This is a genomic window from Lutimaribacter degradans (genome assembly GCF_023703375.1).
GTDB lineage: Bacteria > Pseudomonadota > Alphaproteobacteria > Rhodobacterales > Rhodobacteraceae > Lutimaribacter > Lutimaribacter degradans.
The window spans coordinates 674107-788413 of sequence record NZ_JAMQGO010000001.1 but is presented as its reverse complement, the minus strand read 5'-3'; the positions used below and the strand labels follow the sequence as shown (position 1 = coordinate 788413).

Sequence of the window (114307 nt, the reverse complement as noted above, 5' to 3'; positions counted from 1 at the left end):
CGGCCGGGCTGCCCGCTGGGCTGGTGGCGGCACTCGACCTGGCCTTTCCGGTGGTCTTTGCACTGGCTATCGGGCGCGAGATCGTCGCGGGCAAGAACTGGCGCAACCTGATCGTGCTGGCGATGCTTTGCGTGTTCCTTGTTGGCAACGCGCTTTTTCACTGGGAGGTCGCGCGCGGCGATTACGCGGCGCAGGGCTATGGCATGCGGCTGGGGCTGGGCGCGGGCGTGATGATGATCGCCGTGATCGGGGGGCGTGTTGTTCCGTCCTTCACCCGTAACTGGCTGGTGAAACGGCGCAGCACATCCTTGCCAGTGCCGCCGATGCAACGGTTTGACAAAGCGGCGCTGGTGGCACTTCTGGTCGCGCTGTCGCTGTGGGTTTTCGTGCCCTTGGCAGCGCTGACCGGGGTGGCGCTTGCGCTGGCGGGCGTGTTGCACCTGCTCCGGCTGACCCGGTGGTCAGGCCACCGAACCCTTGCAGAGCCGCTGGTGACAGTGCTTCACGCGGGCTATGCTTTCGTGCCGCTTGGTGCCTTGGCGCTGGCTGCGGAAATCCTGCTGCCCGGAGCTATCGGCATGGCAGGCGCACAGCATTTCTGGATGGCCGGCGCGATCGGGCTGATGACGCTGGCGGTGATGACGCGCGCCACGCTGGGCCATACCGGGCGGGCGTTGACGGCGGGGGCGGGGACAGTCGCGATCTATCTGGCGCTGATCCTGTCGGTTCTGGCACGCGTCGCGGCCGGGGTCTGGCCCGAGCTTTCCGGTCCGCTGCACATGATGGCTGGCCTTTTCTGGACGCTCGCCTTTGGCGGGTTCGCTGTCATCTATGGTGCCTTGTTGCTGCGCCTGCCAGCGGCCAAGCGGGTCTGAGGGACGTCACGATGGGTTGGGTTGAATTTGCCACGGCTTATGCGGCGTTCTTCCTGTCGCATTCCATCCCGGTGCGGCCGCCCGTGCGGCCCTGGCTTCGGGCGCGGCTCGGGGCAGGCGGGTTTACGCTGGGCTATTCCGTCTTGTCGCTGGCCGTTCTGGCGTGGCTGATCGGGGCGGCGGGGCGCGCGCCCCATGTCGCCCTTTGGGATTGGGCACCTTGGCAAGCCCATGTGCCGCTGGTCCTCATGTTGCCGGTCTGCCTGATCCTTGCGCTAAGCATCGGTCGGCCAAATCCGCTCTCGTTCGGTGGCGCCCGCAATGACCTGTTTGACCCGGCGCAGCCCGGCATCTTTCGCTGGTCGCGTCACCCGTTGCTTTTGGCGCTGGCGCTTTGGGCCGGGGCCCATGTCGTGCCCAACGGAGATCTGGCGCATGTGTTCCTGTTCGGCACCTTCGCGGCTTTCGCGCTTCTGGGTGGACGCCTTATCGACCGGCGTAAGCGCCGCGAAATGGGCCGGGATTGGGATCGCCTGCAAATCGCTGTCGCAAATGCGCCGCGTATACCGCATCGCGTGGCGCTGGTGCGCCTTTTGGCCGGGGTCGCGCTCTATGCCGCGTTGCTTTGGCTGCATCCGATCCTGTTCGGCGTCAGCCCGTTGCCTTGATGCCGGTCACGCCGAGACATCATCAATCAGCTGGCTGGGCTTCGCGAAATACTCAAGATCTGCCTGATTGCCGATGGTGATGCGGGTGCCGGCCACGGTTACGCCATAAGGCTGCAACCCCTTGAACGCCCGTGAGAGGTTCTCGGGGGTCATGCCCAGCACCGAGGCAAGGCGGCGCTTTTCGAAATCGAGCGCGAAAACAGAAGGTCCGCCGGCACGGGCCTGTTGCCGCAAAAGATAGTTGGCCAGCCGTTCAAGCGATGTCCGAAGCTTGAGATCCTTCTGCGACTTGATGACCGAGCGGTAACATTGCGCGAGTTCGGCCACGATCGCACGGGCAAATTCGCCATCGGCGTCGAAAATCGCGCGCACGTCCTGGCTGGGAATAAGCGCGATCCGGCTTTTCTCAAGCGTGCGGGCCGACATCAGGTAGGGTGCATCCTTGATCGTCGCGGCCAGGATGAAGGTCGAGATGGGCCGCACCGTGGCCATGCTGCTTTCGCGACCGTTCCAGGTAGAGAAAAGATCGACCGAGCCGGAAACCAGGACATGCAGAAAATCACTGGGCTCTCCCTCGGCGATCAATTCGATCTGCGCGGGAAAGTTCTGCACATAGGCGCCCCGCATCAAGGATGCGAAATGCGCGTCCGCCATCCGCGAGAAAAGCTCCAGCTCTCGGATATCCCGGTATTCTGAATCAGGCATGATGCTTCATCCTCTCGGGGCGGAGTATGTCGATTTTCCGGGGCAGTTGGTTACTATCCTCGTTCACCCGGTTGATAAATGTCAATCAATTGGTTGATCCGCGCCTCTTCCGCCTTGATGCACCACCTCTCAGCGGATGATAAATGTCTTTAAGGCATTTATTTCGTTATACTTTTTGTTATTTCATGATCTAGATCAAATCATCTGCGCGGCTCGGGCGGCAGGTCTGGCGACAAGCCCTGCGAAGGGGTGACAGCACCATTCTTTCCGGAGACCTGCCATGCAGACCGTAGCCACAGCCTCGCGCGCCGATCAGACACGCGCCCTGAGCCTGAGCACGATCGCCTTCACCGCCTGTTTCGCGGTCTGGACGATCTTTTCCATCATCGGTGTCGCCATCAAGGCCGAACTGGGCCTGACCGAGTTTCAATTCGGCCTTCTGGTTGCGACGCCTATCCTGACCGGGTCGGTCACGCGCCTGTTCCTGGGCGTCTGGACCGAGAAATACGGTGGACGGCTGGTGTTCTCCAGCCAGATGATCCTGACCGCGCTGGCCACATGGGCGCTGACGCTGGCCGACACTTACATCATGTACCTGGTCGCCGCGCTTGGCATCGGGCTGGCAGGCGGGTCGTTCATCATCGGCGTGGCCTATGTCAGCCGCTGGTACGATGCGGGCCACCAGGGCACGGCTCTGGGCATTTTCGGCGCGGGCAACGTGGGCGCCGCGGTGACCAAGTTCGTGGCCCCCTTCGTCATGGTCGCCTACGGCTGGCACGGGGTGGCCTATGCCTGGGCGGGCGGGCTTGCCATTATCGGCGTGCTGTTCTTCCTGCTGGCCAAGGATGACCCCGAACTGGTCGAACGACGCAAGACCGGCACCAAGGCCCCCAGCCTCGCGCAGCAATTCGCACCGCTGAAGAACCTGCAGGTCTGGCGTTTCTCGCTTTACTACTTTTTCGTGTTCGGCGCCTTTGTCGCGCTTGCCTTGTGGCTGCCGCACTACCTGATCGATGTCTACGCCATCGACGTGCGCTTTGCCGGTATGGCGGCGGCCTCCTTCAGCCTTTCGGCCTCGCTGTTCCGGGCCTATGGCGGCATTTTGTCGGACAAGTTCGGCGCGCGCTCGGTCATGTACTGGACATTCGGCTTCTCACTGCTTTTCCTGTTCATGCTGTCCTACCCGCCGACCGATTACATCATCCAGGGCAAGGACGGCCCGATCGCCTTTTCCACGCAGATGGGCTTGTGGCCCTTCATTGTCACGCTCTTCGCGCTTGGTTTTTTCATGAGCCTTGGCAAGGCGGCCGTGTTCAAGCACATCCCGGTCTACTACCCCAATAATGTGGGCGCGGTGGGCGGCCTGGTCGGCATGATCGGGGGGCTTGGCGGCTTCACCCTGCCGATCGCCTTTGGTGCGCTGCTGGACCTTACGGGCATCTATACGTCGTGCTTTGCCCTGCTGTTCGTGCTGGTTGGCATCGCGCTGACCTGGATGCACCTGTCCATCCGCTCGATGGAACGGTCCGCGCATGGCGAGGCGCTCGACCGGCTACCGCAACTGCCCGAGATGCGGGACATTCACCACCCCGAAAGCACCGCCATGCCGCGCGTGCTGGACGACTGGCACCCCGAAGACCCCAAATTCTGGGAGGAAAAGGGCAGGGCCATTGCCCGCCGCAACCTGTGGATCTCGATCCCGGCACTGCTTCTGGCCTTTTCGGTCTGGATGGTGTGGTCGATGGTCGTGGCCCGCCTGCCTGCCATCGGGTTCGACTTTGAACCGGGGCAATTGTTCTGGCTGGCCGCCCTGCCGGGCTTGTCGGGTGCCACGCTGCGCATCTTCTACAGCTTCATGGTTCCGATCTTTGGCGGGCGGCTTTGGACAACCATTTCAACCGCCTCGCTGCTGCTGCCCGCGCTCGGCATCGGCTACGCGGTGCAGAACCCCGATACGCCCTACCTGATCTTTCTGACGCTGGCGCTGCTGTGCGGTTTCGGCGGCGGCAACTTTGCCTCGTCGATGGCCAATATCGGTTACTTCTTCCCGAAGGCCGAAAAGGGCAACGCGCTGGCGCTGAACGCGGGCCTTGGCAACCTGGGCGTGTCGGTGATGCAGTTCCTTGTGCCCATCGTCATCACGGCGGGTGTTTTCGGCGCCCTGGGCGGTCAGCCGCAGACCATGTCTGAAGGCGGGCAGCTCTGGATGCAGAACGCGGGCTTTGTCTGGGTGCCCTTCATCCTGATCGCAACCATCGCGGCCTGGCTGGGCATGAACGACATCGCCGATGCGCGCGCCAGCTTTGCCGATCAGGCGGTGATCTTCGGGCGCAAGCACAACTGGCTGATGTGTGTTCTATATACCGGCACGTTCGGCAGCTTCATCGGCTACTCGGCGGGCTTCCCGCTGCTGACGCGGCTTGCCTTCCCCGATATCAACGCGCTGAACTACGTGTTCCTCGGGCCGCTTGTGGGCGCGCTGAGCCGCGCCGGAACCGGCTGGATCAGCGACCGTTTCGGCGGTGGCCGGGTCACTTTCTGGACCTTCGTAGCGATGATCGTGGCCACGTTTGGCGTGATCTTCTTCCTCGGGGTCGGCTCTTTCATCGGCTTCTTTGCCTGCTTCATGGCGCTGTTCTTTCTCACCGGCGTCGGCAATGCCTCCACCTTCCAGATGATCCCGGTGATCATGGGCCGCGAAGTGCCGCGCCTGATGCCCGAACTCGGGCTGGAGGAGCGCAAGCGGCAGATCGCCATGGAATCGGGTGCCATCACCGCCTTCACCAGTGCCATCGCGGCCTATGGCGCCTTCTTCATCCCAAAGGCCTACGGCACATCCATCGCGATGACCGGAACGGCCGTGGGCGCGCTCTGGGGCTTCCTGATCTTCTACGCGATCTGCGTGGCGATCACATGGGCCGTCTATACCCGCCCCGGTGGCCTTCTTCATGACATCGAACACGGCAACGCACCCGATGCGGCCGCCCAACCCGCCCAATAACGAAAGGAAAGCCAGATGAGCCATCTGCTTGACAGACTGAACTTCTTCCAGAGCAACAAGCTGGAGAAATTCTCCGACGGTTGGGGCCAGACCACGTCCGAGAACCGCAATTGGGAGGACACCTACAGAAACCGCTGGCGGCACGACAAGATCGTGCGCTCGACCCACGGGGTGAACTGCACCGGGTCGTGCTCGTGGAAGATCTACGTCAAGTCCGGCATCGTGACCTGGGAGACGCAGCAGACCGACTATCCGCGCACCCGCGCGGGCATGCCCAACCACGAGCCGCGCGGCTGCGCGCGGGGGGCTTCTTACAGCTGGTATCTCTATTCCGCCAACCGGGTGAAGAACCCGCTGATCCGGGGCGCCCTGATGCGCGCCTGGCGGCAGATGCGCGCGAAGATGGCCCCGGTGGCCGCCTGGGCCGCGATCCAGAACGATCCGGCCTTGCGCGTCTCGATCACAAAAACGCGCGGCAAGGGCGGGTTCGTGCGCGCCACCTGGGACGAGGCGACCGAGATCGTCGCCGCCGCCAACGCCTATACCGCCAAGACCTACGGCCCCGACCGGGTGTTCGGCTTCTCGCCGATCCCCGCGATGTCGATGGTCAGCTACGCCGCCGGCACCCGCTACCTGAGCCTTCTGGGTGGCACCTGCATGTCGTTCTACGACTGGTATTGCGACCTGCCGCCCGCCAGCCCGCAAACATGGGGCGAACAGACGGACGTGCCCGAAAGCGCCGACTGGTACAACGCGGGCTTCCTGATGCTCTGGGGCTCGAACGTGCCGCAGACGCGGACACCGGATGCGCATTTCTACACCGAGGTCCGGTATCGTGGCACCAAGTCAGCCGTGGTCAGCCCCGACTATTCCGAAGCCGCCAAGTTCGGCGATATCTGGCTGAACCCGCAGGCGGGCACCGACGCGGCGCTGGCAATGGCGATGGGCCACGTGATCCTGCGCGAATACCACCTTGACCGGCAGGCCGAGTATTTCGAGGACTACGCCCGCAAATACACCGACATGCCGATGCTGGTGCGGCTGGACGAAAAGGACGGCCATCTCGTGCCCGGCCGGATGCTGCGCGCCGACGACTTCGACGACAAGCTGGGTGAAACCAATAACCCCGACTGGAAAACCGTTGCCTATGACGAGGCGTCGGCCCAGATCGTGGCGCCCAATGGCTCGATCGGGTTCCGCTGGGGCGAGGAAGGCAAGTGGAACCTTGAGCAACGCGCCAAGGGAACGGATGCCCAACTGCGCCTGAGCCAGATCATGGATGGCGACCATGACGAGGTTGTGGGAGTCGATTTCCCCTATTTCGGCGGTGCCGCCACGGGCGATTTCGTGAAATGCGACCACCCCGAGGTGCTGACCCGCAACATTCCCGCCCGCCGCGTGACGCTGGCGGATGGCTCCAGCGCGCTGGTCGCCACCGTGTTCGACCTGTTCTGCGCCAATTACGGGCTTGACCGTGGTCTGGGGGGTGAGTGGGTGTCGAAGGATTTCGAAGACGACAGCCCCTACACCCCCGCATGGGCCGAGAAGATCACCGGCGTTGAGCGCGAAAAGATCATCGCTGTGGCCCGCGAGTTCGCGGGCAATGCCGAAAAGACCCGTGGCAAGTCAATGGTCATCCTCGGGGCCGGTCTGAACCACTGGTACCACATGGACATGAACTATCGCGGCATTATCAACATGCTGGTGATATGCGGCTGCATCGGCCAGGAGGGCGGCGGCTGGTCGCATTACGTCGGACAGGAGAAGCTGCGCCCGCAGACGGGCTGGCAGCCCCTGGCCTTCGCGCTCGACTGGAACCGCCCGCCGCGGCACATGAACTCGACCAGCGCGTGGTATGCCCATACCGACCAGTGGCGCTATGAAACCTTGCGCGCGGGCGAAATCCTGTCGCCGACCGCGCCCGAGGGTGACTGGGACGTTTCCCTGATCGACTACAACATCCGCGCCGAACGCATGGGCTGGCTGCCCTCGGCGCCGCAGCTGAAAACCAACCCGCTGGAGGTGTCGAAAGCCGCGAAGAAGTCTGGCAAGGATATTCCTGCCTACGTGGCCGAACAGCTGAAATCCGGCGCGTTGCAGATGTCCTGCGAAGACCCGGACGCGCCCGAGAACTGGCCGCGCAACCTGTTTGTCTGGCGGTCGAACCTGCTGGGCTCGTCGGGCAAGGGGCATGAATATTTCCTCAAGCACCTTTTGGGCACCGATCACGGCGTGATGGGCAAGGACCTGGGCGAGGAAGGCGGCGTCATGCCGAAAGAGGCTGTCTGGCACGACGAGGCCCCCAAGGGCAAGCTCGACCTGCTGGTGACCATCGATTTCCGCATGTCCACCACCTGCGTCTATTCCGACATCGTCCTGCCCACGGCCTCTTGGTACGAAAAGGACGACATGAACACCTCGGACATGCACCCGTTCATCCACCCGCTTCAGGCAGCGGTGGACCCTGCCTACGAAAGCAAGTCGGACTGGGAAATCTTCAAGGCGATCGCTGCCAAGTTTTCCGAGGTTGCGCCCGAGGTGCTGGGGGTCGAGACCGATATCGTTCAGCTTCCGCTTTTGCACGACACGCCGGGCGAACTGGCGCAGGCCCATGTGAAGGATTGGAAAAAGGGCGAATGTGATCTGATACCGGGCAAAACCGCGCCCAACTATGTCGCGGTCGAACGGGATTACCCCAACCTCTACAACAAGTTCACATCGGTCGGGCCGCTTTTGGAAAAGCTGGGCAACGGTGGCAAGGGCATCAACTGGAACACCGATGAAGAGGTGCAGAACCTGCGCAACCTCAACGGTACGGTTCTCAACGAAGGTGTCTCGAAAGGGCAGCCAAAGCTGGATACGGCCATCGACGCCTGCGAGATGATCCTGATGCTGGCGCCCGAGACGAACGGCAATGTCGCCGTCAAGGCATGGGAAGAGCTGGAAAAACCCACCGGGCGGCACCATGCCCACCTGGCCGAGGGCGAGCATCACAACAAGATCCGGTTCCGCGATATTGCCGCGCAACCGCGCAAGATCATCTCGTCGCCCACGTGGTCGGGCATCGAAAGTGACAAGGTCAGCTACAACGCGGGCTATACCAACGTGCACGAGCTGATCCCGTGGCGCACCCTCACGGGCCGCCAGCAGCTTTACCAGGATCACCTGTGGATGCGCGCCTTCGGCGAAGGCTTTGTCAGTTACCGCCCGCCGGTGGACCTGAAAACCATCACCAAGGCCGTCAACAACGATGCGGCCGAGGGCAGCCCGCATGTCGTGCTGAACTTCATCACGCCGCACCAGAAATGGGGCATCCACTCCACCTACACCGACAACCTACTGATGCTGACGCTGAACAGGGGCGGGCCGGTGGTCTGGATGTCCGAGATCGACGCGCAGAAGGCGGGGCTGGTCGATAACGACTGGGTCGAGGCTTACAACATCAACGGCGCGCTGACCGCGCGGGTGGTGGTCAGCCAGCGGATCAAGCAAGGTACGCTGTTCATGTATCACGCGCAGGAAAAGATCGTGAACACGCCCGGTTCTGAAAAGACCGGCAACCGGGGTGGCATTCACAACTCGGTAACCCGCACCACGCTGAAACCGACGCACATGATCGGCGGTTACGCGCAGCTTTCCTACGGCTTCAACTACTACGGCACCGTGGGCAGCAACCGCGACGAGTTCGTGATCGTGCGCAAGATGAAAAAGATCGACTGGCTGGACCAGCCCGCAACCGGAAAAGTGGAGGCAGCGGAATGAGAGTTCGTGCGCAAATCGGCAAGGTTCTGAACCTTGATAAATGCATCGGGTGTCACACCTGCTCGGTCACCTGCAAGAATGTGTGGACCACGCGCGAAGGCGTTGAATACGCGTGGTTCAACAACGTGGAAACCAAGCCCGGGACCGGCTATCCCACCGACTGGGAAAACCAGAAACGCTGGAACGGGGGGTGGGTGCGCTCGGCGTCGGGCAAGCTGCAACCCAAGCAGGGGGCCAAGTGGCGGATACTGGCGAATATCTTCGCCAATCCCTCGATGCCCGAGATCGACGACTACTACGAGCCCTTCGATTTCGACTATGACCACCTGAAATCCGCGCCCGACATGGATCATTTTCCCACCGCGCGCCCCCGCTCGGCGATCACCGGCGAGCGGATGGAGAAAATCGAGAAAGGCCCGAACTGGGAAGAGATCCTGGGCGGTGAATTCTCGAAGCGGTCGCAAGACTACAACTTCGAGGACGTGCAGAAAGAGATTTATGGAGAGTATGAAAATACCTTCATGATGTACCTGCCGCGCCTGTGCGAGCATTGCCTCAACCCCACCTGTTCGGCCTCCTGCCCCTCGGGCGCGATCTACAAGCGGGAAGAGGACGGCATCGTCCTGATCGACCAGGAAAAATGCCGCGGCTGGCGGATGTGCATCTCGGGCTGCCCCTACAAGAAGATCTATTACAACTGGGAATCCGGCAAATCCGAGAAGTGCACCTTCTGCTATCCGCGCATTGAAAGCGGGCAGCCGACCGTGTGCTCGGAAACCTGCGTGGGGCGGATACGCTACCTGGGCGTGATCCTCTATGACGCCGACAAGATCGAAGAGGCCGCCAGCGCCGAACGCGAAACCGACCTTTACGGTGCGCAGCTCGACGTGTTCCTCGACCCCCACGACCCCGAGGTGATCGCCGCGGCCCGCCGTGACGGCATCCCCGAGGACTGGATCGAAGCGGCGAAGGTCAGCCCCGTCTGGAAGATGGCGATGGACTGGAAGGTCGCCTTCCCGCTGCACCCCGAATACCGCACCCTGCCGATGGTGTGGTACATCCCGCCACTTTCACCGATCCAGAACGCGGCGCAGGCGGGTCAGATCGCCATGAGCGACCAGATGCCCGACGTGCGCTCCTTGCGCATCCCGGTAAAATACTTGGCCAACATGCTGACGGCGGGCGACGAGGAGCCTATCGTGCATGCGCTGGAACGCATGTCGGCGATGCGGCTCTACATGCGCGCGCTCAGCGTCGATGGCGTGCGCGACGAGGCGATCGCCGCCCGCGTCGGCATGTCGGGCCGGGTGATCGAGGACATGTACAAGATCATGGCGATTGCCGACTACGAAGATCGTTTCGCTATTCCCACCGCGCACCGCGAACAGAACGAAGACGGGGCCGATATTCGCGGTGGCTGCGGCTTCACCGATGGCAACGGCTGCTCTACCGGCGAGACGGGCAAGACGACGCTCTTCGGCGGCAAGAAGAAAAACTTTGCCCTGCCGCAGGAGACATTCTGATGATGGACCGCACCTTGAAAGCCCTGTCACTGATGCTGAGTTACCCGTCGCAAGAGTTGCAGGAGGCGATGCCCGAGATCGGGGCCGTTCTGGCGCGTGACACGCGCATCGACCATGCCACGCGGGCAGCCTTGCAAACCCTTGCGGATGAGCTGGCACAGGGCGATATCTACGACCTGCAAGAGGGCTACGTGATGCTGTTTGACCGCTCGCGCACCCTGTCGCTCAACCTTTTCGAGCATGTCCACGGCGAAAGCCGGGACAGGGGCGGCGCAATGGTCAGCCTGATCGAAACCTACCGTGAGGGCGGGTTCGAACCCGCCACCACGGAACTGCCCGACCACCTGCCGGTGCTTTTGGAGTTCCTGTCGACGCGCCCTCACGACGAGGCACAGGAGATCCTGTCCGACGCGGCGCATATCATGGACGCGCTCGGCACGCGGCTGACGCGGCGCGAAAGCGGCTATGCCCGCGTGTTCAAGGCCCTGTCGCAGCTTGCCGGAATGCAGGCCGATGGCGAGGCCCTGGCCGAGATGCTGGCGCAGCCCGACGATGATCCGACCGACCTCGAAGCCCTCGACGCGGTCTGGGAGGAAACCGAAGTCACCTTCGGCCCCGACCCCAATGCCGGCTGCCCGCAGGTCCGCGACATGCTGGCCGGCATGGACATCCCCAAACACCTGAACAGGAGCGCATGACATGTTCGGCAATTTCGATATCAACTTCGTCATCTTCGGGATCATGCCCTACGTCGCGCTGACGGTGTTCCTCGTGGGCTCTGTCGCGCGCTATGAACGCGACCCCTTCACCTGGAAAAGCTCGTCCAGCCAGCTCTTGCGTCGCAAACAGCTTTTCTGGGGCTCGATCCTGTTTCACGTTGGCATCCTGACGGTGTTCTTTGGCCACCTTGTCGGCCTTTTCACCCCGATCTGGGTGCTTGATGCCCTGGGGGTGCCCTACGGGCTGAAACAGTGGATGGCCGTTCTGATCGGTGGCCCCGCCGGTATCGCGGCGCTGGTCGGTTCGACCATGCTCTTGCACCGGCGCCTGGCCGATCCACGCATTCGTGTCACCTCGACGGCGCCGGACATCCTGATCATGGCCCTGATCTGGCTTCAGCTTGCGATCGGTCTTTTGACCATCACGCAAACGCTGCAGCACATGGACGGGGCAGAAATGGTGCGCTTCATGACCTGGTCGCAAAGCGTGGTGACCTGGAACATCAACGCCTGGGTCACGGTGGTTGATGTGCACTGGCTCTACAAGCTGCATATCTTCCTTGGGCTGATCATCACGATGCTGTTTCCGTTCACGCGGCTGGTGCATATATGGTCGGGTTTCGCAGCCCCTTTCCGGTATCTTCTGGCGCGCTCGGGGTATCAACTCGTGCGTTCGCGCCGCCGCCGACCGCTTGAAGCGCGCAGGCAAGCCTTCGACAAGCGGCAGGGCAAAACCGGCCGCACGGCCACTACACCGGCGGAGTGAGCAACATGAACATGGCCCTTTTCCCCGATGTCGTCGTGAACGGCGAAACCATCCCCTCGGCGGCGGTTGCCGCCGAGGCCCAGAACCACACCGGCCCGCGCGACAAGCCCGGCATCGCATGGCGAAAGGCCGCGCAGGCCCTTGCGATCCGCGCGCTTCTTTTGCAAGAGGCCCAACGCCGCGCGCTGGTGGCCGACCCGATGGAGCTGGCCCCCGGCCGTTTCGAAACCGAAGAGGAGGCGCTGATCCGCGCGCTTCTGGACGAGGCGTTGACCATCGCGCCCATCACCGAGGAAGTGGTGCGCGCCGAATGGGCACGCGACCCCGACCGTTACCGCTCTGCGCCGCTTTGGGATGTCTCGCACATCCTGTGTGCCTGCGATCCGCGCGACGAAGAAGACCGCGCCGCAGCCGAGGCACGGTCCGTTGCCTTGCTGTCGCGGCTGGATGGCGATGCCAAGGGCTTTGCCGCCGTCGCGCGTGAAAGCGATTGCGGCTCGAAGGCGTCGGGCGGGCATCTGGGCCAGCTAGGCCCCAATGATACCGTGCCGGAGTTCGAGGCGGCCCTGCGCGGCTTGCCCGAAGGCGGCATGAGCCCGGCGCCGGTGCTGTCACGCCACGGGTGGCACATCATCCGCCTCAACGCCATCGCGCCGGGGCAGGTGCTGCCCTACGACACCGTGCGCCCCAAGATCGCGCAGGCGCTGGAAAAGGCGGCATGGGCAAGCGCCTCGCGGGAGTTCGTCGAGGGGCTTGCCGCGAACGCGACAATCACCGGCGCAAGCCTGGCACCGATCTGATCGGTACGAGAGGGCGTGTCATGCAAAAGCCAGGGCCAGCGCTGCGTGGGATCGGTGACAGACCGACCGACCCGCGCCTGCTTGCAAACCCGCTGGATTTCATTTGCGAGGATCACTTGCGCGAGCGTCTTGTCTGTGAAGTGATCGACGGATTGGGCGTTTCGGCCTCGCTAAACCGGCAGGCGGTCCTGACCGTGCTTCGCTTTCTGAACGAAGAGTTGAACGTGCATCTGCGCGACGAGGCCGAGGACCTGTTCCCGCTTCTTGCGCGGCGCTGCACGGCAGAGGATGCCATTGAAAACACGATCCGCCGGATCAGGGCCGACCAGGTGGAGGCCATCCGCCTGATGCCCGCAATACGCGCAACGCTGGCCAGGTGGCTCGACACAGGCGCCGACCTGACCGCCGCTGACCGCGCGACATTGACCCGTTTTTCCGGGCATGTGCGCCGCCATCTGGTGGCCGAAAACGCGATCCTGCTGCCGATTGCCCGCGCCCGGCTGACACGGGCCGATCTGCGGACATTGTCACGACACATGCGGTCGCGCCGTGGGCTGCCCGATTTCATGGAGACACCCGATGCTGAATGACCTCCTGGCGCGCAACCGGGCGTGGTCGGACCAACGCCAGGCGCAGGAACCGGATTACTTCACGCGTCTCGCCGCGCTTCAGGCGCCCGAGTTCTTCTGGATCGGCTGTTCCGACAGCCGGGTTCCGGCGAACGTGGTCGCGGGGCTCGATCCGGGCGAGGTCTTCGTGCACCGCAATGTCGCCAATCTCGTTCATTCCTCGGACATGAACCTTTTGTCGGCGCTGGAATTCGCGGTTGATGCGCTAAGCGTGCGCGAAATCATCGTTTGCGGCCACTATGGCTGTGGCGGGGTCAAGGCCGCGACCGAGGATCTGCCGCATGGCCTGGCCGATCACTGGCTGGAACCCATCCGGCGCCTTGCACGCGCCTATGCCGTAGATCTGGGGCGCGAACGCGACCTCGAGGCGCAGCGCGACCGGCTGGCCGAACTGAACGTGGCCGAAGGTGTCCGGCGCGTCTGTGAAACGCCGATCCTTCAAAAAGCATGGGCGCGGGGTGCCGATATCCGGGTGCATGGCCTGATCTACGGGCTGAAGGACGGGCGCCTGCGCGACCTTGATTGCAGCATTGGCCCCGGACATTTCCAAAACCGCCAGTTGCCGCAGGAGGCTCAAGAATGACGATACAGCAAGCCATCTCATCACCGGGCTGTGGCTGCTACGCGCGCGACACGCCGAAAACCCTGATCAGCATCGACCAGGCGCTTGCCCGGATCGCCACCCATGTTGCCCCGGTCGGCTGCACCGAGGCCGTGACGCTGGACCGTGCCCTCGGTCGCGTACTTGCCCACCCGGTGCTCTCCCTGTCCATGGCGCCGGCTTTCGATAACGCCGCGATGGATGGCTATGCTATCGCCACCGGGGCACTGGCCGGAAACGGGCCATGGAAATTGCAGGTGGTTGGACGCGTGGCTGCCGGTCGTGAAACCAAGGCATCGCTCGCGGGTAAGAGGGCCGCCCGCATCTTTACCGGCGCACCGATCCCCGATGGTGCCGATGCCGTCGTGAAGCAGGAAGAGGTCACGCGCGACGGCGATGTCATGCAGCTGACCCGCCGTCCCGCAGCCGGGCTGAACATCCGCCGGGCCGGCAGCGACATGGCCAAGGGCGCACCCGTTCTGGACAAGGGCCGCAGGCTAAGGCCACGCGACATCGCCGCCTGCGCGGCCGCAGGTGCGGGGACGGTGCAAACCCGGCGCAGGCTGCGCGTGGCGCTGCTGGTGACGGGCGACGAGCTGCGCAACCCCGGTGACCTGCGCGACCCGGCACAGATATGGGATGTGAACATGCCGCTGCTGACAGCAAGCCTGGCCGCGGCGGGGGCGGATATCGTCGCCTCAGCCCACGGGGCCGACAGCCTTGCGGGGCTGGTTCGTCAAATGGGTGACATGGCGGCGCAGGCCGATCTTGTGATCACCACGGGCGGCATCTCGGTGGGCGAGGAAGACCATGTAAAGCCCGCGTTCGCGAAACTCGGGGGCGAGACCCTGTTCAGCGGTGTGGCGATCAAGCCGGGCAAGCCCGTATCCGCCGGCCGCATCGGAAATACGCACTGGCTTGGCTTGCCCGGCAACCCGCTTGCGGCCTATGTCACCTGGCAGGTTTTCGGGATGGCGCTGTTGCGTGTTTTGGGCGGTGAGGCGGTGAAAGGCTCGGCCCGACGTCTTGTTGTTACCGATGCCCCCATAAGCCGCAAACCGGGGCGCTGCGAACTCAGGCCCGCAACCCTTGCCGGGGTTGACGCCCACGGGCGAGAGGTTGTCAGCTTCGACGATGCCACCCATTCGGCCCGTTTAGGTTGCCTGCCAATGGCGGACGGCCTGATGTTTCTGCCCGCCAATACCGAAAGCCTGCCATCCGGTGCGCTTGTCGAGTTCCAGCCTTTCTGCCAATCCTGAGGAGAACGGACATGAACCTTGCCTACACGATGGCGCCGGGGCGCGGCGACACGGACCTGGTGCTTCAATGGCTGGCAACCGCCCTTGCCGCGCGCGGTCTCAGATGCAGCGGGACCGTGCAGATCAACAGCGAACGCACCGATTCAGGCCCCTGCGACATGGATGTGCGGGTGCTACCCGACGGCCCCGTACTGCGCATCAGCCAGGATCTTGGCCCGCAAGCTCGCGGGTGTCGGCTTGACCCGGCCGCGCTGGAAACGGCGGTTGGGCTTGTCGCGGGAACACTGTCGTCGGATGCCGACCTGCTTATCATCAACAAATTCGGCAAGCACGAGGCCGAGGGCCGGGGTTTTCGCCACGTGATCGCCGAGGCAATGGCGCTGGATGTGCCCGTTCTGGTCGGCCTGAATTCGCTGAACCGAAACGCTTTCGAGAGCTTCGCGGAAGGCCTGGCCATTCAATTGCCGCCCGAACCTGCGGCGTTGATGGCATGGGCCGACCGCGTGACCGCCCATGCGGGCGCGCTGGCCTGAGTTCAGCCGATCCGTACGACCTGTCGGCCGTCCTCGCGCCATTCCGGCAGACCGCCTTCGAGCCGCCTGGCGTTGAGCCCGTGACGCCGCAATGTGGCGACGGCCTGATGGGCATAGATGCAATAGGGGCCACGGCAATAGGCAACGATTTCCGTCGCCGGGTCGAGCCGGGGTAAAAGGCTTTCCAGCTCTGCCAGCGTCACGTTGTGCGCACCCGGAATGTGGCCGCTGGCATATTCGTCCTTCGGGCGCACATCAAGCACTGTGACGGCACCGTCCCTGATGCGTGCGGCCAGTTCATCGCGGCTGACCGGCTCGGGCGCGTCCTGGCCATCCGTCAATCCCCGCAGGATGCGGTCAACCTGCGCACGGTTGCGTTCGGCGACGACGCGCAACAGGTCCATCAGAGTGAGCGTCTTGGCGTCCGTCAACCGATAGATCACGGCCTTGCCGTCGCGGCGACTGGTGGCAAGACCCGCGCGGCGCAAATGCTGCAGGTGCTGCGAGCAATTGGCCAGGGTGAGGCCGGTCTTTTCCGCAAGCGCCTCCACGCCGCGCTCGACCTGCGCCAGTTGTTCCAGCAACATCAGCCGTGCGGGGGCGGCCAGGGCACGGGCGACAAGCGCATATTCTTCAAGCAGGTCTGCCTTCGGGCGGATTGAGATGGGGAACTCCAGCACCCAGTCAATCAAGTAATTAATTGATTGTTAGCATCTGCAGCGCTTTCCGCAACCCCAAGGTCAATCGCATGTCTGAAACCATCCTGTCGGCCGAACCCGCGATTCGCCTGTCCATTTTCCTTGGCGTGCTGGCGGCTATGGCGTTGTGGGAGGTCGCGGCCCCACGTCGGCGGCGCGACATTCCGCGGGTGATCCGCTGGACGAACAACCTTGCGCTTGTCGTGGTCGACACGGTCATCCTGCGGTTGACATTTCCCATCATCGCGGTCGGCCTTGCCGTCATGGCCGAGGATCGCGGTTGGGGGCTGTTCAACAATATCGACGCGCCTTTCTGGGTCGCCATCCTTGTCTCGATGCTGCTGCTCGATCTGGCGATCTACCTTCAGCACGTGATGTTTCATGCCATTCCCGCCTTGTGGCGGCTGCACCGGATGCACCATGCCGATCTCGATTTCGACGCGACGACAGGACTGCGGTTGCACCCGGTGGAAATCCTTGTCTCGATGGGGGTCAAGCTGGCGGTGGTCGCGGCCCTCGGCCCGCCGGCCATTGCGGTGCTGATGTTCGAGGTGCTGCTGAACGCGACCGCGCTGTTCAACCACGCCAATATCGACCTGCCGCGCCCGGTGGACCGGGTCTTGCGCCTGTTCGTCGTCACGCCCGACATGCACCGCGTGCATCATTCCGTCGACCCGCGCGAGACCAACTCGAATTACGGCTTCAACCTGCCGTGGTGGGACCGGCTTCTGGGCACCTACATCGCCCAGCCCGCCAAGGGGCACGAAGGCATGGATATCGGGATCGAGCAATTTTCGCACGCGCCGCGACCTCTGGCTCGACCGGATGCTGGTTCAACCCGTCCGCGGCCCGGCCTCGGGTCATGCGCTTGATTCGCGCCTGACCGCGAAAGACCCGGAATGACCTACGCGCTTGGCATCCGCGAAAACCTGCGGCCGTTTTTCGAACAGCTTTTACAGGTGTTCTTCGTCGGCATGACCATCGGCTTGCAGCGCACGGTGATCCCGGCGCTGGCGGAAAGCGAATTCGGCGTCGTCCCGGGGTCGATGAAGGCGATCTTCGCCTTCATCGTTTCTTTCGGCGTCGTGAAGGGGGCGATGAACTTCGTCTCGGGCCGCCTGTCGGAACGGGTCGGGCGGCGGCGCGTCCTGATCTGGGGCTGGCTGGTGGCCCTGCCGATCCCGTTCCTGATCCTGTGGGCGCCGACCTGGGGCTGGATCGTTGCTGCCAACGTGCTTCTGGGCGTCAACCAGGGCTTTGCCTGGTCGATGACCGTCACGGCCAAGATGGACATCGTGAAGGGCTCCGAACGTGGGCTTGCCACCGGGTTCAACGAATTCGCGGGCTATGGCGGCGTGGCGCTGGCCGGTCTACTGACCGGCTATCTCGCCAGTTATTTCGACCCGCGGCTCAGCCTGTTCGTCTTCGGTCTCGTGGTAATCCTCTTGGCGCTGGCGGCAGGCCTGCTTTCTTTCACCGAAACGTTGCCTTACGCACGCGCCGAAGCCGCACGCCACAAGGCGGGCGCCAATGACGGCCCGCGCCCGCGCTACGTCACGGGGCCGGACAGCCCCACATCGGGCCAGATCTTCGCCCTCGTCACATGGCAAAACCGCACATTCATGGCGCTGGCACAGGCGGGCAGCGTGGAAAAATTCGTCGACGCGCTGATGTGGGCGCTGGTGCCGGTCTTCATGATGGCCAGGGGCGCGAGCCTGATCGAGATCGGCTGGGTCACCGGCATCTACGGTTTTGTCTGGGGCGGCAGCCAGCTCTGGACCGGGCCGTTGTCGGATGCCTTTGGTCGTAAATGGCCGACGGTGGCGGGGTTCTTCCTGTGCGCGGGAGGCGTCCTGACCTTCCCCTTTCTCGATAGCGTGACGGGCTGGGCATTTGTCGCCGCCGTCACCGGGGTCGGCATGGCGCTGCTCTATCCGACGCTCATCGCCGCGATGGGCGACATCGCGCACCCGTCCTGGCGCGGCTCGGCGCTTGGTGTCTACCGGTTCTGGCGCGATCTCGGCTATGCCATCGGGGCGCTGGCCATGGGCCTGATCGCCGACGCGTCGGGCATGTTGGAGGCGGGGTTCTGGCTGACCGGCGCCGCCATGGCGCTGTCTGGCCTCTGGCTTGTCGTCGCGATGGAGGAGACCCACCCGCGTCTTAACCCCGCCACGCCGGAAGGCACGGATGCCTGATACCCCCGGTCGCCGCATTGCACCGTGTCCCGCCGGCGGTGCCCAACCTGGCGCCTTGGCCGTGCAACGAGCCGCCCTGAATACGGGCACGTCGGCGGCGCTGTCGAACGATCAGCCAGGTAACGGCCGGCCGTCACGGGCCGCCTGTCAGAACTGGGAACGCCGACCTTCAACCGAGGACCGACCATGAAACACCTGATCCTTCTCAACGACCCGCCCTACGGCACCGAGCGCAGTTTCAACGGGCTGCGCATGGCCCACGCACTGGCAAAGAATGACCCCGAAGCGGACATCACGGTATTCCTGATGGCAGACGCGGTGCTTTGCGCGAAGTCGGGGCAAAAGACACCGGACGGGTTCTACAACATCGAACGGATGATCCGCCGCGTCCTTACCGCGAAAGGCCGCGTCCTGATGTGCGGCACCTGCATGGATGCGCGCGGGCTGGCCGCCGGTGACATGATGGAGGGGCCGACACGCTCGACCATGGACGCACTCGCCCAAGCAACACTGGCCGCCGACAAGGTGCTGGTGTTTTGAGGGCGCAAATGCCGGCACAAGACACCGCCGCGACCGGCAAGGCCAGGTCACCGTTCGCCTGATGGGGCCGTAGGCAATGCGCTGACGCAAGAGAGGCTTGACCCATTGATTGCCCTTCGGTGGCGTGATTCACGGTTCGAAAACCGCGCGGTGAACCATGTTTGAAATGTCCGGCTGACCGAGGCGCAGATGGCCCGTCTTGAGCCCGATTTCCCGCAACCACTAGGCAAGCCCCGCGTTGGTGATGGGCAGGGTTTGTAGGGACGATCCGATATGGACTTGTACCCGCGAGATACTATGCGCCATCGCCTTTCGGCTTGAGCCTGAGAGACGCCGCGGACTGGTTGAAGAGGACCGTGTTGTTGTCGGCCCGATGCTGCCCCCTGTTCTGTTGGCTCTTGTGCAGGTCGATGGCGCGCTGCACCGCCGGGCGCTCCTTTATCCGTGCACGCCAGTCGGCCACGCGGGGGAATTCCGCAAGCGTTGCTCCAAGCGACTTGGCGATGAATGCCCACGGAAAGGCCAGCATGTCGGCGATGGAATAGTCGCCCAGGATGTAGTCGCGATCCTCCAGGCGGTTTTCCAGCACGCCGAGGTTGCGGTCGTACTCGCCAAGATACCGCTTGAAGCCGTAGTCTCGGTCGCCCTCTGGCGCGTAGTTGCGGAAATGGCTGAGTTGCCCACCCATCGGCCCCTGGTTGCCCACCTGCCAAAAGAGCCACTCCATCAACTCCTTGTGGGCGCGCAGATCACTCGGTGGCGGAGCGAACTGCCCGGTCTTTTCGGCGAGGTAGAGCAGGATCGCGCCGGACTCGAAAACGGTAACGGGGTCGTCGCCCCAAGCGGCATCAGGTGCATGATCCATGATGGCGGGCATCTTGGCGTTGGGGCTGATTGCCAGGAAGTGTGGCGAGAACTGGTCTCCTTCACTGAGCCGCATCAGGATGGGCCGGTAATCGAGGCCGGTTTCCTCGAGCATGATGGCCGCCTTCCAGCCATTCGGCGTGGGGGCAAAATAGAGGTCGATCACGATTCGCCCTCCTGCGTGTCCGTCGCGATGCCTTGCGCGATCATATCGGCAATCGTGTCGGCGTCATAGCCGGCCTGCGCCAGCACGGCGCGCGTGTCCTCGCCCAGCCGACGGGCGGGTTTCGGGGCCTCGGGCGGCGTGGCCGAGAACCGTGCCGGTGTCCGGGCCTGGCGGATTCGGCCGGCCTGCGGGTGGTCTTGTTCGATCACGGCCCCGTTGGCCCGCGCCTGCGGGTGAGAGTAGACCTGATCGCGCGTCAGCACCGGCGCGCAGGGCACATCGTGTTCGCCAAGGCGGCGCATCCAGTTCTCGGTGGTGTCCTCCAGCAGCGCCTCCTGGGTCAGTGCCAGCCGGGCGGGCTTGTTCTCCTCCCGCGCGGCCACGGTGGCAAAGCGCGGGTCCTCCAGCCAGCCTGGACGGCCCACGGCGGCCGAGAGCCCCTTCCACGTGCTGTCGGTATGGGCAGAGACCGCCATCCAGCCATCGGCGGTCTGGTAGATCAACTCGACGAAACTCTGCGCATCATCGCCCGTCGCGGGCCGCAGCTCATCCCCCACGAAGGTGTAGCCCGCCATGTCCGAGCTCCACAGGAACGCCAGCACGGTGTCGAGCATGGAAATCTGCACATGGCTTCCTTCACCCGTCCGGGTGCGCGCCAGCAGGGAGGCGGTGATCGCCTGCGCGGTCTGGATCGCGGTCAGCTTGTCGGGCAGGATCGTTCGGACCAGCCGGGGCCGCGCGGCATCGGCGCCGCCCTGCACGCTGGCCAGCCCCGACAGCGCCTGGATCAGCGGGTCGTAGACCGGCTTGCGCGCCCAGTCGCCGTCGAACCCGAACCCGGCGATGGAAGCATAAACGATGTCGGGCCGGACCGCGCGCACCGCTTCCTCTCCCAGCCCGATCCGCTCCTCGGCCACGCCGGGGCGAAAGTTCTGCACGAAGACATCCGCGCTCTCGCACAACCTCAAGGCCGCCTCGACACCGCGCGGATCCTTGAGGTTCAGCGTGACGGATTTCTTGCCGCGATTGTTGTTGAGGAAGGACGCCGTGAAACCGCCACGACGGCCTGTGACCTGGCGACTATGATCGCCGCCTTCGGGATGTTCGATCTTGATGACCTCGGCGCCCTGGTCGGCCAGCGTCATGGTGGCCAGCGGACCCGAGATCATGGTGGTCAGGTCGATGACTCGAAATCCGTGCAATGGTCCTGACATGTCGTCGACCTCCGGTCGGAAAGAATTGGCGCGGGCGATGCCAACCCGAAAGAGTCGGCTCAGGCTCTCGGGTCGCCGTCCACGCGACAAGCGTGTGAATGGGTGGTCAGTTTCGCATGGGAATACCTTCTTCCCAACGGAAGCCGACACCGCCCCCTTGCCAGACGCCCTCACCAGCCGGATTGGGGCCGTCGATATTCACATGGAGTGGCAGTCCGAAGCCGGGGGCAAGGTTTTGCACGCCCTTCACGGTGCTGCGATGCATGATCCGCAGGCCCTGTTTTTCTACGGGCATGTGCGCTTCGGGTGCCGCACGATGCGCGACGGCCAGATTGTCGATAAAGACACAATCGTTTTCGCTGTACTCATAGGCCATGGCATATCCGTGCGTCAGCCCGGCATTCAGGATGTCGTTATATTCGTGGCAGAGCTGCTTCAATTCGTCGGCGTGAAGCAGGCGAAAGCCATCCTGACCCGGCAGTTTTTCGAGGACGGCGCCAGTCATGCCCAGATGCAGCCAGATACACTTCTGCCCGGACAGGGGATGTTCATGCACCAGCGGATGCACGACACCCGACGCGGAGTTCACCGAGGACAGGCGGCCCCAACGTTCCTGTCGATCCTCTGGCAGCGCCTCGTAGGCAAGGCCCTGGTGCGCGAAATGCGTGCCGCCGCCATTCTCGGCCGGCCGAATGATGTGATAGCCCGAATGGGAAAACGTGGCCGGCAGGAAACTGCCATCGTTGTGCCATTGCGGCCCGACATCGGGAATGCCGTGGCGCTCGTCGTTGGACAGGCGGAAGATATGGGGATTTCCACCAGGCGTTTCGGGGTGAACGCCATGCGTGCTGTGCAATTCCTTGCCGCCCCAAAGACAGCTGGCGCGCAGGAAGTCCTCGGCGTCCAGTTGTTTCTCGTTCTTGAAAACGAGAAAGCCGCGTTCCGCCATCTCGCGTTCCAGGACGTCGACAACCTCCGACGGTGGTGCGTCCTGCGAGGACAGATCTATCCCCGAAACCTGCACGCCGATGGGATCGAGAGCGGTAATTTCGCCACCGAATTCCTCGATGGTGGCAGCGCGTGTCGGGTCAATCGGTGGGAGCTTCGTTTCATGTGTCGTCAAAGCCAACCTCCTTGGTACTGTTTTGAAGGTAATTGGAATTTTTTGTGTTGAAAGTGGTCAAGGCAAATTTCGCGCGGCGCGTCCTGTCCCTCCCGTCAATCAGCTCATGCATCTTTGTTCTTCAAGGCACTGATTTGACGCGATAATATTCGAAGTTTAGCGCACTCGGTGGTTAAAGAACTGGGCTTGCGCAACCAATGCCCGGTTCGACGGGCCGTTCGATGATATGTCGTCTCGGGCGGTCCTTTCCGGTTTGTCTACCAGAGAGAAAGACCATGAAAACCTGCTGTTTGCAGTGCAACAATTCGAGAGCGTTACAACATTGTGTTGCACCACCCCCGGGAAAAGAGGCAAACAGCCCCCAAATCAAGGAAAACGGAAACGATGTCCGATCGAGGAACGCCAATAAAACAAGGGAAATCGGACGTCCAGCGGGCGGCCCGCTTATCCGTGGCACCCATGATGGATTGGACGGACCGGCATTGCCGGTATTTCCATCGTCTGATCAGCGAGCAGGCGTTGCTTTACACCGAGATGGTGACGGCGCCGGCGCTGGTGCGGGGAAACGCGTTGCATCTGCTTGATTTCAATGAAAAAGAACACCCGGTTGCGCTGCAATTGGGTGGCGCGGACCCGGCCGAGCTGGCACAGGCGGCGCGGATGGGGCAAGCGGCGGGCTATGACGAGATCAACCTGAATTGCGGCTGCCCCAGCGACCGGGTGCAATCGGGCACGTTCGGCGCGATTTTGATGAAAAATCCGTCACTTGTGGCCCGTTGCGTACGCGCTATGCGCGACGCCGTGGATATTGATGTGACGGTGAAATGCCGCATCGGCGTCGACGACCAGACCCCGCGCGAGGTTCTGCCCGAGTTCCTGGCCCAGATCGTGGCCGCCGGGTGCGAAAGGGTGACGATCCACGCCCGAAAAGCGTGGCTTCAGGGGCTTTCGCCCAAGGAAAACAGGGACATACCGCCTCTTGATTACACGTTGGTTCAAGAGATGAAACAGCTGTTTCCGAACCTCCATATCTCGATCAATGGCGGGGTCGACAGCCTTGAGCAGGCCGCCGCGTTGCTCGACTCGGGGCTGGATGGCGTGATGGTCGGGCGTGCGGCCTATCATCAGCCTTGGGATATCCTTCATGGCGCAGATGAAATTATATATGAAAAACAGTCACCTGCAGCCAATCGTTCCGAAGTTGCAAGCGCGATGATGCCCTATATCGAGGCGCATCTGCGAAGTGGCGGGCGCCTGCACCAAGTCACGCGGCACATGCTGGGCCTGTTCCACGGCCAGCCCGGCGCGCGGCAGTGGAAGCGAATTTTGTCTGAAAAATCAACGCGTAGCGGCGCGGACCTCGATGTTCTGGAAGAGGCGCTGGCGGCCGTCACCGGGGCTGCCACGCAGGCGGCCGAATAGGTCGACGCGGTCCGGGCTGCTCCGCACCGATTATATTTACAGACGCCGTAAATATGCAGAATCCGCGCGGTTGCGACCCCGGACCGCGCGGCAGGCTGGCGGCGCCTCTGGCCTTCCTTCAACGCCCGGTGTAACGGTTTCGCGCGCAACACAGGAGAGCCAGATGCCCGACACGATGCTTTTGATCCAGATGCTGATTTTGCTGATCGTGATCGGCGGCGCGGCCGGGGTGCTGGCCGGGCTTTTGGGCGTGGGAGGCGGGATCGTCCTGGTGCCGGCGTTCTTCTACGCCTTCCAGACCCTCGGTTACGACGGGCCGCAACTGATGCAGGTCTGCCTGGCGACCTCGCTGGCGACGATCATCGTGACATCCGTCCGCTCGGTTCTGAGCCACAACAAGAAGGGCGCGGTTGACTGGCACATCCTGCGCGGCTGGGGCATTGGCATTGCCATCGGCGCGGTGCTGGGGGTGCTGGTGGCATCCAGCCTGCGCTCGGTCGTGTTGCAGGGCATTTTCGGCGTTCTCGGCCTGGTGATCGGGGTCTACCTTGGCCTTGGCCGGGCGCATTGGCGCTTGGGCCAGGAAATGCCGCGCGGCGTGACACGCGCGGTGTTGTCGCCGATGATGGGGTTCTTGTCGGTGTTGATGGGGATCGGGGGCGGCAGCTTTGGCGTGCCCTTGATGAGCCTTTACAACACGCCCATTCACCGCGCGGTTGCCACGGCGGCAGGGTTCGGCGTGATCATCGCGGTGCCCTCGGTAGCGGGGTTCCTGTTTCTTGACGTGGTGGATGCGCCGCCCTTTACGCTGGGGGCGGTCAACGGCCCGGCCTTCGCGGTGGTGATCGCCATGACGCTGATGACCGCGCCGCTGGGGGTGAAACTGGCCCACGCGATGGACCCCAAGCCGCTGAAGCGGGTTTTCGCGGTATTCCTGACCCTGGTGGCGCTGAACATGCTGCGCAAATCGCTGGGGTGGTGACGGGCGCGCGCCATCGCCTTGGCGATACACGATCTGATCGGCAGTGATTTCCCTGGCGGTGCGCGCGTCAGCCGTGGCGCAGACGCGCGGCACGCCCGCCCCGGCGTTTTTGCAGGCGCGGGGCACGGTCGGGCAGGGCCTCCATCACCGCGCGGCGCTCGGCGGGGGTCATGCGTGACCATTGCGTGATCTCGTCGAGACTGCGGTAGCAGCCGGTGCAGATCCGCTCTTGCGGATGAATGACGCAGATCTTGACGCATGGGCTTTCGATCTCGTCGCGTTTCCAGACTCCGTCTGTCATGTTGCTGCCCTCAGATGCACCAGGCGGTCCAGCGCCCCTTGCAGGATATAGGAAGCGGCGACGTGGTCGATAACCTCGGCGCGACGTTTTCGTGTCGTATCCGCCTCGAGCAGGGCGCGTTCGGCCGCGACGGTGGAAAGCCGTTCGTCCCAGAACCCGATGGGCAGGTCGGTGAGGCGCGAAAGGTTGCGCGCAAAGGCGCGGGTCGATTGGCAGCGCGGGCCTTCGGAGCCGTCCATGTTGCGCGGCAGGCCCAGCACCAGACCGCCGATATTGCGGGCAGTGAGGATGGCCAGCAGTTTTTCCGCGTCGGCCCCGAATTTCTTGCGCCTAATGGTTTCCAGCGGCGTGGCGACCGACAACACCGTGTCGGACACGGCCACGCCTATGGTGCGCTCGCCCAGGTCGAGCCCGGCGATGGCGCGCCCCGCGGGCAACGCGGTTGCGAAATCTTCAACCGCGTCATGGATCATTCCGACAGCCCCGCGGCGCGGGCGGCATCGGCGATCACGGCCAGCGCGGCGGCGTCATCGGCAAAGGCCGCGCGGGCGGTTTCAACCGCCGCCTGTGCGCCCTCGGCATCGCCCAGCACCCCGTAAGAGCTGATCAGGCGCGCCCATTCCTGCGGGCTGCCGCCGTCTTCGTTCAGCCGCTCGGCCAGGCCCGAGACCATGGTTCTGATCATCTCCTGGCGGTCTTGTTCGGGCATTTGCGCCGCGTTTTCCATGTCCTCGGCGGTGGGGCCGCGCAGGTCATCGGGCGTGCCCTCGGCCACGCCGGCCTGCAGGGCGGCGGCGCGTACCGTGGCCAGCATCTGCGGGCGCCCGGCAAAGACCTGTTGTGCCTCGGCCCAGATGGCCGCGGCGCGGGCTGTATCGCCAAGCTCGCCCAGCGCGCCGATAAGCTGGGCCCATTCCTGCGCCGTGCCGCCCTGGTTGGCCATCCGGTTCATCAGGCGGTCCACCATGCCACGCACCATCTGCTGGCGCTCTTCGGGGGTCATCTGTTCGGCGTTCTCGATGTCTTCGGCGGTGGGGCCGGGCAGGGCGGGCTGCTCGGGCGGGAGCGTGAAATTCGCCCCGGCGCGGGCGGCGATTTCCTCGATCTGGGCGCGGATGGGCGCGATCCAGGCGGCATCGGCCGGGCCTTCTTGCAGCAATTGTTCCCAGACGCGGAAAGCCTGGTCGGGGCGGCCCGTCTGCGCTGCCATCAGCCCCATGTAATAGCGCGCCGTTCCATTGCCGGGGTCGCGGGCCAGGGCCGCGCGCAGGGCGGTTTCGGCCTCGGGGCTGACATAGCCGCCGGCGGCCAGCACCAGCATGTCGGCGTAATCGGCGTAATCCTTGGCGGTTGCCTCGGTGCCCTTGATGGAAAGGATGGCCTCTTGCGCCTTGGAGGCGGCGGTGAAGTTGCCAAGCGCGGCCTCGCTGCGGGCCAGCAGGGTCTGCCCCTGAAGATCGGCGGGGCGTTCGGCCACAGCCGCGCGCAGACGCTTGACCAGGTCGAGATACTCGGGCGGGGCGTCTTGCGGCATCTCGGTCAGAGGCACCTGCGCCTCGGCCTCGGATTGCGAGGGGCGGTTCTCGCGCATGTCGCGCGCGATTTCCATTCGCTGTTGTAGCCCCATGTCGCCGTAACCGGGCGCGCCCAGTTGCCAGTAGACGCCGATGGCGCCGGCAACCAGCACAGCGCCAGTGCCCACCGCCATGCCGCGCGACAGCCCCGAGGGCTGGTCGGCGCCGATATCGGCGGCCTGCAGTTGCGCGTCGGCGGTCAGGATGCGGCGCGACACCTCGGCGCGGATACGCTCGGCGTCGTCCTCGCCGATCACGCCGCGGGCCAGGTCGCGCTCGATTTCCTTCAACTGGTCGCGATAGACACGCAGGTCAAAGGCGGCGGGGTGCTCGGTCGCGCGTCGGCCGCGCACAAGGGCCAGCGCCAGAAGCGCCGCGACAGCCAGCGCCATCGCGCCCGAGATGATCCAGAAAAGCATATGTCCTCCATCGGCTGCTGCCTGATGTATACACGGGCGCCGCGTGGCAAAAGGGGTAAACTGACGCATGTCGCAAGCGCGCGCCATTGTGACGTTTCGAAACAGCGCCACGCCTGCGATACGGGGCAGATAGCACGACAGGACATCCGTGTTGGATTCGGCCGCCGCCAGCAGAATGGGACCCGCATGAAACGATACTCCGTCTTTGCCGTCGCGCGCGAGGCCGCGCGTTATCACACCGGGTGGGAACGCGCGTGGAAAAGCCCCGCGCCCAAGAAGAAATACGATGTCATCATCATAGGTGCGGGCGGGCACGGGCTGGCCACGGCCTACTACCTTGGCAAGAATCACGGCATCCGCAACGTGGCGATCGTGGAAAAGGGGTGGCTGGGCGGCGGCAACACTGGCCGCAACACGACCATCATCCGCTCGAACTACCTGCAAGATCCGTCGGCGGCGATCTATGAAAAGGCGCGCTCGCTTTACGAGACGATGAGCCAGGACCTGAATTACAACGTCATGTATTCGCCCCGTGGCGTGATGATGCTGGCCCAGACCGAGCACGAGGTGCGTGGCTACCTGCGCACGGCCCATGCCAATGCCCTGCAAGGGGTGGACACGCGGTTCATCCAGCCCGACGAGGTGAAGAAGCTGGTGCCGATCATCAACCTCGATGGCCCGCGCTACCCGGTGCTGGGCGCGTTGTGGCAGGCGCGCGCGGGCACCGCCCGGCACGACGCGGTCGCCTGGGGCTATGCGCGGGCCTGTTCCGACATGGGCATGGACGTGATCCAGCAATGCGAGGTCACGTCCATCCGGCAAACGGGCGGCAAGGTCACCGGCGTCGACACCACCAAGGGGTCGATCGATTGTGACAAGCTGGGCATCGTCGTCGCGGGCCATTCCGGCGTCGTGGCGGACATGGCCGGGTTCCGGCTGCCCATCGAATCGGTGGCGCTGCAGGCGCTGGTATCGGAACCGATCAAGCCTTGCATGGACGTGGTGGTGATGGCCAACACCGTGCATGGCTACATGAGCCAGTCGGACAAGGGCGAAATGGTGATCGGTGGCGGCGCGGACGGGTACAACAACTACACCCAGCGCGGCAGCTTTCACCATATCGAGGAAACGGTGCGCGCGCTGGTCGAAACCTTCCCGATGATTTCACGGCTGAAAATGCTGCGCCAATGGGGCGGCATCGTCGACATGACGGGTGACCGCTCCCCCATCTTGTCGAAAACCCCTCTTGAGGGCTGTTTCATAAACTGCGGCTGGGGCACCGGCGGCTTCAAGGCGATCCCCGGCTCGGGCTGGGGCATGGCCGAGCTGATGGCAAAGGGACAATCCCCGCTGACCGACGAGTTTTCGCTCTATCGCTTCCGCGAGGGAAAATTCATCGACGAGAGCGTGGCGGCGGGGGTGGCGCATTGATGGCCTGCCGTTTCGAGAGGCGCCGGGGCGCGATCTCGGGCCGTACCCGACCCGGCTCTGACCTGTGCTGCGCGAATCTGGCGACAAATATCCATGATCTAGGAGGCGTGACATGCTGACCCCTCGAAATGGCCGCATCACCGCCGGATCGGCAGGCTATTGCCGGGCGCGCGAGGGTGAATTTGCAGGAAACGGCGTAAAACGACCGGGGATTTCCGCTCATTCTTCCGTCATGGGGGCAGGGGCGCCATGTGTGGTTCATTCCGAAAGAGAGGAGGAACCATGTCACATCTCGATTACAACACCCGCACGCAGGACACGCACGAAATCTCCTCGGGATCGGGGGGCCTTGGCGGGCTTCTCGTTGTCGTGGTCATTCTGGGGTTCATCATGCTGCTGGCCTCGTTCGGCACGAACCCGGAAGAATCGGGCGGCGGCGAGGGTGCCACAGGGGCTGGGGCGGAAAGCTCTGCCTCGGGCACCTCAACGATGCCTTCTGCCGGCACCATGCCTGCCGGCGAATAACCCACAAGCCTGCCTTGAACCGAACCGATCGGGTCGGCGCTCTTTGGCGTCGGCCCGTTTTTCATGTCCGGCCCCCGCCGTTCGGGCGGGAGGTCCATACGCGGAAGGATGCGCGCCATGTTGATCCTTGAATGCCCCTGTTGCGGGGTCAGAGGCGAAGAAACGGAATTTCACGGCGGGGGCGAGGCGCATATAAAGCGGTCCGGGCCCGGCTCGTCGGACGAGGCGTTTCACGACTACCTCTTTGCCAAGGAAAACCCGCGCGGCGTGCATTTCGAGCGCTGGCGGCATGTATATGGCTGCGGCAAGTGGTTTCACGCGGCGCGCTGCACCCAGACGCTTGAAGTGTTCGGCACCTACAGTGCCCAGACCACCGAGCCACCGCAGGACATCAAGGACAAGATCTCGGCCCGGCGGCCGGGCTGGACGTGGAGAGAATTCGCATGAGCACGCGTCTTGCGACGGGCGGGCGGTTGGTGAACCGCGCGCAAAAGATGAATTTCACCTTCAACGGCGAGCGCCTTTCGGGTCACGCAGGCGATACGCTGGCCTCGGCGCTGCTGGCCAATGGCAAGATGATGGTGGGCCGGTCGTTCAAGTATCACCGCCCGCGCGGGGTGGTGGCAAGCGGCGCCGAAGAGCCCAACGCGCTGGTCAACCTTGGCACCGGCAACCGGCTGGAGCCCAACCAGCGCGCCACCACGACCGAGCTGTTCGAGGGGTTGGCCGCCACCAGCCAGAACCACTGGCCCAGCCTTGAATTCGATATCGGCGCGGTGAACACCTATTTCAGCCGCTTCCTGCCCGCGGGCTTTTACTACAAGATGTTCATGTATCCGCGCGCCTTCTGGAAACATGTCTACGAGCCCTTCATCCGGCAGTCGGCGGGGCTGGGCCGCGCCCCCGAGGCCCATAGCCGCGATGAAGACACCTATGAACATTTCTATGCCTATATCGACGTGCTGGTGATCGGCGGCGGCATTGCGGGCCTGCAGGCGGCGCTGGCGGCCGGGCGCGCGGGCGCGCAGGTGCTGCTGATCGAGCAGACCGCCCATTGGGGCGGGCGCACCCCGGTGGATGGCGGCGAGGTTGACGGCAAACCGGCGGCCGAGTTCGTCGAGGCCGCGCTGGCCGAGCTGCGCGGCATGAAGAACGTGGCGCTGCGCACCCGCATGATGGGGGCGGGCGTTTACGATCATGGCTACGTGCTGGCCTATGAGCGGATGAGCGACCACGCACCGGGCACCCCCGGACCGCGGCACCGCCTGTGGCGCTTGCGGTGCAAGCAGATCGTGACGGCAACCGGCGCCATCGAACGGCCGCTTTGCTTTGCGGGCAACGATGTTCCCGGCGTGCTTCTGGCAAGTGCCCTGCGCGATTACGCGGTGAATTACGGCGTGTCCATCGGCGACCGCACCGTGGTTGTCACCAACAATGACGATGCCTATCGCACGGCGATCTCCATGAAGGAGATGGGGCTGGAGGTTCCGGCCATCATCGACGCGCGGGCGGGCGGCGGCGGCGCGCTGGCCCAGCAGGCGCGCGATCTTGGCATCCGGGTTGAAACCGGAAAGGGCATCGCCAAGGTCAAGGGCACCCGCCGCGTCGAGGGCGTGGCGATCTGCGCGCAGGCGGGCGAGGGCGCGGTTCTGGACGAGATCAAGTGCGACGCGGTTGCCATGTCGGGCGGCTGGTCGCCGGTCGTGCACCTGTGGTCGCATTGCGGTGGCAAGCTGGATTGGGATGACGCGCAGTCCATGTTCCGCCCGCGTGCCAGCGCGCCGCCCACCGGCGCGACGGGTGAGGCATTCGTCATTCCGGCGGGCAGTGCCAATGGCCACCTGGGGCTGGGCGACGTGCTGGCCGATGCCGATGCAGCGGGCCGCGCCGCAGCGCAAGCCGTGGGCGCCACGCCGCCGAAGACCGCCGCGCCGCAAGGGGCAGGCCCCGACGAGGCGCCGATCGAGCCGGTCTGGCTGATGCCGCAGGGCGTGGATATCAAGCTGCGGATGAAGGCGTGGCTGGATTTCCAGAACGACGTCAAGGTGAGCGATGTGCAACTGGCCGCGCGCGAAGGGTTCGAATCCGTCGAACACGCAAAGCGCTATACCACGCTGGGCATGGCCACTGACCAGGGCAAGTTGAGCAATATCAACGGTCTGGCGATCCTGTCGGATGCGTTGGGGCAGCCCATCCCGCAAACCGGGACAACCACCTTTCGCCCGCCCTACACGCCGATTTCCATGGGCGCCATCGCGGGCGAGGCGCGCGGCAAGGTCTTTCAGCCGATCCGCCGCACGCCCATCCAGGACTGGCACGAGGCGCAGGGCGCCTATTTCGAACCCGTCGGCCACTGGCGCAGGCCCTATTGCTACCCGCAGGGCGGCGAGAGCCACGCCCAGGCGGTCGAGCGCGAGATCACCCAGACGCGCAACTCGCTGGGGCTGCTCGATGCCTCTACCCTGGGCAAACTGGTGGTCAAGGGGCCGGATGCGGCGCGTTTCCTGGATATGCTCTACACCAACATGATGTCCACGCTGAAACCGGGGCGCTGCCGTTATGGCCTGATGTGCAGCGAAAACGGCTTCTTGATGGATGATGGCGTGGTGGCGCGGATCGATGACGAGACCTTCTTGTGCCACACCACCACCGGCGGGGCCGAGCGTATCCATGCCCACATGGAGGAGTGGCTGCAGACCGAATGGTGGGACTGGCAGGTTTACGTCGCCAACGTGACCGAGCAATACGCCCAGATCGGCGTGGTCGGCCCCAATGCGCGCAAGGTTCTGGAAAAGCTGGGCGGCATGGACCTGTCGCGCGAGACGTTGCCTTTCATGGCCTGGGCCGATGGCACCCTGGCGGGGATCGGGGTGCGGGTCTTCCGCATCTCGTTCTCGGGCGAGCTGTCGTATGAAATCGCGGTTGATGCCTCCTATGGCCGGGCGTTGTGGGACAAGCTGCTGGCGGCGGGCGAAGAGTTCGGCGTCATGCCCTACGGCACCGAGGCGTTGCACGTGATGCGGGCCGAAAAGGGCTTTATCATGATCGGTGACGAAACCGATGGCACCGTCATCCCGCAAGACCTGGGGCTGCACTGGGCGATCTCGAAGAAAAAGGACGATTTCATCGGCAAGCGCGCGCAGGAACGCAGCCACATGACCGACCCGGACCGTTGGCAATTGGTCGGGCTGGAAACACTGGATGGCGGCGTGCTGCCCGATGGTGCCTACGCGGTGGCCGAGGGCACCAATGCCAACGGTCAGCGCAACATGCAGGGGCGCGTCACCTCGACCTATTATTCGCCAACGCTGAAACGCGGCATCGCGATGGGCCTGGTCAGGCACGGCCCCGACCGCATGGGCGAGGTGCTGGAATTTCCGGGCACCGATGGCACCACCCACAAGGCCCGGATCGTCGAGCCGGTTTTCTTCGACAAGGACGGGGAGAAACAGAATGTCTGAGGCACAAAGCGCGCTGCGCGGCACGTGGCACAAGGGTCTGGTAACGGTCGCCGAGGCGGGCCTGCAGGGCATGATAACCCTGCGCGGCCAGACCGGGGAGGCCGGGTTCGCCGACGCGGTGAAGCAGGCCACCGGGCTGGATCTGCCCGATACCCGCACCATCGTTGCGGCGGATAAACGGGCCATTGCCTGGATGTCGCCCGATGAATGGCTGCTCATGTGCCCTTACGAGGATGCGCATGACATGGTTGCCGGGCTGCGCGCGGCGCTGGCGGGCCGTCATCACCTTGTCGAAAACGTATCCGACGCACGGGCGATGTTCACGCTGGACGGCGACGATGCAACCCTGCGCGAAGTGTTGGCCAAGCTGGCGCCGGTTGATCTGCACCCCGAGCGATTCGGTCCCGGCGAGATGCGCCGCACGCGGTTTGCCCAGGTGCCGGGTGCCTTTTGGTTAACGGCGCCGGGCGCGGCGCGTGTCGTTTGCTTCCGATCGGTGGCACAATACATGTACGACCTGCTTTGCGTGGCGTCCTCCGAGGGGAGCGCAGTGGGGTATTTCAAACCCTGATCGACCAAGCCGGGGCAGCGACGCCGCCGCATGAGTGCACCTGTCGCGCCCCGTGGCCGCGTTTCGCGCGCGTCCCGCGCGGCGGCAAGGGGGTTGACGTTACCCACGGGTGACTACCATGTAACAGGCATCATCAACGCACGAACAACGAGGGGTGTCCCAATGGCTTTCGAACTTCCCGATCTTCCCTATGCACATGACGCGCTGGCCGATTCTGGCATGAGCCGCGAAACGCTGGAGTATCACCACGACATTCACCACAAGGCGTATGTCGATAACGGCAGCAAGGCCATTTCCGGCACCGAGTGGGAAGGCAAGAGCGTCGAAGAGATTATCAAGGGCACGTATGACCCGAAGGCCGTGGCGCAGAACGGCATCTTCAACAACGCCTCGCAGCACTGGAACCACACGCAGTTCTGGGAAATGATGGCGCCGGGCGGCACCGGCATGCCCGGTGAACTGGAAAAGGCCCTGACCGAGGCGTTCGGCTCGGTCGACGAGTTCAAGTCGCAGTTCGCCGCCGCGGGCGCGGGCCAGTTCGGTTCGGGCTGGGCATGGCTGGTGCAGGACACCGACGGCAGCCTGAAGGTCACAAAGACCGAAAACGGCGTGAACCCGCTGTGCTTTGGCCAGACCGCGCTTCTGGGCTGCGACGTGTGGGAACACTCCTACTACATTGATTTCCGCAACAAGCGCCCGGCTTACCTCGACAACTTCCTGAACAAGCTGGTCAACTGGGAAAACGTTGCCAGCCGTATGAAGTGACACGGCACCAAAAACCGCTTGAAAGCCCGCCCATCCCGGCGGGCTTTCTTCGTTTCGCCCGCCCGTCTTGGCGCGCGGCTGTGAAAACGCCCTACAAACCGGCGCGGCGCAGGGTATAAGGTCATGCGCGAACAGCACGAGGCCAGCATGAACTTGCTTGAACGAACCGAGTCCTTCCTGCGCGCCATCTGGGAAGAGGGCGATGCCGGCGCGCTTGGGCGCATCCTGACCGAAGACGCAAAGATGCACGGGCTGGAAGAGATGGACCTGATGGGCCCCGCGGCCTTTGCCGCGTTTCATTGCATGGTGCTGCGCCAGTTCGAGGACGTGAAGATAACCGAGGTCACGGGAATTTCGGATGGCCCGATGGTGGCCATGTCGTTTCGCATCAGCGCGGTCGAGCGCCGCAAACACCGCCATGTAAGCTGCATGGCCTACCTGATGGCGCGCTATCGCGGGGACAAGATTTGCGAAGGTCAGAACTTTCTCGATTTCGTTTCGCTTTTCGAACAGGCCGGTCGGCTGCCCGCACGCACGCGCGACATGTGCCTTCTGGGCAGCGAGCTGCACCTGGTGCCGCAGAACCACCGCCGCGCACATTGAGGCTGGCGCCCGTATCCCCGCGTTGCTAACGCTGGTGCGCTGGCAAACAAGGCAGACCGGATGGGAAGTGAGGCAGGGCGCGGAATCTTGGCAATGGTGGTGGCCTGCACCGTATGGGGGGTCGCGCCGCTCTACTACAAGCTGTTGGCGCATATCCCACCGATCGAGGTGCTGGCCCATCGCACGATCTGGTCGGTGCTGTTCTTCGCGCTTGTCCTGCTGGTGCAGGGGCGACTGGGCCAGCTACGCGCGGCCTTGGGGGATTGGCGCAAGATCGCTGTCGTCATGGCTGCGGCGTTGCTGATTTCGACGAACTGGTTCGTGTTCATCACCTCGGTTCAGATCGGCCGCGTGACCGAGGCCAGCCTTGGCTATTACCTGTTTCCGCTGGTGGCGGTGGCGCTGGGACGGTTGGTGTTCGGTGAAAGGTTGACCGTGGCACAGCAACTGCCCGTGGCACTTGCCATTTTCGCGGTGGCGCTGCTGACCTGGGGGCTGGGCGTGACGCCGTGGATCGCGCTGATCCTGTCGGGCACTTTCGGCCTGTATGGCGTGGTCAAGAAACGGCTGGATGTCGGCCCGGTTGTGTCGGTGACCGCCGAGGTGGCGTTGCTGGCGCCCATCGCGCTGGCGGTTCTGGGATGGTTTCACACCCAGGCGCCCGATCCGGCTTTCGGCGGCGACATGGTGGATGCCGCCTTGCTGATGTTTTCCGGTGTTCTGACCGGCGCACCTCTGATCCTGTTTTCCTACGCCGCGCGGCGGGTGCGGCTGGGCACCATCGGGCTGGTGCAATACCTTAACCCGACGCTGCAATTCCTTGTTGCCGTTCTGATCTTCAACGAGCCCTTCAACCGCTGGCATGGCATTGCCTTCGGCTTGATCTGGGCCGCGCTGGCGATTTACACGGTCGCCACCTGGCGTCAGGACAGGGCCGCGCGCAGGGCGGCTGTCAATGTCGGGACATCCTGAACCACGCGGATGAAATCGCGCAAGGACGCATCGGCAAAACCCTGGTCGATCACGTGTTCGACCAGCCCCACCAGCGGTTGCCAGAATCCGTCGGTATCCAGCAGCAGGATCGGCTTGTTATGCAGGCCAAGCTGTCGCCAGGTCAGCACCTCGAAGAACTCGTCAAGGCTGCCGGCGCCGCCCGGCAGCACCACCACGGCATCGGAATTCATGAACATGACCTTCTTGCGCTCGTGCATGTTCTCGGTGACGACGAACTGGCTGAGATCGCGCTTGCCGACCTCGGCCTGTAAAAGATGCACCGGGATCACCCCGAATGTTTGCCCGCCCGCGTATTGCGTCGCCCGCGCAACAAGGCCCATCAGCCCGACGTCGCCCGCGCCATAGACCAGCCGCCAGCCATTGTCGGCCAGCGCGTATCCCACCGCCTCGGCGGCTTCGGCGAAGGCGGGGTTCTCGCCGGGGCGCGAGCCGCAAAAAACGCAGACGGATGGTTGACTTGACATGGGGCTCTCCGGGCAATGTTGCTTTTGACCCGTGATAGCGGTGTTGATAAGGTCGCTCAACCGCGCTGGGGCGGTTTTGGGGATAGTCGAGAAAGACCGGCATGAGCAAATTTGCAATCTTCTCCGGCCCGGGCGCCGTGATGGCTGGCGGGGCTGTGGCCGTGGCCGTGGCGGCCGTGGTGGCCGGTGTGATCCTGTGGGATCGCGGGGGCGGGCCGGGGCCCGCGCCGCAGCCGCAACCAATGGCCGAGGCGCCCGCGGGACTGTCGGAGGAAGCCGAAGAGACCGATGCGGCAGCCAATCTCGCGCAGGACAGCCCGCAAGTGGCCGCGCCCGCGCCCGACACCCCACCGGCCGATGCCGCGCAAGAGGCACCGGCCGCGCCGCAACCGCCGCGTTTCGCGCTGGTCCGGGCCGAGCGCGACGGCCTTTTGCAGGTGGCCGGCACCGCCGAACCGGGCGGCACGGTGACCTTGTTGCTGGACGAGGCAAGAATTGGCGAGGCCATCGCGGGCAGCGACGGCAGCTTTGCGGCGATGCTGGATGTGCCCCCCTCGGACAAGCCACGGCTGATGCGGCTTGAATTGCTGATGGGCGAAAAGGTCATCCTGTCGGACCAGGAGGTGATCATCGCACCGAGCGCGCCCGCGCCGGTTACACAAGTGGCCGAGGCCGCGACGGATAGGCCGGCCACGCCCGGAGCCGAGAGCACCCCAGAAATCGTGCAAGGCCCCGAAGATGGGCAGGGCAACGAGGCATTGCCCAATGAGGAAACCACGAGCGATGCGCCATCCGGGACCACTACCGAGACAGGTTCAGAGAGAGACGCCGAGACGGCTACAGAGACAGAGACAGAAACCACCCCGCCCGCACAGGTCGTGGCCAATGCGCCCACGGCCCCCGCGCCAACGGCACCGCAGGCCGCGCCCGACGCCGCCGAAACCGTGGCCCGTTCGGCGCCCCCCGCCGATAGCCCGGCGGTGTTGCTGTCGGACGCCGAGGGCGTGCGTGTGATCCAGCCCGCCACCGCGGGTGATGCCCCGCCCGAGGTCATGACCAGCGTGGCGATCGACGCCATCACCTATTCCGACGCGGGCGAGGTGGAACTGGCCGGGCGCAGTCCCGGCGAAGGCTTTGTGCGGATCTACCTGGACAACAAGCCCATCACCACGTCACAGATCGACTCCGACGGCAGCTGGCGTACCGATCTGCCGCAGGTCGACAGCGGCATCTACACGCTGCGGGTCGATCAGATCGACGAGGACGGCGCGGTTGTCAGCCGCGTCGAGACTCCGTTCAAGCGCGAAGATACCAGTGACCTGGCCGAGGCCGCACAGGCCGATGGGCCGGCAAGAGCTATCACCGTTCAGCCGGGCAACACGCTTTGGGCCATCGCGCGTGATCGCTATGGAGAGGGCATAATGTATGTCGAGGTTTTCCGCGCCAACGCCGAACGTATTCGCGACCCCGACCTGATTTACCCGGGCCAGGTTTTCGATCTGCCCGCGCTTGACTGAACCGCCCGCCGGGTTTGAAAACCCGGTCAAGCGGGCGGCTATGCCATCCGTGACCGGGGGAATCTGTCGCGGCGTCCGGTGTCTGGTCTTTCGCCTGAAAGCGCCCTATCAGGGGCTTTGAGCACGAACCAGGACGGGGCAGCATGCGCAGCTTTCACACCGCCAGCGACGATGAACTGGACCGGGCCGAGCGCCGCTCGGGCCTGCGCACGATCAAGAAGGTCGCCCCCTACCTTTGGCCCGCCGACAAGCCCTGGGTAAAGCGCCGCGTGGTGTTGGCGATGCTGGCGCTTCTCGGGTCAAAGCTGATCGCGGTTTACACGCCGATGCTGTATCGCGACGCGGTCAACGCATTGTCGGGCGAAGGCGTGCCCATGCTGGCGCTTGGGGCGGTCGGCCTGACGGTGGCCTATGGCATGGCACGGCTTTTTACCAACGGGTTCCAGCAATTGCGCGACGCGATATTCGCCGCGGTGGGGCAGCGCGCGTTGCGCCAATTGGCGCTTGAGACCTTTACCCATATTCACCGCCTGTCGATGCGCTATCACATCACGCGCAAGACCGGCGGGTTGAGCCGCATCATCGAGCGCGGCGTCAAGGGCGTGGATTTCCTTTTGCGATTCATGCTGTTCAGCATCGGCCCGTTGGTGCTGGAACTGGTGATGGTGGCGGGGATCTTCTTTTTCCTGTTCGATTCCTGGTACCTCGCCACGGTGGTTGGCACCATCGCCATTTATGTATGGTTCACCTTCAAGGTCACCGAATGGCGGGTCAAGCTGCGCCGCGAGATGAACGACCAGGATACCGATGCCAACCAAAAGGCCATCGACAGCCTGCTGAATTTCGAAACCGTCAAGTATTTCGGGGCCGAAGCGCGCGAGGCGGCGCGCTATGACCGCGCGATGGAAGCTTATGAGCGGGCGGCGCTGCTGACCTCTTATTCGCTGTCCTTTCTGAATTTCGGGCAAAGTTTTCTTATCACCGGCGGGTTGGTGGTGGTGATGGTGATGGCCGCGCTCGGCGTGCAGAACGGCACGCTGACCGTGGGGGATTTCGTGATGGTCAACGCCTACATGATCCAGATCACCATGCCGCTGAATTTCCTGGGCACGGTCTATCGCGAGATCCGGCAAAGCCTCGTGGACATGGGCGAAATGTTCGACCTGCTGGAACAACCGTCCGAGATTTCCGACAAGCCCGGCGCACCGGCGCTGCGTGTCGATGGCGGGCGGGTCACGCTGGAAGATATCGAGTTTGGCTATGATGACGAGCGCCCGATCCTCAAGGGCGTGTCGCTGGACGTGGCACCGGGGCAGACAGTGGCCATCGTGGGGCCGTCGGGCTCGGGCAAGTCGACCATCGGGCGGCTCTTGTTCCGCTTCTACGACGTGCAGGGCGGCGCGTTGAAGATCGACGGGCAGGATGTGCGCGACGTCACGCAAGATAGCCTGCACGACGCCATCGGCGTGGTTCCGCAAGACACGGTGCTTTTCAACGATACCATCCGTTACAATATCGCTTATGGGCGCGATGGAGCCACCGAGGAGGAGGTGATCGCCGCCGCCCGCGCCGCGCAGATCCATGATTTCATCATGCGCCTGCCCAAGGGCTATGACACGGCGGTGGGCGAACGCGGCCTGAAACTTTCGGGCGGCGAGAAACAGCGGGTGGGCATCGCGCGCACCTTGTTGAAAAACCCGCCGATCCTGCTGCTGGACGAGGCGACAAGCGCACTGGATACCGAGACGGAACGCGAAATTCAGGGTGCGTTGCGCCGCGCAGGCGAGGGCCGCACGGTGTTGACCATCGCGCACCGCCTGTCGACCGTGGCCGACGCCGACCGGATCATCGTGCTGGAAGATGGCCGCATCACCGAATCCGGCACACATGCCAGGCTGCTTGAAACCAGGGGCCGGTATTGGAGCCTTTGGCAAAGACAGGCCGCCGAAAGCGACGCGGCTTAAGGCCGGGCACGGCGCAAGGCGCGCCGCGCCGAACCGTCACGCTTCGCATCAGGCACCGTCCCGCCCCATCGGCGCGCGCCGTATCACTCGGCGGCCTTGAGCGGCGGCACGGGGCGATGGATGACCGTTGGCACAGCGTCCTCTTCCCAGATGATCTCGGGGGCCTTCAGGCGGCGCGCGGCGCGGCGCAACGCCCAATCCTGTGCCGCCCGGCTGGAGCGACCCCGCGTGAGCAGGGCAAATACGCGGCCGACCGTCGTGACATAGGTCGAGGCCCAGACCCGAAGCGCCAGCAGCGATGGCGTGAACACCAGCGTCAGCAGCGTGGCGATGCCCAGCCCGAACACCACGGCCGTGGCAAGCTGTTTCCACCACAGCGCGGTGGGGCTGTCGAGCGAATAGCCCCCATTGATGAAATCCAGGCTGAGCCCCAGCATCATCGGCGCAAGGCCGGCCATCGTGGTCACCGTGGTCAGGATCACCGGGCGAAGGCGGTCTTCGGCGGTGCGAATGATCGCCTCGATCCGGGGCATGTAGCGGCTGTAATCCTGGTAGGTGTCGATCAGAACGATATTGTTGTTCACCACGATCCCCGCCAGCGCGACGATGCCGGTGCCGGTCATGATGATCGAGAAGGGCTGATCCATGACCAGCATCCCGATCAGCACGCCGGTGGTCGACAACACAACGGCGATCAGAACCAGCGCCGCGTTGTAGAAGCTGTTGAACTGCGCCAGCAGGATGATGAACATCAGCCCCAGCGCCGCGGCAAAGGCCGATTGCAGGAATTGCTGGCTTTCGGCCTGGTCTTCCTGGTCGCCGGTCCATTCATGATCGACCCCGGCGGGCAGGGCATCGCTTTCCAGCCATTCGTTCAGCACGGCGATGCGTTCGTTCGCCGTGATGGGCGTGCCGGTGATCTGCGCCTCGCCGCTTTCGACGGCGCGGGCGATCTCGTCCAGGGGCACGGCATCGGCCTGCGGTAGGTGGTAATAGGTGGCCGCGGGCGCGCCAAGCAACCCATCGAGCCAGGCCATCGCGCCGGAACGCGCGGTCGTGAGCGCCAATGTATAGGGCGCGCCCTCGGCCACGGCTTCGGGCGTTACCTCGTTGCCGAACCCCAGTGAAACCGCGTTTTCCGGCTGCGGCTCGCCGTTTGCGTCAAGCGGGACCAGCTTGTAATCCATCATGCCGTCACGCACGCCCGCCTTCACGTCGAAATAGCGGGTGCCGTCGACGCGCTTGATTTCGGCCAGCTTGGGCACGGGCTGGCGCGAAATGAAATTGGCCAGCGGCATCAAGCCGTCCTGGGTGCGCACCTTGAGCGTATCGAGCGTTGACAGCACGCGGTCATCCTGCGGCAGGCGCACGCGGATCTCGATTTCCTCGTCCGAGGTATCGACGCGCATCGTATCGAGCATCAAGCCGCGCGTGACCAGTTGCACCATCGCGCCCACGGTGGCCACGTCGGCGCCATAGCGACCGGCCTTTTCCACGTCGACATCTATCTGCCAGTCTATGCCGGGCAGGGGCAGGGTATCCTCGATCAGGGTCAGGCCCGGCGTGCCCTCATAACGGGCGCGGACAAGCTCGGTTGCCTCGATCAACGCGTTCCAATTGTCGCCCTTGAGGCGTAGATGCACCGGCTTGGCCGAAGCGGGACCGCCGGACTGGGCCAGTATCTCGATCTTGATACCGGGTATGGTTTCCAGCTTGGCGGTCAGTTCGTCGATGATCACGTCGCCATCGAGGCGCTCCAATGTCACCTCGTCGGGGTGTGCGGCGGCATAGGCGGCGCGATCTTCCCAGGGGATCGTTTCAAGCTGCACCTGCCCGATGGTATCGAGCGGCGGCTGCGCGCCGCCGGTGTTGTTGTTCAGCCCCCCGTCGCCGGCAAAGGCAAAGGCGTTGAGAATACCGGGGTGGTCCAGCACCACCTTTTCAACCTGCGCCACCAGCGCGTCTTTTTCCGCAAGGCTCAGGTTGCCGCGGGCACGCACGTAGACGATGGCCTGTTCGGGCTCGGAATCGGTGAAGAACTCGACCCCGTTGTTGTTCTGCCCGAAATACATGAACACCCCGCCCACGAAGCCGATGACGGCAGCGATCATGACGATGGGCATCACCGGGTTTCCGGCAATACCCGTGATCAGCCAGCCAAACAGCGTGCGGCGCCGACCCGAGCGCACGGTACGCCGCCGCCAGGTGATCTTGGCCGCGCTCAGGGTGATCGAGGCGCCAAAGGCCGCCAGTACGAACAGCGCGATACCGGGCAGGGCCGCCGCCGCACCGGGCAACAGGTTTTCCTGCCCCATCGGAGCGAACAGGTAGCCGGGGTTTATCGTCTGCATCGCGCCCACGAACATCGCGTAGATCGGCACCGGGACCAGCGCAGCACGCAACAGCCAGGGCGTGCGTGCGCGCAGGGCGTCGGATGCGCGTGAGAACCCGCGGCTGATGCGCCCGGTCACGCCGCCCACCACCGGCAGGTAGATCATCACCACGATCAGTGAGGCGCAAAGCACGAAAATGAGCGTCACCGGCAACATTCCCATGAACTCGCCCGGAACGCCGGGCCAGAACAGCATCGGCAAGAACGCGCACAGCGTCGTCGCGGTCGAACTGATGATGGGCCAGAACATGCGCTTGGCCGCCTCGACATAGGCGTGCATCGGCCCGACACCTTCGGATACGCGCTTGTCGGCATATTCCACCACCACGATCGCGCCATCCACAAGCATCCCCACCGCGAGGATCAGGCCAAACATGACGATGTTGGAAATGGTGATGCCCATCACCGCCAGCAGCACGAAACACAAAAGGAAAGAGGTGGGAATGGCAAAGCCGACCAATAGCGCCGCACGGCTGCCCAGCGACGCCAGCACAACGATCATGACCAGCGCGATCGCCGTCAGAACCGAGCCTTCGAGCTGGGCAACCATCGAGGCGACGATGCGGCTTTGGTCGTTCGAGGTGCCCAGGTTCACCGTGGCACGCAGATCTTCGGGAAACTCGGCATGGGCCGCTTCGACAACGCGCTGCACCTCGTCGGCTGTGTCGATCAGGTTGAAGCCCTTGCGCTTGACCACCTGCAGCGCCACCGTAGGGTCGCCGTTGAAACGCGCCGTGCCGGTGCGATCTTCGAAGGTCAGGCGAATATCGGCCAAATCGCCCAGCGTCACCACCCGGTCACCGTTGACCTTGACCGGCAGCGAATAGATGTCGCGCGGTTCGTCAAAGCTGCTGGGGATCTTCACGCTGAAGGCGCCGTCGGCCGTTTCGACCTCGCCGGCGGGGATCAGCATGTTGTTGTTCTGGACGACGTTGATCAATTCGCCCGCAGTGACGTTGTAGGATTCAAGTCGCAGCGGGTCGATCACGACCTCGACCATTTCGTCGCGGTTGCCCGCAATCCCCGCCTCGAGCACCGCGTCGAGCGCCTCGACCCTGTCTTGCAGATCCTTGGCGACACGGGTCATGGTGCGTTCGGGCACATCGCCGGTCAGGTTGACGATGATGATCGGAAATTCGCTGAAGTTTATCTCGTTGATCGAGTATTTCTCGAACCCGTCTGGAAACTTGCCCTCGGCGGTGTTCATGGCTTCGCGCACGTCTGCCATGATCCTCGACTTGTCCCAGCCGAACTCGAACTCCAGCGCCACCCCGGCATAGCCTTCGGCGGCGGTCGAGGTCATTTCCTTCAGACCGTCCAGGTCGGACAGCTCGGTTTCCATGACCTTGACCAGCAGGCTTTCGCTGTCCTCGGCGGAAATGCCGGGGAAGGGGACGGACACGAAAAGCGCGGGAATCTCGATATCGGGCTCGCCCTCTTTCGGAAGGCTGGTATAGGCAAACCCCCCGGCCAGCAGGCTGAGGGCGATAAAGGCCAGAACCATCCGCGCCCGCGAAGCGGCCCAGTCGACGATACCTGTCATTCCGTGGCCTCCGAGCTGGCGGGGTTGGCGGTATCTCGATAGGTGGGCGCCACCAGCACGCCCTCGCGCACGTATTCCTGCCCGACGATGATGATGGAGGCCTGCTCGGGCAGGCCGCTGACCCAGACACCGTCGGACGTGTCGCGCACAAGATTGAGCGGCACGAAATTCACCCGGTTGTCATCGCCGACGATGCGCACGCCGAGCGCGCCATTGTCGTTCAGCGTCAGCGCTGATTGCGGCAGCAGGTGCGCGGTCTTGCCATCGGCCTGGATCATGATTTCGGCGGTCTGGCCGCTGCGCACCGCCAAATCGGTGTTCTGCACCTCGATTTCCACCAGGAACGTGCGCGTTGTCTCGTCTGCGGCGCGCGACAGGAAGATCACGCGCCCGCGCAGTTCGCGCCCGCCGCTCAGCCGGATGCCCGCCTGCGCGCCCCGCTCGACGCGGTCGATCTGGGTTTCGGGGATGTAACCGGCAACGATGATCGGATCGAGTTGTATCACCGTTGCACAAAGCGATCCTGGCTGCATCAGGCTGCCCAGTTCCGCGGTGTCGACCTCAAGCAGCCCGGCGAAGGGGGCCGAGATGGTCAGCCGTTCTATTTCCCGTTTTGCCGCGGCCACGGCGGCCTCGGCCGATTGCACGCCGGATTTGGCGGTTTCCAGGCCGGCACGGGCAGATTCGACGGCGGCCTCGGCGGTACTGACCGCGGCCTCGGTGGCGGCGACGCGGGTTTCCGAGGCGAACCCATCTTGCGACAGCCGCGATGCGGCGTTCTGGTTCAGCCTTGCCTCGCGCAGTTGCGCCTCGGCCTGGGCAAACCTCGCGCGCGCTTCTGGGGTGCGGGCGCGCGCCTCGGCCAAGCGGGCCTCTGCCTCGGCCAGCGATGCCTCGCGCGTGCCGGGGTCGATCTGGCACAGGGTCTGGCCCGGCTCAACGAACGCGCCTTTGCGCAGCGGATCGGATACCACCTGCCCGGAGGTTTCGGCGCGCAGTTCGACCTGGCGGACGGCGCGCGTTTCGCCGCGCAGCACAACCGCGCTGTCGATCACCCGCGCGGTCGATTTCAGCGCCACCACCTTGACCGGCGTTTCATCTGACATGGCTGGGCCGTCTGCCGCGCCCTCGGCGGTTTCGGCCACCTCGACACGGGTGGATGGGCCGGGATCGGCCAGTTCCTCAAGGCTTGGCACCTCGCCGCTGGTCGCCAGCGCGAAAAGCGCGTCACGCTCCATCACCACCATGTAAAGCGTGGCCATCACCACGATAGCCGTAAGGATAGAGATTGGCCGCATCGGTGTTCCTGTCGCTAAAGGGCCCTTTGCCTGACAATTGCCTACTTATTGGCCTCGCCGGGCAATGCAATTTAATTACGCTGAACTGGTCGGTTCAGATTACTCTTTTCCCCATGAAACGGCAAGAAAGCCACGCTTGCGCCCACATTCGTCCGGCCACAGGGCCTTGGCAGGGCGCGGACGAGCGGATAAGAGGGGGGAAATCAGGGGCGAGGCACGAGCGTGAGCAATACCGACAGTTTCATCGAGGAAGTCACCGAAGAAGTGCGGCGCGACCGGCTTTTCGGGATGCTGCGGCGCTATGCGTGGGTCGGTATCCTGGCGGTTCTGCTGATCGTCGGTGGTGCAACCTATAACGAATGGCGCAAGGCGCAGGAACGCACGCGGGCGCAGACGCTTGGCGACGGCATGCTGGCGGCGCTGGATGTCGAGGCCCCCGACGCGCGCGCCGAGGCGCTGGCGCAGATTTCCGCACAGGGCACGGGGCAAGAGGCCATCCTGTCATTCGCGCGCGCGGGCGAGTTGGCGGCTGCCGGCGACACAGCGGCCGCCGCCGAACTGCTGGATCAACTGGCCACGAACGGCGAGATACCACAAATATACCGCCAGATCGCGGGCTTTCGCGCGCTTACCTTGCAACCCGATCTGGCCGCCGATCAGCGCCGCCTGCAATTCGAAGCCTTTACCGACCAGGGCGGTATCCTGCGGCTTCTGGCCGAAGAGCAGATCGCGCTGATCGACCTTGAAACGGGTGATCGCGACGCGGCATTGGCAACCGCGCAGGCCATCTTGCAGGATGCAGAGGCAACCTCGGGCTTGCGCCGCCGGGCCACACAGTTGATCTTGGCGCTGGGAGGCGAGTTGCCGTCCGATCTCGCGGGTGCCGCAGATGCGCCCGTACAAGAGTAACCGCAGCACCGGGACAGGGACATGGGCAAAGTGAAAACAGGCTTGATGATCGCGCTGGCGGGGGCCGCCTTGCTGTCGGCATGTGCGGAACCCGAACAGATCCTGCCCGGCCCGCGCGAAGACCTGCGCCCCGATACGCGCGATCAGCAACAGTTCGAATCGCGCGCGGAACCCGTTTCGCTGCCGGCACAGCGCAACAACGCCGATTGGCCCCAGCGCCACGGCACGCCGGCCTTCCGCACCGATCACCCCGCGCTAAGCGCCAGCCCGCAGCTGGTATGGTCCGCTGGCATCGGCGCGGGTGACAAGCGCCGCGCGCGCATCACGGCAACGCCGATCGTGGCGGGCGGGCGTGTCTTCACGCTTGATTCCGGCGCGCAGGTCGTGGCCACCAGCACCCAGGGCGAGCGTCTTTGGGCACAGGATCTGCGCCCCGAGCGCGAACGCGACGGCCAGGCCACAGGCGGCGGAATCGCCTATGATGACGGGCGCGTTTACGTGTCGTCCGGCTATGGCTTGATGACAGTGCTGGAGGCCGAAACCGGCGCCGTTGTCTGGCAGCAAAAGCTGGAGGCCACCGGCTCGGGCACCCCCACCGTGGCGGGCGATCTTGTCTATCTCGTGTCGGGCGACGACACGGCCTGGGCCATCGAAAAGGATAACGGGCGCATCCGCTGGCAGTTGAGTGCGGCCCCCGATGTCGACAACGTGTTGGGCGGCCCGGCACCGGCATTGACCGATCAATTCGTGATCTTTTCCTTTGGCGCCGGTGACTTGCAGGCAGCGTTCCGCAATGGCGGGCTGCGGATGTGGAACACCGCGATCTCGGGGCAGCGGCGGTTCCGCGCCTCGACCAAGGTTACCGATATCACCGGCGACCCGGTGATCGTGGGCGACACGGCCTATGTAGGCACCCATTCGGGCCGCACCGTGGCGCTGCGGGTGGATAACGGCGAACGCATCTGGACGGCCGATGACGGCGCGATGGGCCCGGTCTGGCCAACAGGCAACGCCATTTTCCTGGTGAATGACCGCAACGAGCTGGTGCGCCTTTCAACCGAGGATGGCAGCCGCGTCTGGGTGAAGGAACTGCCGCGCTTTACCAAGAGTCGCACCCGCCGGCAGGTGGAAGTTTACGCGCATTACGGCCCGGTTCTGGCCGGTGGGCGCCTGGTCGTCGCCTCAAGCGACGGGTTCCTGCGGTTTTTCGATCCGGCGTCGGGCGACATGGTTCAGCAGGTCGAACTGCCCGGCGGCGCCAGCACCGCGCCGGTGGTGGCGGGCGGCACGCTTTACGTGGTCGGCACGGGCGGGCAACTCCACGCTTTCCGTTGACCGCGAAATCCTGTATCGCGGCGGTCTGATACCGCTGGAGCGACAAGATCATGAGTTTTACACTCGCCATCGTGGGGCGCCCGAACGTGGGCAAATCCACGCTGTTCAACCGCCTTGTAGGCAAGCGCCTGGCGCTGGTCGATGACCAGCCGGGCGTCACGCGCGACCTGCGCGAAGGGGCGGCGCGGCTGGGCGATCTGCGCTTTACCGTGATCGACACCGCCGGCCTTGAAGAGGTGACGGACGACAGCCTGCAAGGGCGGATGCGCCGGTTGACGGAACGCGCCGTCGACATGGCCGACATCTGCCTGTTCATGGTGGATGCGCGCACGGGCATCACCCCGACCGACCAGGTATTCGCCGAAATCCTGCGCCGCCGCGCCAAGCACGTGATCCTTGTCGCCAACAAGGCCGAGGGCCGCGCGGGCGAAGAAGGCGCGCTGGAGGCCTACGCGCTGGGTCTGGGCGAGCCGCTGCGCCTGTCTGCCGAGCATGGCGAGGGGCTGGGCGATCTCGTCCAGGTTCTGATGCCACTGGCCGACGCGTTCGAGGAACAATCCGAGGAAACGACCCCAGAAACCGATGTCACCCTGACCGAGGAAGAAGCCGAGGAAGGCGCGACCGACCCGCGCTGGCCGACGCCTGAAAAACCCATGCAGATCGCTGTGGTGGGCCGGCCCAACGCGGGGAAATCGACCCTTATCAACAAGTTGCTGGGCGAAGATCGCCTGCTGACCGGCCCCGAGGCCGGGATCACCCGCGACGCCATCTCGCTGGCGATGGACTGGAACGGCCTTCCGGTGCGCGTCTGGGACACGGCGGGTATGCGCAAGAAGGCGCGGGTGCAGGAAAAGTTGGAAAAGCTGTCGGTGGGCGACGGGCTGCGCGCGGTCAAGTTCGCCGAGGTCGTGGTGGTGCTTCTGGATGCGGCGATTCCCTTTGAGCAGCAGGATCTGCGCATTGCCGACCTGGCCGAACGCGAAGGCCGGGCCGTGGTGGTCGCGGTCAACAAGTGGGATGTCGAGGACGACAAGCAGGGCAAGCTGCGCGACCTGCGTGAAGCGTTCGAACGCCTTCTGCCGCAATTGCGCGGCGCGCCACTGGTTACGGTCTCGGCCAAGACGGGCCGGGGGTTGGACCGGCTGCGCGACGCGATCGAACGCGCCTACACAATCTGGAATACCCGCGTGCCCACCGCCGCGTTGAACCGCTGGCTCGCCGGCATGATCGAGGCCCATCCGCCGCCCGCGCCGCAAGGCCGCCGGATCAAGCTGCGCTACATGACACAGGCCAAGACACGCCCGCCCGGTTTCGTGGTGATGTGCAGCCACCCCGACAAGATCCCGGCCAGCTATACCCGTTACCTTGTCAATGGGCTGCGTGAATCCTTTGACATGCCGGGCACGCCGATCCGGTTGTTCATGCGTGGGCAGGGCGATCGCAACCCCTACAAGGGCCGGCGCGAAAAGAACGCGGGCGCGTTGCGCAAGCACCTGGACAAGAAAAAGGGCTGACCGCGGCCACGGCCGGCCCCGGTGTCAGGCCTTGCCGCCACCGGCCACGACGCCCCGCGCCGCCAAGGCCGCAAGCAAGGCCGCGCCCAAGCCGGCCAGCATGGCGATCGGCAGCGCGCCACCCGCGATATTGGCCATGATGATGCCGATCAACGCCCAGATAACCGCCACGGCATAAAGCGGCTCGTCCGGCCGGGCGCGCTGTACCGCTCCGGCCAGGACCAGCGCAAGCACGATGCACAGCGCGGCCGCTATCGTTGGGCCCATAAGCCCGTAGCCGCCAAGCACAAGACCCAGCGCCACGCAGGACGCGGCCGTCAACCACCCGGCATAAAGCGCCACCGGCACGCGCTGCCACCACCTGTCGTGCCGACCGGCCCGCAACAACGCCCAGACCGCGAGCGCCCACATGAGCCAGATCATCACGGTCGCAACCGGAACCGAGGATTGCGCCGCTGGAATCCAGGCCGCCCCGATGACCAATGACCCGAACAATGGCCAACGCATCGCCGCCCAGTCGGCCGCGTCCGATCTGGCAAACAGGTCGAACCCCGCCCCGGCGATAAGCCAAAGATAGATCAGGCCCCAGATCGAAAAGGCATAGCCCGCCGGCTGAACCGGCACATCGACCTGCGGCACCGGGAACTGGTCGGGCGCAAAGCCGTTGAAGCCGCCCACGAAAAGCGGAGACGCGGCAAAGAATACCGCCGAAACAAGCAGGAGAATGGCGGCCATGCGCCGCCGATCGGTGGTGGGATTTCGCTTTGTCATGAAACAGGAGATGGGTTTGAACAGGCAAAGTAAAAGGTCTGCGCTGCCCGGGCTTGAAAAAAAATGCGCAGCGTCAATATCTTGTGATGTGGGCATGTCACCGATGGGGGCGTGCGCGGCCTGACGCCAAGCGGCTGGAACCAAGCAGGGGACAGAAGATGGATATCAAGCAGATTCGCGCCTTTACGCATGACTATACCGACAAGGACAACCGTCTTGCGGCGCTGAGTTATTTCGGAACATTCGCGGTGTATTTCGCGGCCCTGGCCGTTGGGGCCTGGGCCTGGGCGGGGGTGCACTGGCTGGCCGCCCTGCCTTTCATCGTGATCCTCGGCTTTGCCTCGGTCCGGCTTTACGTGCTCCAGCACGATTGCGGGCATGTCTCGCTGTTCTCGTCGCGGCGGCTCAACGACCTGGCGGGCTATGCGCTGTCGGTGTTCACGCTGACCCCTTACGCGGTGATGCGCTACAACCACAACCTGCACCACGCCCATGTCGGCAACCTCGATCATCGCGAGGATGGCGAAGTGTATACCATGACGCTGGCCGAATGGCACCGCGCGGGCTGGGCCGAGCGGCTGATCTATCGTGCATACCGCAACCCCGCCGTGATGCTGGGGCTGGGCGGGGCCTATACCTATTTCATCCGCTATCGCTGGCCGCGTAACACGCGTGCCGTCGGCGTGGCGGGGGTGCTGATCCACAATGCGCTGCTGGTGGCCTGGGCCGGGCTGGTCTGGATGGTTCTGGGCGTGCCGGGGCTTGTCGTGCTGGCGCTGTCCGCGCTTGTCGCCGGGGTGATCGGGGTGTTCCTTGTCTACCTGCAGCACAATTTCGAAGACACGCACTGGGATCGCCGACCCGATCTGAACCCGCAAGTGGCAGCGCTGATGGGGTCAAGCTGCCTGAACCTGGGCCATTGGTGGGATATCGGCACGGGCAACATCGCCTATCATGACATCCACCATTTCAACCCCCGCATCCCGAGCTACCGATTGCGCAGATGCCATTTTGCGCTTGATGGGATCGCGCCGATGCGGCGCATCGGCTGGGCCGAGGCGCTGGCCTCGTTCCGGCTGAAGCTGTGGGACGAAGAGGCCGGGCGGCTGGTGCCGTTCCCCGCGGCCACCGCGCGGAAAGCGGCGGCGGCCTGATCCGGTGGAGCGGCTGCGCCGCGCCTGGTATCTCGGCCCTTGCGGGCCTCGGGACCGAGGGGCGCTGCCCCTCGTGCTCCCCGGGGTATTTCCGGCAAGAGGAAGACAAGGAGAACCCCGCAGGCCAAGGGCTTGCGGGGTTATTCTGACGTAGCCAAGAGGCTGGATCAGCCGTCGAAATCGACCGTTTCGATCAGTTTCAGGGCGTCGGACCGCAGGGCGGCCAGATCCATCAGGTTGGTATCGTCGGCGGTGAACGTGCCCCAGCCCTTGACCAGTTCCTCGGCCTCGGTGCCCGGCGCGATGGGATATTCGTAGTTCGCCTCGGCGTAGATTTCCTGCGCCTTGGGCGAGGTCAGGAATTCCATCATCTTCAACGCGTTGTCGCGGTTGGGGGCGGCCTTGGTCATTGCCACGCCCGAGATGTTCACATGGGTGCCGGCGTTTTCAAACGTCGGGAAGGCGATGCGCACGGAATTGGCCCATTCCTGCTGTTCTTCGTCTTCGAGCATCTTGCCCATGTAATAGGTGTTGCCCAGGCTGATGTCGCATTCACCGGCCCAGATTGCCTTGACCTGCGCGCGGTCATTGCCTTGCGGCTTGCGCGCGAGGTTGGATTTCACGCCTTCTAGCCATTCCCTTGCGGCCTCCTCGCCGTGGTGATGGATGACGGCGGAGGCCAGGGCGACGTTATAGGGATGCGTGCCGGAACGGGTGCAAATGCGCCCTTCCCATTTCGGGTCGGCGAGGTCTTCGTAGGTGGTGATCTCGTCTTCGGCCACGCGATCCTTGCTGGCATAGATGACGCGGGCCCGGGTGGTCAGGCCCCACCAGTGACCGTCGGGGTCATGGTAGGCATCGGGGACATTGGCGCGCAGGGTTTCGCTTTCGACCGGTTGGGTCAGGCCGGCCTCGACCACGGCGGCGAGGCGCGAGATATCGACGGTAAAGACAAGATCGGCAGGCGACCTGTCGCCCTCGGCCTGCAGGCGCTCGACCATGCCCTTGTCGAGATGCGCGACATTGACCTTGATGCCAGTCTCGGCGGTGAAGGCATCGGTCAGCGGCTTGAGAAGCTCGGGCTGGCGATAGGAATAAAGATTGACCTCATCGGCGATGGCGGGGGCGGCGACGCTGCCCATCAGGGCCACGATCGCGGCTGTGCGGAAGGGTGTAAACATGGAAACTCCTGTCATTTCGTTCGCTTTGTCGCGGCCCGAAATAACTGACAAATTCTGTCGGATCAATACCTGATTTTTCTACTCGGCCTTTTTCTTGCCGGCCTTTTCCTCGGCCTTCGCCTGGTTCCAGAGCCTGTCCATCTCGGCCAGGTCCGAGGCTTGCGGGGTCTTGCCGCGGGCCATCAACAGCGCCTCGATTCGCGTGAAACGGCGGGTGAACTTGGCATTGGCGCGGCGTAGTGCGGCTTCGGGCTCGACGCCGAGGTGGCGGGCCAGGTTGGCCATGACGAAAAGCAGGTCGCCCATTTCCTCTTCGATCTCGTCGGGGCCAAGCTGATCGCGCGCCTCGGCCAGTTCGCCCGCCTCCTCCACGATCTTGTCGAGCACCTGGCCCGTTTCGGGCCAGTCGAATCCCACGCGGGCCGCGCGCTTTTGCAGCTTGTGCGCGCGCAGCAGGGCGGGAAGGCCCACGGCCACGTCGTCGAGCACGCCCTGCGCGCCGCGCGCCGCCCGCTCTTGCGCCTTGATCGTTTCCCAGTCGCGGGTTTGCTGCTCGGCCGACTTGTCGCGCGTTTCATCGCCGAAGACATGCGGGTGGCGCGCCACCATCTTGTCGGACATGGTGTCGGCAACCTCGTCGAAGGTGAAAAGCCCCACCTCGGCCGCCATCTGCGCGTGAAAGACCGATTGGAACAGCAGATCGCCCAGTTCGCCCTTCAGCTCGTCCCAGGCCTGCCGGTCGATCGCGTCGGCGACCTCGTAGGCCTCTTCGATGGTGTAGGGGGCGATGGTGGCGAATGTCTGCTCGATATCCCAGGGGCAGCCGGTTTCCGGGTCGCGCAGGCGGCGCATGATTTCCAGCAGGCGCGGCATGCCGCCCTTGGGGTCGTGGATCAGCGTGTCATCGGGCATTGCAGCGGTTCCGTTATTGCGGTTTGGTGCGACAGTGCGCAACCAGAAGGCCGGAGTCCACCCATGCCCGTGATCAACCGAATAGCCAGCTTTGCCGAGGATATGACCGGCTGGCGACAACACCTGCACGCCCACCCCGAACTGGGGTTCGACTGCCACGAAACAGCGGCCTATGTTGCCGAGCGGCTGCGGGATTTCGGCATAACCGAGATTCATTCAGGCATCGCGCAATCGGGGCTGGTGGCCATCGTCGAGGGGCAGGGCGAGGGGCCAACGATCGGGCTGCGCGCCGACATGGACGCGCTGCCCATCACCGAGGAAACCGGGCTGGCCTATGCCTCGAGCGTGCCGGGCCGCATGCATGCCTGCGGCCATGACGGGCACACCACTATGTTGCTGGGGGCGGCCAAGTACCTGGCCGAGACGCGCAATTTCAGCGGTCGGGTGGCGCTGATCTTTCAACCCGCCGAAGAGGATGGCGGCGGTGGCGGCGTCATGGTCGACGAAGGGATCATGGACCGTTTCGACATCGCGCAGGTCTATGGCATCCACAACGCGCCCGGCCTGCCGCTGGGCATGTTCTCGACCACGCCAGGGCCGCTGCTTGCGGCGGTCGACACGTTCGAGATTCATATCCGCGGATTGGGCGGGCACGGGGCGACGCCGCATGAAACCCGCGACCCGGTGGTGGCCGCGCTGGCCATCGCACAAGGCATCCAGACGATCAGCAGCCGCAACCATTATGCGCTTGATGACCTGGTGATCTCGGTCACGCAGGTGCACACGGGCAGCGCCGAGAACATCGTACCGGAAACCGCCTTCGTGGGGGGAACCGTACGCAGCTTTGACGAGAACGTGCAGAAGATGGTTCAACGGCGCATGGCGCAGATCGTCGAAGGTACGGCGGCCGCCTATGACGTGACGGCGGAACTGGATTACCAGGTCTGGTATCCGGCGACGGTGAACAACGCCGACCGCGCGGGTTTCGCCGCCGAGGTGGCGCGCGAGGTGGCCGGGGCGGACAATGTCGAGGACAACGCCAGCCGCGAAATGGGGGCCGAGGATTTTTCCTACATGTTGCAGGCCCGGCCCGGGGCGTTCCTGTTCCTGGGACAGGGCGAAAGCGCGGGGCTGCACCAGGCCAAGTACAATTTCAATGACGCGGTCGCGCCGGTGGGTGCGTCCTTTTTCGCGCGGCTGGTTGAGCGCGCGCAACCGTTGGCGGGGTAAATACATGAGCCTGGAAGACGCGAAAACACAAGTAGATCAGGCATTTACGCGGCGCGATCTGCGTGGCCCCAGTTTCGAGAACACCTTTGGCGGGGCGACCTCGTTCCTGCGCCGGCGCTATACCAAGGATCTGTCCGGCGTGGATATCGCCATAACCGGCGTGCCTTTCGACCAGTCGGTGACCAACCGCCCCGGCACGCGGCTTGGCCCCCGCGCGATACGCGAGGCCAGCGCGCTGCAAAGCCCGGATGCGCCCTATGGCTGGGGCTATGACCCGTTGAGCGAACTGGCCATCGCCGATTACGGTGACCTGGCCTTTGACTATGCCGATGTGCCGGCGTTCCCGGCCGCCCTGCAAGCGCATGTCGCGGGTATCCTCGATGCCGGCGCGGCGGCCATCACGCTGGGGGGCGATCATTCGATCACCCTGCCGATTCTGAAGGCTCATGCCGACAAGTTCGGGCCCCTGTCGGTTCTGCAGTTCGACGCCCATACCGACACTTGGGCCGATGACAACATGGACCGGATCGATCACGGCACATTCATGTACAAGGCCGTCAAGCTGGGCATTGTCGACCCGGCCCGCTCGGTTCAGGTGGGAATACGCACCGACAACCCAGACACGCTGGGCTTTCACATCATCGATGCACCGCGCCTGCACGAAATCGGACCCCGCGCGGTGGCCGATGAAATTCGTGCTGTGCTGGGCGATCACCCGACCTACCTGACATTCGACATCGACGGGTTGGACCCGGCCTTTGCGCCGGGCACGGGCACGCCGGTTTGGGGAGGGCTGAGCAGCGCGCAGGCCGCGGCCATATTGCGCGGTCTGGCGGGGATAAACCTGTTGGGCGGTGACGTGGTCGAGGTGTCGCCGCCATTCGACACGACGGGCGCGACGGCGATTGCCGGAGCGCATGTGGCGGTCGAGCTGATCTGCCTTTGGGGCTGGACCCGGCGGCAGGCCGGTTGATTTCATAGAACGGGGGATGCGCATGATAGCAATGACATGGATGGCACTTGCAATCTTTGCCCTGGTGGCAGGCTTTGCCGGCTGGGTCCGCGTGGCCCCCAGCGACCCGGCGCGCTGGCACGTGCCGGTGCCGAAAGCTGAAAACCGCGACATGGCAGGCGGCGTGATCCGTGTGCTTGACGGGAAAGGGGACAGGCTTTCCGATCTGGATGCCATCATACGTGACACGCCGCGCACTCGCGTTCTGGCCGGCAAGCCCGAAGACGGGCGCGTGACCTATGTGACCCGTTCGAAACTCTGGCGGTTTCCCGATTACACGACGATCGAGGCCCGCGAGGGAGATTTGCTTGTTCATGCGCGGCTGCGCTTTGGCCAGTCCGACATGGGGGTGAACCGCGCCCGCGTCGCGGCATGGCTGGAACGCCTGGACCGGGGCTGACACCCGATGCCGCGGCGCCCTTGGCCTTGACCGCGGCGCGCAGATCGACAAAGAGCTAGGCCCATGATTTCAAACGAACGCCTGCAGCAGATCACCCAGCGGTTCCAGTATCTCGAGGCGCGTATGGCCGAGGGGGGCGGCGATCTTGCCGCGTTGGGGCGCGAGTATGCCGAGCTGCGCCCGGTGGTCGAACAGATCACCGCCTACGAGCGGCTGCGTGACGGCATGACCGAGGCCGAGGCGATGCTGGACGACCCCGAGATGCGGGCGCTGGCCGAAGAAGAGCTGCACGACCTGCGCGCCCGCCTGTCGGATGCCGAGCATGCGCTGCAACTGGCGCTGTTGCCCAAGGATGCCGCCGACGCCCGCCCCGCGATGATCGAGATCCGGCCCGGCACCGGGGGCGACGAGGCGGCGCTGTTCGCCGCCGACCTTTTGCGCATGTATCAACGCTATGCCGAGGCGCGCGGCTGGACCTTTCAGATCGTCGAGATGCAGGAAACAGAGCTTGGCGGCATCAAGGAGGTCGTGGCACAGGTCAAGGGCGAGGGCGTGTTTGCCCGGCTGAAATTCGAATCCGGCGTGCATCGGGTCCAACGCGTGCCCAGCACCGAATCCGGCGGACGTATCCACACCAGCGCGGCCACCGTCGCCGTGCTGCCCGTGGCCGAGGATGTCGATATCCAGATCGACCCCAACGACCTGCGCATCGACACGATGCGCGCCAGCGGTGCGGGCGGTCAGCATGTGAACACCACCGACTCGGCGGTGCGGATCACCCATGTTCCCACTGGCATCGTGGTCACCAGTTCGGAAAAATCCCAGCACCAGAACCGGGCCATCGCGATGGAGGTGCTGAAGGCGCGGCTGTTCGACATCGAACGCCAGCGCGCGGCGCAGGAACGCGCCGCCAACCGCAAGGCCCAGGTCGGCTCGGGCGATCGTTCCGAGCGGATCCGCACCTACAACTTTCCCCAGGGCCGCCTGACCGATCACCGCATTGGCCTGACGCTCTACAAGCTTGACCAGGTGATGCAAGGCGACCTGGACGAGGTGATCGACGCGCTCATATCCGACCACCAAGCTGCCTTGCTGGCGGAGATGGAGGGATGAGCGGCTTTTTTGCAAGGGGCCGGCTCTTTGATCTTGAGGAAAGCGACCAAGAGCGGTTGAACGCCGCCGCGGTGCGGCTGCGCGACGCGGGGCTGGATAATGCACGGGGCGAGGCGCAGATGCTTTGGGCATCGGTCTTTGCGACCGATGGCCGGGATCGTGGCGCAGCCTTGCAGGAATTCGACCACCGCGTGGGCCAACGGGCCGCCCGCATGCCGATGAGCCATATCCTGGGCGGGCGCGATTTCTTTGCGCATCGCTTTGCCGTCACGGCCGATGTCCTCGATCCGCGCCCCGAAACGGAAACGCTGGTGTCGCTTGCCCTGGAACGGCCATGGACACGGGTTCTGGACCTTGGCACCGGCAGCGGCGCCATCGTGATCAGCCTTCTGGCCGCGCGGGCCGGGGCCTCGGGCATGGGAACCGACTTGAGCCAAGGCGCGCTGGAGATCGCCGCGCAGAACGCCCGGCAGATCGGCGTTGCCGATCGGTTGGCCCTGCGCCAGGGCGCGTGGTTCGACGCGGTGCCCGGCGATGCCGTTTTCGACCTGATCGTTTCGAACCCGCCCTATATCTCCAGCGATGAAATGAGCAGGCTGGCGCCCGAGCTTTCATTTGAGCCGCGCATGGCGCTGACGGACGAAGGCGACGGCCTGTCGGCCTATCGCGCGATTTGCGCGAGGGCGGCGGCGCACCTGAGTGCAGGCGCGCCGCTGATGGTGGAAATCGGCCACAGCCAGGGGGCGGCGGTGGCCGCGCTGTTCGATGCGGCGGGGTTTCGCGCGGTGCGGGTTCTGCCCGATCTGGACGGGCGCGACCGTGTCGTGACGGGCGATGCGCCTTGAAAGCCGGTGTTTTCGCGAAAAATCACGTGATTTTAAATATTTTTCCGCCTTTTCCCCTTGTCAGGAGGGGCCTGTCATGATTACTCCTTAAGCGTCGATGCGGTGGATGCCCTTGGGCGGTCCCGCGCGACGCCATGCCACAAATATTGGCCAACCGGATGGTGGGGGCAACTTGCCCGGGACCGGTGGCACATCTCAGCAGACTAAGGCTGGAAATCTAAAACATGAGATCATCGAAATCCCGCTCGCGGTCAAAGGGCAACCGTAACAACCGATCGGTTGGCAACATCGTAAACCGCGTCTTCGACAGTTCCGGGCCCGACGGCAAGGTGCGCGGGACGCCGCAGCAGATCATCGAGAAATACAACCAGCTTACGCGTGATGCACAGCTGGGCAATGACCGGGTCGCCGCCGAGAACTTTCAGCAGCACGCCGAGCATTACCTGCGTATGCTCAGCGCCGCGACCAAGGAACAAGAGGCGCGCCGCGAAGAGCAGGAGCGCCAGAACCGCGAGCGCCAGGCCGAGCGTGACCGCGAACGCACGCAACGCCAGGACCGCGAGCCCGGTGACGCCGGGCAGGCTGACCAGGGCAAGGGCAACGGCAACGTCGTTGAAATGGGCGATGGCGGTGAGGACAGCGGCCTGGTGGAAACACCCGAAAGCAAGTCTGACGGCAAGCCCGAGACCAATGCCCCCCAGGAAAAGCCGAAGCGCCCGCGCAAGCCACGCGCAAAGAAGGCTGACGCCCCCAAACAGGACGGCGCACCCGACCAAGGCCAAGGCAACAGCCCCGCCAAAACGGATAACGCGGCCGAATAATCGCCGCGCCTTCCTGCAAGACCTTACGCCGCGCCCGGTTCGGGACGCGGCGTTTCTTGTTACATCAGGCGGGCCAGTGCGCAGAACCGCTCCAGGTCGACGGTTTCGGCGCGGTCGGTGGGCGCGATTCCCGCAGCGATCAACCGATCCTCGATATCGGGGGCCATGCCTTTCAGGGCGGCCCGCAGCATCTTGCGGCGCTGGTTGAAGGCGCGGGCCACCACCTTTTCCAGCTTGGCCGGATCGGCAGGAAAACGTGGCTCGGGCAGGGCAGTCAGGTGCACCACGGCCGAACTGACCTTGGGCGGCGGGGTGAACGCACCGGGTGGCAGGGACATGGCGATATACGCGTCGGCGCGCCATTGCGCCAGGATGGCCAGCCGTCCGTAGGCCTTGCTGCCCGGCTGCGCCACGATGCGCTCGGCCACCTCGCGCTGGAACATCAATGTGAGGCTTTGCCAGAAAGGCGGCCACTCGGGCGGGGTCAGCCAGCGCACCAACAGCTCGGTGCCCACGTTATAGGGCAAATTGGCCGCGATACGGATCGGCGGTGTCAGGTGCGTCAGCGGATCGACGGCAAGCGCATCGGCATTGAGCACCTCCAACCGGCCAGGATAGGCGGCCGCGATTTCCTCCAACGCGGGCAGGCAACGGGCATCCTTTTCGATGGCCAGCACGTGCCGCGCGCCCTGCGCCAGCAATCCACGGGTCAACCCGCCGGGGCCGGGGCCGATTTCCAGAACATCGCATTGCGTCAGATCGCCGGCCTGCCGGGCGATCTTGGCGGTCAGGTTGAGATCCAGCAAAAAGTTCTGCCCAAGCGATTTGCGCGCCGAAAGCCCGTGTTCCGCGATCACCGCGCGCAGAGGGGGCAGGGTGTCGATCCCGCTCATGTGGCGCGGGCCCGCGCCATGTCGGCGGCCATGCGCAGCGCCGCGATCAGCGATGACGGGTCGGCCACACCTTGCCCCGCGATATCAAACGCGGTGCCGTGGTCGGGCGACGTGCGCACGAAAGGCAGGCCAAGCGTGACATTCACCCCGCCGGCGAAATCAAGCGTTTTGATCGGGATCAGCGCCTGATCGTGATACATGGCCACCGCCACGTCGTAGCGGGCTCGCGCGCTGGCGTGAAACATCGTGTCAGCGGGCAGGGGGCCGGTCACGTCAAACCCGTCGGCGCGCATCCGGCGCAGCAGCGGGCCGATCCAGGTGATCTCTTCATCGCCCATGGCGCCGCCTTCACCCGCGTGGGGGTTGAGCCCGGCAACTGCGATGCGCGGCTTGCCGATCCCGAAATCGCGGATCATGGCCGCATGGGTGATGCGGATCACCTTTTCCAACCCGTCGGCGGCAAGCGCCAGGGGCACATCGCGCAGCGGAATATGGATGGTCGCCGGGACCACGCGCAGCTGGGCGCAGGCCAGCATCATCACCACATCGACATCGCCCCCGAGCGCCGCGAGGTACTCGGTATGGCCGGGATAGGCAAAACCGGCCCCGTCCTTCAGCGCCTTCTTGTTGATCGGCGAGGTACAGACCGCGCTGGCCGCGCCGGATTGCACCAGCTCGACCGCCCGCGCGATCACGTCGATCACGCCCTGGGCATTCGCCGGATCGGGCTGCCCGGGCTGGGCGTCGGTGGCAAAGGGATGGGGCAGAACCGGCAGGCCCCGCGCCATCGCGCCAGCCGCATCGGCGGGCGTGTCGATTTCACAGGTCGGCGTGCCCGCGGGCAGGTGGCGACTGTCGCCGATCCAGAAAAAGGGCAGGCTGTCTTTCAACTCGGCCCAGGCCCGCGCGGCCGTTTCCGGGCCAATGCCTGCGGGTTCACCACAGGTCAGCGCGACAGGGGCGATCATCGTTCCGAGATGCGCGCATCGGCCCGAAGCTGCTCAAGATAGCCTTCGGCATAGGATTGCAGGCGTTGGGCGCGCAATTGGTTGCGCAGCGCGTCGCGGTCCTGGTCTTCGGCCATGACGGGCGTGCGGCCGCACATCATCAGGAAAACCAGCGTCTGTCCGCCCGCGCGGGTCAGCGTCGTTGACACTTCGCCGGGGTCAAGCTTGGCCAGTTCCACCGCGATGTCCTGCGGGATCTCTTCGGGTTTTTTCGAACCCCGTTCCAGCACCTCGGGCGGTTGGCCCTGAGCGATACCGTAAAGATCGTCACAGGTATCAACCTGTTGGCGGATGCGCTCGGCCCGGGCAAGGGTGGCTTCGCTCCGGCCGCCGTCGATGTAATAGGCGGCGTATTCGATGGCGGCATATTCCGGCGTCTGCACATCGGTTTCTTCAAGCGCGCGAAGCTGGAACAGCGCAACGGCGTTTTCAATCGGCAGGGGGTCGCTGACCTGGCCGGGCGCAAGGCCAAGAACGATCGGGCGCAGCTGTGCGGGCAACTCGGTCAGCGCCATCCACGGCATCCGCCCGCCACGGTCGCGTGTGGGCGACGCCGAACTGCGCCGTGCCTCGGCCGAGAAAGCATCGAAGGAAGTGATCTCGCTGATCCGTTCGGCGCGCTGCATCACCGCTTCCATTTCCTCGGGCGGGGCGGGAATGATGATCTCGGACAGAAGCACCCGCACCGAGCTGCCGCCGGTCAACGTGGCAAGCGCGCGGTCAACCTCGGTTTCCGAGATCTGGACCCGGCCGGCGAAACGCGCGCGCACCAATTCGCGCCACAGCACACCCATGCGCACGAATTCGCGATAAGTTTGCTCGGCCACGCCACCCGCTTCCAGTGCCCGCAAGAATTGGTCGGGCGTCATGTCGGCACGAGAGGAGAACTCCTCCATCCCTTCTTTCAGACCCTCGTCCGAAAGTTCGAGCCCCGCCTGCTCGATGGCTTCCAGCTTCAGCCGTTCTTCGATCAGCTGTTCGCGGGCAAGCGCCTGGGGGTCGCCCGGCGCCCGGAAAAGCCGCAGCATCAGGGCGCGTTGCTCGATCTCGTGTCCGGTGATGACCTTGTCATTGACGGTGATGACCGGCGCAAAAGGGTTCTGTGCCTGGCCGGGCACGGCACCCGCCAAAAGCGTGGCGGCGGCTATCAGGGCAATTGCGATCCGGCTGAACTGTCGTTTCATGTCGTATTAGTTCCTGCAAGTGCGGGTATAACTGTTATCGAACCCCTGGGCGGAAAAGCCCCGAAGCCCGACGGTGATCCCCAAATCGGTCGACGGGTCAACGATAGTGGAAGAGGTAAAGCGACGCGAGAGCGAAAGGTCCACCTCGACACATTCATTACGATACTGCAAGCCAAGCCCCGCTTCCGCCGTCCGGTTGTTACTCACGTCGTAACGCCAATTGGCGGTGCCCGTCCAGTGCCGTGAGATCCGGTAGCTGCCATCGAACGCCCATTCCGACACCGGGTCCGGGCGGGCCTCGGCCAGATCTTCGGTCAGCCAGAAATACGATGCCCCCAGCCCAAGGTCGGGGGTGATCCAGGCCGCGCGCGCCTCTGTCTTGGTCAGGTCGAACGACGTGTCGAAGAGCGTGCGCGCGGTCAGGGCAATACCCCCGGCCGTGCGGTATTGCCCGGCAAGCAGCAGGTTCGAGTTCAGCCCGTCCAGCCCCGAGGTGCGGGTGAAATCGGGCTGGGTCTCGTCGCGGACGATATGGCCCATCGTCAGGCTGGCCTGCCCGCCGCTCGGGTCGAACCGCGCCCAGTTGAAACCGTAGGCCGCGCTGAGGCCACGTTCGCGCCGGTCGGCCGCGGGAAATCGCGACAGTGACAGCAGGTTGCCCTCGTCGAATTCGACGCGGGTGCTTTCGTCGTTGGGCAGGTTCGAGTTGCTGCCACCGGCCCAGCCGATCATGACAAGGGGTTCAAGAACGACCGTGGCCCCGCTTGCCGCCTGCCGCAGCAAGGGCCAGCGCAGGGTCAGCCCCGCGCGGGGCGTGGCCTGGGTTTTCGACGAGTCCGCAGTGCTGTCTTGCCAGGTGCGGACGGTGTCAACCGCAACACCGCCTTCGAATTGCAGGCGCAGACCCTTCGGCAAGGTCCATCCGCGCCGCCAAGACAGGTCGGCCTCGGCCCGCGCCACATCGCGGCCAAGAATATCCAGGTCGGAATAGCGCCGATGCCCATACACCGCGTAGGCCATGCGCAGTTCGCCGCCGATACGGCCGGGAAAATAACGCCGTTCGTACATGGCATCCCCGATGATCGTGGGGATCTGGGCATTGACCTCGCCGTCGCGCAAGGTCTGGTAGGTGGTGATCCCGGCGCTGATATATTCGTCGCGCCGGCTGCGCGTCAGGGCCAGGGTGCTGTCCAGGCGATCCTTCTCGGAATAATCGTAATCGACAAGGTAAGCCTTGTCGGTCACCGCCTCGATATCGAATTGCAGCTTGAAACCGCGCGCCAGGTCGAATGCGCCCGAGGCGAACAGGTAGGCTCGGTTGTCGGCTACCAGCTCGTCATTCGAGAACGCGCCGTTGATCTCAAGATCGCCGTTGCGAAACGCTTGCCTGTAGCGCAGTTCAAGCGTGCGGCTGTTGGCGGCCAGGAACGGGGTGATCGTCAGGTCGCGGTGGTTGCCGATACGGATGAAATAGGGAACGCGCACACCCGCGCCCAGTTGCGAATTGCTGCTCAACGACGGCATGAGAAAGCCGGTGGCCCGCTCGACCGTGGCATCGGGCAGGCGCAGCCGCGGCAACCACAGGATCGGCACGTCGAGAACCCGCAACTGCGCATTGTCGAAATAGAACTGTTTTTCCTGCTGGTCATGCACCGCGCGCCGCGCGCGAATTTCCCAGATCGGCGGGGTCGCGGAATTGCACACCCGGCACGATGTCGCCGCGACCTTGTAAAGCTGGGTATAGCGCCCACCCACCCGGTCGATGCGGTTGGCGGCCAACTGCACCCGCTTGTCCATGATCATCCGCGCCCCGCGCAACAGGCCGTTGCGCATATCGGCGTCGAGCGCCCCGGAATCCGCCAGAATGATGGTTGTTTCGCCCTCGATCAGCATGATCGGCCCGTCGAGGATCAGCCGGTCCTCGCTGCGGTCATAGACGATACGCGCCGCCTTGAGCCGGGTTTCGCGGTAAATCGCCTCGACATTGCCTTCGGCGACAAGCCGCGTGTCACCTTCCAGCGCCACGCGATCAGCCACCAGCACCGCCGCATTGCGCCCGTCACGGGTTTGCGCCACGCCCGGCAGGGCTGTGGCCAAGAGAAGAGCCAGGGCAACCCAGAGCCCGCGCATCACCCGTCCTCCATGATCAGCAGAATACCAAGGCCAAGCATCACCGAGGCCACGGGCGGCGCCCATGCCGCAAGAACGATGGGAATCTGCCCGGTCTCACCCAGGATCTGCGCAAAATTGCGAATGTAATACAAGGTAAACCCCAAGATCACGGCCGACAGCACCGCGATCCCGGTGTTGCGAAACCGCACGTGGCGCATCGTGAAACCCGCGCCGACCAGCAGCATGGCCACCAGGAACAGCGGGCGCGCCAACTCCATCTGGAACCAGACGGCATGACGGCGGGCAGAAAACCCGGCCTCTTCAAGCTGCGTGATATAGGCCGGCATATCCCACACCGAGATCACCGAAGGATCGCCCAGGCTGCCCCGGATACGCTCCATCGTCAGGCTTGAGGACAGGCGCAATGTCTCGTGCCGCGTGGCCATGGCCTCGGGGTTGATGCCCGCGGCCAGCGGCCAGACCTTGGCCTGGCTCAGCTCCCAGGCGCCGGGCACCAGCTCGGCCGATTGCGCCTCGATCCGTTGAATGGGGCCGCCCTCGGGGGTGTGCACAAGAAAGGTGACATCGTACAAGACGGTCCCGTCGGGCGCGGCGCGCGTGGCCCGGATCACGGTCTGGCCGGCTTCGTCGCCCTGGCGCAGCCACAACCCCTCGGACGAGATCGAAAACACCTCTTGTCCGCCACTGCGATACCGCTCTTGCAGCAATTCGTACCGTTTCGAGGTGGCCGCGACGATGGGGTTGAACATCGCCACGGTCAGCGCCCCGATCACGATCACCACCGCAAACGGTGCCAACAGCGCGCGCAGCGACGACCGGCCCACCGCCCGCGTCACCACCAGTTCGGACGAGCGTGAAAGCCCAAGGAACATCGCCACCGTCGCCAGGATCATGATCAGCGGCATTATGCCGTAAAGCCCCATCGGCGTGTTGAGGGCGGTCAGCGTCAGAACCTCGGCAAAGCTGATCTCGCCGCCGAAGCGGCGCATCTGTTCGACCATGTCGATCAGCAGCAAAAGCAACAGGAAAACGCCGAAAACACCGCCGAAAAAGATCAGGAACTTGCGGGCGAAATAGGCGTGCAGGATCATGCCGGCACCTCGGCCGATTTACGCCACCGCGGTCGGCGCGGGCGCGCGACATGCCACAGGATACCCCCGGCGGCCAACAGGCCGAAGACAACCGGGAGGTAAAGCAGCGGCCAGGCCGCCGGGTTGCTTTGCACAGGCTCGGTGACAAGCCCCTCGATGAATTTGACCGCGACAAGCAGCAGCAAGGCGACAAGGATCTGCCGCCAGACCCCGAAACGCGAGAAATTGCCCACAAGCAGCGTGGCAAACCCGATCAGCGCGGCCACCACGCACAAAAGCGCCTGCGCCACGCGGCTGTGCAGTTCTTCGGTGACGGTGCCGCGATCAAAGCCGTTGCGCGCCAGCATCGCCTCGAAATTCCCAATAAAACGATGCGTGGGCAGGTCGCGCACGCGCGGTGGCGGGGCGGTTGTGCGGTCGATCAGCGCGCTGATATCGTAGGTGAAATCGTTGAAATGCGTGGTCGAAAGCCTTGAATCCGCCAGGCTGAACGTCTGCGCCAAACCGTCTACCATCACCAGCTTGGCCCCACCGCCCTCGTTGACCAGGTAGGCTTGCGCGGCGGTAAAGGTCAGCGCGCGGCCCGGCGTGCGCCTGTCGGACAGAAACACATCTTCCATCGAACCGTCATCGGCGATTTCACGTATGTAAAAGGTGACCCCGTCGGTGGGATGCAGGAACGTGCCATCGGTCAACAGGCGCGACGTTATGTTGCGCGCCACCTCGGCCTCCCGCAGTTGCAGTTGCGACAGGCTGGCCGGCACCAGAAGATGCGTCAAAACCGACATCATCAGCGCAGCGCCAAGCCCGAACATGAGCACGGGCCGCGCCAGGCGCCAGGGGCTGAAACCGGTGGATTGCATCACCACCAGCTCGCTTTCGCTGCTCAGGCGGTTGGTGACATAGACGGAGGCGGCAAAAACCGCCATAGGCAGCACCATGCGTATGACATTGGGCAGCGTCAACGCGGTGAACTCCATGAAAACAAAGGCTGACTGCCCGTCGCCGATCAGCCGGTCAAAAAGGCGCACCGCCTGGTTGATCCAGTAGATCGACACCAGAACGAGCGCGAAGAACCCGAACAGCACAATCAGCTGCGACAGCATGTATCTGTCGAATCTTTTCAACAGTCCCCCCCGGGAGCATATTTCATGGCCTGTTGTTACAGGAACGATCCGCCGGGGCAAACTGCTATCTGGTCAAGGTGGCGGCCGCGCGCTAGGACTCGGGCCAACCAGAAAACAAGGAGGCCCCATGACCACGCCGCAGACCATCCGTTTCTCCGAGATCGATCTTGACGCGATTGCCACGGCCAAAGGCCGCGTTGCCGTGATCGTCACGCCCGATGGCAAGCTGGACCAGGGCGCGCGGCGGGCCAACCGCCTGACCAAGGGCGCGGTGGCGCGACTGGCCGAAAGCGAAAAATGGGCCAAGGCAAAACCGGGCCAGGTCATCACCCTGGCCATGCCCGCAGGCATGGCGGCAGAGGCGCTGGATGTCGTGTGCCTGCCGCGCCGCCCCTCGGTTGACGAGGCGCGCCGCGCGGGCGTGGCCTTGGCCAAGGCGCAGGACGGGGCCGCGCTGACTGTACTGGCGGGAAGCAGCGGGCGGGTGGAACACTTGGCCCTTGGGCTTGCCTTGCGGGCCTATGATTTTGCCGATCACCGCACCGGCAAGGACGCGCCCGTGCCAAGTGACGCCACGATCATGACGGCCAAGCCCGACGAGGTCGAAACCGCTGCCGCACCGCTGCTTGCGGTGGCCGATGGCGTTTTCTTCACCCGCGACCTGGTGAACGAGCCCGCCAATATCCTGACCACCACGGAATTCGCCGACCGGCTGAGCGCGATGGAAAGCCTGGGGCTGAAGGTCGAAGTCCTGGAAGAGGCCGACCTGGAAAAACTGGGCATGGGCAGCTTTCTGTCGGTGGGGCAGGGCAGCGACAGCCCCACGAAACTGGTGGTGATGCGCTGGGAAGGTGGCGAGAAAGGCGACGCGCCGCTGGCACTGGTCGGCAAGGGCGTGGTGTTCGACACGGGCGGGATCAGCCTGAAACCCGCCGCCGGCATGGAAGACATGACCATGGACATGGGCGGGGCCGGCGTTGTCGCAGGTGTCATGCGCGCGCTGGCCAAGCGCAAGGCCGCGGCCAATGTGGTTGGCCTCGTGGGGCTGGTGGAAAACATGCCCTCGGGCACGGCCACGCGGCCCGGCGACGTGGTGAAGTCGATGAAGGGCGACACGATCGAGGTTATCAACACCGATGCCGAGGGGCGCTTGGTGCTGGCCGACGTGATGTGGTATGCGCAAGAAACCTTCAAACCGCGCGGCATGATTGACCTGGCCACCCTGACCGGCGCCTGCATCATCGCGCTGGGGCATGAAAACGCCGCCGTCTTCTCGAACGACGACAAGCTGGCAGGCCAGTTCCTCAAGGCGGCCGAGGCCGAGGGCGAGGGCGCCTGGCGAATGCCGCTGGGGCAAGCCTATGACGACATGCTGAAAAGCCCCATCGCCGACATGAAGAACGTCGGCGGCCGGCCTGCCGGCTCGATCACCGCGGCGCAGTTCCTGCAACGTTTCGTGCAAGAGGGCTGCCCCTGGATTCACCTCGACATCGCGGGGGTCGCGCGGGTGCAATCGGAAACCACTTACGCGCCCAAGGGCGCCACCGGCTGGGGTGTTCTGGCGCTCAACCGCCTGATCGCCGACACGCTGGAAGGGTAAGACACGCCGTGGGGGCCGCGTTCTTCTATCACCTGACGCGGGGCCCGTTGGAGCAGGCCCTGCCAATGCTGCTGGAGCGGTCGCTGGCCAATGGCTGGCGGGTGGTGGTGCGCGGCACCGACCCCGCCCGCCTTGACTGGCTGGACCAGAAACTGTGGCTGGGCCCGGAAGAGCGGTTCCTGCCGCATGGCGTGGCGGGCGGGCCGCATGACGCGTTGCAGCCCGTCTTGCTGACATGCGCCGCACAGGCCCCGAACGATCCCGCCTGTCTTATGGCGGTGGACGGGGCCGATGTGCGCCCTGACGAGGTGCAGAGGCTTGAACGGGTCTGCATCCTGTTCGACGGGCATGACCCCGAGGCCGTGCAAGCCGCGCGGGGCCAGTGGAAGACACTGACCGAGGCAGGCTGCGCGGCGCAATACTGGTCCGAGGAGTCGGGACGCTGGGAAAAGAAGGCGGAAACGGCCGGGTGATCAGCGCGTCAGCACAAGCGCACCATCGGTGATCTCGATCCGGTCGTAGCGCTGCAGGTAGGACATGCCCAGAAGCGAAATGTTCATCTCGCCCTCGTTCACCCATGCACGCAGGTTGCGATCCTCGATCGGCCCGACGGCCAGGCTTTCCAGCGTGACGGGGGCGGTAGCCACCGGCCCGTTGGCACTGTAGGCGCGGCCCGAGAAAATCAGGTCGTCATCGGCGATGCCTGCGGCGCGCGCGTCCTCGGCGCTCAACACGATTTCTGTGGCGCCCGTATCGACGACGAACCGTGTCGGGTGCCCGTTCACATCTGCGGTCAGGTAATAATGGCCATCCGGCGCGCGGGGCAGCTTGATCTGCCCTTGCTCGGCCAAAACGCTTTGTTGCGGCAATACCGTGCTGCGGATGTCACTCCAAAGGCCGACTGCCGCGACCACGCCCAGAAAAATCAGCCCCCAGACCATCGCATGCTGCAGGGTACGGCCCAGGCTGTTGCGGTTTTGGGCGATAAACCACATGGTCACCGCGGCCCCCAACAGGACCAGGTAAAACAGGTTGCCGATCTGGAATTCGCTCATGCTCGCCCCCTGCGCTTGCGCGCCCAACTGATATAGGCGCCAGGCGACGGAGCGACAAGCATTCAGCCGCCCAGGCCGAATCCGCGCAGGCCATCGAGCACGAATTGCACCGACAGCGCGGCCAGCAACATACCCAGCAATCGCGTGACCACGTTGATGCCGGTCTTGCCCAAGGCGCGCTCCAGCAGCCCCGCCATCGCGAACAGCACCAGAACGATCAACAGCACCGCCAGCATCACCGCGATGGTGGCGGCCAGCCCTTCGGGCCCGGGGTTCTGGCCCGCCAGCAGGATGACCGAGGCGATGGCCCCCGGCCCGGCGATCAGCGGGATGGCGAGCGGAAAGACGGACGGGTCCGGCCCGTCATCCTCGTCGGCCTGGTCCTCGCGCCGCTTGGTGCGGCGTTCGAACAGCATGTCGAGCGCGGTCAGGAACAGCAAGATACCGCCCGCGATGCGAAAGGCGGGCATGGAAATTCCGACAAACCCCAGCACCGCCTCGCCGAACGCGGCGAAAAGGCACAGCAGCAGGGCCGCGATCCCGCAGGACCGCAGCGCGATCACCCGTCGCGCCCGCGTGCTCATGCCTTGCGTCAACGCCACGAAAAGCGGCGTCAGGCCGATCGGATCAATGATCACGAACAGCGTGACGAAGGCGGTGATGAAAAAGGCCTGGTCCATTTCTGCGGTTTAAGCCGCCGCGCCGCATTTGGCCAGAGCGCGCCCTGGCCAGAAAGCGCCATTGGGCATCGGGTGCGGGTGGTTACCCTTCGGCGGCGTCCAGCTTTGCCTGCGCGGCTTCCCACAGGGCTTCGGCGCGTTTGAGCCCCTCCATGATCTCGGCGTATTTTCGGTTCCAGACCTCGAGTTCACCGGCTTGTGCGGCCTCGTAGAGGCCCGGGTCGGCCAGCTTGGCGGCCAGCTTCTCGCGCATGTCCTCGATCTTGGTCACCCGGTCCTCGCATTTGCGCAGCTCGGCCCGCAGGGCCAGGATCTCGTCGCGGTTGGGACGCTTGGGCTTGGACGCGGGCTTGGATTTTTGCGTTTTTTGCGGCGCGTCCCTCGACAACAACATCTTGCGATAGCTTTCAAGATCGTCCTCGTAAGGTGTCACCGCGCCCCCCTTGACCAGCCATAGCCGGTCGGCAACCAGTGACAGCAGGTGCATGTCGTGGCTGATCAGGATGACCGCGCCGGTATAGGCGTTGAGCGCCTCGACCAGCGCCTCGCGGCTTTCGATGTCGAGGTGGTTTGTGGGTTCGTCCAGGATCAGCATATGCGGCGCATCAAGCGTGGCCAGCAGCAGCGACAGCCGGGCCTTTTGCCCACCCGAAAGACGCCCGACCTCGGTTTCCGCCTGCTCGGCCATCAGCCCGAACCCCGCCAGCCGTGCGCGCAGTTGCGCGGGGGCCCGGTCGGGCAAAACGCGGCGCAGGTGCTGGATCGGTGTTTCATCCAAGTGCAGTTCGTCGACCTGGTGCTGGGCAAAGAATCCTATGCGCAGCTTGGAGGCGCGGGTGATCGTGCCCTCCATCGGCGCCAGCCGCTCGGACAACAGCTTGGCAAGGGTCGATTTGCCCTGGCCGTTCTTTCCCAGAAGGGCGATTCGATCGTCCTGGTCGATGCGCAGGTTCAGCCGCCCCAGAACCACGCGCTTGTCATACCCCACGCTGACGCCATCGGTGGCCAGGATCGGGGGGGACAATTCCTCGGGTTCGGGAAAGGTGAAAACGCGTTTCGCGGCCTCTTCCGGGGCGGCGATGAAATCCATCTTCTGAATCATCTTGATGCGTGATTGCGCCTGCCGCGCCTTGTCGGCCTTGTAGCGGAAGCGATCCACATAGCTTTGCAGGTGGGCGCGGCGGGCCTCTTGTTTCTTGGCCATCGCAGCCTGCACGGCACGCTGTTCGGCGCGCTGGCGGGCAAACTGGTCGTAAGGGCCGTTATAGAAGGTCAGTTGCCGGTCCTCGAGATGCAGGATGCCGCCGACAGCCCGGTTCAGCAGGCCGCGATCATGGCTGATGATGATCACCGTGTGAGGATAGCGTTGCAGGTAGCCCTCAAGCCACAGCGCACCTTCAAGATCGAGATAGTTGGTGGGTTCGTCCAGAAGCAGCAGGTCGGGTTGCGCGAAGAGCACGCCCGCCAACGCAACGCGCATCCGCCAGCCGCCCGAAAAGGCGCTGCACGGCATCTGTTGTTCATCGGTGTCGAATCCCAAGCCGCGCAGGATGGAACTGGCTCGCGCCTCGGCCGACCAGGCGTCGATATCGGCCAGCCGGGTCTGGACCTCGGCGATGCGCGTCGGGTCGGTCGCGGTGTCGGCCTCGGCCATCAGGGCGGCGCGTTCGGTATCGGCGGCCAGCACCGTGTTCAGCAGCGACACCTCGTTGCCGGGCACCTCTTGCGCGACGCCGCCCACGCGCGCGCCCGACGGCAGGCTGATGGTGCCGCCTTCCAGGGCCAGCTCGCCCCGGATAAGGCGGAACAGGGTCGTCTTGCCCGCGCCGTTGCGCCCCACAAGCCCAACCTTGTGACCATCGGGGATGACCGCGCTTGCGCCTTCGAACAGGGGGCGCCCTTCGATCGAGAAGGAGATATCGGAAATTTTCAACATGTCCGCGCTCTAGCAGAGGCCGCAGGCATCTGCCAGAGCATGCACTTGCACATCCCGACGCCAGATCGTAGCACTTCCGCGTCAGAATGGATGCATTTGCATGAGTCTTCCGAAAAAACCATCGCTTCTCACGCTGATTCTTCTGACCTCGATCAGTGTGCTGTCGCTCAACATGTTCCTGCCATCGCTCAGCCGGATCGCGACCGATTTCGAGGCCGATTACGCGCTCGTGTCGCTGTCGATCGGCGCCTACCTGGCGGTATCGGCGGGCTTGCAGATCGTCATGGGCCCGTTGTCGGATCTTTACGGCCGACGCCCGGTGCTGTTGGCGGGGCTGGGCATTTTCATCGTGGCCTCGATCGGGTGCATGTTGGCGCAGGACATCTGGGTCTTCCTGGGCTTTCGCCTGCTGCAAAGCGCGGTTGTCTGCGCCATGGTCATCAGCCGCGCGGTGGTGCGCGACATCGCCCCGGCCGACCAGGCGGCCCGACTGCTCGGGTTGATCGGCACGGCGATGGCATTGGCACCGCTATTGGGCCCGCTTCTGGGCGGGGTGCTGGACGAACTTTTCGGATGGCGTGCGAATTTCGCGGCCTTCGCGCTGATGGGTGTGGCGCTTTTCGCGCTGACATGGAGCGACTTGCCGGAAACCAACCCCCACCTGGGCGCCGGATTCCGGGCGCATTTCCGCAGTTACCCCGAATTGCTGGGCGTGCCGCTGTTCTGGGCGCATTGCGGTTGCCTGGTGTTCTCCGTCGGCGGCTTCTACGCCTTCCTGGGCGGTGCGCCGCAGGTGGCCGAGGTGCAGTTCGGCCTGTCACCGGCCTGGGTAGGCGTGGGGATGGGCAGCATTTCAGCCGGTTTCATGCTGGGCAACTACTTGACGGGGCGTTTGTCGGGGCGGGTAAGCCTGTCGCAGATCGTGCTCGCGGGGCGCTGGCTGGCGCTTGTTGGCCCGGCCTGTGGCGCGGTTGTTTTCGCGCTTGGATACGCGCACCCCTTGCTGATGTTCGGTTTCGTGCTGTTCATCGGGCTGGGCAACGGGCTGACCATTCCGGGCGTCAATGCCAGCGTGATGTCGGTGGCGCCGCACCTGGCGGGCAGCGCGTCGGGCCTGTCGGGGGCGTTGACCTTTGCCGGCGGCGCAGCGCTGACGGCCATCGCGGGCGTCGTTGTCAGCACATCGGCCGGGGCAGGGGCGCTGCTCTTGCTGCTGGCGGTGGTGTCGGCGCTGGCGCTTGTCTCGGCGCAATATGCCTACCGGATCGAGGCGCGTCTGGCCTGAACCGATAGCGCCTTTTCAAGGCATGGCAGCCATGTTAAGGCCCGGCTCGATCAAACAGGGGCGCGCGGCATGGGGCCGTCCGCCGAAATCACAGGACAACCGAAAATGGCCATTCAACGCACCTTTTCCATCATCAAGCCCGACGCCACCAAGCGCAGCCTGACCGGCGCAATCAACGCCAAGCTGGAAGCCGCGGGCCTGCGCATCATCGCGCAAAAGCGCATCCACCTGACCAAGGCGCAGGCCGGCGTTTTCTACGAAGTGCACAAGGAACGCCCGTTCTATGACGAGCTGTGCGAATTCATGGCCTCGGGCCCGATCGTGGTGCAGGTTCTGGAAGGCGAAGACGCGATTGCCAAGAACCGCGAAGTGATGGGCGCCACCAACCCCGAAGAAGCCGCCGAAGGCACCATCCGCAAGGAATTCGCCCTGTCGATCGGCGAAAATTCGGTTCATGGTTCGGACGGCGAAGACACCGCGAAGGTCGAGATCGCCTATTTCTTCTCGGGCCTCGAACTGGTGGGCTGAACCCACCGATCCCGACGCGAAAAGACAAGCCGCTGCCCGGTGACGGGCGGCGGCTTTTTTTCATGGTCTCATCACGAGATACCGCTATCCGGCCCCTGTTTGCGCATTCCGTGGGTTTCCAGGAAAACCGCCAGCTCATGCGGCAGGCTTCCATCTTCTGGCGCGGCGGACTGCGCTTTCAGCGCGTCGAACCGCGCCCGAAGCGCGGCCTTTTCAGCGCCCTTGCAATCGTTCCAGGGGCGGCCCTGCAATGCCATCACAAGAACGTAGTAACCGATGAAATGCGGCCGCGTCCCTGCGGCCAATAGCCGTGCATAGGCCGCATCGGCCCCCAATGCACGCAACCCATCCGCCGACAAAATGCCAGCGCGGGTGCATTCGGCCTCGAAGGCGGGGCCAAGGTTACGGATCGACGATACCGGCGCGGCCATCCGTCACCCTCCGACGATCCAGCCCACGGCAAAGGCGACCACCGCACAGATCGTGCCGACCAGCACGGTTTCGCCCACGCACCGCGTCACCCGTTCGCCCGTGGCGTTCCAGCGCAGCAGACCAAGCGCCACGAGCGCCATCCCTGTGGAAAGGACCGACAGCACAAAGGTCCGGTCGGTCGGATCGAACAGGAAATAGGGCACCAGTGGCACGGCGCCGAAGATGACGAAACTGCCGAAGGTGAACAGCCCGTTCAGCGCCGGGCTTTCCTCGTCGGGGTCGGACATACCGAATTCGTAGGTCATCATCAGGTCCGCCATGAAATCGGGATGCCGTGCAAGAACCTGCGCGGTAGAGTCGGCCTCGCCGGGGGACAGGCCGCGCTGGCGCAGGATTTCGAACAGCTCGGTGCGTTCCTGCTCGGGGTTGCGGGCAATCTCGCTCAGTTCGCTGTCACGGCGCGACCGGTAAAGATCGCCCTGGCTGCGTGCCGACAGAAATTCGCCCAGCCCCATGCTGACGGCATCGGCAAAGAGGTTGGCCAACCCGAAAACCAGCACCGCCAGCCCGCCGATCTGCGCGACTCCGTCGGCGGCGGCGCCGGCAAACCCGGCCACGATGGCAAAGGTGGTCACGATGCCGTCATTGCCACCGTAGACGATCTGCTTGAGAAATTCCTGCGTGCGCCCCAACTTGTGCGCATCGCGGCGATGACTTTGCCAATCCATGAGGGTCTCCGGCTGCGTGGCTTGGCCGGCACCATACGCAGACCGCGGGCCAGCGCAATGAAAACAGCCGGTGCCGCCATGGCGGGCGGGATACTTTTTAACAAACTTACCGCACCGTACCATCCCGCCACGATGTAATGGTAGCACGCCAAGATGAAATAAGTAGGGCGGGCTTGGGGCCGATCACATCATCCCCTGCGGACTGGCCATTCGCCTTGGGTAACCCTATAGTGTGCCCAGTATCACAGCCGACAGGACACACCGCCCGTGCGCGATCTGAAAATTCCCGAACAGCGCCACCCCGAAAAGGCGCATCGCCCCGACAATGCCCAACCGCGCAAGCCCGATTGGATTCGCGTCAAGGCCCCCACATCGGATGGCTATCGCAAGACCCACAAGATCATGCGCGAGCACAAGCTGGTCACCGTCTGCGAAGAGGCCGGGTGCCCCAACGCCGGCGAATGCTGGAGCCAAGGGCACGCCACCATGATGATCATGGGCGACATCTGCACGCGCGGTTGCACTTTCTGCAACATCGCGACCGGACGCCCCGAAGAGCTGGACGTGTTCGAACCCGGCCGCGTGGCCGACGCCGTGCAGAAACTCGGACTCAACCACGTTGTGATCACCTCGGTCGATCGTGACGATCTTGACGATGGCGGGGCCGAGCATTTCGCGATGACGATCCGCGCGATCCGCAAGCGCAGCCCCGACACCACGATCGAGATCCTGACGCCGGATTTCCTGAAGTCCTGGCCCGGATCGCTGGAAACCGTGGTGGCGGCGAAACCCGACGTGTTCAACCACAACCTTGAAACCGTGCCGGGGCTTTACCCCAGCGTGCGACCCGGCGCGCGCTATTTCCACAGCCTGCGCCTGCTGCAAAGGGTCAAGGAGCTTGACCCGGCGATGTTCACCAAATCGGGCATCATGGTGGGCCTGGGTGAAGACAAGCAATCTGTGCACCAGGTTATGGATGACATGCGCGCCGCGGATATCGATTTCCTGACCATTGGTCAGTATCTGCAACCCACGCCCAAGCACCACGCTGTCGACCGTTTCGTGACACCCGAGGAATTCGCCGCCTACGAAAAAGCGGCCTATGGCAAGGGCTTTCTGATGGTGTCCGCCACGCCGCTGACGCGCTCGTCCTACCACGCGGGCGACGATTTCGCGCGGCTGCGTGAAAACCGCCTGAAAAGGCTGGGCGAGGCATAGCTTGCACCGTAGGGTGGGCGCGACAGCCCACCCATACGACAGGCAAGACAATGCACAAAGACCCTTACGGCAACCCGCTCCACACCCAAAGCGCCCAGGCCGCCGACGCCTATAACGAGGCGCTTGTGCTGTATCTCGATGCCTTGCCGGGTGCCGAGGCGGCGCTCGATCGCGCGCTTGCGGCCGATCCCGGTTTCGCCCTGGCCTGGGTGCTCAAGGCGCGCAACGCGCAGGTATTCGCCCGGATGGACGAGGCCCTGGCCAGCATTGAACGGGCCCGCGCGACGGGGCAGGGGCTGCCGGCCCAGGCCGCCGCGCATCTGGCAATCTTCGACAACCTTCTGTCGGGCCGTGTGGCAAAAGGATACAAGGCCGCGCGGGCCTACCTGCTGGACTATCCCCGCGATCCGCTGGTCGCGCAAAGCTGCCTCGGCGTCTTTTCCCTGATCGGATTCTCCGGCGCGCCGGGGCGCGAGGCCGAACACCTGGCCATGGCCGAGCAACTGGCCCCCGCCTATGGCCAGGACGGGTGGTTCCTGGGGCAACTGGCCTTTGCCCGCATCGAGGTGGGCCAGCTGAACGAGGCAGAGCCGGTGATCGAGGCGGCGATGGCGCAACGCCCGCGCTCGGGCCATGGCGCGCATGTGCGCGCGCACCTGTTCTACGAGGCTGGGCAGACCCGGGCCGGGCGCGATTACCTGTCGGGCTGGATGGCCGATTATGACCGTTCCGGGCTGATGCACGGGCACAACGCCTGGCACATCGCGCTGTGGTCGCTGGCGGCGGGCGATGTCGAGGGCATGTGGGCCGTGGCCGACCGCGATCTTGCGCCCGCGCGCGACGAGGTGCCGCCGCTGAACCTGATGACCGACCTTGCCGCGCTGCTGTGGCGGGCCGAGATGGCGGGCGTGGCGGTTTGCCCGGAACGATGGGCGCAGGTGTCGGATTACGCCGCGCGTTGTTTTCCCGACCCGGCGCTGGGTTTTGCCGATATTCACGCCGCGCTGGCCCATGCGATGGCCGGGCGCGAGGCTCCTTTGCACCGCATCATCGAAGGCGCCAAGGGCCCGGCGGCCGACCTGGTGGCGCCCTGCGCGCGGGCCTTTCACGCGATGGCCGTGCAAGATTGGGCCGGGGCCGAGGCGGCGATCGTGCCGGTGCTTTACGACCACGCGCGGCTTGGCGGCAGCCGGGCACAGCGCGACATGCTGGATTATACTTTGCTGACGGCCCTGATCCGGCAGGGCAAGGGCGCCGAGGCACAGCGGTTGCTGGCCCTGCGCCGCCCGCTGACCGATACGGGCCGCGCGGTGGCCGGTCTATAGCGCCTTGAGATAAGCGGCAACGGCGGCGCGGTCTTCGCCTGTCAGCTTGGAAAAGCTGGTAACGACCTTGGCCATGGACCCACCCGCGCTGTCGTAATCGGGGGTAAACCCGCTTTCCAGGTAATAGGCGATGTCGGACGCGCTCCAATCCAGTTGGTCGGGCGTGATGCCGGGGATGCGGCCCTTGCCCGACGGGTTCGGCGCACCCCGCAACCATTGATCGCGGTCCAACCCGCCAAGGGCATCACGCGGCGTGTGACATTCGCCGCAATGGCCCAGCACCTCGACCAGGTAGCGCCCGCGCGCCAGTTCTCCGCCGGCGGGGTCGCTCATGACCCAATCGGGGGAGCCGTAAAGCACCTTCCAGGCGCCAACGGCGCGGCGAATGCTGAACGGAAACGCCACGTCATGCGGCCGGCTCGGCGTGGCATCGGCCGGAACGCTGCGCAGGAACGCCGCCAAATCGGCCATGTCTTGTGGTTCCAACCTTGCATATCCCACGTAGGGAAAGGCCGGATAGTAGTGCGCCCCATCAGGAGAGGTGCCGCGCATGACAGCGTTGGCAATCTCGATGTCCGACCAATTGCCGATACCGTGCTGCGGGTCGGACGAGATGTTGGGCGCGTAGAAAGTGCCGAAATCGCTTTCGAAGGCCTGCCCGCCGGCCAGAACCAGCGGGTCGTCGCCCTCGGGGGCGCTGTGGCACGAGGCACAGCCCGCCGCCCAGAACACGGCCTCGCCACGCGCGGCATCGCCCGTCAACTCGGCCATCGCGTCATCGCGCAGCGTGTCGGGCGCCGTGATAAGCCAGGCGGCGCCAAGCCCGCACAGGCCCAGCACCGCCAGAATCGTCACGATACGGCGCACGTATCAGCCCTCAGGGGCGCGGTGATTGTCATGACACGCCTTGCAGGTGCCGCCGATCTGGCCCATTGCCGGGCCCAACGCCTCTTGCCCGTCAGCGGCAGCGGCTTGCATCACCTTGGCCGCCTCGCCGAAATCGGCCCATTTACCCAGGAAATCGTCGTGATCTTCCCAGATGGAAGGCTGCGCGCGGGTGCCATCGATGCTGAAATTATCCGATCCCTCGGGCCAGTGCGGGCCCTGCTGGATCATCGACACAGCCACCAGCGTATCCGCTGCCGATTGCGCTGCCTCCGCGTTGTAGTCCGTCTTGCCCTGGGCCATGTCGCCCAGGATTCCAAGGTTCAACGCCATGATGCGAAACTGGCCCTGGCGCGCCTTGAGTTGCGCCGAGAAATCCTGTGCCAGAACCGGGCTGGCGGCGAGGCAGGCAACAACGCCCGCAAGTGCTATCTTTTTCATTAAAACGCTCCCTTGTTATCCAAACGCTTGGGTTGAGTTTAGCAGCGATGTTTCAATTTCATATGACGCGATGGCAACGTCACGAAATCGTGAGCGTTTACCGCACGAACCGTCCGCGACCGCCATCTTCGAGCGTCAGCGCCTCGGGCCAGCCGAAAATCCACTCGATCGCGGCAAGCAGCAGACACAGCGCCACGACGGCCAGCACCAGCTTGACCCGTCCGGGGCTGGGCGGATGGCGCACCCAATGTGCCATGCGCAGAAACGGGTTGACCATTTTGAACGGCTCCGTCTTGTCGGGGCTTTCGATTATTGTAGTGTTTCACATGTCTGCTTACGGGATCAACAAACCATGCGTGCCGCGTTTCTTGCCCTGCTACTATGCCTGTCGCCCGCTGCCTTCGCGCAAGCCACGCCCGAGGCGCTGTCACGGGCGCAGGCCGATTTCACCGCGGGCCGTTTTGACGACGCGCTCAGGGTGATCGAACCGACCGCCCGCGCCGGCGACCCGACGGCACAGATGCTGCTGGGAACGGCCTATGACAACGGGCAGGGCAAGGCCGAAAGCCCGCGCCTTGCGCAAGATTGGTACAGTCGCGCAGCCGAACAGGGAAACGGCCCGGCGCAGCTGGCCCTGGCGCTCTTGGCGCTGGACGGGCGCGATGGGGCGCCACGCGACCCCGACACCGCGCGCCGCTGGCTGACGCAAGCGATGGGCCAGGGCCTGCCGCGCGCGTTCGTGGCACGCGGGCAGATGATGCTGGATGGCCAGGATGAACCACCAAACCCCGCGGCCGCCGCCGCGCTTTTGCTGACCGGGCTTGAACTTGGCGCGCCCGAGGCGGGTCTGATGCTGGCCGGGCTTTATGCCGAGGGCAGGGGCGTGACCCGCGACCAGAGCCGCGCGCGCGGCATTCTGGCCCGTGCCGCAAAGATGGGCCACGCCCCGGCCATGGCGCAACTGGCCGTGATGCACGAACTGGGGCAGGGCGGGCCTGCAGACCCGATGGCTGCCTACGCGCTGTATCAAGAGGCGGTGAACCTGGGCGATGCCAGTGCCGCCGTGAACCTTGCGCTGTTCATGCAACAGACCGAGGGCTACTGGACCGACCCGCCGCTGGCCCATGCCTATTGCCTGTGGGGCATCAGCAACGCCCCGCAAGATGTGGCCCCGCAATATGCCGAGCAGTGCGAGACACTCGCCGATGAACTGACACAAGAGCAACGTGACGAGGGCGCGCGCCTCGCCGCGACCTTTTAGCCCCCGTCGGTAAAGCGCACCTTGCCGATATAGGGCAAGTTGCGGTTTCGCTGGGCATAGTCGATGCCATAGCCCACCACGAACTCATCCGGAATCTCGAACCCGGTCCAGTCGGCCTTGACGGGTGTTTCACGCCGCGTTGGCTTGTCGAGCAGGGCGATGCTGCGCAGCTTGCGCGGCTTGCGTGCCTTGAGCAGGCCGATGACATGATGCAGCGTGTGGCCGGTATCGACGATATCCTCGACCACCAGAACATCGCGGCCTTCAATCGCGCCGCGCAGATCCTTCAGGATCTTGACCTCGCGGCTTGATTCCATTGCGTTGCCATAGCTTGACGCTTCGAGGAAATCGACTTCGACCCCCATGTCCAGTTCGCGCACCAGGTCGGCGATGAAAACGAAAGAGCCGCGTAGCAGCCCCACGACCACCAGCTTTTCCGAATCCGCGAACTCGGCCTCGATTTGCCTTGCCAATTCCTCGATCCGCGCCGCGATTTGCTTGGCCGAGATCATCGTATCGATGACATATGGACGCTGCACCCTTGGTCCCCCTTGCTTTTTCTCGCGCACAATACGAAATGAGGCCCCACTGTCACGACAAAAAGAGGCACCATGCCGACGCACGCCGAGACACGCACGCTGCCCTACACCGCGCAGCAGATGTATGACCTGGTCGCCGATGTGGCGGCTTACCCAAAGTTCTTGCCTTGGTGCTCTGCCGCACGGGTGCGCAGCGTCACGCCGCAGGCCGATGGCAGCGAGGTGATGGAGGCCGACCTGGTGATCTCGTTCAAGGTGTTCCGCGAACGTTTCGGCAGTCGGGTGCTGTTATGGCCGCAGGACAGGAAGATCCATACCGAGTACCTGGAAGGCCCTTTCAAATACATGAAATCCGATTGGGAATTCAAAGATGTAGAGGGTGGTGTTGATGTGTCGTTTTTCGTCGATTTCGAATTCCGCAACCGTCTGCTACAAGGGGCGGCAACGATGTTTTTCTACGAGGCGATGCAACGGATCGTGCGCGCCTTCGAAACACGGGCAAAAGACCTCTACGGAACGGGACGAACATGAATATCACGCAACAACTGGCTGACTTTGCTTGCAATTCCAAGAGCGAGGAAGTCACGCCTGACGCCGTGCTGATGACTCGCCTTTCGCTGCTTGACTGGGTTGCCGTGGGGCTTGCCGGCCGCGATGAGCCCGTGGCGCGCATCACCCGCGACATGGTGCTGGAAGAGGCGGGCACAGCCCAGGCCAGCCTGTTCGGCTCGCAAACCCGCGTGCCGGCGCGCGCGGCCGCGTTGGCCAATGGCGCCACCAGCCACGCGCTTGATTACGATGACACGCATTTCGCCCATATCGGGCACCCCTCGGTCGCCGTCTTTCCGGCCGCCTTGGCCATGGCGCAGGCGCGCGGCGCATCTGGGGCCGAATTCCTTCACGCCGCGCTTGTGGGAATCGAGGCCTCGATCCGCGTCGGGATCTGGCTGGGCCGCGCCCACTACCAGACCGGGTTTCACCAGACGGCAACCGCCGGCGCCTTTGGTGCAGGTCTGGCCGCCGCGCGGTTGATGGGCCTGGGGGCAGGGGATATGGCCATGGTTCTGGGCCTGCTGGCCACTCGCGCAAGCGGCCTGAAATCGCAGTTCAGCACGATGGGCAAACCCTTCAACGCCGGGCTGGCCGCCGCCAACGGGGTTGAAGCCGCACAGCTTGTGGCAAAGGGTTTTGTCGCCAACCCCGACGCACTTGAGGCCGCACAGGGCTTTGGGCCGACACATGCCGGTGAAAACATCACCAACGCGATGGAAGGCATTGGCAAGACTTGGTTTTTTGAAACGATAAGCCATAAGTTCCACGCCTGTTGCCACGGATTGCACGCCGCGCTTGAGGCGCAATCAACGCTGCTGCCCATCGCGCATGACGCGGTGCGCGCCATCAAGGTCACCACGCATCCGCGCTGGATGACCGTGTGCAACCAAACAGCACCCGACACCGGGCTGGGCGCGAAGTTCAGCTATTCCACGGTGCTGGCAATGCAGATCCTGGGGCACGATACCGCGCGGCTTGATAGCTACAGCGATGCAATTTGCGCCGACGCAAAGGTGCAGGCGCTGCGCACCAAGGTGAGCGTGGCCGCAGATGACAGCCTGCGCGAGACCGAAGCCCACGTGAGCATAAAGACGGATACCGATGTTCAGACAGCCGCGTTTGATCTTGATGCGCCCATGCCCATAGCCACGCGACAGGAAAAGCTGCAGACCAAGGCTGCCAGCTTGTTGGGCACGGCGCAAGCGGCCACGATATGGAAAACCATCAAGGCCGACGCCGATCCACGGACCATGGGGGAGATCATCGCCGGGGGATGACAGTCAACGGTTAATTCGCATAATCAGTATTATGTAATTATTTCCCCTTGGTAACGCGCGATATAACCCGAACGGCTCGACACCATTAGATTGTATGCTTATCATTCCTACTGATCCCAGCACCAAGGGTTTACATGATAAGCAGCCAGTATCTTGATGCACTGACCACCGCCTGCACCATCGAAGAACTATGGGCCATGCACACCCGACGCATGGCAGATTACGGCTTTGACAGGTTGCTTTACGGGTTCACCAGGCACCGATCGGGAAGATCCCTGGGAGACCCGGATGATTTCGTCATCCTGACCAATCACCCCGACAGCTATACCGAGGGGTATATCAACAGCGGCCTTTTCAAGAACGCCCCCATGACGAAATGGGCCCTCGATAACGAAGGAGCCCGAAGCTGGCGCGTGATCGCCGACCGCATTGCCAATGACACCCTCAGCGACACCGAGAAAGAGGTGATCGCCTTCAACCTGACACACAAGGTGCATGCGGGGTATTCGATCAGCTTCCGCTCGGTTTCGCCCCGGTCCAAGGGGGCGATTGCGCTGACCGCGCGGGCCGACCTAATCCAGGATGATGTCGACGCGATCTGGGCCGAGCATGGCACCGATATCACCGTTCTGAACAACATCGTGCATCTCAAGATCATGACCCTGCCCCATTTCAGCCCGTCTCGCGTGCTGACAAAGCGGCAGCGCGAGGTGCTGGAATGGGTCGGTGACGGAAAGACAACACAGGACATCGCCACGCTGCTTGGGCTGACCTCGGCCACTGTTGAAAAACATTTGCGCCTGGCGCGTGACGCGCTGAATGTTGAAACCACGGCCCAGGCGGTGATGAAAGCAGCCTTTCAGAACCAGATGTTCGTTGTCGAGCCATGAAAACGCCGGAAAACCGGGGCAAGTAGGGTTTCCCTTACTTTCCTGACGCTGGGGCAATGTGCATGTTGGCCGTGTTCCGTGAGTGGTGGCTTTAGCCTTGGAACATCCGGGTCGGACCCTTGCGATTACAAGGCTCTCCGGCCCGCTTTTACGGTTTGACCTCGTTTTCCCGAGTGTCTTGCCGTCTGGCCGGGTTCCCGCATCCCCATAGTCCCGGGGCCCGGTCGAGTATCAGTTCGTGTCATCCCCTTCGGGGATGGCACCACTCACCTTCCTTCCCAAACACGGTCTTTCATTGGTTTTGCCGCGCAAGGCGCCACAGTTTCGTTTTGCAAACGAAAACGGCGCCACCCGAAAGGGTGACGCCGTTCGAAAAATCCGTGGCCTGGTTTAGCCTTGGGCGGCCTTGGCGACTTCGGCGGCAAAGTCTTCCTTTTCCACCTCGATCCCCTCGCCCACTTCGAGGCGGACAAACCCGGTGATTTCGGCACCGGCTTCTTTCGCGGCGGCTTCGACCGTCAGATCGGGATTGACCACGAAATTCTGGCCCAGCAGCGTCACTTCGCTGAGGAATTTCTTCATCCGGCCTTCGATCATCTTTTCGATGACCTGTTCGGGCTTGCCCGATTCACGCGCGATGTCCATCTGCACTTGGCGTTCCTTGTCGACAACGGCCTGGTCCAGGTCGTCAGCCGACAGCGAGGCCGGGTTCACGGCTGCGATATGCATGGCAACCTGCTTGCCGAATGCCTCGTCGCCACCCTTCATCGCTACCAGAACGCCGATCTTGCCCATGCCGTCACCGGCGGCGTTGTGGACGTAAGAAACGATGGTCTCGCCTTCGAGCTTGGTCATGCGGCGCAGCGACATGTTCTCTCCAATCTTGGCGATCTTGTCGGTGATGGTGTCAGCCACGTTCTTGCCACCGAGGTCAGCTGTTTTCAGCGCCTCGACATCGTCAACACCAATCGCGGCGTTCGCGATCTGGGTGACCATGTCCTGGAACTCGGCGTTCTTGGCCACGAAATCGGTTTCTGCGTTCACTTCGACCGCGACGCCGCGGCCACCATCGACCTTGACGGCCACCAGGCCCTCTGCCGCGGTGCGGCCCGATTTCTTGGCCGCCTTGGCCAGGCCCTTGGTGCGCAGCCAGTCAACCGCGGCGTCCATGTCGCCATCGGTTTCGGTCAGCGCCTTCTTGGCGTCCATCATGCCTGCGCCAGTCTTGTCGCGCAGTTCTTTTACCAGTGCTGCTGTGATCGCCATCTCGGGATCTCCCAATATGTCTGAATGTTTTACGGGGCGCGTGCGCGGTATGACACGCGCCCCATGTCGGTTTCGTAACGCGCGCACCTAAATGCGCACGCGTCCGAGAAATCAGGCGTTCGCCTGGGTGGCGGGTTCTTCGGCCACGGCCTCTTCGGTCGGTGCCGCTTCCAGTTCGCCCACGTCGATGCCTGCTGCCCCCATCTGCGCCTGCATGCCGTCCAGCGCGGCGCGGGCCACGAGGTCGCAGTAAAGCGAAATGGCGCGGCTGGCGTCGTCATTGCCGGGGATGATGTAGTCCACGCCGGCGGGCGAGCAGTTGGTGTCGACAATGGCCACGACGGGGATGCCCAGCTTGTTGGCCTCGGCCACGGCGAGCGCCTCTTTCTTGACGTCGATGACGAACAGCATGTCGGGCACGCCGCCCATGTCACGGATGCCGCCCAGCGATGCTTCGAGCTTGTGCTGGTCGCGCTCCATGTTCAGGCGCTCTTTCTTGGTCAGGCCCTCGGCGCCCTGTTCCATTTGCTCGTCGATCTGCTTGAGGCGGTTGATCGACTGGCTCACGGTTTGCCAGTTGGTCAGCGTGCCGCCCAGCCAACGGTGGTTCATGTAATACTGTGCGCATTTTTCAGCGGCTTCGGCGATGGGCTGGCTGGCCTGGCGCTTGGTGCCGACGAACAGCACGCGGCCGTTCTTGGCCACGCATTCACGGATCGCGTTCAGCGCCGCGTCCAGCATCGGCACGGTCTGTGTCAGGTCGACGATGTGGATGCCGTTGCGCGCGCCATAGATGAACTCGCCCATCTTGGGGTTCCAACGCTGCGTCTGGTGGCCAAAGTGAACGCCAGCTTCCAACAGCTGACGCATGGAGAACTCGGGAAGAGCCATGTCTTATCCTTTCCGGTTTACGCCTTGGCGGGGGTGACAGCGCGGATGCGCCAACCGGTGGACCTTTTGGGGATGTCTGTCCAAATGGCCCGACCCCGCCTGCGGGATTGAGTGGCGCGCGTATACCGCCACCGGCAAAGACGCGCAACCCACAAACGACGAATAGGCCCATTTGACCGGCCCGCGCCTGCGCCGCCGTTACAAGAACACCCGCTCGACGAACCAGAAGCCACCCACGGCGGCGATGGCAACAGAGGCCGGGATTGCCACGAAACGGCGATAGCTTTCAAGCTGGTCCACGAAGGTGACTGCCAGCACGCAGCCTAGGCAAAGCGCCGCCAGAGGCCAGAAAAACACCGGTGCCCCCGCCCCCATGTAAGCCGCAAAGCCCGGCCCATCGAGCGCAAAGCTCAGCGCGACAAAGCCCAGCATTGCCAGGCCATACCCAACCTGCGCCGGGCGCAGGTCAGCCTCGCCCCGATCCACCCGTTGCGCCAGTGCCACGATTGCAAAAGCGATGGCGATCACCGTCAATTGTCCGATCTCGACGCCGATGTTGAAGCCGATCAATGCCGGCACGAATTGCCCATCGGGCAGGCCGAACTCTCCTAGAACGCTGGCAAACCCAAGCCCGTGCAGCAGCCCGAACCCGAATATCACCGCAGGCCGCCACGGGTTCAGCCCCCGCGCCCAGATATTCTCGACCGCGACGTAAACGATAGACGCGGCGATCAGCGGCTCGACGATGGCGCCCGATATGTTGACCCAACCCAACGCCCCAAGCGCCAGCGTTACAGTATGCGCGGCGGTAAAGGCTGTGATCTGCCACACCAGCGGGCGCAGGTGGGTGGACAGGAAAAACAGCCCCAGGACGAACAGGATGTGATCCAACCCCTTGGGCAGGATGTGATCGAAGCCAACGGGGATGTATTCGGCGAAAACCGCTAGGCCCGATTTCGGCGCTCCCTGCCCCGTCAGTGGGATGGGCGGGCTGGTCTCGCCACCATTCAGGTAGCCGGTAAAGGGCTCGTCAACGCCTTGCTGCCGCAAGATCAACGCGCCATACCCCTGCCCCCATTCAAGTGCCAGCGCCGAGGCGCCGGCGGGCAGATCGCCGCGCAGCACCACCTGCGACGGACGCGGCAGCTCGATGTATCCGGGCGCCTCCACCTGCACATCTTCGAGGATCAGCGGCACGGGCGCCTGCCCCGCGCGCAGCGTGATCCCTTGCCCAATCTGCGGCCAAGCATCTTGCAGCCGCTGGGCCATGTCATCCGGCGACAGCGCGCGCAGGGCGTCGTAATCGTCTGCGTTCTCGGCGGCGTTCGTATCTTCAAGCCCGTCCAGGTCCAGCCCGGCGACGAAAGCTTCGGCATTCATCCGCAGGCTCAACGTGACCGTGCCCCCCGCCGTTTCAAGGTCGGCGATGGTGGGCTGCACCTCGTGGGCCCGTGCAGGCAGGGCCAGAAGTGACAAAAGCATTGACAGGCACAGCCATTGCATCAGCTTTACGGCGATGAAGTTTACACGTGTCATATTCACGGTCCCCGCTGTTGTGCTGGCCCTGTCCGTGCAGGCCCTTGGGCATGAGTTATGGATTGAACCGGAAAATTATCAAGTCGAACCGGGTGCACCGCTTTCGGCGCAGATCAAGAACGGCGAGGGCTTCCAAGGCATCAACCAGGCATGGTTCGACAGGCGCATCGACCGGGTCGAGCAGTTGCAAAACGGCAACCTGGCCCCCGTTACGGGCCGTGCGGGCGACATTCCCGCGCTGCACCTGCCGGATGCGGGCGACGGGCTGTTGGTGCTGGCCTATCAAAGCACGGCGCAGACGCTGACCTATCGCGACTGGGCGACGTTCACCGATTTCGTGGAGCACAAGGCGCTTGCCGGCACGCTTCAACGCCACGCCGCGCGCGACCTGCCTGAAACCGGCTTCAAGGAGGCCTACAGCCGCCATGCCAAGGCGCTTGTCGCGGTTGGCGACGGGCGGGGCAGCGACCGTGACCTGGGGCTGAAGACCGAGTTCGTGGCGCTGGAAAACCCCTATTCCGACGACATGGCCGACGGGTTGACGGTGCGCCTGCTGTACCAAGGCGCCCCGCGCGACAATGCACAGGTCGAGGTATTCGCCCGCGCCCCGGATGGCGCGGTGACGATCACCACCACCCGAACCGATGAGAACGGCCAGGCGGTAATCAGCGTCGCGCCCGGTCATGACTATCTGCTCGATGCGGTGGTGATGCGCGAACCGGCCCCGGCGCTTGCCGAAGAAACCGGCGTGGTATGGGAATCGCTTTGGGCGGCGCTGACCTTTCGGGTGCCCGGGTGACGCACGACACCCCTTGCCGCCGCGCCTTGTCGCGGGCATCAAGGCAGGATGAACGCACGCCCCGACATAGTTTGTATCGGCTCGGTCCTCTGGGACATCATCGGGCGATCGGCCAGCGCGATGCGCGTGGGCTCGGACGTGCCGGGCCGCATCTCCCGCTTGCCGGGGGGCGTGGCATTGAACATCGCGATGGCGCTGGCGCGGTTCGGGCTGCGACCGGCGCTGTTGTCGGCGGTGGGCCGCGATGCCGAAGGGGATGATCTTGTCTCGGCCTGTGCGGCGCTGAACCTCGACACCGGCTATATCTACCGGTCCGACGACCTGCCCACCGATCGGTACATGGCCATCGAGGGGGCAAATGGCCTGATCGCCGCCATTGCCGATGCCCATTCGCTGGAATCGGCGGGGGACAAGATCTTGCGCCCGTTGGGCGACGGGCGGCTGGGCACTGCCGACGATCCGTTCGCGGGGACCGTTGCGCTCGATGGCAACCTGACCCAGGCGCTGCTGGAACAGATCGCCACCGACCCCGCGCTTGCGCGGGCCGACTTGCGTGTCGCGCCGGCTTCACCGGGCAAGGCCGAACGGCTGTTGCCCTTTTTGACCCACCCGCGCGCGGTTCTGTACGTGAACCTCGAAGAGGCCGGGCTGCTGGTGCAAGACAGGTTCGACAGCGCCGCGCAGGCCGCCGAGGCGCTTGTGACGCGCGGCGCGGCGCGGGCGCTAGTGACAGATGGCGGCGAAACCGCGGCCGAGGCCGTGGCCGGCGCCCCCACGCTGGAACGCAAACCGCCCGAGGTGCTGGTGACCCGCGTCACCGGCGCGGGCGATACTTTCATGGCTGCCCATATCGCCGCTGAACTGGCCGGTGCCGATCGCGCCGGCGCCCTGGCCCGCGCGCTGACGGCCGCCGCCGATTACGTATCCGGAGACACGCCCCTATGATCACCCCCATCCTGTCGCCCGAAGTGACCGAGGCGCTGGCCGAAAGCCGCGCTGTCGTGGCCTTGGAAAGCACCATCATCACCCACGGCATGCCTTGGCCGCAGAACCTGGAAACCGCGCAGGATGTCGAGCAGACGGTGCGCGACGCGGGCGCCGTTCCAGCCACCATCGCGGTGATCGACGGGGTGCTTCATGCCGGGCTGACAGGGCCACAGCTCGAGGCGCTGGCCCAGGCGAAAGGCGTGGCGAAACTGTCGCGCGCCGACCTGGCCGTATGCATGGCGCAGGGCCGCACCGGCGCCACCACCGTTGCGGCCACGATGATCGGGGCGCAGCTTGCGGGCATCGAGGTGTTCGCCACCGGCGGCATCGGCGGCGTCCACCAGGGCGCCGACCAGAGTTTCGACATATCGGCCGACCTGCACGAGCTGGCCCGCACGCCCGTCACCGTGATCGCCGCGGGCGCCAAGGCCATTCTGGACCTGCCCAAGACACTGGAAGTGCTGGAAAGCCTCGGGGTGCCGGTGATGGCCTATGGTCAGAACGACTTTCCGGCCTTCTGGTCGCGCGCCTCGGGGCTGGATGCGCCGCTGCGCGTCGACAGCGCTGCCGAAGTGGCTCGCGCGCACCGGATGCGCGCGGGTCTTGGCCTGGTCGGCGGGCAGTTGGTGGCCAACCCGATCCCGTCCGAAGACGAGATTCCGCTCAGGGAGCTTGCCCCCGTCATCGCCGCCGCACAGGAAGATGCGCAGGCCCGTGGCGTCACCGGCAAGGCGGTCACGCCTTTCCTGTTGCAGCGCATCTACGACCTGACCGGGGGCCGCTCGCTTGAGGCCAATATCGCGCTTGTGCACAACAACGCCCGACTGGCCGCGGCCATTGCCCGCGAATTATGCGGCGACGCGCTGCGGACATCGTCGTGATGCGTGCTCTATTGTGGCGCTGTTCGTTAAACCTTAAATAGGGGCCGACCCCAGCGGGACCGACCAGAAAATGACAACCCCCTTCGAGTTCAACGACTCCCCTGAACCGCCACGCAAGCCCGGACTTTTCGCGCGTCTGCGCTCGTCCTTTCTGACCGGGCTCGTGGTGATCGCGCCCGTCGGGCTGACGATATGGCTGGTCTGGACGTTGGTTGGCTGGGTTGACAGCTTCGTTCTGCCCTTCGTGCCTCAGGCCTATCAACCCGGCGAGGTGCTGCGCGCGCTGATCGGCACCGAGAATTACAACGCCTGGATCGGCGAAAACACCGAGATCAACATTCGCGGCGTCGGTGTCGTGATCTTCTTGCTGTTCACGATCCTGGTGGGTTGGCTGGCAAAGGGGCTGATCGGTCGCTCGCTCATTCGCTGGGGTGAGCATCTGGTCGACCGGATGCCGGTTGTGCGTTCGGTCTATAGCGGCGTCAAGCAGATCGCCGAAACGGTATTCGCGCAATCCGAAAGCAGTTTCGAAAAGGCGTGCCTGGTTCAGTATCCGCGCAAGGATATCTGGGCGATCGGCTTTATCTCGACCACCGCCAAGGGTGAAGTGGCGGAACGTGCCGAAACATCGGGCGCGTTGCTGAGCGTTTTCGTCCCCACCACGCCCAACCCGACATCGGGATTCCTGCTGTTCTTTCCGAAAGAAGACGTGATCGAGCTGGATATGAGCGTGGAAGACGCGGCCAAGCTGGTGATATCGGCCGGGCTTGTCTATCCCAACCCCAAGGATCCGGCCAAACCGCCACGCGCGCGGGGATGAAGCCGCGCCCGTCCGGCCACCCGGCTACGAATACAGGGGCGCCGATCACTCGTACATCGCTTGCAAATCCACCGTGCTGCGTTGGCCAAGGTCGCTCTTGTGCGCGGCCAGGAAAGCATCGGCCGCCGCGCGCCCCGCGTCTTTCAACTGCGCCAGCAACACGGGCCCCGGCGCCAGCTTGGTTGCCACCGACAGCTCGGTCATCAATGCGTCATCCGCGATCATGTGGACCAGCACAGCCTTCATGTGACCCCGTTGCAGGCTGCCATCGTCCAGCAGCCGCTTGACGAACCCAATCGCGCGCAATTCGCGCAACAAAGAGCTGTTGAAACTGATCTCGTTGATCCGGTTATGAATCTGTTGCGGCGTTCTGGGCACTTCCGCGCGTTCCAACGGGTTTATGTTCACGATCAGCACGTCATCGGGCAGGTCGGGCGCGAACAGCGGAAACAGTGCCGGGTTCCCGGTATAGCCTCCATCCCAGAATGCCTCGGTCTCGCCGGTTGCGGGGTTCTCGATCTCGACCGCACGGAACAACGTCGGAAGGCAGGCAGAGGCCAGGATCGCATCCGGGCTGATATCGTCGCCGGTAAAGACGCGTATTTTGCCGGTTTGAACGTTGGTCGCGCAGATGAACAGGCGTGGCCCATCGGCTGCGCAAACCGTGTCATAATGGAACCGCTCGGCCACCTTGCGCAGCGGAATGTCCCAGAACGGGCCCCATGCATAGGGTGAGGAAAACCGCGCCGCCGCATCCGCCATCGCGTTGCCAAGCGAGAATTCGAACGCCCGCCCCAGCACCGCGGCCGGCGGCGCGAATGCCATCATCCATTGCGTCATCGGCGTGTCCTGGATCGCGCCCAGTTGCTGCCAAAGCCAATCCAGGTTGGCGCGCGCACCTTCGCGACCGCCCTCCAGCAAGCCCGATTTGAAGGCCGCGCCGTTCATCGCACCCGCCGAGGTGCCGGAAATGGCCGCCACCTCGATATCGTCTTCGTCCAGCAACCTGTCCAGCACGCCCCAGGTAAAGGCGCCATGCGCACCGCCGCCCTGAAGCGCCAGGTTTATCCGTATCGGCCCCTTGCCCATTTCGTTTACGTCCCTTTTCGCTGATCGACCTAAGAGAGAGTTTTTCGCCCTTTGGTGGCAAAAAACCTTTTCGCACGCACCGTTCCCCGCTTAACTTGGGGCTACAGATCCATATTCAACGTCAACTTGCCAGCTTGAGGAAATACAATGACATCCAAGCCAACTCCGATTGATTGCCTGATCATCGGTGCCGGCGCGGCCGGGCTGCAAGCCGCCTATTTCCTGGACAAGAAGGGCCTCGGCTTTCACGTGCTTGAACGTGGGCAGGTTGGCCAGTTCTTTCGAGATTTCCCGCGGCAGCGTAATCTGATTTCCATCAACAAGGTACATACAGGGCTGTCGAACCCCGACACAAGGTTGCGCTTCGACTGGAACAGCCTTCTGAACGACGAGGGTGACCTGGTCACGACGCGCAGCCGCCGTTACTTCCCCACGGCCGACGAGTTTGTCGATTACCTTGGCGATTTTTCGCAGCGCTTCGCCGACAGGATCAGCTGTGGCGTGACAGTCACCCGCATCGCCAAGCCTGACGAGACTTTCTTGGTGGAAACCGACGATGGGCAGGTCTGGCGCGCACGCACGGTGATCGTGGCCACGGGCATGACGAAGCCTTGGCAGGCCGAGATCGACGGGATCGAGCATGTGGAAAATTATTTCGACTACGATTCCACCAAGACGCGTTTTCGCGACAAGCGCGTGGCGATACTGGGCAAGGGCAATTCGGCTTTCGAGACCGCCGAATCCCTGATCGAGGAGGCGCAATCGATCCATGTCATCAGCCCCAACTCCATCAAGCTGGCGTGGAACTCGCATTTCGTGGGCCATCTGCGGGCGGTGAACACCAATTTCCTCGATACGTACCAGTTGAAGTCACAAAATGCCGTGGTAGATGGCACGATCACCCGCATCGTACCCGAGAACGGCGGCTACACGCTCCATATCGCCATGTCGGCGGCCGAGGGGCACGAGATCGTGCTGCATTACGATCATGTCATCGCCTGCACGGGCTTTCGGTTCGACGACCAGATCCTTGATCCTGCGATCCGCCCCGACTTGCGCCACATGGGCAAGTTTCCCGCCATGACCGCGCAATGGGAAACCGAAACAGCGGCGGGGCTGTATTTTGCCGGCACGTTGATGCAATCGCGCGATTTCAAAAAAACCATGTCGGGATTCGTGCACGGGTTTCGCTACAACATCCGCTGCCTGGTCGAGTTCGTGGCGGCGCGGCTGACCGGCGCGGCCTACCCACATGCAACCGCCCCCCTCGACGCGCAGGCGCTGGGCGCGCTGCTGATCGACCGTTTCAGCACCGCCTCGGGCATTTTCCTGCAACCAGGTTTTCTGGGCGACGTGGTCGTGCTGGACGGGCCCGACGCGGGCGCGATTTATACCGACGTGCCCGTGGATTGGACGGATGATGCGCCCGGCTTCGCAGGCCGCACCCTGCTGCGCGCGACGCTGGAGTTCGGAAATTTCGGGGCCAATTCGATGCATGTGAAGCGCGAACACACGCTCGACGGCAGCACACCCGACCCGTTCATTCACCCGGTGTTGCGGCTGGTGCGCGATGGCGAGGTGCTGGCGCAAACCCATCTGTCCGACCACCTCGACAGCGATTGGCGCGCGCCCGCGGCCAAGGACGCCGGCAACGGCACCGTGCAGCGCATGACCTATGTGGATGCCGGGCAAACCCTGCCAGGTCACGAGGTGGCCCAACGACAGATCGCGGCGTTTTTCGCGGCGCAAGGCCTGTTCTCCGATGCGCCCCAGGCAATTCCGGCGCAGTGATGCCAGCCTGAGCGGGCCGCGCGCCCCTGTCGCGCGCCTACAAGGCGGTCCAGCCGCCATCCACGCTGATCGTGGTGCCCGTGATCTGGTCCGCCGCGGCCGAGCACAGAAACACCGCCGTGCCGCCGATCTGCTCGACGGTTGCGAATTCCTTCGAGGGCTGGCGCTCCAGTATCACTTTCTGGACGGCCTCTTCCTCGGTCATGTCGTATTTCTTGGCCGTGTCGGGAACCTGCGCTTCGACCAGCGGGGTCTTCACGTAGCCGGGGCAGATCGCGTTGGCGGTGATCAGCTCTTGCGCGGTTTCCAGTGCGGTGACCTTGGTCAGCCCCACAACCCCGTGCTTGGCGGCCACGTAGGCCGATTTGAAGGGCGAGGCCGTCAACCCGTGCGCCGAGGCAATGTTGACCACGCGCCCCCAACCCGCCTTGCGCATCATCGGCAGCGCCGCAGCGGTGCAGTGAAAGGTCGAGGACATGTTGATGGCGATGATCGCATCCCATTTCTCGGTCGGGAAATCCTCGATCGGGCTTACATGCTGGATGCCGGCATTGTTGACCAGTATATCGCAGGCACCCGCCTGCTCGATCAAGGCACGACATGCCTCGGGGTTTGACATGTCGGCCTGAATATACCGCGCGGTCACGTTGAACTCGGCACCGATCTCCTGCGCCAGCCGGTGATCTTCGTCATTATCGGTAAACGAGTTCAGCACCACGTCAGCCCCCGCGCGGGCCAATTCGCGCGCGACGCCCAACCCTATACCCGAATTCGAGCCGGTGATGATCGCGGTCTTGCCCTTCAGCTCCATGACATGTCCTTTCGCTTTGCTGCTTTGCAGCAAAGGATAGACCCTTGGCGCACGATTGAAACCGCAAACAACGCCCCATTGCCCGCAGACAAAAAAAACCCCGGCCGAAGCCGGGGTAAGTCATTGAGGCAGGTTTCATACAGGCAAGAAACCTATCGAGCAGTGCCCCCTTTATAAGCAAATGGCGCCGCGACTCCAAGCTAAAAGTTTGAAAAGACGTGAATCCACCGCTACGCTGGCCGCCAATAAAACAAGGTCAGAGCAGGATTGTTGCGCATATGCGACCACTATTTTTCCGCCCATTTCGGCTGTCTATCCTGCTTGTCGCCTTTGTTTTCCTGGGTGTTCAGGGATTCGCACAGCCCAGCCACGGGATCGCCATGTATGGGGAACCGGCCCTGCCGCCAGATTTCACCGCCCTGCCCTATGCCAATCCCGATGCACCGACAGGTGGGCGGCTGATCGAGGGCAACACAGGCGGATTCGATTCGCTCAACCCGTTCCTGCGCAAGGGCACGGTGCCCTGGCAGCTGCGATTCTATGCCTATGAATCGCTTATGGCCCGGAATTGGGACGAACCGTTCACGCTCTACGGCCTGCTGGCCGAATCTGTCGAAACCGGCCCCGATCGAACCTGGGTCGAATTCACCCTGCGCGATGCGGCGCGGTTTTCCGATGGCAGCCCCGTCACCGCCGAAGACGTGATCTGGTCGTTCGAGACCCTGGGCACCAGCGGCCACCCCCGGTACCTCGGCTTCTGGACTCGCGTCGAAAAGATAGAACAGACCGGCCCGGGCAAGGTTCGCCTGACATTCAACGAGGCGAACCGCGAACTTGCCCTGATCGCGGGGCTGCGCCCGATCCTGAACAAGGCGCAATGGCAAGGGCGCGATTTCACCGCCGGCGGTATCGAGGACATTCCCCTGGGCACCGGGCCCTACGTGGTGGACCGCTATGAAACCGGCCGCCTGGTCGTGCTGCGTCGCAACCCCGACTACTGGGGTGCCGACCTGCCCATCCGGCGTGGCACGGCCAATCTCGATGAAATCAGGATCGAGTTCTTCGGCGACGAGAACGTGATGTTCGAGGCGTTCAAGGCCGGCGTTCTGAATTTCTACCGCGAACCCAATGCCGATAGATGGGCCACGCAATACGATTTCCGCGCCGTGCGCTCGGGCGAGATCGTGAAATCGGAAATCCGGCATCAGCGCCCATCGGGCATGACCGGCTTCGTGATGAACACCCGCCGCCCTCAATTGGCCGATTGGCGGGTCCGGCAGGCGCTGATACTGGCGTTCAATTTTCCCTATATCAACGAAACCATCACCGGCGGGCGCCAGCCGCGGATCACCTCGTATTTCTCGAACTCCGAACTGGGAATGCGCAACGGTCCGGCACAGGGCGCCGTGCGCGACCTGCTGGCGCCTTTCGCCGACGCGCTGCCGCCCGGCGCGCTTGAGGGGATAACCCTGCCGGAGGGCGACCCGTCGCCGCGCAATCGCGGCGATCTGCGCCGCGCCGTGCACCTGCTGGCCGAGGCCGGCTGGACCGTGCAAAACGGCGTATTGCGCAATGCCGATGGCACGGCATTGCGCATCGAGGCGGTGCTGCGCCAGGGCGACAAACGCATGGAAAGCGTGCTTCAGATCTATTCCCGCGCCCTGGAACGGCTGGGAATCGGCCTGACCATTCGCAGCATCGATAATGCCCAGTTCACCGAGCGCGAAGCCAATACCGATTTCGATCTCATGCCCTTTCGCCGCGATCTTTCGCTGTCGCCGGGCAACGAGCAGCGGCTTTACTGGGGGTCGGACAACGCGGATATCGCGGGCACGCGCAACCTGATGGGTGTCAAAATCCCGGCGGTCGACGCGATGATCGACGCGCTTTTGACCGCGAAAACTCCCGAACGGTTCAACGCCGCCGCCCGCGCGCTGGATCGGGCGCTGATGGCCGGTCGTTTCGTCATCCCGACCTGGACCACGCTGACCGACCGCGTGGCCCATGCGAAAAACTTGCGATTTCCCGAGAAAACGCCAATATACGGAGACAGGATCGGCTGGATGCCCGATGTCTGGTGGTCCGAACCGAACGAATAAAAACGACGAACGAAGGCAGAGCAGCAATGAAATTCGCAAGGCAAGCAGGTCTTGTGGCGCTGGTGGCCCTGTTGGCCGGATGCGGCACGATAGATGGCGTGGGTCAAGATATCTCGGGCGCGGCGCGCACCGTGCAAAGCTGGTTCTGAGCGGCCTCAGACCAGCGCGGTCACCCAAAGGATCGTGGCATCCTCGGCGCTGACAGACACGACGTTATGGCCCATCGCCGCGTCGTAATAGGCGCTGTCACCCCGGCGCATCTCGACGGGTTCGTAGAACTCGGTGTAAAGCCGAATCACCCCTGTCAGCACGTAAAGGAATTCCTCTCCGTCATGGCGCACCCAGCCATCGAACTCGTCCATTGATCGCGCGCGCACGCGGGCGCGGTAGGGCAGCATCTTTTTCTTGGTCAGGCTGTCGGCCAGCAACTCGTGCTCGTAGGTGGTAGTGGCATGTGCCGCGCCATCCTCTGAGCGGGTGATGGCCATGCGCCCGGTGATCTGGTCACGGCGCGGCGGTGTGAAAAGCTGCGGCACCGAGATGCCCAACCCCGTGGCCAGCTTTTTCAACGCCTCGTAGGTGGGCGACATCTGCCCGTTCTCGATCTTCGACAGGGTCGAGCGGGCCAACCCCGCTTGCCCGGCAGCCTGTTCAAGGGTCCAGTCGCGCGCCTTGCGCAGCTCGCGCACGCGGCTGCCCAGGTTCAGCGGTTCGGTCGTTTCATCCTCTCCGCTGGCGCGCGCGATGCGGATCAGGGCCCTTGGGTCGCGTTCTGTCATGCGGTTGCTATAGGCCGCGCGGCATGGCCTTGCAACTGCGCGCGCGCGGGCCTAACCCATGGCCATGACCGCGATATTCGACTCCGGCGCCTCCGCGCCCTGCCCCTCGCTCTTCAACATGGCCGCCTACGTGCTGGCCCATGCCGACGACCTGCCCGACAAGATCGCGCTGTCCGTCCTGTCAGTCGGGGGCGCCGACAGGTGGAGCTACGCGCGCCTTGCCGCCGCCGTGCGCGGAACCGGCACCGGCCTGCTGCGTGCCGGGTTCCAGCCGGGCGACATCCTGATGATGCGACTTGGCAACACGGTGGAATTTCCCATTGCCTACCTGGGCGCCATCGCCGTGGGCCTTGTGCCGGTGCCCACCTCCAGCCAGTTGACAGCGGCCGAGGTAGAAAAAATGGTTGCGGCGCTCGGCCCCGCGGGCGTTCTGCACGATGCCGAGGTGCCCTGCCCCACCGATCCGGGCGTGCCGGTGATCGACACGGACGCGTTGCAGGCCATGCGCGACCTGCCGCCCTGCGACTATGCCATGGGCGACCCCGAGAGGCTGGCCTATATCGTCTTTACCTCGGGCACCTCGGGCATGCCCCGCGCGGTTTGCCATGCACACCGCGCGATCTGGGCGCGGCGCATGATGCATGAAGGCTGGTATGACCTGAATCGTGACGACAGGCTGCTTCACGCTGGGGCGTTCAACTGGACATTCACGCTGGGCACCGGGCTGATGGACCCGTGGAGCGTGGGGGCCACCGCGCTGATCCCGGCACAGGGCGTTGGCCCCGAAACACTGCCGCTGCTGCTGAAACGGCACGATGCCACGATTTTTGCCGCCGCGCCCGGCGTCTACCGCAAGGTGCTCAACCACCATGAGCAGCTTGACCTGCCACGCCTGCGCCACGGTCTTGCGGCGGGCGAAAAGCTGTCTGACAGCATCCGCCAGCATTGGAACGACGCCACCGGCACCCGGATTTACGAGGCTTACGGGATGTCGGAATGTTCCACCTTCATCTCGGGCAGCCCGCTCCACCCCTCGCGGCCCGGTATGCTGGGCCAACCGCAAATGGGCCGCCGCGTGGCCATCGTGGATGACGCGGGCCAGCCGGTGCCGATGGGCGCGCCTGGCACCATCGCCGTCTCCACCCGCGATCCCGGGCTCATGCTGGGCTATCTGGGCGCCGAAGAGGAAACCGCCGCTCGTATCAAGGGTGAATGGTTCATTACCGGCGACCAGGGCCACATGGACGAAGACGGCCAGATCGCCTACCACGGGCGCGACGACGACATGATGAACGCGGGCGGTTACCGCGTCTCCCCGCTCGAGGTCGAGGCCGCGTTGCTGGCCCATCCCGGCATTATCGAGGCCGGCGCCACCGATATCGAGGTGAAAGAAAACGTGCGCCTGATCGCCGCCTTCTACACCGGCCCGGCCGATATCCCCGAGGCCGAGTTGCGGGCCTGGTGCGCCGAACGGCTGGCCCGGTACAAGCAGCCGCGCCTGTTTCGCCGTCTTGACGCGATGCCCACCAACCCCAACGGCAAGTTGCAGCGCAAGTCGCTCAAGGAACTGGTCTGACACCATGCCCCCGCTGGCCATGATGCCCCGGCCCTGATAGGTCCGGGGCGACCCATCGAAAGGCCCGCCATGATCAAGCTTGATATCTTCTCTGACCCGATCTGCCCCTGGTGCTACATCGGCAAAGCGCGACTGGACCGCGCATTGGAGCAACGCCCCGATCATCCCTTCACGATCGAATGGCACCCCTTTCAGCTGAACCCCGACATGCCGCGCCAGGGCATGGACCGGCGCAGCTACCTGGAGGCCAAGTTCGGCGGCAAGGAAGCCGCGGTAAAAGCCTACATGCCCGTGGTCGAACACGCCAAGGCCGCGGGCCTGACCATCGATTTCGAGGCGATCCGGCGCACCCCCAACACGCTGGACGCCCACCGCCTGATCCACTGGGCCGGTATCGAGGGCAAGCAGACATTCGTCGTCAGCACCCTGTTCCGCGCCTATTTCGTCGACGGGCGCGACATAGGCGAACCGGAAGTACTGGCCGACATCGCTGACAGCGCCGAGATGGATGCCGGCGTCGTGCAGCGGCTCCTGGCCTCTGATGCCGATATCCAGGAAATTCGCGACCGCGACGCCGCCGCGCGCGAGATGGGCATCACCTCGGTGCCCACCTTCATCGTCAACCGCCAACACGCGGTGCCGGGCGCACAGGACACTGCGCTTTGGTTGCAGGTCATGGACGAGATATCCGGGCAGATGCGCGACGACGCCTGACCCCTGTGCCAGCTTGCCGGTCAGGCGCCCCGCCGCTTGGGCCTGGGCCCTCCGGCGGCACGGGACACTGGACCTTTGCCGCCGAGTTTGCGATCTCGGTCCTGGCGCGGAGAGCCTGGAGGACAGCATGAACTCAGAAGCGGGCAAGGTCATCATCGCGGCGCTGGTGGGCGTGATCGCCACCGGCACCGTGTTCTTTCATTTCGTTGAAGGCTGGGGCTGGATCGACGCATATTTCTTTACCGTCGTGACGCTGTCGACCGTGGGCTATGGCAGCCTTGTGCCCGCCACCCCGCTTGGCAAGATCGCCGCCACGGTGCTGATCTTTGCCGGGCTCGGCATCTTTGCCGCCGCGATCCAGCATTTCTCGAATATCACCATTGCCAGCCGCCTGCGCCGGCGACGTGCAGAGCGCGAGAAAAAGCATCCAACCGACAACCCGGACTAGGGCGCGCTTACCTCGCGTCAATGAGTACCCGTATCACCTTGCGCTTGCTACTTATGCGCGATTGATGTTGTTCAACCATGTTTCCTGATCACGGATATGTAAGACCGCATGCGCAGCAAGCCATTGTCCCTTGTCGAGTTCATCGCCCTGATGGCGATGCTGTTTGCCACAATCGCGTTCTCCATCGATGCCATGCTGCCCGGCCTGCCGCAGATGGCGGCCGAGCTCACACCAGCCGCGCCCAATCGCATCCAGATGATCGTCACCAGCTTTGTCATCGGAATGGGGCTGGCCACGTTCTTCATCGGGCCGCTTTCCGATGCGCTGGGGCGACGCCCCGTGCTGCTGGCGGGGGCCGGTCTTTACGTACTTGCCTCGCTGCTGGCCTGGCAGGCACAAACGCTCGAGCTCCTGCTGGCCGCCCGCGTGTTGCAAGGCATCGGCGCGTCGGGGCCTCGCGTGGTCGCCATGGCGATCGTGCGCGACCTTTACTCAGGCAGGCAGATGGCGCGCATCCTGTCGTTGATCATGATGACCTTCACGCTGGTTCCTGCCATCGCCCCGCTGTTCGGCGCCTGGATCATCAGCCTCGCGGGTTGGCGCGCGATCTTTCTGGCCTTTGTCTGCTTCTCCGTACTGATCGCCACGTGGCTGGCGCTGCGGCAGCCTGAATCCCTGCCGGTCGAGAAACGCCGCCCGCTGCGCTTTTCGCTGATGGTCGCGGCGCTGATGGAAATGCTGCGCCACCCCACGGTCAGCCTTGCGCTTCTGGCTCAGGCGTTCTGCTACACCATGCTTTTTTCCATGATCAGCCTGGTGCAACCGATCTATGACAAGGTGTTCGACGCCGCCGAAAGCTTTCCCTACTGGTTCGCGCTGGTGTCTCTTATCGCCGCCTCGGCCTCGTTCCTCAACGCCAGGCTGGTGATTCGCCTTGGCATGCGGCGTCTGGCCAGCTTCGCCTTCGGCACGCAGGTGGTTCTGTCGCTCGTCGTGACGCTATTGTGGCTTGCCGCTGTCCCGACCGATATCATGTTCGGCATCTTCATCGGCTGGCAGGCAAGCGTTTTCTTCCAGACCGGCCTGACCATCGGCAATCTCAATGCCCTCGCGATGGAGCCCATGGGCCATGTCGCGGGCATGGCGGCCAGCGTGATAGGCTCGGTCTCGACCATCCTGGGCGCGCTGATGGCCGTGCCCATCGGGCTGGTCTTCGACGGCACGCTCCTGCCCTTGTCGCTGGGTATCGCGACGGCCTGCCTGGGCGCCTATCTTGCGCTCAAGGCCATGGTCCGGGTCGAACGGCGCTACCCCTCGACCTGACCGCGCGCGGGGGCGTTTCCCGCACGGGTACCCCCGGCCCCGACGCGGCACACCACGGCCCCGTGACGGCCCCGCAAAGACCAGCTATGACCGGGGCATACGCCCGCGCAACCGGAGGCCCCGATGCCCACGCAGATCTACCTCATCCTCGCCCTGGCGATCCTTGCCGAAACCGTTGGCACCTCGGCGCTGCAGGCCAGCCAGCAATTCACCCGGCTCTGGCCCTCGGTGCTGGTGGTCGTGGCCTATGCCATCAGCTTTTACCTGCTATCGATAACGCTCAATGTGCTGCCGGTCGGCATCGTCTACGCGATCTGGTCGGGCTTGGGGATCGTCTTCATCGCGCTCATCGGCTTTCTGGTATTCAAACAGGCGCTCGATTGGCCCGCGGTGATCGGCATGGTGCTGATCCTGGGCGGAATCACGGTCATCCACCTGTTTTCCAACGCCACGCCGCACGGGTAATCCCACCCGGCTTCCTCTTGCCCGAAATACCCCCGCCGGAGGCACCGCCCGGGTCTTTTCCAAGGGAAAAGCCCGGGCAATTCATGCGCGCGCCGCAAGGCGCGCCCATTCGGGTCACACCAGGCTCAGCCCAGCCGCTTGATCAGCGACGAGGTATCCCAGCGCCCGCCGCCCATCTGTTGGACATCCTTGTAGAACTGGTCGACCAGCGCGGTCACCGGCAGCGCCGCGCCGATCTCGTTGCCGGTGGCCAGGCAAATGCCCAGGTCCTTGCGCATCCAGTCGACGGCGAAACCATGGTCGAACATGTCGGCCAGCATGGTTTCATGGCGGTTTTCCATCTGCCAGCTTCCCGCGGCACCGCCCTTGATAACCTCGACCACGGCCTTGCCATCAAGCCCGGCCTTCTGCGCGAAAGCCAGGCCTTCGCTCAGGCCCTGCACGAGGCCCGCGATGCAGATCTGGTTGACCATCTTGGTCAACTGGCCCGCGCCGCTTTCGCCCAGCCGCTTGATCGCGCGGCCATAGCCCTCCATCACGGGCAGGGCCTTGTCGAAATGCGCCGCGTCGCCGCCGCACATGATCGACAGCACACCATTCTTGGCACCGGCCTGGCCGCCGGAAACGGGCGCATCCACGAAGCCCACGCCCTTGTCCTTGGCTTGTGCGTAAAGCTCGGCGGTCACCGCGGCCGAAACCGTCGTGTGATCGACGAAAATCGCGCCGGCCGCCATGCCCGCCAGCGCGCCCTCGTCGCCCAGAACCACCGCGCGCAGATCGTCGTCGTTGCCCACGCAGGCCATGACGAAATCCGCCCCGCGGGCCGCCGCACCGGGGGTGGGCGCGTGTGTGCCGCCATGCTCGGCCACCCATTTTTCCGTTTTAGCCGCGGTGCGGTTGTAGACACAGACCTCGTGCCCGGCGCGCGCCAGGTGCCCCGCCATCGGATACCCCATCACGCCCAGTCCAAGAAACGCCACTTTCGCCATTTCACCCCTCCTCGTTGTGTTTGTGTTCGCATGGGTTTGTGTCTAGGGAACGGGGCAAAGGCAAGGATGAACTGGGAATGAGGTGATGGCGCAGGTATTCCGTTGGCTGCTTCGGATCGCGGGTGGGATGGTCGTTCTGACGCTTCTGGCGTTGTTCGGCGTGTATTTCCTGGCTGCGCGTTCCTTGCCCGATTACGACGCAAGCCACCGCGTCGACGGTGTTTCGGCCCCCGTGGAAATCGTGCGCGACAACGCCAATGTCCCGCATGTTCTTGGCCAGTCCGACCCCGACGTTTTCTTTGGCCTGGGCTATGCCCATGCGCAGGATCGGCTGTGGCAGATGGTTGTGCTGCGCCGCACCGCGCAGGGGCGGTTGAGCGAGGTCTTCGGCCTGCGCACGGTCGAGATCGACAAGCTGATGCGCCGGCTCGACATCCAGGGCGCCGCCCGGGATTCGGTCGCGGCCCAGGACCCCGAGACATTGGCCGCGCTCGAGGCTTACGCCGCCGGCATCAATGCGCGGCTGGGCGAAATCAACGAACGCGCCCTTGGCCGTGGCGCGCCCGAGATGTTCCTGTTCAACCCCGCGATCGCACCCTGGCAGCCGGCCGATTCCATCGCCCTTCTAAAGCTGATGGCGCTGCGCATGTCGGGCCAGCTCGAGGCCGAGGTGCGCCGCGCGCGTGTCTCGCTCGTGCTGCCCGACCCGGCGCGGGTGTCCGACATCCTGCCCGATGCGCCGGGCAGCGGCGTGGCCGCCCTGCCCGATTACGCCAGCCTGTTCGACGGGCCGCTGCCGCCGCAACGGCTGGCCAGCGCCGCGGGGCGCCGGCCCGATCATCCGCTTTGGCCCGTGGCGCGCCCGGGAATGCAGGGCGCTTCGAATGTCTGGGCCGCCGCGCCGGAACGCTCGGCGGCGGGCGGCACGATCCTGGCCAACGACCCGCATTTGCCGCTTTCGGCACCGGCAATCTGGTACCTGGCACGGCTGGAGCTGTCATCGGGCGGTGTGATCGGCGCCACCATACCGGGGATTCCGGCCATCCTGTCGGGGCGCAGCGAAGACCTTGGCTGGGGGATCGCCGCATCTTACCTCGACGACCAGGACCTGTTCGTGGAACGGATGAACCCCGATGCCGCCGATCAATACGAGACGCCCGACGGGTTCAAACCCTTCGAAACACGCCGCGCGATCCTGCGCATCAAGGATGCCAGCCCCGTCACCATGACCCTGCGCTGGACCGACAACGGGCCGGTTCTGCCCCGCAGCGATTTCAACCTCGACAGCATCACGCCCCGGGGCCACGTGATGGCCCTGTCATGGACCGGGCTTGACCCCAACGACCAAAGCATCGGCGCCTGGCTGCGCCTGATGCGCGCCAGGACGGTGCAGGATGCCATTTCTGCCACCGACACTCACCTGGCGCCCTCGCTGAACCTGGTGGTGGTCGATGGCGTGCAGATCGCGATGAAGACCATAGGCGCCGCCCCCCGCCGCGACGCCGACCACCAGTCCCAGGGCCGCATGCCCGCACCCGGTTGGGAAGATCGCAACCGGTGGAAAGGGCTCAGCCCCTATTCATCGAACCCGGTCTTTCTGCAACCGCCTGGCGGCATCGTCGGAGCCACCAACAACAAGATCGTCGACCGGCCCTTTCCGTTGCATGTCTCGTATCATTGGGGTGACACGCAGCGCGTGCAGCGCTGGACCCGGTTGATGCAATCGCGCCAGGTTCACACCCGCGACAGTTTCATCGAGGCGCAGCTGGATACGGTATCGCCCACGGCGCGCACGCTGTTACCGCTGATCGGTGCCGATCTGTGGTTCACCGGCGAGACAGCACCCGATGGCACCCCCGAGCGCCAGCGGCAGCGGGCGCTGTCGCTTCTGGCGGACTGGAACGGCGAGATGAACGAACACCTGCCCGAACCGCTGATTTATGCCGCCTGGGTGCGGGCGCTCCAGGACCGCCTGATCCGTGACGAACTGGGCCCGCTGGCACGCGATTTCACCCATGTCGAACCGCTGTTCATCGAACGGGTCTTTCGCGATGTCGGCGGCGCGGGCGCCTGGTGCGACGTGATCCAGAGCGCCCCGGTCGAGACCTGCACCGACATGGCCCGCCTGGCGCTGGAAGACGCGATCATCTGGCTGGAGGAAAACCACGGAACGGCCCTGGAGTCGCTGCGATGGGGCGACGCGCACCAGGCCACGCATCAGCACGACACGCTGGGCGAGGTGCCGCTGCTGAGCTGGGTTGTGAACATCCGGCAATCCACCTCGGGCGGGGACAACACGCTGCGCCGGGGGCTGACCCGCGGCACCGGACCGGCGCCGTTCGAGAATGTCCACGCCGCGGGCTATCGCGGGGTCTACGATTTCACCGATCCCGACAGCTCGGTTTTCGTGATCGCCACCGGGCAATCGGGTCACCCGCTGTCGCGGTATTACGACGACATGGGCGAACTGTGGCGGCGCGGCGAGTATATTCCGATGTCGCTGGACCTCGACCTTGCCCGCGCCGCGGCCGTGGGCGTGACCCGGCTGCTGCCACGACAGCCACGCAGCGAGTGACCCGATAGCGCCGCGCGTGCCGCGCGGCAACAGCGCACGCCGCGCCTTGCGGGCGCGACCGGCCAGGGGGCTTTGCCCCCTCTCGGGCCTGCGGCCCGATTCACCCCCAGGGTATTTTCGGCAAGAGGAAAACCCGCGACCGGGCGATCAGTCGTCGGAGCGCGCCTCGGCACGGGATTTGCCCGAGACGTTCATCGCCAGCGTGGCAGCCATGAACCCGTCAAGATCACCGTCGAGCACGCCCTGGGTGTCGGCGGTTTCGTAATTCGTGCGCAGATCCTTGACCATCTGGTAGGGTTGCAGCACGTAGGAGCGGATCTGGTTGCCCCAGCCGGCATCGCCCTTGGATTCGTGCAGCGCGTTGACCTCGGCGTTGCGGCGATCGAGCTCCATCTGGTAAAGGCGCGATTTCAGCGCCTTCATCGCGATTTCGCGGTTCTGGTGTTGCGATTTTTCCGAACTGGTCACGACGATGCCGGTCGGGTGGTGGGTGATCCGCACCGCCGAGTCGGTGGTGTTGACGTGCTGGCCGCCCGCACCGGACGAGCGGTAGGTGTCAATGCGGATATCGGCGGGATTGACTTCGATCTCGATATTGTCGTCGATCACCGGGTAGGCCCCCACCGCCGCGAAGGAGGTTTCGCGCGTGCCCTTGCCGAAGGGCGAGATTCGCACCAGCCGGTGCGTGCCGGATTCGGATTTCAGCCAGCCATAGGCGTTCTGGCCCTTGATCTGGTAGGTGGCCGACTTGATCCCGGCCTCGGTGCCGGGGGTTTCTTCCTGCAACTCGACGTCGAAGCCGCGTTTCTCGGCCCAGCGGACATACATCCGCGCCAGCATCTGGGCCCAGTCGCAGGCCTCGGTGCCGCCGGCGCCCGCCTTGATTTCAAGAAACGCGTCATTGCCGTCGGTTTCACCGTTCAGCAGCGCCTCCAGCTCCCTTGCGGTGGCCTTCTTGGCCAACGCCTTGAGCGCTGCCTCGGCCTCGGCCACCACCTCTTCATCCTCTTCCATCTCGCCCATTTCGATCAGCTCGACATTGTCGGAAAGCTCTTGCCGGATGCTTTCGAAGGTTTCGATGGAATCCACCAGCGCCTGGCGATCACGCATCAGTTTCTGGGCTGCGGCGGGGTCATCCCAGAGGTTCGGGTCTTCGACCCGGGCGTTGAACTCTTCCAGGCGATGCTGGGCCGTGTCGTAATCCATGCGCTGGTGCAGCAGCTCCAGCGATTTTTCGATTTCGGCGACAGTGTTCTGGGCCTCGGCGCGCATGTAGGATGTCCTGGTTCCTGAGTGTCAGTGCGGGGTGATAGACCAGCGCCGGACGATGGGCAAGCGCCCGGCGCATGGCCAGATGGCAAAGCCGCGGCCCCGGGCCTAGTAGAGCCCGCCCGAGCTGAGCGTACCGAAATTGGCCTTGGGGCCAACGATCGCCTTGCGCCCGGTCGAGGTGGTGACCTCGCGGCCCTCGCCGCTGCCGATCTCTTCGACCAGGGGCAGGTTCGCACCCATGGCAAAGCCGCCGTCGAATGTCACGCCGAAGCTGGGCTCTTCGCCCTGGCGGAAACATTCGGACACCACGTGCTCGCCGCTGGCATCATCGCTGAGCCGCGCCCCGGTGAAACGGTCGATCTTGATGAACATGCACGCGTCGGGCACGCGGAAGGGCCCGCCTCCGAATTTCTCGACCGCCTCGGACATGAACCGCTGGAACACCGGGCCGCAATAGCCGCCGCCCGAGGCGCCGCGGCCCAGGCCACGGGGCTGATCGTAACCGATATAGCAGCCAGCAACGACGGAGTTGGTGAAACCCACGAACCACACATCCTTGGACTCGTTGGTTGTGCCTGTCTTGCCCGCCACGGGCACTGGCAGGTCGATATGGCGCGCCGCGGTGCCCCGGTCGACCACGCCGGTCATCATCGAGGTCAACTGGTAGGCGGTTACAGCGTTCATGATCCGCTCGCGGTTCGACACGATACGGGGGCTTTGATCGGCCGGCAGCGCCGGGTTGCCGCAATCGACGCAATCGCGCTTGTCGTGACGGTATACGGTGTTGCCGTAACGATCCTGGATACGGTCGACGAGCGTGGGCTCCACCCGTTCACCGCCATTGGCGAACATCGCGTAGGCGGCGACCATCTTGTAAAGCGTGGTTTCCTCGGAGCCGAGCGAGTTGGCCAGGAAGCGGCCCATGTTGTCATAGACGCCGAACCGTTCGGCATAATCGGCCACCACGTCCATGCCCACCTCTTGCGCCAGGCGGATGGTCATCAGGTTGCGCGACTGTTCGATGCCGGTGCGCAGGGGTGTCGGCCCGTAATACCGGTTCGAGGCATTGCGCGGCCGCCACAGCCCCTGGGGCGTGTCGATCTCGATCGGGGCGTCGATGATGATCGTCGCGGGGGTATAGCCGCTGTCCAGCGCCGAGGCATAGACGAAGGGTTTGAAGCTCGACCCCGGCTGGCGCTGCGCCTGGGTGGCCCGGTTGAAAACCGAGTGCTGGTAGGAAAAACCGCCCTGCATGGCGATCACGCGGCCGGTATTGACGTCCATCGCCATGAACCCGCCCTGCACCTCGGGCACCTGGCGCAAGGTCCAGCGCATGAAATCGCCGGCACCGTCATCGCCCGTGGTCATGCGGCGCACCAGCACGACATCGCCAACACTGAAATTGTCGAAGAAATCGCCGCGCAGCCAGGAAATATCCTCGCGGGGTACCACGAAGGGTTCGGCCTCGGTTTCCTGTACGTCCTCGATTCCAAGGCGCAGGCTCTGCGCCTCGACATTTAGAACGACCGCCGGCCGCCAAGGCCCGTCAAGGTCAATGTCGCGCGGCACATCCGCATCAGACAGGGCCGCGCGCCAGGCCTCTTGCGTGCGCAGCTGTTCCTCGGGAATGGTCACGCCGGTTCCGCGCCATTGCCCCTGGTTGCGGTCGTATTCCTCCAACTGGCGGCGCAGGGCGCGGGCGGCGACCTTCTGCATCTCGGGGTCGATCGTGGCGCGCACGGTCATGCCGCCGGAAAAGAACTCTTCTTCGCCGAACGTGCCGGACAGTTGTCGCCGGATCTCGTCGGTGAAATAATCCCGCGGCGGCAGGGCCAGCTTGAAATTGTCGAAATCGCCGTTCTGAACCGAGCGCAGGGGTTGCGCGCTTTCTTCCTCATGGACGGCCTTCGAGATATAGCCGTTTTCCATCATTTCCTTCAGCACGAAATTGCGCCGCGCCAAAAGCCGCTCTTTCTCGCGCACCGGGTGATAATCCGACGGGGCCTTGGGCATCGAGGCCAGCGTTGCCGCCTCGTGCGGGGTCAGTTCGTTGAGGGATTTGTTGAAATAGGTCTGTGCCGCGGCCGTCACGCCATAGGAGTTCTGGCCCAGGAAGATTTCATTCAGGTAGAGTTCAAGGATCTTTTCCTTGCTCAGCGTTTCCTCAAGCCGGGTGGCGAGGATGATTTCCTTGATCTTGCGTTCGGCGCGCCGTTCTCCGCCCAGCAGAAAGTTCTTCATCACCTGCTGGGTAATGGTCGAGGCGCCGCGGATATCCTGCCCGCGCGACCGAACGGCATCCAGCGCGGCACTGGCAATACCGCGCGTGTCATAGCCCTTGTGGGTGTAGAAATTCTTGTCCTCGGCGCTGATGAACGCCTGCTTGACAAGGTCGGGGATTTCCTCGGCCGGCGTGAACAATCTGCGTTCCTGCGCGAATTCATCGATCAGGCGCCCCTCGGCCGAATAGATGCGGCTGATCGTGGGCGGTGTGTATTGTGCCAGGCTTTCATGGCTGGGCAGGTCGCGGCCATACATCCAGAACACCGCGCCGATCGACAGCGCGACCATGAACAGGCCCATCGTGACCAGCGTGAAAATCGCGCCGAAAAAGGAAAGTACGAACCTTAGCAAAACATGCCCCTTTGCATCATGGCGCCTCTATACGCGCGTGCGCCCGCACGGTCAAAACAACTCGACGTGCATGATGGGCGGAACCTTGCCCGTGCGGCTATTGCCGGCGCAACCCGGCGCGCGCCAGGTCATCGGCCACCCATTGAACCAAGCCGTCACGAATGCCGCGCGCGATGCCCAGCCGCCAATCGGGGTCTTTCAGGTTCTCGGCGTCGCGCGGGCTGGAAAGAAACCCGACCTCGATCAGGACCGAGGGGATATCAGCCGCCTTGAGAACGGAAAACGCGCCGCGCCGCAGGGGGCGGCGATTGACGGGACCGCCCGCCGCCTGCAACCCGCCGACCAGCGACCGTGCCAGCCGCTCGGTGCGCGGCTCGGTTTCTTGCCGGGCCAGGTCCATCAGGATGCCGGCCACCACGTCATCCTGCCCGTTCAGATCAACGCCCGACAGCAGGTCATCGCGGTCATGACGTTCGGCCAGCAGGCGGGTTGCGGCGTCGCTGGCCTCGTCGTCCAGCACGTGTACCGTGGCGCCATGGGCCTGCCCCTGCGCCAACGCATCGGCATGAAGCGACAAGAACACATGGGCGCGCATCTCGTGCGCCAGCGCCACCCGCCGCTCCAGCGAAACGAAACGATCGTCGTCGCGGGTCAGCACCACGTCGAAGCCGCCCGCGCGGCGCAACACGTCGCGCAGTTCGCGCGCGAAGGTCAGCATCAGATCTTTCTCGGTGATCCCGTCATGCTCGGCACCGGGGTCGATACCGCCGTGGCCCGGATCGAGCACCACGATCACCGGCCCCTCACCCATCGGGCGTGGCGGCGCGGCATCGGACAGGCTGGGGGCGGGCAGATCCCAGCGCGGATCGCGCGGCGCGCCTGATCGTGCGGCAAATTCCTCGGGCGTGGCCTGCGCCATGTCGAGTTTCAGCATTGCCGCGCCGCTGTCGGGCAGAATGCGCATTTCCGCCTGCGCGACCGTCATCGGTTGTGACAGATCAATCACCATGCGCGACCAGCCGGGCCGAAAGCCGCCAAATCGCACCTGCGATGCCGCGTCGGCGCGGTCAAAGTCATCGGCGCGCAGCCCGTCCCACTGCACCTCGCGGAAATCCAGCACCAGTCGCGCGGGCGCGTCCAAAGTATAGGCGCGCCATGGCACGCCCTGGCTGAGAGACAGGGAAAGAACCGCCCCGGTACGGCTGTCCTCGATCCGGCTCTGGGTCGCGTCGACCCGCGCCAGGCCGCTGAAATCCTGCGCCAGCGCGGCGCTGCCCCATATCGTCAGGATGAGTGCTGCAAAAAGCCTGCTCATACGGAAATGCCCCCGGCCGGCCTGCCCGGCGCGTTTTGGGTGAACCTAGCAGGCTTGGCACCCCGTTGGAACGACAAGTTGCACGGGCCACCTTGCCCGACATCGCCGCAAGGCCGCGTTGCGGCCGGCCCGATCACATCCGGCCCGTCTCGGCCATGAAACGCGCCAGCCTTGCCAGCCCTTCCTCGATATCCTCGGTGCTGCGCGCATAGGAAAAGCGCAGCGTGCCTGCCCCGCGCGCGGTGTCGAAATCCAGCCCCGGCGTAACGGCAACGCCGGCCTTGTCCAGAATCTCGGCGGCAAAGGCGCGGCTGTCATCGGTCAGGTGGCTGACATCAGCATAAACGTAGAACGCGCCATCGGGCGGCGCGATCCGGTCAAACCCGGCCTTGGGCAAGCCATCCAGCATCAATTGACGGTTGCGGCGGTAGACCGCCATGTTCTGCTCCAACTCATCACCCGCATCCATAGCGGCCAACGCGGCAACCTGGCTGGCATGCGACGGACAGATGAAGAGGTTTTGCGCCAGCCGCTCGACCCGCCGCACATGATCTTCGGGCACCACCATCCAGCCGACGCGCCAGCCCGTCATGCTGAAATACTTGGAAAACGAGTTTATCACGTAAACCTCGTCGCTGATTTCCAACGCGCTTACGGCCTTTTGCTCGTATTCGATGCCATGATAGATTTCATCGCTGATAAAACCCGCGCCCTGCGCTTGGGCTGTTTCCATCAAGGCGGCCAGTGCCGGACGGTCCAGCATGGTGCCGCTGGGATTGGCCGGGCTGGCGACCATCAAACCTTGCAGATCCAGCCCCGCCAGATCGGATGGCACCGGCTGCAAGCGGTTTTCCGGCGCGGTGTCGATCATCACCGGCTCAAGATCCAGCGCGCGCAGGATCTGGCGATAGCTGGGATAGCCCGGCGCACCGATCCCGACCCGATCGCCCGCGTCGAACAACGTCGTGAAGGCCAGTATGAACCCGCCCGAACTGCCGGGCGTCACGACGACCCGCGCCGGATCGAGATCAACCCCATACCATTCGCCGTAAAGCTGCGCGATCCTGGCCCGCAGCGCGGGCAACCCCAGCGCCACAGTGTAGCCCAACGGCTGATCGGCCATGGCCCGCGCCAAAGCGTCGCGGGCGGCAGCGGGTGCGGGTGTGCCGGGCTGGCCCACCTCCATGTGTATAACGTGCCGACCGGCCTCTTCGGCGGCGCGCGCGGCTTCCATCACGTCCATCACAATAAAGGGATCGACCTCGCCACGGGTTGAGTTCCGCATGTCTGTCTTCCTATGGTTGGTGAAGCGCCAATTCACAAGGAAACGGGGGGCGGGTCAATGACGTATATGGCGCGATTGGCGCTGACGGCGATACTCTCGCTGATGATCGCCCTGCCCGCCCAGGCCCGCGGCCTGGTGCGCGACCCCGATATAGAACACGCATTGGGCCAGTTGGCCGCACCTGTTCTGACGGCGGCTGGCCTGTCGCCGTCGCAGGTGCGCATCCTGGTGATCGACGACCCCTCGTTGAATGCCTTCATCGTCGATAACCGCCATATCTTCGTCAACTCGGGCATGTTGCTCAAGCTGGACGGGCCCGCGCAGTTCCAGGCCATCGTCGCGCATGAGGCGGCGCATATCCAGAACGGCCATATCGCGCGGCGCCTGCAAAGCGCGCAACGCGCCAACTCGGTTACCGGGCTGGGCATGGCGCTGGCGCTTGCCGCGGCGGTGTCGGGGGCCGACATGCGCGGCGTCAGCGGTGCAGCGATTGGCGTGGCTGGCAGCGCGCAGCGCATCTTCATGTCGCATACCCGCGCCGAGGAAAGCAGCGCCGACGCCGCCGCCATCCGGTACATGCTGCGCGCCGGTGTCGATCCGCGCGCCTTTCTGGATGTGCTTAACATCTTTCGCGGGCAGGAACTGCTGTCGCGAGGCCGGCAAGACCCCTATGCCGTGACCCACCCGTTGTCGCGCGATCGGCTGCGCGCGATATCCGCCCTTGTCGAGACAGCCGACCCCATCGGCGGCGACCCCGCGCCCGAGGCCGAGTACTGGTTTGCCCGCGCGCTGGGCAAGCTGAGCGCCTTTTCACGCGCATCCACTTGGACGTTGCGCCGCGTGGACCGATCCGCGACCGAGGATATCCGCCTGATGCGCAGCGCCATCGCCCATCATCGCAAGCCCGACACGCGCCGCGCCATCGCCGATATCGACCGGCTGGTTGCCCTGCGCCCGCGCGACCCTTTCGTGCACGAGTTGCGCGGACAGATCCTGTTGGAAAGCCGACAGGCGGGCGCGGCGGTTGCAGCCTACAAACGCGCCGGCGAACTGGCGCCGGGCAACGCGTTGATCATGGGTGGGCATGGCCGCGCGCTGCTGGCCGCCGGAAACGCAAGCGCCGCGCGCGATGTGTTGGAACGTGCCCGCGCCCGTGACTTCCGCGACCCGCGCATCCTGCGCGACCTTTCCGTTGCCTATGCCAAGACCGGCGCACCGGGCCAGGCCTCTGTCACGACGGCAGAGCGGTATGCGCTGTTGGGCCGGTTCGAGGATGCCTTGCTTCATGCCAAACGGGCCGAGGGCCTTTTGCCGCGCGGGTCGCGTGCTTCCCTTCGGGCCCAGGATGTGATTTCTGCGGCCGAGGCCGCCCTGAACAAACGGAGATAACCCGATATGAAACGCACCCTTGCCGCCACCGCGCTGACCTTTGCGGCGCTTGCCGCCCCGGCGCAGGCCTTTGACCTGACCGAGATGACCGAGGACGAGCGCACCGCTTTCCGTGCCGAGATCCGCAGTTACCTGCTGGAAAACCCCGAGGTGATCATGGAGGCCGTGGCCGTTCTGGAGCAGCGCCAATCCGAACAGCAAGCCGCCGCCGATGTCGACCTGGTCAGGGTGAATGCCGATGCGCTGTTCAACGACGGCTATTCCTGGGTCGGTGGCAACCCCGATGGCGACGTGACCGTTGTGGAATTCATGGATTACCGCTGCGGATATTGCCGCCAGGCACATGACGAGGTGGAACAACTGCTCGAAACCGACGGCAATATCCGCTTCATCGTCAAGGAATTTCCGGTACTCGGCGAAGAATCGGTCGTGGCATCGCGCTTTGCCATCGCAACCCAAAGGGTGGCGGGCGACGAGGCTTACAAGCAGGTCCACGACACGTTGATAAACTTTCGCGGTGATATCGCGCCCGGCGCGCTGACCCGCCTGGCCGAGGGGCTCGGCATCGACCCTGCCCCGATCATGGACGAGATGGACAACCCCGAGATCGACGCCATCATCCAGGAGAATCGTCAACTGGCCAGCCGCTTGCAGATCAATGGCACGCCCAGTTTCGTGTTCGACGACCAGTTGGTGCGTGGCTACGTTCCCCTGGCGGGCATGATGCAAATCGTCGACCAGGTGCGCGTGGACTGATCCAATGCGCAAGACGATCGCCTTGGCCTGCGTCCTTTGGGGCGCGGGGGCTCCCTTGCTGGCCGAAACGGACCTGACGCTGCTTGACCCGGCCGAGCGCGCGGCCTTTGGCGCAGAAATCCGCGCCCTTTTGCTGCAAGACCCCGAGATCGTGGCCCGGGCACTGGCTGGCCCGTCGATTTATGCCGACGCCATCGAAAATGACCTGTCGCGCATTCGCGCCCATGCGGACACGCTTTTCGCGGATGGCGCGGCCCTGGCCATCGTCACCGGGCCGGATTGCCCATCCTGCGCGCAGGCACTGGATGAACTTCGCGTTCTAACCACCGAACTGAACGTGACTTTCACCGAATTAAACCTGACCGATAACCGCGCGCTTGCCGATGACCTGCAACTGGATAGCGTGCCGTCCTACGTGCTGCCTGACAAGATGGTGCGCGGTCATGTCCCGCCGGTCGTGCTGCGCCGCTACCTTGGGGCCGACTGACGGTTATTCCGCCGCCTCGGCCGCTTCTTGCTGCGCCTCGATCTCGGCGGCCTTCTTTTCGACCTCTTCCACGATGTGATCGACCATCTTGTCGTTCGACATCTTGTGGCTGGCCTTGCCCGCCAGGTAGACCATGCCGTTGCCCGCGCCACCGCCGGTAAATCCGACATCGGTCATCAATGCCTCGCCGGGGCCGTTCACGACGCAGCCGATGATGCTGAGGCTCATGGGTGTCTTGATATGTTCAAGACGCTTTTCCAAGGCTTCGACCGTCTTGATCACGTCGAACCCCTGGCGCGCGCAGCTTGGGCAACTGATGATGTTGACCCCACGATGGCGCAACCCAAGGCTCTTGAGGATCTCGTAACCCACCTTCACCTCTTCCACCGGATCGGCGGACAGGGACACGCGGATCGTGTCACCGATGCCCATCCACAAAAGCTGGCCCAGCCCGATGGCCGATTTTATCGTGCCGCTGGTCAAGCCCCCGGCCTCGGTGATCCCCAGGTGAATCGGCGCATCCGTTGCCTCGGCCAATTGCTGATAGGCGGCAGCGGCCATGAACACGTCGGATGCCTTGCAGCTTATCTTGAACTCGTGAAAATCGTTGTCTTGCAGGATCTTGATATGCTCCAACCCTGACTCGACCATGGCATCGGGCGTGGGTTCGCCGTATTTTTCCAACAGGTGCTTTTCAAGCGAGCCTGCATTCACCCCGATCCGGATCGAGCAATTGTGGTCGCGCGCAGCCTTGATAACCTCGCGCACGCGGGCCTCGTCGCCGATATTGCCGGGGTTGATGCGCAGGCAGGCCGCGCCCGCCTCGGCGGCCTCGATCCCGCGTTTATAGTGGAAATGAATGTCGGCCACGATGGGCACGGGGCTTTCGCGCACGATCTCTTTCAAGGCGCGGCTGCTGTCCTGGTCGGGCACGGAGATGCGGACGATATCGGCGCCGGCCTCGGCGGCGGCCTGCACCTGCGCGATGGTGCCGGGAATATCGGTGGTGGCCGTGTTGGTCATCGTCTGCACGCTGATCGGCGCGTCACCACCCACGGGCACGTTGCCCACCATGATCCGGCGACTTTCGCGACGATAGATGTTGCGCCAGGGGCGGATATGGTTCAGCGACATGGTCGGACCTCCTGCGTCAGCCTGTGACACGACTTAGGGCGC

General features: G+C 64.3%; 103 protein-coding genes and 1 pseudogene (1 of these 104 cut by a window edge). 63 read left to right on the top strand and 41 right to left on the bottom strand.

Features of this window, described 5'->3' with window-relative positions:
- Together M8744_RS03825 and M8744_RS03820 are read left to right on the top strand one after the other, a co-directional pair.
- Positions 1–875, top strand: partial view of an NnrS family protein gene (locus M8744_RS03825; RefSeq protein WP_251409659.1) — the 3' portion only. It extends 331 nt beyond the left edge of the window; the window shows 875 of its 1206 coding nt (coding positions 332–1206); its start codon lies beyond the left edge, outside the window; its stop codon occupies positions 873–875.
- 11 nt (positions 876–886) lie between these two features.
- Positions 887–1543 (top strand): NnrU family protein, encoded by a 657-nt coding sequence (locus M8744_RS03820; RefSeq protein WP_251409656.1) that lies wholly within the window; start codon positions 887–889, stop codon positions 1541–1543.
- Positions 1544–1549: 6 nt separating this feature from the next.
- Here the strand turns inward: M8744_RS03820 and M8744_RS03815 are convergent, their stop codons facing one another.
- Positions 1550–2248 (bottom strand): cyclic nucleotide-binding domain-containing protein, encoded by a 699-nt coding sequence (locus M8744_RS03815; protein ID WP_251409653.1) that lies wholly within the window; start codon positions 2246–2248, stop codon positions 1550–1552.
- Between the two features lie 280 nt (positions 2249–2528).
- On the opposite strand from M8744_RS03815, the gene M8744_RS03810 reads away from it, so the two are divergent.
- Genes M8744_RS03810 through M8744_RS03765 form a run of 10 tightly spaced genes read left to right on the top strand, consistent with a single transcriptional unit; the run spans position 2529 to position 15841 of the window.
- Positions 2529–5249, top strand: coding sequence for a nitrate/nitrite transporter (locus tag M8744_RS03810; protein WP_251409649.1), 2721 nt, complete (start codon positions 2529–2531; stop codon positions 5247–5249).
- A 15-nt stretch (positions 5250–5264) separates the two neighbouring features.
- On the top strand, positions 5265–9011 hold the full coding sequence (locus M8744_RS03805; protein WP_251409646.1) for a nitrate reductase subunit alpha: 3747 nt from the start codon (positions 5265–5267) through the stop codon (positions 9009–9011).
- Positions 9008–10534 carry a nitrate reductase subunit beta gene (gene narH / locus M8744_RS03800; protein WP_251409643.1) on the top strand — a complete coding sequence of 509 codons (1527 nt, stop codon included), beginning with the start codon at positions 9008–9010 and terminating at the stop codon, positions 10532–10534. The genes M8744_RS03805 and narH overlap by 4 nt, the downstream gene beginning before the upstream one ends.
- Positions 10535–10536: 2 nt before the next feature.
- Positions 10537–11232: a nitrate reductase molybdenum cofactor assembly chaperone gene (gene narJ, locus M8744_RS03795; RefSeq protein WP_251410041.1), complete on the top strand. Its 696-nt coding sequence runs from the start codon at positions 10537–10539 to the stop codon at positions 11230–11232.
- A gap of 1 nt (position 11233) precedes the next feature.
- Positions 11234–12019, top strand: a complete 786-nt coding sequence (narI, locus tag M8744_RS03790; RefSeq protein WP_251409640.1) for a respiratory nitrate reductase subunit gamma — start codon at positions 11234–11236, stop codon at positions 12017–12019.
- A 5-nt stretch (positions 12020–12024) separates the two neighbouring features.
- Positions 12025–12819, top strand: a complete 795-nt coding sequence (locus M8744_RS03785) for a peptidylprolyl isomerase (protein ID WP_251409637.1) — start codon at positions 12025–12027, stop codon at positions 12817–12819.
- A 20-nt stretch (positions 12820–12839) separates the two neighbouring features.
- On the top strand, positions 12840–13409 hold the full coding sequence (locus M8744_RS03780) for a hemerythrin domain-containing protein (RefSeq protein ID WP_251409635.1): 570 nt from the start codon (positions 12840–12842) through the stop codon (positions 13407–13409).
- Positions 13399–14031 (top strand): carbonic anhydrase, encoded by a 633-nt coding sequence (locus M8744_RS03775; protein ID WP_251409632.1) that lies wholly within the window; start codon positions 13399–13401, stop codon positions 14029–14031. The genes M8744_RS03780 and M8744_RS03775 overlap by 11 nt, the downstream gene beginning before the upstream one ends.
- Positions 14028–15308 carry a molybdopterin molybdotransferase MoeA gene (locus M8744_RS03770; protein ID WP_251409629.1) on the top strand — a complete coding sequence of 427 codons (1281 nt, stop codon included), beginning with the start codon at positions 14028–14030 and terminating at the stop codon, positions 15306–15308. The genes M8744_RS03775 and M8744_RS03770 overlap by 4 nt, the downstream gene beginning before the upstream one ends.
- An 11-nt stretch (positions 15309–15319) precedes the next feature.
- Complete coding sequence (locus M8744_RS03765) at positions 15320–15841, top strand: DUF2478 domain-containing protein (protein ID WP_251409626.1); 522 nt, start codon at positions 15320–15322, stop codon at positions 15839–15841.
- A 2-nt stretch (positions 15842–15843) separates the two neighbouring features.
- On the opposite strand, the gene M8744_RS03760 is transcribed toward M8744_RS03765, so the two are convergent.
- On the bottom strand, positions 15844–16533 hold the full coding sequence (locus M8744_RS03760; protein WP_251409623.1) for an ArsR/SmtB family transcription factor: 690 nt from the start codon (positions 16531–16533) through the stop codon (positions 15844–15846).
- Positions 16534–16589: 56 nt separating this feature from the next.
- On the opposite strand from M8744_RS03760, the gene M8744_RS03755 reads away from it, so the two are divergent.
- The 3 genes from M8744_RS03755 (at position 16590) to M8744_RS03745 (ending at position 19277) form a co-directional block, all read left to right on the top strand.
- The gene (locus M8744_RS03755) at positions 16590–17411 is read left to right on the top strand and encodes a sterol desaturase family protein (protein WP_251409620.1); all 822 of its coding nucleotides are present in this window, start codon (positions 16590–16592) and stop codon (positions 17409–17411) included.
- Between the two features lie 27 nt (positions 17412–17438).
- Positions 17439–18737, top strand: a complete 1299-nt coding sequence (locus tag M8744_RS03750) for an MFS transporter (protein ID WP_251409617.1) — start codon at positions 17439–17441, stop codon at positions 18735–18737.
- Between the two features lie 186 nt (positions 18738–18923).
- Positions 18924–19277 carry a DsrE/DsrF/TusD sulfur relay family protein gene (locus tag M8744_RS03745; RefSeq protein ID WP_251409613.1) on the top strand — a complete coding sequence of 118 codons (354 nt, stop codon included), beginning with the start codon at positions 18924–18926 and terminating at the stop codon, positions 19275–19277.
- 295 nt (positions 19278–19572) lie between these two features.
- Here the strand turns inward: M8744_RS03745 and M8744_RS17805 are convergent, their stop codons facing one another.
- The 3 genes from M8744_RS17805 to M8744_RS03730 all read right to left on the bottom strand — a co-directional run bounded on the left by M8744_RS17805 (position 19573) and on the right by M8744_RS03730 (position 22644).
- Entirely contained in the window at positions 19573–20307 is a 735-nt protein-coding gene (locus tag M8744_RS17805; protein WP_251409608.1) for a glutathione S-transferase N-terminal domain-containing protein, read from the bottom strand.
- Positions 20304–21521, bottom strand: coding sequence for a CaiB/BaiF CoA transferase family protein (locus M8744_RS03735; RefSeq protein ID WP_251409605.1), 1218 nt, complete (start codon positions 21519–21521; stop codon positions 20304–20306). Before M8744_RS03735 ends, M8744_RS17805 begins: the two co-directional genes overlap by 4 nt.
- Positions 21522–21627: 106 nt before the next feature.
- Positions 21628–22644: a TauD/TfdA dioxygenase family protein gene (locus tag M8744_RS03730; protein WP_251409602.1), complete on the bottom strand. Its 1017-nt coding sequence runs from the start codon at positions 22642–22644 to the stop codon at positions 21628–21630.
- Positions 22645–23028: 384 nt separating this feature from the next.
- Between M8744_RS03730 and dusA the strand changes: the two genes are divergently transcribed.
- Both dusA and M8744_RS03720 read left to right on the top strand, forming a co-directional pair.
- Complete coding sequence (dusA, locus tag M8744_RS03725) at positions 23029–24066, top strand: tRNA dihydrouridine(20/20a) synthase DusA (RefSeq protein ID WP_256474042.1); 1038 nt, start codon at positions 23029–23031, stop codon at positions 24064–24066.
- Positions 24067–24229: 163 nt separating this feature from the next.
- Entirely contained in the window at positions 24230–25048 is an 819-nt protein-coding gene (locus M8744_RS03720; RefSeq protein WP_251409596.1) for a sulfite exporter TauE/SafE family protein, read from the top strand.
- 67 nt (positions 25049–25115) lie between these two features.
- On the opposite strand, the gene M8744_RS03715 is transcribed toward M8744_RS03720, so the two are convergent.
- The 3 genes and pseudogenes from M8744_RS03715 to ccmI all read right to left on the bottom strand — a co-directional run.
- Complete coding sequence (locus M8744_RS03715; RefSeq protein WP_251409593.1) at positions 25116–25349, bottom strand: DUF1289 domain-containing protein; 234 nt, start codon at positions 25347–25349, stop codon at positions 25116–25118.
- Positions 25346–25822, bottom strand: coding sequence for a Holliday junction resolvase RuvX (gene ruvX / locus M8744_RS03710; protein ID WP_251409590.1), 477 nt, complete (start codon positions 25820–25822; stop codon positions 25346–25348). Before ruvX ends, M8744_RS03715 begins: the two co-directional genes overlap by 4 nt.
- Positions 25823–26115: 293 nt before the next feature.
- Positions 26116–27342, bottom strand: a pseudogene (gene ccmI, locus M8744_RS03705) (c-type cytochrome biogenesis protein CcmI); the annotation flags it as partial.
- 186 nt (positions 27343–27528) lie between these two features.
- On the opposite strand from ccmI, the gene M8744_RS03700 reads away from it, so the two are divergent.
- The 8 genes from M8744_RS03700 (at position 27529) to rarD (ending at position 35670) form a co-directional block, all read left to right on the top strand.
- The gene (locus tag M8744_RS03700) at positions 27529–28773 is read left to right on the top strand and encodes a sarcosine oxidase subunit beta family protein (RefSeq protein WP_251409587.1); all 1245 of its coding nucleotides are present in this window, start codon (positions 27529–27531) and stop codon (positions 28771–28773) included.
- A 282-nt stretch (positions 28774–29055) separates the two neighbouring features.
- Positions 29056–29298 carry a hypothetical protein gene (locus M8744_RS03695; RefSeq protein ID WP_251409585.1) on the top strand — a complete coding sequence of 81 codons (243 nt, stop codon included), beginning with the start codon at positions 29056–29058 and terminating at the stop codon, positions 29296–29298.
- Positions 29299–29415: 117 nt separating this feature from the next.
- Positions 29416–29745: a sarcosine oxidase subunit delta gene (locus tag M8744_RS03690; RefSeq protein ID WP_251409582.1), complete on the top strand. Its 330-nt coding sequence runs from the start codon at positions 29416–29418 to the stop codon at positions 29743–29745.
- Positions 29742–32759: a sarcosine oxidase subunit alpha family protein gene (locus tag M8744_RS03685; protein ID WP_251409579.1), complete on the top strand. Its 3018-nt coding sequence runs from the start codon at positions 29742–29744 to the stop codon at positions 32757–32759. Before M8744_RS03690 ends, M8744_RS03685 begins: the two co-directional genes overlap by 4 nt.
- Positions 32752–33330 (top strand): sarcosine oxidase subunit gamma, encoded by a 579-nt coding sequence (locus M8744_RS03680; protein ID WP_251409576.1) that lies wholly within the window; start codon positions 32752–32754, stop codon positions 33328–33330. Before M8744_RS03685 ends, M8744_RS03680 begins: the two co-directional genes overlap by 8 nt.
- A gap of 162 nt (positions 33331–33492) precedes the next feature.
- A complete protein-coding gene (locus tag M8744_RS03675; RefSeq protein WP_251409573.1) occupies positions 33493–34095 on the top strand; it encodes a superoxide dismutase in 603 nt (200 codons plus the stop codon).
- A gap of 123 nt (positions 34096–34218) precedes the next feature.
- Positions 34219–34698, top strand: a complete 480-nt coding sequence (locus M8744_RS03670; RefSeq protein WP_251409570.1) for an ester cyclase — start codon at positions 34219–34221, stop codon at positions 34696–34698.
- Between the two features lie 60 nt (positions 34699–34758).
- Positions 34759–35670, top strand: coding sequence for an EamA family transporter RarD (gene rarD / locus M8744_RS03665; RefSeq protein WP_251409567.1), 912 nt, complete (start codon positions 34759–34761; stop codon positions 35668–35670).
- Here the strand turns inward: rarD and M8744_RS03660 are convergent.
- On the bottom strand, positions 35622–36176 hold the full coding sequence (locus tag M8744_RS03660; RefSeq protein ID WP_251409564.1) for an LOG family protein: 555 nt from the start codon (positions 36174–36176) through the stop codon (positions 35622–35624). The genes rarD and M8744_RS03660 overlap by 49 nt on opposite strands.
- Positions 36177–36277: 101 nt before the next feature.
- On the opposite strand from M8744_RS03660, the gene M8744_RS03655 reads away from it, so the two are divergent.
- Together M8744_RS03655 and M8744_RS03650 are read left to right on the top strand one after the other, a co-directional pair.
- On the top strand, positions 36278–37693 hold the full coding sequence (locus tag M8744_RS03655; RefSeq protein WP_251409561.1) for a LysM peptidoglycan-binding domain-containing protein: 1416 nt from the start codon (positions 36278–36280) through the stop codon (positions 37691–37693).
- 143 nt (positions 37694–37836) lie between these two features.
- Entirely contained in the window at positions 37837–39657 is a 1821-nt protein-coding gene (locus tag M8744_RS03650; protein WP_251409558.1) for an ABCB family ABC transporter ATP-binding protein/permease, read from the top strand.
- An 83-nt stretch (positions 39658–39740) separates the two neighbouring features.
- On the opposite strand, the gene M8744_RS03645 is transcribed toward M8744_RS03650, so the two are convergent.
- The gene (locus M8744_RS03645; RefSeq protein WP_251409555.1) at positions 39741–43592 is read right to left on the bottom strand and encodes an efflux RND transporter permease subunit; all 3852 of its coding nucleotides are present in this window, start codon (positions 43590–43592) and stop codon (positions 39741–39743) included.
- Positions 43589–44890: an efflux RND transporter periplasmic adaptor subunit gene (locus M8744_RS03640; protein ID WP_251409552.1), complete on the bottom strand. Its 1302-nt coding sequence runs from the start codon at positions 44888–44890 to the stop codon at positions 43589–43591. The genes M8744_RS03645 and M8744_RS03640 overlap by 4 nt, the downstream gene beginning before the upstream one ends.
- A 222-nt stretch (positions 44891–45112) precedes the next feature.
- On the opposite strand from M8744_RS03640, the gene M8744_RS03635 reads away from it, so the two are divergent.
- The 3 genes from M8744_RS03635 to der are packed head-to-tail and all read left to right on the top strand — an operon-like array spanning position 45113 to position 48648.
- Positions 45113–45799 carry a hypothetical protein gene (locus M8744_RS03635; RefSeq protein WP_251409549.1) on the top strand — a complete coding sequence of 229 codons (687 nt, stop codon included), beginning with the start codon at positions 45113–45115 and terminating at the stop codon, positions 45797–45799.
- A gap of 21 nt (positions 45800–45820) precedes the next feature.
- Positions 45821–47134: an outer membrane protein assembly factor BamB family protein gene (locus tag M8744_RS03630; RefSeq protein ID WP_251409546.1), complete on the top strand. Its 1314-nt coding sequence runs from the start codon at positions 45821–45823 to the stop codon at positions 47132–47134.
- Positions 47135–47184: 50 nt separating this feature from the next.
- On the top strand, positions 47185–48648 hold the full coding sequence (gene der / locus M8744_RS03625; RefSeq protein WP_251409543.1) for a ribosome biogenesis GTPase Der: 1464 nt from the start codon (positions 47185–47187) through the stop codon (positions 48646–48648).
- 24 nt (positions 48649–48672) lie between these two features.
- Here the strand turns inward: der and M8744_RS03620 are convergent, their stop codons facing one another.
- Positions 48673–49419, bottom strand: coding sequence for a TspO-related membrane protein (locus M8744_RS03620; RefSeq protein WP_251409540.1), 747 nt, complete (start codon positions 49417–49419; stop codon positions 48673–48675).
- A 158-nt stretch (positions 49420–49577) separates the two neighbouring features.
- On the opposite strand from M8744_RS03620, the gene M8744_RS03615 reads away from it, so the two are divergent.
- Entirely contained in the window at positions 49578–50573 is a 996-nt protein-coding gene (locus M8744_RS03615; RefSeq protein ID WP_251409537.1) for a fatty acid desaturase, read from the top strand.
- Between the two features lie 167 nt (positions 50574–50740).
- Here the strand turns inward: M8744_RS03615 and M8744_RS03610 are convergent, their stop codons facing one another.
- Together M8744_RS03610 and mazG are read right to left on the bottom strand one after the other, a co-directional pair.
- Positions 50741–51754, bottom strand: coding sequence for a Fe(3+) ABC transporter substrate-binding protein (locus tag M8744_RS03610; protein ID WP_251409534.1), 1014 nt, complete (start codon positions 51752–51754; stop codon positions 50741–50743).
- Between the two features lie 78 nt (positions 51755–51832).
- A complete protein-coding gene (mazG, locus tag M8744_RS03605; protein ID WP_251409531.1) occupies positions 51833–52666 on the bottom strand; it encodes a nucleoside triphosphate pyrophosphohydrolase in 834 nt (277 codons plus the stop codon).
- 63 nt (positions 52667–52729) lie between these two features.
- Here mazG and M8744_RS03600 point away from each other — a divergent pair, with 63 nt between their 5' ends.
- From M8744_RS03600 to M8744_RS03575, 6 genes are all read left to right on the top strand, one after another.
- The gene (locus M8744_RS03600; protein ID WP_251409528.1) at positions 52730–53896 is read left to right on the top strand and encodes a M20 aminoacylase family protein; all 1167 of its coding nucleotides are present in this window, start codon (positions 52730–52732) and stop codon (positions 53894–53896) included.
- Positions 53897–53900: 4 nt separating this feature from the next.
- Complete coding sequence (gene speB / locus M8744_RS03595; protein WP_251409526.1) at positions 53901–54869, top strand: agmatinase; 969 nt, start codon at positions 53901–53903, stop codon at positions 54867–54869.
- 40 nt (positions 54870–54909) lie between these two features.
- Positions 54910–55308: a DUF1499 domain-containing protein gene (locus M8744_RS03590; protein WP_251409523.1), complete on the top strand. Its 399-nt coding sequence runs from the start codon at positions 54910–54912 to the stop codon at positions 55306–55308.
- A gap of 63 nt (positions 55309–55371) precedes the next feature.
- Entirely contained in the window at positions 55372–56421 is a 1050-nt protein-coding gene (gene prfA / locus M8744_RS03585) for a peptide chain release factor 1 (RefSeq protein ID WP_251409520.1), read from the top strand.
- Complete coding sequence (gene prmC, locus M8744_RS03580) at positions 56418–57266, top strand: peptide chain release factor N(5)-glutamine methyltransferase (protein ID WP_251409517.1); 849 nt, start codon at positions 56418–56420, stop codon at positions 57264–57266. Before prfA ends, prmC begins: the two co-directional genes overlap by 4 nt.
- 224 nt (positions 57267–57490) lie before the next feature.
- Positions 57491–58087 (top strand): DUF4167 domain-containing protein, encoded by a 597-nt coding sequence (locus tag M8744_RS03575; protein ID WP_251409514.1) that lies wholly within the window; start codon positions 57491–57493, stop codon positions 58085–58087.
- Between the two features lie 59 nt (positions 58088–58146).
- Here M8744_RS03575 and rsmA read toward each other — a convergent pair whose 3' ends face one another.
- From rsmA to lptF, 6 genes are read right to left on the bottom strand one after another with little or no spacing between them, the layout of a single operon-like run.
- Complete coding sequence (gene rsmA, locus M8744_RS03570; RefSeq protein ID WP_251409511.1) at positions 58147–58980, bottom strand: 16S rRNA (adenine(1518)-N(6)/adenine(1519)-N(6))-dimethyltransferase RsmA; 834 nt, start codon at positions 58978–58980, stop codon at positions 58147–58149.
- Entirely contained in the window at positions 58977–59948 is a 972-nt protein-coding gene (gene pdxA / locus M8744_RS03565; protein ID WP_251409507.1) for a 4-hydroxythreonine-4-phosphate dehydrogenase PdxA, read from the bottom strand. The genes rsmA and pdxA overlap by 4 nt, the downstream gene beginning before the upstream one ends.
- Positions 59945–61171, bottom strand: coding sequence for a peptidylprolyl isomerase (locus M8744_RS03560; RefSeq protein ID WP_251409504.1), 1227 nt, complete (start codon positions 61169–61171; stop codon positions 59945–59947). The genes pdxA and M8744_RS03560 overlap by 4 nt, the downstream gene beginning before the upstream one ends.
- Before the next feature lie 6 nt (positions 61172–61177).
- Positions 61178–63301 carry an LPS-assembly protein LptD gene (locus tag M8744_RS03555; protein WP_251409501.1) on the bottom strand — a complete coding sequence of 708 codons (2124 nt, stop codon included), beginning with the start codon at positions 63299–63301 and terminating at the stop codon, positions 61178–61180.
- Positions 63301–64395: an LPS export ABC transporter permease LptG gene (gene lptG, locus M8744_RS03550; protein ID WP_251409498.1), complete on the bottom strand. Its 1095-nt coding sequence runs from the start codon at positions 64393–64395 to the stop codon at positions 63301–63303. Before lptG ends, M8744_RS03555 begins: the two co-directional genes overlap by 1 nt.
- Positions 64392–65501 carry an LPS export ABC transporter permease LptF gene (lptF, locus tag M8744_RS03545; protein WP_251409495.1) on the bottom strand — a complete coding sequence of 370 codons (1110 nt, stop codon included), beginning with the start codon at positions 65499–65501 and terminating at the stop codon, positions 64392–64394. Before lptF ends, lptG begins: the two co-directional genes overlap by 4 nt.
- 148 nt (positions 65502–65649) lie before the next feature.
- On the opposite strand from lptF, the gene M8744_RS03540 reads away from it, so the two are divergent.
- Together M8744_RS03540 and M8744_RS03535 are read left to right on the top strand one after the other, a co-directional pair.
- Positions 65650–67122, top strand: a complete 1473-nt coding sequence (locus tag M8744_RS03540) for a leucyl aminopeptidase (RefSeq protein ID WP_251409492.1) — start codon at positions 65650–65652, stop codon at positions 67120–67122.
- Positions 67123–67130: 8 nt separating this feature from the next.
- Positions 67131–67595, top strand: coding sequence for a DNA polymerase III subunit chi (locus tag M8744_RS03535; RefSeq protein WP_251409489.1), 465 nt, complete (start codon positions 67131–67133; stop codon positions 67593–67595).
- Here M8744_RS03535 and M8744_RS03530 read toward each other — a convergent pair whose 3' ends face one another.
- The 3 genes from M8744_RS03530 to M8744_RS03520 all read right to left on the bottom strand — a co-directional run bounded on the left by M8744_RS03530 (position 67596) and on the right by M8744_RS03520 (position 70793).
- Positions 67596–68177: a retropepsin-like aspartic protease family protein gene (locus M8744_RS03530; RefSeq protein ID WP_251409486.1), complete on the bottom strand. Its 582-nt coding sequence runs from the start codon at positions 68175–68177 to the stop codon at positions 67596–67598. It lies immediately after the preceding gene.
- A gap of 62 nt (positions 68178–68239) precedes the next feature.
- On the bottom strand, positions 68240–68857 hold the full coding sequence (locus M8744_RS03525) for a MarC family protein (RefSeq protein WP_251409483.1): 618 nt from the start codon (positions 68855–68857) through the stop codon (positions 68240–68242).
- An 82-nt stretch (positions 68858–68939) separates the two neighbouring features.
- Positions 68940–70793 carry an ABC-F family ATP-binding cassette domain-containing protein gene (locus M8744_RS03520; protein ID WP_251409480.1) on the bottom strand — a complete coding sequence of 618 codons (1854 nt, stop codon included), beginning with the start codon at positions 70791–70793 and terminating at the stop codon, positions 68940–68942.
- Between the two features lie 100 nt (positions 70794–70893).
- On the opposite strand from M8744_RS03520, the gene M8744_RS03515 reads away from it, so the two are divergent.
- Together M8744_RS03515 and ndk are read left to right on the top strand one after the other, a co-directional pair.
- Positions 70894–72078, top strand: coding sequence for a Bcr/CflA family efflux MFS transporter (locus M8744_RS03515; protein ID WP_251409477.1), 1185 nt, complete (start codon positions 70894–70896; stop codon positions 72076–72078).
- Positions 72079–72183: 105 nt separating this feature from the next.
- Positions 72184–72606, top strand: a complete 423-nt coding sequence (ndk, locus tag M8744_RS03510; RefSeq protein WP_251409474.1) for a nucleoside-diphosphate kinase — start codon at positions 72184–72186, stop codon at positions 72604–72606.
- Between the two features lie 71 nt (positions 72607–72677).
- Here ndk and M8744_RS03505 read toward each other — a convergent pair whose 3' ends face one another.
- Both M8744_RS03505 and M8744_RS03500 read right to left on the bottom strand, forming a co-directional pair.
- Positions 72678–73037, bottom strand: coding sequence for a TfoX/Sxy family DNA transformation protein (locus M8744_RS03505; RefSeq protein ID WP_251409471.1), 360 nt, complete (start codon positions 73035–73037; stop codon positions 72678–72680).
- A 3-nt stretch (positions 73038–73040) separates the two neighbouring features.
- On the bottom strand, positions 73041–73766 hold the full coding sequence (locus M8744_RS03500) for a VIT1/CCC1 transporter family protein (protein WP_251409469.1): 726 nt from the start codon (positions 73764–73766) through the stop codon (positions 73041–73043).
- A gap of 267 nt (positions 73767–74033) precedes the next feature.
- Here M8744_RS03500 and lipA point away from each other — a divergent pair, with 267 nt between their 5' ends.
- Both lipA and M8744_RS03490 read left to right on the top strand, forming a co-directional pair.
- Entirely contained in the window at positions 74034–74984 is a 951-nt protein-coding gene (gene lipA, locus M8744_RS03495) for a lipoyl synthase (protein ID WP_251409466.1), read from the top strand.
- A gap of 50 nt (positions 74985–75034) precedes the next feature.
- Positions 75035–76309: a tetratricopeptide repeat protein gene (locus tag M8744_RS03490; RefSeq protein ID WP_251409463.1), complete on the top strand. Its 1275-nt coding sequence runs from the start codon at positions 75035–75037 to the stop codon at positions 76307–76309.
- Here M8744_RS03490 and M8744_RS03485 read toward each other — a convergent pair.
- The 3 genes from M8744_RS03485 to M8744_RS03475 all read right to left on the bottom strand — a co-directional run bounded on the left by M8744_RS03485 (position 76304) and on the right by M8744_RS03475 (position 77912).
- On the bottom strand, positions 76304–77176 hold the full coding sequence (locus M8744_RS03485; RefSeq protein WP_251409460.1) for a c-type cytochrome: 873 nt from the start codon (positions 77174–77176) through the stop codon (positions 76304–76306). The two genes, M8744_RS03490 and M8744_RS03485, sit on opposite strands and share 6 nt — an antisense overlap.
- Positions 77177–77179: 3 nt before the next feature.
- Positions 77180–77635, bottom strand: a complete 456-nt coding sequence (locus M8744_RS03480; RefSeq protein WP_251409458.1) for a c-type cytochrome — start codon at positions 77633–77635, stop codon at positions 77180–77182.
- A gap of 97 nt (positions 77636–77732) precedes the next feature.
- Positions 77733–77912 carry a hypothetical protein gene (locus tag M8744_RS03475; protein WP_251409455.1) on the bottom strand — a complete coding sequence of 60 codons (180 nt, stop codon included), beginning with the start codon at positions 77910–77912 and terminating at the stop codon, positions 77733–77735.
- 75 nt (positions 77913–77987) lie between these two features.
- Between M8744_RS03475 and M8744_RS03470 the strand changes: the two genes are divergently transcribed.
- The gene (locus M8744_RS03470) at positions 77988–78896 is read left to right on the top strand and encodes a tetratricopeptide repeat protein (protein ID WP_251409452.1); all 909 of its coding nucleotides are present in this window, start codon (positions 77988–77990) and stop codon (positions 78894–78896) included.
- On the opposite strand, the gene hpt is transcribed toward M8744_RS03470, so the two are convergent.
- A complete protein-coding gene (hpt, locus tag M8744_RS03465; protein WP_251410038.1) occupies positions 78893–79408 on the bottom strand; it encodes a hypoxanthine phosphoribosyltransferase in 516 nt (171 codons plus the stop codon). The genes M8744_RS03470 and hpt overlap by 4 nt on opposite strands.
- Positions 79409–79507: 99 nt before the next feature.
- Here hpt and M8744_RS03460 point away from each other — a divergent pair, with 99 nt between their 5' ends.
- The 3 genes from M8744_RS03460 (at position 79508) to M8744_RS03450 (ending at position 82154) form a co-directional block, all read left to right on the top strand.
- A complete protein-coding gene (locus tag M8744_RS03460; protein WP_251409449.1) occupies positions 79508–79966 on the top strand; it encodes a type II toxin-antitoxin system RatA family toxin in 459 nt (152 codons plus the stop codon).
- Positions 79963–81264, top strand: a complete 1302-nt coding sequence (locus tag M8744_RS03455; RefSeq protein ID WP_251409446.1) for an MmgE/PrpD family protein — start codon at positions 79963–79965, stop codon at positions 81262–81264. Before M8744_RS03460 ends, M8744_RS03455 begins: the two co-directional genes overlap by 4 nt.
- Positions 81265–81398: 134 nt before the next feature.
- Entirely contained in the window at positions 81399–82154 is a 756-nt protein-coding gene (locus tag M8744_RS03450) for a helix-turn-helix transcriptional regulator (RefSeq protein ID WP_251409442.1), read from the top strand.
- Between the two features lie 390 nt (positions 82155–82544).
- Here the strand turns inward: M8744_RS03450 and tsf are convergent, their stop codons facing one another.
- The 3 genes from tsf to M8744_RS03435 form a co-directional block, all read right to left on the bottom strand.
- The gene (gene tsf / locus M8744_RS03445) at positions 82545–83420 is read right to left on the bottom strand and encodes a translation elongation factor Ts (protein WP_251409439.1); all 876 of its coding nucleotides are present in this window, start codon (positions 83418–83420) and stop codon (positions 82545–82547) included.
- Positions 83421–83531: 111 nt separating this feature from the next.
- On the bottom strand, positions 83532–84311 hold the full coding sequence (gene rpsB / locus M8744_RS03440) for a 30S ribosomal protein S2 (RefSeq protein ID WP_251409436.1): 780 nt from the start codon (positions 84309–84311) through the stop codon (positions 83532–83534).
- Positions 84312–84509: 198 nt separating this feature from the next.
- The gene (locus M8744_RS03435) at positions 84510–85847 is read right to left on the bottom strand and encodes a HupE/UreJ family protein (RefSeq protein ID WP_434481341.1); all 1338 of its coding nucleotides are present in this window, start codon (positions 85845–85847) and stop codon (positions 84510–84512) included.
- Between M8744_RS03435 and M8744_RS03430 the strand changes: the two genes are divergently transcribed.
- The 4 genes from M8744_RS03430 to M8744_RS03415 all read left to right on the top strand — a co-directional run bounded on the left by M8744_RS03430 (position 85828) and on the right by M8744_RS03415 (position 89334).
- Positions 85828–86646 carry a DUF4198 domain-containing protein gene (locus M8744_RS03430; RefSeq protein WP_251409433.1) on the top strand — a complete coding sequence of 273 codons (819 nt, stop codon included), beginning with the start codon at positions 85828–85830 and terminating at the stop codon, positions 86644–86646. The genes M8744_RS03435 and M8744_RS03430 overlap by 20 nt on opposite strands.
- A 48-nt stretch (positions 86647–86694) precedes the next feature.
- Positions 86695–87591 (top strand): PfkB family carbohydrate kinase, encoded by an 897-nt coding sequence (locus tag M8744_RS03425; protein WP_251409430.1) that lies wholly within the window; start codon positions 86695–86697, stop codon positions 87589–87591.
- A complete protein-coding gene (locus M8744_RS03420; RefSeq protein WP_251409426.1) occupies positions 87588–88514 on the top strand; it encodes a pseudouridine-5'-phosphate glycosidase in 927 nt (308 codons plus the stop codon). Before M8744_RS03425 ends, M8744_RS03420 begins: the two co-directional genes overlap by 4 nt.
- A gap of 70 nt (positions 88515–88584) precedes the next feature.
- The gene (locus M8744_RS03415) at positions 88585–89334 is read left to right on the top strand and encodes a DUF502 domain-containing protein (RefSeq protein WP_251409423.1); all 750 of its coding nucleotides are present in this window, start codon (positions 88585–88587) and stop codon (positions 89332–89334) included.
- Between the two features lie 45 nt (positions 89335–89379).
- Here M8744_RS03415 and M8744_RS03410 read toward each other — a convergent pair whose 3' ends face one another.
- A complete protein-coding gene (locus M8744_RS03410; RefSeq protein ID WP_251409420.1) occupies positions 89380–90423 on the bottom strand; it encodes a patatin-like phospholipase family protein in 1044 nt (347 codons plus the stop codon).
- 147 nt (positions 90424–90570) lie between these two features.
- Between M8744_RS03410 and M8744_RS03405 the strand changes: the two genes are divergently transcribed.
- Entirely contained in the window at positions 90571–92214 is a 1644-nt protein-coding gene (locus M8744_RS03405; RefSeq protein ID WP_251409417.1) for an NAD(P)-binding domain-containing protein, read from the top strand.
- A 37-nt stretch (positions 92215–92251) separates the two neighbouring features.
- Here the strand turns inward: M8744_RS03405 and M8744_RS03400 are convergent, their stop codons facing one another.
- Entirely contained in the window at positions 92252–93025 is a 774-nt protein-coding gene (locus tag M8744_RS03400; RefSeq protein WP_251409414.1) for a 3-hydroxybutyrate dehydrogenase, read from the bottom strand.
- A gap of 278 nt (positions 93026–93303) precedes the next feature.
- On the opposite strand from M8744_RS03400, the gene M8744_RS03395 reads away from it, so the two are divergent.
- On the top strand, positions 93304–95124 hold the full coding sequence (locus M8744_RS03395; protein ID WP_251409411.1) for an extracellular solute-binding protein: 1821 nt from the start codon (positions 93304–93306) through the stop codon (positions 95122–95124).
- Between the two features lie 26 nt (positions 95125–95150).
- Positions 95151–95273 (top strand): entericidin EcnA/B family protein, encoded by a 123-nt coding sequence (locus tag M8744_RS03390; protein WP_251409408.1) that lies wholly within the window; start codon positions 95151–95153, stop codon positions 95271–95273.
- 6 nt (positions 95274–95279) lie between these two features.
- Here M8744_RS03390 and M8744_RS03385 read toward each other — a convergent pair whose 3' ends face one another.
- The gene (locus M8744_RS03385) at positions 95280–95903 is read right to left on the bottom strand and encodes a helix-turn-helix domain-containing protein (protein WP_251409405.1); all 624 of its coding nucleotides are present in this window, start codon (positions 95901–95903) and stop codon (positions 95280–95282) included.
- 64 nt (positions 95904–95967) lie between these two features.
- On the opposite strand from M8744_RS03385, the gene M8744_RS03380 reads away from it, so the two are divergent.
- From M8744_RS03380 to M8744_RS03360, 5 genes are all read left to right on the top strand, one after another.
- A complete protein-coding gene (locus M8744_RS03380; protein WP_251409402.1) occupies positions 95968–97479 on the top strand; it encodes a class I adenylate-forming enzyme family protein in 1512 nt (503 codons plus the stop codon).
- 69 nt (positions 97480–97548) lie between these two features.
- Positions 97549–98193 carry a DsbA family oxidoreductase gene (locus tag M8744_RS03375; RefSeq protein ID WP_251409400.1) on the top strand — a complete coding sequence of 215 codons (645 nt, stop codon included), beginning with the start codon at positions 97549–97551 and terminating at the stop codon, positions 98191–98193.
- Between the two features lie 127 nt (positions 98194–98320).
- The gene (locus M8744_RS03370; protein ID WP_251409397.1) at positions 98321–98641 is read left to right on the top strand and encodes a potassium channel family protein; all 321 of its coding nucleotides are present in this window, start codon (positions 98321–98323) and stop codon (positions 98639–98641) included.
- A 108-nt stretch (positions 98642–98749) separates the two neighbouring features.
- Positions 98750–99964, top strand: coding sequence for a multidrug effflux MFS transporter (locus M8744_RS03365; protein ID WP_251409394.1), 1215 nt, complete (start codon positions 98750–98752; stop codon positions 99962–99964).
- Positions 99965–100087: 123 nt separating this feature from the next.
- Positions 100088–100429: a DMT family transporter gene (locus tag M8744_RS03360; RefSeq protein ID WP_251409391.1), complete on the top strand. Its 342-nt coding sequence runs from the start codon at positions 100088–100090 to the stop codon at positions 100427–100429.
- 125 nt (positions 100430–100554) lie between these two features.
- On the opposite strand, the gene M8744_RS03355 is transcribed toward M8744_RS03360, so the two are convergent.
- On the bottom strand, positions 100555–101418 hold the full coding sequence (locus M8744_RS03355) for an NAD(P)-dependent oxidoreductase (protein WP_251409388.1): 864 nt from the start codon (positions 101416–101418) through the stop codon (positions 100555–100557).
- Positions 101419–101503: 85 nt separating this feature from the next.
- On the opposite strand from M8744_RS03355, the gene M8744_RS03350 reads away from it, so the two are divergent.
- A complete protein-coding gene (locus M8744_RS03350; protein WP_251409385.1) occupies positions 101504–103993 on the top strand; it encodes a penicillin acylase family protein in 2490 nt (829 codons plus the stop codon).
- Positions 103994–104140: 147 nt separating this feature from the next.
- On the opposite strand, the gene prfB is transcribed toward M8744_RS03350, so the two are convergent.
- The 4 genes from prfB to M8744_RS03330 all read right to left on the bottom strand — a co-directional run bounded on the left by prfB (position 104141) and on the right by M8744_RS03330 (position 110499).
- The gene (gene prfB, locus M8744_RS03345) at positions 104141–105265 is read right to left on the bottom strand and encodes a peptide chain release factor 2 (protein ID WP_251409382.1); all 1125 of its coding nucleotides are present in this window, start codon (positions 105263–105265) and stop codon (positions 104141–104143) included.
- A gap of 105 nt (positions 105266–105370) precedes the next feature.
- Complete coding sequence (locus tag M8744_RS03340) at positions 105371–107899, bottom strand: penicillin-binding protein 1A (RefSeq protein WP_251409379.1); 2529 nt, start codon at positions 107897–107899, stop codon at positions 105371–105373.
- A gap of 97 nt (positions 107900–107996) precedes the next feature.
- Positions 107997–109214, bottom strand: a complete 1218-nt coding sequence (locus M8744_RS03335; protein WP_251409375.1) for an N-acetylmuramoyl-L-alanine amidase — start codon at positions 109212–109214, stop codon at positions 107997–107999.
- A 133-nt stretch (positions 109215–109347) separates the two neighbouring features.
- The gene (locus M8744_RS03330) at positions 109348–110499 is read right to left on the bottom strand and encodes a pyridoxal phosphate-dependent aminotransferase (protein WP_251409372.1); all 1152 of its coding nucleotides are present in this window, start codon (positions 110497–110499) and stop codon (positions 109348–109350) included.
- A gap of 57 nt (positions 110500–110556) precedes the next feature.
- Here M8744_RS03330 and M8744_RS03325 point away from each other — a divergent pair, with 57 nt between their 5' ends.
- Genes M8744_RS03325 through M8744_RS03315 form a run of 3 tightly spaced genes read left to right on the top strand, consistent with a single transcriptional unit; the run spans position 110557 to position 113131 of the window.
- Entirely contained in the window at positions 110557–111888 is a 1332-nt protein-coding gene (locus tag M8744_RS03325) for a M48 family metalloprotease (RefSeq protein WP_251409369.1), read from the top strand.
- A gap of 6 nt (positions 111889–111894) precedes the next feature.
- Positions 111895–112644, top strand: coding sequence for a DsbA family protein (locus M8744_RS03320; RefSeq protein WP_251409345.1), 750 nt, complete (start codon positions 111895–111897; stop codon positions 112642–112644).
- Positions 112645–112648: 4 nt separating this feature from the next.
- The gene (locus M8744_RS03315) at positions 112649–113131 is read left to right on the top strand and encodes a thioredoxin domain-containing protein (RefSeq protein ID WP_251409342.1); all 483 of its coding nucleotides are present in this window, start codon (positions 112649–112651) and stop codon (positions 113129–113131) included.
- 3 nt (positions 113132–113134) lie between these two features.
- On the opposite strand, the gene ispG is transcribed toward M8744_RS03315, so the two are convergent.
- Positions 113135–114265 (bottom strand): flavodoxin-dependent (E)-4-hydroxy-3-methylbut-2-enyl-diphosphate synthase, encoded by a 1131-nt coding sequence (gene ispG / locus M8744_RS03310; RefSeq protein ID WP_251409338.1) that lies wholly within the window; start codon positions 114263–114265, stop codon positions 113135–113137.
- Positions 114266–114307 lie beyond the last annotated feature (42 nt).

Coding starts and splice junctions, on each gene's coding strand:
- M8744_RS03820 (WP_251409656.1), top strand. CDS start 887: ATGGGTTGGGTTGAATTTGCCACGGCTTATGCGGCGTTCTTCCTGTCG.
- M8744_RS03815 (WP_251409653.1), bottom strand. CDS start 2,248: ATGCCTGATTCAGAATACCGGGATATCCGAGAGCTGGAGCTTTTCTCG.
- M8744_RS03810 (WP_251409649.1), top strand. CDS start 2,529: ATGCAGACCGTAGCCACAGCCTCGCGCGCCGATCAGACACGCGCCCTG.
- M8744_RS03805 (WP_251409646.1), top strand. CDS start 5,265: ATGAGCCATCTGCTTGACAGACTGAACTTCTTCCAGAGCAACAAGCTG.
- narH (WP_251409643.1), top strand. CDS start 9,008: ATGAGAGTTCGTGCGCAAATCGGCAAGGTTCTGAACCTTGATAAATGC.
- narJ (WP_251410041.1), top strand. CDS start 10,537: ATGGACCGCACCTTGAAAGCCCTGTCACTGATGCTGAGTTACCCGTCG.
- narI (WP_251409640.1), top strand. CDS start 11,234: ATGTTCGGCAATTTCGATATCAACTTCGTCATCTTCGGGATCATGCCC.
- M8744_RS03785 (WP_251409637.1), top strand. CDS start 12,025: ATGAACATGGCCCTTTTCCCCGATGTCGTCGTGAACGGCGAAACCATC.
- M8744_RS03780 (WP_251409635.1), top strand. CDS start 12,840: ATGCAAAAGCCAGGGCCAGCGCTGCGTGGGATCGGTGACAGACCGACC.
- M8744_RS03775 (WP_251409632.1), top strand. CDS start 13,399: ATGCTGAATGACCTCCTGGCGCGCAACCGGGCGTGGTCGGACCAACGC.
- M8744_RS03770 (WP_251409629.1), top strand. CDS start 14,028: ATGACGATACAGCAAGCCATCTCATCACCGGGCTGTGGCTGCTACGCG.
- M8744_RS03765 (WP_251409626.1), top strand. CDS start 15,320: ATGAACCTTGCCTACACGATGGCGCCGGGGCGCGGCGACACGGACCTG.
- M8744_RS03755 (WP_251409620.1), top strand. CDS start 16,590: ATGTCTGAAACCATCCTGTCGGCCGAACCCGCGATTCGCCTGTCCATT.
- M8744_RS03750 (WP_251409617.1), top strand. CDS start 17,439: ATGACCTACGCGCTTGGCATCCGCGAAAACCTGCGGCCGTTTTTCGAA.
- M8744_RS03745 (WP_251409613.1), top strand. CDS start 18,924: ATGAAACACCTGATCCTTCTCAACGACCCGCCCTACGGCACCGAGCGC.
- M8744_RS03735 (WP_251409605.1), bottom strand. CDS start 21,521: ATGTCAGGACCATTGCACGGATTTCGAGTCATCGACCTGACCACCATG.
- dusA (WP_256474042.1), top strand. CDS start 23,029: ATGTCCGATCGAGGAACGCCAATAAAACAAGGGAAATCGGACGTCCAG.
- M8744_RS03720 (WP_251409596.1), top strand. CDS start 24,230: ATGCCCGACACGATGCTTTTGATCCAGATGCTGATTTTGCTGATCGTG.
- M8744_RS03715 (WP_251409593.1), bottom strand. CDS start 25,349: ATGACAGACGGAGTCTGGAAACGCGACGAGATCGAAAGCCCATGCGTC.
- ruvX (WP_251409590.1), bottom strand. CDS start 25,822: ATGATCCATGACGCGGTTGAAGATTTCGCAACCGCGTTGCCCGCGGGG.
- M8744_RS03700 (WP_251409587.1), top strand. CDS start 27,529: ATGAAACGATACTCCGTCTTTGCCGTCGCGCGCGAGGCCGCGCGTTAT.
- M8744_RS03695 (WP_251409585.1), top strand. CDS start 29,056: ATGTCACATCTCGATTACAACACCCGCACGCAGGACACGCACGAAATC.
- M8744_RS03690 (WP_251409582.1), top strand. CDS start 29,416: ATGTTGATCCTTGAATGCCCCTGTTGCGGGGTCAGAGGCGAAGAAACG.
- M8744_RS03685 (WP_251409579.1), top strand. CDS start 29,742: ATGAGCACGCGTCTTGCGACGGGCGGGCGGTTGGTGAACCGCGCGCAA.
- M8744_RS03680 (WP_251409576.1), top strand. CDS start 32,752: ATGTCTGAGGCACAAAGCGCGCTGCGCGGCACGTGGCACAAGGGTCTG.
- M8744_RS03675 (WP_251409573.1), top strand. CDS start 33,493: ATGGCTTTCGAACTTCCCGATCTTCCCTATGCACATGACGCGCTGGCC.
- M8744_RS03670 (WP_251409570.1), top strand. CDS start 34,219: ATGCGCGAACAGCACGAGGCCAGCATGAACTTGCTTGAACGAACCGAG.
- rarD (WP_251409567.1), top strand. CDS start 34,759: ATGGGAAGTGAGGCAGGGCGCGGAATCTTGGCAATGGTGGTGGCCTGC.
- M8744_RS03660 (WP_251409564.1), bottom strand. CDS start 36,176: ATGTCAAGTCAACCATCCGTCTGCGTTTTTTGCGGCTCGCGCCCCGGC.
- M8744_RS03655 (WP_251409561.1), top strand. CDS start 36,278: ATGAGCAAATTTGCAATCTTCTCCGGCCCGGGCGCCGTGATGGCTGGC.
- M8744_RS03650 (WP_251409558.1), top strand. CDS start 37,837: ATGCGCAGCTTTCACACCGCCAGCGACGATGAACTGGACCGGGCCGAG.
- M8744_RS03645 (WP_251409555.1), bottom strand. CDS start 43,592: ATGACAGGTATCGTCGACTGGGCCGCTTCGCGGGCGCGGATGGTTCTG.
- M8744_RS03640 (WP_251409552.1), bottom strand. CDS start 44,890: ATGCGGCCAATCTCTATCCTTACGGCTATCGTGGTGATGGCCACGCTT.
- M8744_RS03630 (WP_251409546.1), top strand. CDS start 45,821: ATGGGCAAAGTGAAAACAGGCTTGATGATCGCGCTGGCGGGGGCCGCC.
- der (WP_251409543.1), top strand. CDS start 47,185: ATGAGTTTTACACTCGCCATCGTGGGGCGCCCGAACGTGGGCAAATCC.
- M8744_RS03620 (WP_251409540.1), bottom strand. CDS start 49,419: ATGACAAAGCGAAATCCCACCACCGATCGGCGGCGCATGGCCGCCATT.
- M8744_RS03615 (WP_251409537.1), top strand. CDS start 49,578: ATGGATATCAAGCAGATTCGCGCCTTTACGCATGACTATACCGACAAG.
- M8744_RS03610 (WP_251409534.1), bottom strand. CDS start 51,754: ATGTTTACACCCTTCCGCACAGCCGCGATCGTGGCCCTGATGGGCAGC.
- mazG (WP_251409531.1), bottom strand. CDS start 52,666: ATGCCCGATGACACGCTGATCCACGACCCCAAGGGCGGCATGCCGCGC.
- M8744_RS03600 (WP_251409528.1), top strand. CDS start 52,730: ATGCCCGTGATCAACCGAATAGCCAGCTTTGCCGAGGATATGACCGGC.
- speB (WP_251409526.1), top strand. CDS start 53,901: ATGAGCCTGGAAGACGCGAAAACACAAGTAGATCAGGCATTTACGCGG.
- M8744_RS03590 (WP_251409523.1), top strand. CDS start 54,910: ATGGCACTTGCAATCTTTGCCCTGGTGGCAGGCTTTGCCGGCTGGGTC.
- prfA (WP_251409520.1), top strand. CDS start 55,372: ATGATTTCAAACGAACGCCTGCAGCAGATCACCCAGCGGTTCCAGTAT.
- prmC (WP_251409517.1), top strand. CDS start 56,418: ATGAGCGGCTTTTTTGCAAGGGGCCGGCTCTTTGATCTTGAGGAAAGC.
- M8744_RS03575 (WP_251409514.1), top strand. CDS start 57,491: ATGAGATCATCGAAATCCCGCTCGCGGTCAAAGGGCAACCGTAACAAC.
- rsmA (WP_251409511.1), bottom strand. CDS start 58,980: ATGAGCGGGATCGACACCCTGCCCCCTCTGCGCGCGGTGATCGCGGAA.
- pdxA (WP_251409507.1), bottom strand. CDS start 59,948: ATGATCGCCCCTGTCGCGCTGACCTGTGGTGAACCCGCAGGCATTGGC.
- M8744_RS03560 (WP_251409504.1), bottom strand. CDS start 61,171: ATGAAACGACAGTTCAGCCGGATCGCAATTGCCCTGATAGCCGCCGCC.
- M8744_RS03555 (WP_251409501.1), bottom strand. CDS start 63,301: ATGCGCGGGCTCTGGGTTGCCCTGGCTCTTCTCTTGGCCACAGCCCTG.
- lptG (WP_251409498.1), bottom strand. CDS start 64,395: ATGATCCTGCACGCCTATTTCGCCCGCAAGTTCCTGATCTTTTTCGGC.
- lptF (WP_251409495.1), bottom strand. CDS start 65,501: ATGCTGTCGCAGCTGATTGTGCTGTTCGGGTTCTTCGCGCTCGTTCTG.
- M8744_RS03540 (WP_251409492.1), top strand. CDS start 65,650: ATGACCACGCCGCAGACCATCCGTTTCTCCGAGATCGATCTTGACGCG.
- M8744_RS03530 (WP_251409486.1), bottom strand. CDS start 68,177: ATGAGCGAATTCCAGATCGGCAACCTGTTTTACCTGGTCCTGTTGGGG.
- M8744_RS03525 (WP_251409483.1), bottom strand. CDS start 68,857: ATGGACCAGGCCTTTTTCATCACCGCCTTCGTCACGCTGTTCGTGATC.
- M8744_RS03520 (WP_251409480.1), bottom strand. CDS start 70,793: ATGTTGAAAATTTCCGATATCTCCTTCTCGATCGAAGGGCGCCCCCTG.
- M8744_RS03515 (WP_251409477.1), top strand. CDS start 70,894: ATGAGTCTTCCGAAAAAACCATCGCTTCTCACGCTGATTCTTCTGACC.
- ndk (WP_251409474.1), top strand. CDS start 72,184: ATGGCCATTCAACGCACCTTTTCCATCATCAAGCCCGACGCCACCAAG.
- M8744_RS03505 (WP_251409471.1), bottom strand. CDS start 73,037: ATGGCCGCGCCGGTATCGTCGATCCGTAACCTTGGCCCCGCCTTCGAG.
- M8744_RS03500 (WP_251409469.1), bottom strand. CDS start 73,766: ATGGATTGGCAAAGTCATCGCCGCGATGCGCACAAGTTGGGGCGCACG.
- M8744_RS03490 (WP_251409463.1), top strand. CDS start 75,035: ATGCACAAAGACCCTTACGGCAACCCGCTCCACACCCAAAGCGCCCAG.
- M8744_RS03480 (WP_251409458.1), bottom strand. CDS start 77,635: ATGAAAAAGATAGCACTTGCGGGCGTTGTTGCCTGCCTCGCCGCCAGC.
- M8744_RS03475 (WP_251409455.1), bottom strand. CDS start 77,912: ATGGTCAACCCGTTTCTGCGCATGGCACATTGGGTGCGCCATCCGCCC.
- M8744_RS03470 (WP_251409452.1), top strand. CDS start 77,988: ATGCGTGCCGCGTTTCTTGCCCTGCTACTATGCCTGTCGCCCGCTGCC.
- hpt (WP_251410038.1), bottom strand. CDS start 79,408: ATGATCTCGGCCAAGCAAATCGCGGCGCGGATCGAGGAATTGGCAAGG.
- M8744_RS03460 (WP_251409449.1), top strand. CDS start 79,508: ATGCCGACGCACGCCGAGACACGCACGCTGCCCTACACCGCGCAGCAG.
- M8744_RS03455 (WP_251409446.1), top strand. CDS start 79,963: ATGAATATCACGCAACAACTGGCTGACTTTGCTTGCAATTCCAAGAGC.
- M8744_RS03450 (WP_251409442.1), top strand. CDS start 81,399: ATGATAAGCAGCCAGTATCTTGATGCACTGACCACCGCCTGCACCATC.
- tsf (WP_251409439.1), bottom strand. CDS start 83,420: ATGGCGATCACAGCAGCACTGGTAAAAGAACTGCGCGACAAGACTGGC.
- rpsB (WP_251409436.1), bottom strand. CDS start 84,311: ATGGCTCTTCCCGAGTTCTCCATGCGTCAGCTGTTGGAAGCTGGCGTT.
- M8744_RS03430 (WP_251409433.1), top strand. CDS start 85,828: ATGAAGTTTACACGTGTCATATTCACGGTCCCCGCTGTTGTGCTGGCC.
- M8744_RS03435 (WP_434481341.1), bottom strand. CDS start 85,847: ATGACACGTGTAAACTTCATCGCCGTAAAGCTGATGCAATGGCTGTGC.
- M8744_RS03425 (WP_251409430.1), top strand. CDS start 86,695: ATGAACGCACGCCCCGACATAGTTTGTATCGGCTCGGTCCTCTGGGAC.
- M8744_RS03420 (WP_251409426.1), top strand. CDS start 87,588: ATGATCACCCCCATCCTGTCGCCCGAAGTGACCGAGGCGCTGGCCGAA.
- M8744_RS03415 (WP_251409423.1), top strand. CDS start 88,585: ATGACAACCCCCTTCGAGTTCAACGACTCCCCTGAACCGCCACGCAAG.
- M8744_RS03410 (WP_251409420.1), bottom strand. CDS start 90,423: ATGGGCAAGGGGCCGATACGGATAAACCTGGCGCTTCAGGGCGGCGGT.
- M8744_RS03405 (WP_251409417.1), top strand. CDS start 90,571: ATGACATCCAAGCCAACTCCGATTGATTGCCTGATCATCGGTGCCGGC.
- M8744_RS03400 (WP_251409414.1), bottom strand. CDS start 93,025: ATGGAGCTGAAGGGCAAGACCGCGATCATCACCGGCTCGAATTCGGGT.
- M8744_RS03395 (WP_251409411.1), top strand. CDS start 93,304: ATGCGACCACTATTTTTCCGCCCATTTCGGCTGTCTATCCTGCTTGTC.
- M8744_RS03390 (WP_251409408.1), top strand. CDS start 95,151: ATGAAATTCGCAAGGCAAGCAGGTCTTGTGGCGCTGGTGGCCCTGTTG.
- M8744_RS03385 (WP_251409405.1), bottom strand. CDS start 95,903: ATGACAGAACGCGACCCAAGGGCCCTGATCCGCATCGCGCGCGCCAGC.
- M8744_RS03380 (WP_251409402.1), top strand. CDS start 95,968: ATGACCGCGATATTCGACTCCGGCGCCTCCGCGCCCTGCCCCTCGCTC.
- M8744_RS03375 (WP_251409400.1), top strand. CDS start 97,549: ATGATCAAGCTTGATATCTTCTCTGACCCGATCTGCCCCTGGTGCTAC.
- M8744_RS03370 (WP_251409397.1), top strand. CDS start 98,321: ATGAACTCAGAAGCGGGCAAGGTCATCATCGCGGCGCTGGTGGGCGTG.
- M8744_RS03365 (WP_251409394.1), top strand. CDS start 98,750: ATGCGCAGCAAGCCATTGTCCCTTGTCGAGTTCATCGCCCTGATGGCG.
- M8744_RS03360 (WP_251409391.1), top strand. CDS start 100,088: ATGCCCACGCAGATCTACCTCATCCTCGCCCTGGCGATCCTTGCCGAA.
- M8744_RS03355 (WP_251409388.1), bottom strand. CDS start 101,418: ATGGCGAAAGTGGCGTTTCTTGGACTGGGCGTGATGGGGTATCCGATG.
- M8744_RS03350 (WP_251409385.1), top strand. CDS start 101,504: ATGGCGCAGGTATTCCGTTGGCTGCTTCGGATCGCGGGTGGGATGGTC.
- prfB (WP_251409382.1), bottom strand. CDS start 105,265: ATGCGCGCCGAGGCCCAGAACACTGTCGCCGAAATCGAAAAATCGCTG.
- M8744_RS03335 (WP_251409375.1), bottom strand. CDS start 109,214: ATGAGCAGGCTTTTTGCAGCACTCATCCTGACGATATGGGGCAGCGCC.
- M8744_RS03330 (WP_251409372.1), bottom strand. CDS start 110,499: ATGCGGAACTCAACCCGTGGCGAGGTCGATCCCTTTATTGTGATGGAC.
- M8744_RS03325 (WP_251409369.1), top strand. CDS start 110,557: ATGACGTATATGGCGCGATTGGCGCTGACGGCGATACTCTCGCTGATG.
- M8744_RS03320 (WP_251409345.1), top strand. CDS start 111,895: ATGAAACGCACCCTTGCCGCCACCGCGCTGACCTTTGCGGCGCTTGCC.
- M8744_RS03315 (WP_251409342.1), top strand. CDS start 112,649: ATGCGCAAGACGATCGCCTTGGCCTGCGTCCTTTGGGGCGCGGGGGCT.
- ispG (WP_251409338.1), bottom strand. CDS start 114,265: ATGTCGCTGAACCATATCCGCCCCTGGCGCAACATCTATCGTCGCGAA.